The sequence below is a fragment of the Dactylosporangium sp. McL0621 genome, assembly GCF_049995355.1.
In the GTDB taxonomy this organism is placed as follows: domain Bacteria; phylum Actinomycetota; class Actinomycetes; order Mycobacteriales; family Micromonosporaceae; genus Dactylosporangium.
In genome coordinates this window covers 8,695,686-8,805,582 of the sequence record NZ_CP188259.1, presented here as the reverse complement: position 1 = coordinate 8,805,582, position 109,897 = coordinate 8,695,686, and the positions used below count along the sequence as shown (strand labels likewise).

General features: G+C 72.7%; 112 protein-coding genes and 4 pseudogenes (2 of these 116 only partly in view). 59 read left to right on the top strand and 57 right to left on the bottom strand.

Annotated features, from left to right (window positions below; translation table 11 throughout):
* A protein-coding gene (locus ACPPVO_RS41770) for a phosphotransferase family protein (RefSeq protein ID WP_426504112.1) crosses the window boundary here: on the top strand, positions 1-123 show its final stretch. It extends 783 nt beyond the left edge of the window; only the last 123 of its 906 coding nucleotides appear in the window; its start codon lies beyond the left edge, outside the window; the stop codon is at positions 121-123.
* A 52-nt stretch (positions 124-175) separates the two neighbouring features.
* On the opposite strand, the gene ACPPVO_RS41765 is transcribed toward ACPPVO_RS41770, so the two are convergent.
* Positions 176-1,540: a dihydrodipicolinate synthase family protein gene (locus ACPPVO_RS41765; protein WP_426504110.1), complete on the bottom strand. Its 1,365-nt coding sequence runs from the start codon at positions 1,538-1,540 to the stop codon at positions 176-178.
* On the opposite strand from ACPPVO_RS41765, the gene ACPPVO_RS41760 reads away from it, so the two are divergent.
* Positions 1,493-2,368, top strand: a complete 876-nt coding sequence (locus tag ACPPVO_RS41760; protein ID WP_426504109.1) for a LysR family transcriptional regulator — start codon at positions 1,493-1,495, stop codon at positions 2,366-2,368. The two genes, ACPPVO_RS41765 and ACPPVO_RS41760, sit on opposite strands and share 48 nt — an antisense overlap.
* Before the next feature lie 197 nt (positions 2,369-2,565).
* Here ACPPVO_RS41760 and ACPPVO_RS41755 read toward each other — a convergent pair whose 3' ends face one another.
* Both ACPPVO_RS41755 and ACPPVO_RS41750 read right to left on the bottom strand, forming a co-directional pair.
* Positions 2,566-2,973 (bottom strand): PLD nuclease N-terminal domain-containing protein, encoded by a 408-nt coding sequence (locus ACPPVO_RS41755; protein WP_426504108.1) that lies wholly within the window; start codon positions 2,971-2,973, stop codon positions 2,566-2,568.
* 125 nt (positions 2,974-3,098) lie between these two features.
* Positions 3,099-3,533 carry a hypothetical protein gene (locus ACPPVO_RS41750; protein WP_426504107.1) on the bottom strand — a complete coding sequence of 145 codons (435 nt, stop codon included), beginning with the start codon at positions 3,531-3,533 and terminating at the stop codon, positions 3,099-3,101.
* Positions 3,534-3,572: 39 nt separating this feature from the next.
* Here ACPPVO_RS41750 and ACPPVO_RS41745 point away from each other — a divergent pair, with 39 nt between their 5' ends.
* Positions 3,573-4,178 (top strand): MBL fold metallo-hydrolase, encoded by a 606-nt coding sequence (locus tag ACPPVO_RS41745; RefSeq protein ID WP_426504106.1) that lies wholly within the window; start codon positions 3,573-3,575, stop codon positions 4,176-4,178.
* A 432-nt stretch (positions 4,179-4,610) separates the two neighbouring features.
* Here the strand turns inward: ACPPVO_RS41745 and ACPPVO_RS41740 are convergent, their stop codons facing one another.
* From ACPPVO_RS41740 to ACPPVO_RS41730, 3 genes and pseudogenes are all read right to left on the bottom strand, one after another.
* Positions 4,611-5,393, bottom strand: a complete 783-nt coding sequence (locus tag ACPPVO_RS41740; RefSeq protein ID WP_426504105.1) for a dienelactone hydrolase family protein — start codon at positions 5,391-5,393, stop codon at positions 4,611-4,613.
* A gap of 340 nt (positions 5,394-5,733) precedes the next feature.
* Positions 5,734-6,142 (bottom strand): annotated as a pseudogene (locus ACPPVO_RS41735) (transposase); the annotation flags it as partial.
* Between the two features lie 102 nt (positions 6,143-6,244).
* Positions 6,245-6,685 (bottom strand): MarR family winged helix-turn-helix transcriptional regulator, encoded by a 441-nt coding sequence (locus tag ACPPVO_RS41730; protein ID WP_426504104.1) that lies wholly within the window; start codon positions 6,683-6,685, stop codon positions 6,245-6,247.
* Between the two features lie 25 nt (positions 6,686-6,710).
* Here ACPPVO_RS41730 and ACPPVO_RS41725 point away from each other — a divergent pair, with 25 nt between their 5' ends.
* A complete protein-coding gene (locus ACPPVO_RS41725) occupies positions 6,711-7,967 on the top strand; it encodes an FUSC family protein (RefSeq protein WP_426504103.1) in 1,257 nt (418 codons plus the stop codon).
* A 70-nt stretch (positions 7,968-8,037) separates the two neighbouring features.
* On the opposite strand, the gene ACPPVO_RS41720 is transcribed toward ACPPVO_RS41725, so the two are convergent.
* The 5 genes from ACPPVO_RS41720 to ACPPVO_RS41700 all read right to left on the bottom strand — a co-directional run bounded on the left by ACPPVO_RS41720 (position 8,038) and on the right by ACPPVO_RS41700 (position 12,666).
* A complete protein-coding gene (locus tag ACPPVO_RS41720) occupies positions 8,038-9,246 on the bottom strand; it encodes an RNA polymerase sigma factor (protein ID WP_426504102.1) in 1,209 nt (402 codons plus the stop codon).
* An 11-nt stretch (positions 9,247-9,257) separates the two neighbouring features.
* A complete protein-coding gene (locus ACPPVO_RS41715) occupies positions 9,258-9,593 on the bottom strand; it encodes a YciI family protein (RefSeq protein WP_426504101.1) in 336 nt (111 codons plus the stop codon).
* A gap of 68 nt (positions 9,594-9,661) precedes the next feature.
* Positions 9,662-10,948 (bottom strand): DUF2252 domain-containing protein, encoded by a 1,287-nt coding sequence (locus ACPPVO_RS41710; RefSeq protein ID WP_426504100.1) that lies wholly within the window; start codon positions 10,946-10,948, stop codon positions 9,662-9,664.
* A 30-nt stretch (positions 10,949-10,978) separates the two neighbouring features.
* On the bottom strand, positions 10,979-12,133 hold the full coding sequence (locus ACPPVO_RS41705; RefSeq protein ID WP_426504099.1) for a PLP-dependent aminotransferase family protein: 1,155 nt from the start codon (positions 12,131-12,133) through the stop codon (positions 10,979-10,981).
* Entirely contained in the window at positions 12,130-12,666 is a 537-nt protein-coding gene (locus tag ACPPVO_RS41700) for a TetR/AcrR family transcriptional regulator (protein ID WP_426504098.1), read from the bottom strand. Before ACPPVO_RS41700 ends, ACPPVO_RS41705 begins: the two co-directional genes overlap by 4 nt.
* 102 nt (positions 12,667-12,768) lie before the next feature.
* On the opposite strand from ACPPVO_RS41700, the gene ACPPVO_RS41695 reads away from it, so the two are divergent.
* Positions 12,769-13,626, top strand: a complete 858-nt coding sequence (locus ACPPVO_RS41695; protein WP_426504097.1) for an NAD(P)H-binding protein — start codon at positions 12,769-12,771, stop codon at positions 13,624-13,626.
* A 221-nt stretch (positions 13,627-13,847) separates the two neighbouring features.
* The gene (locus ACPPVO_RS41690) at positions 13,848-14,705 is read left to right on the top strand and encodes a hypothetical protein (RefSeq protein ID WP_426504096.1); all 858 of its coding nucleotides are present in this window, start codon (positions 13,848-13,850) and stop codon (positions 14,703-14,705) included.
* Between the two features lie 4 nt (positions 14,706-14,709).
* Here ACPPVO_RS41690 and ACPPVO_RS41685 read toward each other — a convergent pair whose 3' ends face one another.
* The gene (locus tag ACPPVO_RS41685) at positions 14,710-15,063 is read right to left on the bottom strand and encodes a nuclear transport factor 2 family protein (RefSeq protein ID WP_426504095.1); all 354 of its coding nucleotides are present in this window, start codon (positions 15,061-15,063) and stop codon (positions 14,710-14,712) included.
* Between the two features lie 28 nt (positions 15,064-15,091).
* Between ACPPVO_RS41685 and ACPPVO_RS41680 the strand changes: the two genes are divergently transcribed.
* The 4 genes from ACPPVO_RS41680 to soxR all read left to right on the top strand — a co-directional run bounded on the left by ACPPVO_RS41680 (position 15,092) and on the right by soxR (position 17,273).
* Positions 15,092-15,709 carry an L-threonylcarbamoyladenylate synthase gene (locus tag ACPPVO_RS41680; protein WP_426504094.1) on the top strand — a complete coding sequence of 206 codons (618 nt, stop codon included), beginning with the start codon at positions 15,092-15,094 and terminating at the stop codon, positions 15,707-15,709.
* Positions 15,710-15,906: 197 nt separating this feature from the next.
* Entirely contained in the window at positions 15,907-16,404 is a 498-nt protein-coding gene (locus tag ACPPVO_RS41675; RefSeq protein WP_426504093.1) for a hypothetical protein, read from the top strand.
* Positions 16,401-16,784, top strand: a complete 384-nt coding sequence (locus tag ACPPVO_RS41670) for a VOC family protein (protein WP_426504092.1) — start codon at positions 16,401-16,403, stop codon at positions 16,782-16,784. Before ACPPVO_RS41675 ends, ACPPVO_RS41670 begins: the two co-directional genes overlap by 4 nt.
* 33 nt (positions 16,785-16,817) lie before the next feature.
* Positions 16,818-17,273, top strand: a complete 456-nt coding sequence (gene soxR / locus ACPPVO_RS41665; protein WP_426504091.1) for a redox-sensitive transcriptional activator SoxR — start codon at positions 16,818-16,820, stop codon at positions 17,271-17,273.
* Here soxR and fdxA read toward each other — a convergent pair.
* The 4 genes from fdxA to ACPPVO_RS41645 all read right to left on the bottom strand — a co-directional run bounded on the left by fdxA (position 17,206) and on the right by ACPPVO_RS41645 (position 21,030).
* A complete protein-coding gene (fdxA, locus tag ACPPVO_RS41660) occupies positions 17,206-17,499 on the bottom strand; it encodes a ferredoxin (protein ID WP_426504090.1) in 294 nt (97 codons plus the stop codon). The two genes, soxR and fdxA, sit on opposite strands and share 68 nt — an antisense overlap.
* Before the next feature lie 60 nt (positions 17,500-17,559).
* Positions 17,560-18,408: an SDR family oxidoreductase gene (locus ACPPVO_RS41655; RefSeq protein ID WP_426504089.1), complete on the bottom strand. Its 849-nt coding sequence runs from the start codon at positions 18,406-18,408 to the stop codon at positions 17,560-17,562.
* Positions 18,409-19,158: 750 nt separating this feature from the next.
* Positions 19,159-20,196, bottom strand: a complete 1,038-nt coding sequence (locus tag ACPPVO_RS41650; RefSeq protein ID WP_426504088.1) for a hypothetical protein — start codon at positions 20,194-20,196, stop codon at positions 19,159-19,161.
* Between the two features lie 90 nt (positions 20,197-20,286).
* Positions 20,287-21,030, bottom strand: a complete 744-nt coding sequence (locus ACPPVO_RS41645) for a DUF72 domain-containing protein (protein WP_426504087.1) — start codon at positions 21,028-21,030, stop codon at positions 20,287-20,289.
* A gap of 193 nt (positions 21,031-21,223) precedes the next feature.
* On the opposite strand from ACPPVO_RS41645, the gene ACPPVO_RS41640 reads away from it, so the two are divergent.
* Positions 21,224-22,159 (top strand): cyclase family protein, encoded by a 936-nt coding sequence (locus ACPPVO_RS41640; protein WP_426504086.1) that lies wholly within the window; start codon positions 21,224-21,226, stop codon positions 22,157-22,159.
* A gap of 14 nt (positions 22,160-22,173) precedes the next feature.
* Here the strand turns inward: ACPPVO_RS41640 and ACPPVO_RS41635 are convergent, their stop codons facing one another.
* Positions 22,174-22,632 (bottom strand): MarR family winged helix-turn-helix transcriptional regulator, encoded by a 459-nt coding sequence (locus ACPPVO_RS41635; RefSeq protein WP_426504085.1) that lies wholly within the window; start codon positions 22,630-22,632, stop codon positions 22,174-22,176.
* Positions 22,633-22,695: 63 nt separating this feature from the next.
* Between ACPPVO_RS41635 and ACPPVO_RS41630 the strand changes: the two genes are divergently transcribed.
* From ACPPVO_RS41630 to ACPPVO_RS41590, 9 genes are all read left to right on the top strand, one after another.
* Positions 22,696-23,064: a VOC family protein gene (locus tag ACPPVO_RS41630; RefSeq protein WP_426504084.1), complete on the top strand. Its 369-nt coding sequence runs from the start codon at positions 22,696-22,698 to the stop codon at positions 23,062-23,064.
* Between the two features lie 72 nt (positions 23,065-23,136).
* Entirely contained in the window at positions 23,137-23,685 is a 549-nt protein-coding gene (locus tag ACPPVO_RS41625; protein ID WP_426504083.1) for a hypothetical protein, read from the top strand.
* A gap of 87 nt (positions 23,686-23,772) precedes the next feature.
* Positions 23,773-23,994 (top strand): hypothetical protein, encoded by a 222-nt coding sequence (locus ACPPVO_RS41620; RefSeq protein WP_426504082.1) that lies wholly within the window; start codon positions 23,773-23,775, stop codon positions 23,992-23,994.
* 216 nt (positions 23,995-24,210) lie between these two features.
* Positions 24,211-26,283, top strand: a complete 2,073-nt coding sequence (locus ACPPVO_RS41615; protein WP_426504081.1) for a cellulase family glycosylhydrolase — start codon at positions 24,211-24,213, stop codon at positions 26,281-26,283.
* Positions 26,284-26,291: 8 nt separating this feature from the next.
* The gene (locus tag ACPPVO_RS41610; protein WP_426504080.1) at positions 26,292-27,575 is read left to right on the top strand and encodes an ABC transporter substrate-binding protein; all 1,284 of its coding nucleotides are present in this window, start codon (positions 26,292-26,294) and stop codon (positions 27,573-27,575) included.
* Positions 27,572-28,432 carry a carbohydrate ABC transporter permease gene (locus ACPPVO_RS41605; RefSeq protein ID WP_426504079.1) on the top strand — a complete coding sequence of 287 codons (861 nt, stop codon included), beginning with the start codon at positions 27,572-27,574 and terminating at the stop codon, positions 28,430-28,432. Before ACPPVO_RS41610 ends, ACPPVO_RS41605 begins: the two co-directional genes overlap by 4 nt.
* Positions 28,429-29,238 (top strand): carbohydrate ABC transporter permease, encoded by an 810-nt coding sequence (locus ACPPVO_RS41600; RefSeq protein WP_426504078.1) that lies wholly within the window; start codon positions 28,429-28,431, stop codon positions 29,236-29,238. The genes ACPPVO_RS41605 and ACPPVO_RS41600 overlap by 4 nt, the downstream gene beginning before the upstream one ends.
* A 20-nt stretch (positions 29,239-29,258) precedes the next feature.
* Complete coding sequence (locus tag ACPPVO_RS41595; RefSeq protein WP_426504077.1) at positions 29,259-30,317, top strand: LacI family DNA-binding transcriptional regulator; 1,059 nt, start codon at positions 29,259-29,261, stop codon at positions 30,315-30,317.
* A gap of 79 nt (positions 30,318-30,396) precedes the next feature.
* On the top strand, positions 30,397-32,802 hold the full coding sequence (locus ACPPVO_RS41590; protein ID WP_426504075.1) for a glycoside hydrolase family 2 protein: 2,406 nt from the start codon (positions 30,397-30,399) through the stop codon (positions 32,800-32,802).
* A gap of 111 nt (positions 32,803-32,913) precedes the next feature.
* On the opposite strand, the gene ACPPVO_RS41585 is transcribed toward ACPPVO_RS41590, so the two are convergent.
* Entirely contained in the window at positions 32,914-33,936 is a 1,023-nt protein-coding gene (locus ACPPVO_RS41585; RefSeq protein WP_426504074.1) for a TMEM175 family protein, read from the bottom strand.
* A gap of 73 nt (positions 33,937-34,009) precedes the next feature.
* On the opposite strand from ACPPVO_RS41585, the gene ACPPVO_RS41580 reads away from it, so the two are divergent.
* Complete coding sequence (locus ACPPVO_RS41580; RefSeq protein ID WP_426504073.1) at positions 34,010-35,155, top strand: low temperature requirement protein A; 1,146 nt, start codon at positions 34,010-34,012, stop codon at positions 35,153-35,155.
* Positions 35,156-35,182: 27 nt separating this feature from the next.
* On the opposite strand, the gene ACPPVO_RS41575 is transcribed toward ACPPVO_RS41580, so the two are convergent.
* The 4 genes from ACPPVO_RS41575 to ACPPVO_RS41560 all read right to left on the bottom strand — a co-directional run bounded on the left by ACPPVO_RS41575 (position 35,183) and on the right by ACPPVO_RS41560 (position 37,771).
* A complete protein-coding gene (locus ACPPVO_RS41575) occupies positions 35,183-35,569 on the bottom strand; it encodes a hypothetical protein (RefSeq protein ID WP_426504072.1) in 387 nt (128 codons plus the stop codon).
* 111 nt (positions 35,570-35,680) lie between these two features.
* Complete coding sequence (locus tag ACPPVO_RS41570; protein WP_426504071.1) at positions 35,681-36,016, bottom strand: hypothetical protein; 336 nt, start codon at positions 36,014-36,016, stop codon at positions 35,681-35,683.
* A 395-nt stretch (positions 36,017-36,411) separates the two neighbouring features.
* Entirely contained in the window at positions 36,412-36,951 is a 540-nt protein-coding gene (locus ACPPVO_RS41565) for a phosphoribosyltransferase family protein (RefSeq protein ID WP_426504070.1), read from the bottom strand.
* Positions 36,944-37,771 (bottom strand): ATP-grasp domain-containing protein, encoded by an 828-nt coding sequence (locus tag ACPPVO_RS41560; protein WP_426504069.1) that lies wholly within the window; start codon positions 37,769-37,771, stop codon positions 36,944-36,946. Before ACPPVO_RS41560 ends, ACPPVO_RS41565 begins: the two co-directional genes overlap by 8 nt.
* 162 nt (positions 37,772-37,933) lie before the next feature.
* Here ACPPVO_RS41560 and ACPPVO_RS41555 point away from each other — a divergent pair.
* The 3 genes and pseudogenes from ACPPVO_RS41555 to ACPPVO_RS41545 form a co-directional block, all read left to right on the top strand.
* A pseudogene (locus ACPPVO_RS41555) lies at positions 37,934-38,794 on the top strand (VanW family protein); the annotation flags it as partial.
* A 302-nt stretch (positions 38,795-39,096) separates the two neighbouring features.
* Positions 39,097-39,339: pseudogene (locus ACPPVO_RS41550) on the top strand (VanW family protein); the annotation flags it as partial.
* A gap of 127 nt (positions 39,340-39,466) precedes the next feature.
* Positions 39,467-39,628, top strand: a complete 162-nt coding sequence (locus ACPPVO_RS41545) for a hypothetical protein (RefSeq protein ID WP_426514939.1) — start codon at positions 39,467-39,469, stop codon at positions 39,626-39,628.
* A gap of 58 nt (positions 39,629-39,686) precedes the next feature.
* Here the strand turns inward: ACPPVO_RS41545 and ACPPVO_RS41540 are convergent, their stop codons facing one another.
* Together ACPPVO_RS41540 and ACPPVO_RS41535 are read right to left on the bottom strand one after the other, a co-directional pair.
* Positions 39,687-39,926 (bottom strand): hypothetical protein, encoded by a 240-nt coding sequence (locus ACPPVO_RS41540; RefSeq protein WP_426504068.1) that lies wholly within the window; start codon positions 39,924-39,926, stop codon positions 39,687-39,689.
* Positions 39,927-40,149: 223 nt separating this feature from the next.
* Entirely contained in the window at positions 40,150-42,582 is a 2,433-nt protein-coding gene (locus tag ACPPVO_RS41535; RefSeq protein WP_426504067.1) for a GcvT family protein, read from the bottom strand.
* Between the two features lie 316 nt (positions 42,583-42,898).
* On the opposite strand from ACPPVO_RS41535, the gene ACPPVO_RS41530 reads away from it, so the two are divergent.
* Complete coding sequence (locus tag ACPPVO_RS41530) at positions 42,899-43,192, top strand: DUF4193 domain-containing protein (protein WP_360372717.1); 294 nt, start codon at positions 42,899-42,901, stop codon at positions 43,190-43,192.
* Between the two features lie 18 nt (positions 43,193-43,210).
* On the opposite strand, the gene ACPPVO_RS41525 is transcribed toward ACPPVO_RS41530, so the two are convergent.
* From ACPPVO_RS41525 to ACPPVO_RS41515, 3 genes are all read right to left on the bottom strand, one after another.
* Positions 43,211-44,119 (bottom strand): ribonuclease Z, encoded by a 909-nt coding sequence (locus ACPPVO_RS41525; RefSeq protein WP_426504066.1) that lies wholly within the window; start codon positions 44,117-44,119, stop codon positions 43,211-43,213.
* Entirely contained in the window at positions 44,106-44,891 is a 786-nt protein-coding gene (locus ACPPVO_RS41520; protein ID WP_426504065.1) for an aminoglycoside phosphotransferase family protein, read from the bottom strand. The genes ACPPVO_RS41525 and ACPPVO_RS41520 overlap by 14 nt, the downstream gene beginning before the upstream one ends.
* A gap of 185 nt (positions 44,892-45,076) precedes the next feature.
* Positions 45,077-45,553 (bottom strand): MarR family winged helix-turn-helix transcriptional regulator, encoded by a 477-nt coding sequence (locus tag ACPPVO_RS41515; RefSeq protein ID WP_426504064.1) that lies wholly within the window; start codon positions 45,551-45,553, stop codon positions 45,077-45,079.
* A 151-nt stretch (positions 45,554-45,704) separates the two neighbouring features.
* On the opposite strand from ACPPVO_RS41515, the gene ACPPVO_RS41510 reads away from it, so the two are divergent.
* Complete coding sequence (locus ACPPVO_RS41510) at positions 45,705-46,775, top strand: alkene reductase (protein ID WP_426504063.1); 1,071 nt, start codon at positions 45,705-45,707, stop codon at positions 46,773-46,775.
* A gap of 88 nt (positions 46,776-46,863) precedes the next feature.
* On the opposite strand, the gene ACPPVO_RS41505 is transcribed toward ACPPVO_RS41510, so the two are convergent.
* The 3 genes from ACPPVO_RS41505 to ACPPVO_RS41495 all read right to left on the bottom strand — a co-directional run bounded on the left by ACPPVO_RS41505 (position 46,864) and on the right by ACPPVO_RS41495 (position 49,060).
* A complete protein-coding gene (locus ACPPVO_RS41505; RefSeq protein WP_426504062.1) occupies positions 46,864-47,496 on the bottom strand; it encodes an HNH endonuclease family protein in 633 nt (210 codons plus the stop codon).
* 93 nt (positions 47,497-47,589) lie between these two features.
* Positions 47,590-48,816 (bottom strand): phosphoglycerate dehydrogenase, encoded by a 1,227-nt coding sequence (gene serA / locus ACPPVO_RS41500; RefSeq protein ID WP_426504061.1) that lies wholly within the window; start codon positions 48,814-48,816, stop codon positions 47,590-47,592.
* A gap of 19 nt (positions 48,817-48,835) precedes the next feature.
* On the bottom strand, positions 48,836-49,060 hold the full coding sequence (locus ACPPVO_RS41495; protein ID WP_426504060.1) for a hypothetical protein: 225 nt from the start codon (positions 49,058-49,060) through the stop codon (positions 48,836-48,838).
* Between the two features lie 23 nt (positions 49,061-49,083).
* Between ACPPVO_RS41495 and ACPPVO_RS41490 the strand changes: the two genes are divergently transcribed.
* The 4 genes from ACPPVO_RS41490 to ACPPVO_RS41475 all read left to right on the top strand — a co-directional run bounded on the left by ACPPVO_RS41490 (position 49,084) and on the right by ACPPVO_RS41475 (position 53,218).
* Positions 49,084-49,704: a hypothetical protein gene (locus tag ACPPVO_RS41490; protein ID WP_426514787.1), complete on the top strand. Its 621-nt coding sequence runs from the start codon at positions 49,084-49,086 to the stop codon at positions 49,702-49,704.
* A gap of 264 nt (positions 49,705-49,968) precedes the next feature.
* Positions 49,969-51,084, top strand: a complete 1,116-nt coding sequence (locus ACPPVO_RS41485; protein WP_426504059.1) for a hypothetical protein — start codon at positions 49,969-49,971, stop codon at positions 51,082-51,084.
* A 58-nt stretch (positions 51,085-51,142) separates the two neighbouring features.
* Positions 51,143-51,817, top strand: a complete 675-nt coding sequence (locus ACPPVO_RS41480; RefSeq protein WP_426504058.1) for a GNAT family N-acetyltransferase — start codon at positions 51,143-51,145, stop codon at positions 51,815-51,817.
* A 51-nt stretch (positions 51,818-51,868) separates the two neighbouring features.
* Positions 51,869-53,218 (top strand): EAL and HDOD domain-containing protein, encoded by a 1,350-nt coding sequence (locus ACPPVO_RS41475; protein ID WP_426504057.1) that lies wholly within the window; start codon positions 51,869-51,871, stop codon positions 53,216-53,218.
* Here ACPPVO_RS41475 and ACPPVO_RS41470 read toward each other — a convergent pair.
* Complete coding sequence (locus ACPPVO_RS41470) at positions 53,186-54,181, bottom strand: phosphatase PAP2 family protein (protein WP_426504056.1); 996 nt, start codon at positions 54,179-54,181, stop codon at positions 53,186-53,188. The two genes, ACPPVO_RS41475 and ACPPVO_RS41470, sit on opposite strands and share 33 nt — an antisense overlap.
* Positions 54,182-54,267: 86 nt before the next feature.
* Here ACPPVO_RS41470 and ACPPVO_RS41465 point away from each other — a divergent pair, with 86 nt between their 5' ends.
* Positions 54,268-55,527, top strand: coding sequence for an MFS transporter (locus ACPPVO_RS41465; RefSeq protein ID WP_426504055.1), 1,260 nt, complete (start codon positions 54,268-54,270; stop codon positions 55,525-55,527).
* On the opposite strand, the gene ACPPVO_RS41460 is transcribed toward ACPPVO_RS41465, so the two are convergent.
* Positions 55,419-56,294, bottom strand: a complete 876-nt coding sequence (locus ACPPVO_RS41460) for a virginiamycin B lyase family protein (protein WP_426504054.1) — start codon at positions 56,292-56,294, stop codon at positions 55,419-55,421. The genes ACPPVO_RS41465 and ACPPVO_RS41460 overlap by 109 nt on opposite strands.
* Before the next feature lie 47 nt (positions 56,295-56,341).
* On the opposite strand from ACPPVO_RS41460, the pseudogene ACPPVO_RS41455 reads away from it, so the two are divergent.
* Together ACPPVO_RS41455 and ACPPVO_RS41450 are read left to right on the top strand one after the other, a co-directional pair.
* Positions 56,342-57,496, top strand: a pseudogene (locus ACPPVO_RS41455) (ABC transporter substrate-binding protein).
* Positions 57,497-57,534: 38 nt separating this feature from the next.
* Positions 57,535-57,738, top strand: a complete 204-nt coding sequence (locus ACPPVO_RS41450; protein WP_426504053.1) for a hypothetical protein — start codon at positions 57,535-57,537, stop codon at positions 57,736-57,738.
* A 4-nt stretch (positions 57,739-57,742) separates the two neighbouring features.
* On the opposite strand, the gene ACPPVO_RS41445 is transcribed toward ACPPVO_RS41450, so the two are convergent.
* Complete coding sequence (locus tag ACPPVO_RS41445; protein WP_426504051.1) at positions 57,743-58,603, bottom strand: phosphotransferase; 861 nt, start codon at positions 58,601-58,603, stop codon at positions 57,743-57,745.
* Positions 58,600-59,178, bottom strand: coding sequence for a TetR/AcrR family transcriptional regulator (locus ACPPVO_RS41440; RefSeq protein WP_426504050.1), 579 nt, complete (start codon positions 59,176-59,178; stop codon positions 58,600-58,602). The genes ACPPVO_RS41445 and ACPPVO_RS41440 overlap by 4 nt, the downstream gene beginning before the upstream one ends.
* A 60-nt stretch (positions 59,179-59,238) precedes the next feature.
* On the opposite strand from ACPPVO_RS41440, the gene ACPPVO_RS41435 reads away from it, so the two are divergent.
* Positions 59,239-60,207, top strand: coding sequence for an NADP-dependent oxidoreductase (locus tag ACPPVO_RS41435; RefSeq protein ID WP_426504049.1), 969 nt, complete (start codon positions 59,239-59,241; stop codon positions 60,205-60,207).
* Positions 60,204-60,557: a DUF1304 domain-containing protein gene (locus tag ACPPVO_RS41430; RefSeq protein ID WP_360371876.1), complete on the top strand. Its 354-nt coding sequence runs from the start codon at positions 60,204-60,206 to the stop codon at positions 60,555-60,557. Before ACPPVO_RS41435 ends, ACPPVO_RS41430 begins: the two co-directional genes overlap by 4 nt.
* 232 nt (positions 60,558-60,789) lie before the next feature.
* Here ACPPVO_RS41430 and ACPPVO_RS41425 read toward each other — a convergent pair whose 3' ends face one another.
* Complete coding sequence (locus ACPPVO_RS41425) at positions 60,790-61,833, bottom strand: hypothetical protein (RefSeq protein WP_426504048.1); 1,044 nt, start codon at positions 61,831-61,833, stop codon at positions 60,790-60,792.
* A gap of 108 nt (positions 61,834-61,941) precedes the next feature.
* On the opposite strand from ACPPVO_RS41425, the gene ACPPVO_RS41420 reads away from it, so the two are divergent.
* The 4 genes from ACPPVO_RS41420 (at position 61,942) to ACPPVO_RS41405 (ending at position 66,832) form a co-directional block, all read left to right on the top strand.
* On the top strand, positions 61,942-64,698 hold the full coding sequence (locus ACPPVO_RS41420) for a cellulose binding domain-containing protein (protein ID WP_426504046.1): 2,757 nt from the start codon (positions 61,942-61,944) through the stop codon (positions 64,696-64,698).
* Between the two features lie 72 nt (positions 64,699-64,770).
* Positions 64,771-65,478 (top strand): peptidylprolyl isomerase, encoded by a 708-nt coding sequence (locus tag ACPPVO_RS41415; protein WP_426504045.1) that lies wholly within the window; start codon positions 64,771-64,773, stop codon positions 65,476-65,478.
* A 5-nt stretch (positions 65,479-65,483) separates the two neighbouring features.
* Positions 65,484-66,137: a tyrosine-protein phosphatase gene (locus ACPPVO_RS41410; protein WP_426504044.1), complete on the top strand. Its 654-nt coding sequence runs from the start codon at positions 65,484-65,486 to the stop codon at positions 66,135-66,137.
* On the top strand, positions 66,137-66,832 hold the full coding sequence (locus ACPPVO_RS41405) for an HAD family hydrolase (protein WP_426504043.1): 696 nt from the start codon (positions 66,137-66,139) through the stop codon (positions 66,830-66,832). The genes ACPPVO_RS41410 and ACPPVO_RS41405 overlap by 1 nt, the downstream gene beginning before the upstream one ends.
* On the opposite strand, the gene ACPPVO_RS41400 is transcribed toward ACPPVO_RS41405, so the two are convergent.
* Complete coding sequence (locus tag ACPPVO_RS41400; protein ID WP_426504042.1) at positions 66,809-67,699, bottom strand: GIY-YIG nuclease family protein; 891 nt, start codon at positions 67,697-67,699, stop codon at positions 66,809-66,811. The two genes, ACPPVO_RS41405 and ACPPVO_RS41400, sit on opposite strands and share 24 nt — an antisense overlap.
* 18 nt (positions 67,700-67,717) lie before the next feature.
* Between ACPPVO_RS41400 and ACPPVO_RS41395 the strand changes: the two genes are divergently transcribed.
* The 4 genes from ACPPVO_RS41395 (at position 67,718) to ACPPVO_RS41380 (ending at position 70,004) form a co-directional block, all read left to right on the top strand.
* Positions 67,718-68,287 (top strand): DUF402 domain-containing protein, encoded by a 570-nt coding sequence (locus ACPPVO_RS41395; RefSeq protein ID WP_426504041.1) that lies wholly within the window; start codon positions 67,718-67,720, stop codon positions 68,285-68,287.
* Between the two features lie 81 nt (positions 68,288-68,368).
* Positions 68,369-68,530 carry a hypothetical protein gene (locus ACPPVO_RS41390; RefSeq protein ID WP_360371897.1) on the top strand — a complete coding sequence of 54 codons (162 nt, stop codon included), beginning with the start codon at positions 68,369-68,371 and terminating at the stop codon, positions 68,528-68,530.
* Between the two features lie 517 nt (positions 68,531-69,047).
* Positions 69,048-69,173 carry a hypothetical protein gene (locus ACPPVO_RS41385; protein ID WP_426504040.1) on the top strand — a complete coding sequence of 42 codons (126 nt, stop codon included), beginning with the start codon at positions 69,048-69,050 and terminating at the stop codon, positions 69,171-69,173.
* Between the two features lie 108 nt (positions 69,174-69,281).
* Complete coding sequence (locus tag ACPPVO_RS41380; RefSeq protein ID WP_426504039.1) at positions 69,282-70,004, top strand: hypothetical protein; 723 nt, start codon at positions 69,282-69,284, stop codon at positions 70,002-70,004.
* Here the strand turns inward: ACPPVO_RS41380 and ACPPVO_RS41375 are convergent.
* Positions 70,001-70,297: a hypothetical protein gene (locus tag ACPPVO_RS41375; RefSeq protein ID WP_426504038.1), complete on the bottom strand. Its 297-nt coding sequence runs from the start codon at positions 70,295-70,297 to the stop codon at positions 70,001-70,003. The genes ACPPVO_RS41380 and ACPPVO_RS41375 overlap by 4 nt on opposite strands.
* 190 nt (positions 70,298-70,487) lie before the next feature.
* Positions 70,488-71,909 (bottom strand): WGR domain-containing protein, encoded by a 1,422-nt coding sequence (locus ACPPVO_RS41370; RefSeq protein ID WP_426504037.1) that lies wholly within the window; start codon positions 71,907-71,909, stop codon positions 70,488-70,490.
* Positions 71,910-72,081: 172 nt separating this feature from the next.
* Between ACPPVO_RS41370 and ACPPVO_RS41365 the strand changes: the two genes are divergently transcribed.
* Genes ACPPVO_RS41365 through ACPPVO_RS41355 form a run of 3 tightly spaced genes read left to right on the top strand, consistent with a single transcriptional unit; the run spans position 72,082 to position 75,655 of the window.
* Entirely contained in the window at positions 72,082-73,815 is a 1,734-nt protein-coding gene (locus tag ACPPVO_RS41365) for a GTP-binding protein (protein WP_426504036.1), read from the top strand.
* A 9-nt stretch (positions 73,816-73,824) separates the two neighbouring features.
* On the top strand, positions 73,825-74,742 hold the full coding sequence (locus ACPPVO_RS41360; RefSeq protein WP_426504035.1) for a DUF389 domain-containing protein: 918 nt from the start codon (positions 73,825-73,827) through the stop codon (positions 74,740-74,742).
* Positions 74,735-75,655 carry a small ribosomal subunit Rsm22 family protein gene (locus ACPPVO_RS41355; protein ID WP_426504034.1) on the top strand — a complete coding sequence of 307 codons (921 nt, stop codon included), beginning with the start codon at positions 74,735-74,737 and terminating at the stop codon, positions 75,653-75,655. Before ACPPVO_RS41360 ends, ACPPVO_RS41355 begins: the two co-directional genes overlap by 8 nt.
* A 161-nt stretch (positions 75,656-75,816) precedes the next feature.
* Here the strand turns inward: ACPPVO_RS41355 and ACPPVO_RS41350 are convergent, their stop codons facing one another.
* Positions 75,817-77,661, bottom strand: a complete 1,845-nt coding sequence (locus ACPPVO_RS41350; RefSeq protein WP_426504033.1) for a glycoside hydrolase family 9 protein — start codon at positions 77,659-77,661, stop codon at positions 75,817-75,819.
* A gap of 249 nt (positions 77,662-77,910) precedes the next feature.
* On the opposite strand from ACPPVO_RS41350, the gene ACPPVO_RS41345 reads away from it, so the two are divergent.
* From ACPPVO_RS41345 to ACPPVO_RS41335, 3 genes are read left to right on the top strand one after another with little or no spacing between them, the layout of a single operon-like run.
* A complete protein-coding gene (locus tag ACPPVO_RS41345) occupies positions 77,911-78,435 on the top strand; it encodes a PadR family transcriptional regulator (protein ID WP_426504031.1) in 525 nt (174 codons plus the stop codon).
* Positions 78,432-79,109, top strand: a complete 678-nt coding sequence (locus ACPPVO_RS41340; RefSeq protein ID WP_360371926.1) for an ABC transporter ATP-binding protein — start codon at positions 78,432-78,434, stop codon at positions 79,107-79,109. Before ACPPVO_RS41345 ends, ACPPVO_RS41340 begins: the two co-directional genes overlap by 4 nt.
* Positions 79,106-81,451 (top strand): FtsX-like permease family protein, encoded by a 2,346-nt coding sequence (locus ACPPVO_RS41335; RefSeq protein WP_426504030.1) that lies wholly within the window; start codon positions 79,106-79,108, stop codon positions 81,449-81,451. Before ACPPVO_RS41340 ends, ACPPVO_RS41335 begins: the two co-directional genes overlap by 4 nt.
* Here ACPPVO_RS41335 and ACPPVO_RS41330 read toward each other — a convergent pair.
* The 8 genes from ACPPVO_RS41330 to ACPPVO_RS41295 form a co-directional block, all read right to left on the bottom strand.
* Positions 81,420-81,995 carry an AAA family ATPase gene (locus ACPPVO_RS41330; RefSeq protein WP_426504029.1) on the bottom strand — a complete coding sequence of 192 codons (576 nt, stop codon included), beginning with the start codon at positions 81,993-81,995 and terminating at the stop codon, positions 81,420-81,422. The two genes, ACPPVO_RS41335 and ACPPVO_RS41330, sit on opposite strands and share 32 nt — an antisense overlap.
* A gap of 40 nt (positions 81,996-82,035) precedes the next feature.
* Positions 82,036-82,386, bottom strand: coding sequence for an MBL fold metallo-hydrolase (locus tag ACPPVO_RS41325; protein ID WP_426504027.1), 351 nt, complete (start codon positions 82,384-82,386; stop codon positions 82,036-82,038).
* A 93-nt stretch (positions 82,387-82,479) separates the two neighbouring features.
* The gene (locus tag ACPPVO_RS41320; protein ID WP_426504025.1) at positions 82,480-83,133 is read right to left on the bottom strand and encodes a LuxR C-terminal-related transcriptional regulator; all 654 of its coding nucleotides are present in this window, start codon (positions 83,131-83,133) and stop codon (positions 82,480-82,482) included.
* On the bottom strand, positions 83,121-84,350 hold the full coding sequence (locus ACPPVO_RS41315) for a sensor histidine kinase (protein ID WP_426504024.1): 1,230 nt from the start codon (positions 84,348-84,350) through the stop codon (positions 83,121-83,123). The genes ACPPVO_RS41320 and ACPPVO_RS41315 overlap by 13 nt, the downstream gene beginning before the upstream one ends.
* Positions 84,351-84,355: 5 nt before the next feature.
* Positions 84,356-86,782 (bottom strand): FtsX-like permease family protein, encoded by a 2,427-nt coding sequence (locus ACPPVO_RS41310; protein ID WP_426504022.1) that lies wholly within the window; start codon positions 86,780-86,782, stop codon positions 84,356-84,358.
* Positions 86,779-87,507 (bottom strand): ABC transporter ATP-binding protein, encoded by a 729-nt coding sequence (locus tag ACPPVO_RS41305; protein ID WP_360371949.1) that lies wholly within the window; start codon positions 87,505-87,507, stop codon positions 86,779-86,781. The genes ACPPVO_RS41310 and ACPPVO_RS41305 overlap by 4 nt, the downstream gene beginning before the upstream one ends.
* Positions 87,508-87,578: 71 nt before the next feature.
* Entirely contained in the window at positions 87,579-87,971 is a 393-nt protein-coding gene (locus ACPPVO_RS41300; RefSeq protein WP_426504021.1) for a nuclear transport factor 2 family protein, read from the bottom strand.
* 10 nt (positions 87,972-87,981) lie between these two features.
* The gene (locus ACPPVO_RS41295; RefSeq protein ID WP_426504020.1) at positions 87,982-88,341 is read right to left on the bottom strand and encodes a DoxX family protein; all 360 of its coding nucleotides are present in this window, start codon (positions 88,339-88,341) and stop codon (positions 87,982-87,984) included.
* A gap of 85 nt (positions 88,342-88,426) precedes the next feature.
* Between ACPPVO_RS41295 and sigJ the strand changes: the two genes are divergently transcribed.
* Positions 88,427-89,293: an RNA polymerase sigma factor SigJ gene (gene sigJ, locus ACPPVO_RS41290; RefSeq protein WP_426504019.1), complete on the top strand. Its 867-nt coding sequence runs from the start codon at positions 88,427-88,429 to the stop codon at positions 89,291-89,293.
* A gap of 37 nt (positions 89,294-89,330) precedes the next feature.
* Entirely contained in the window at positions 89,331-89,513 is a 183-nt protein-coding gene (locus tag ACPPVO_RS41285; protein WP_360371961.1) for a hypothetical protein, read from the top strand.
* On the opposite strand, the gene ACPPVO_RS41280 is transcribed toward ACPPVO_RS41285, so the two are convergent.
* Together ACPPVO_RS41280 and ACPPVO_RS41275 are read right to left on the bottom strand one after the other, a co-directional pair.
* The gene (locus ACPPVO_RS41280) at positions 89,488-90,672 is read right to left on the bottom strand and encodes an aromatic ring-hydroxylating oxygenase subunit alpha (protein ID WP_426504018.1); all 1,185 of its coding nucleotides are present in this window, start codon (positions 90,670-90,672) and stop codon (positions 89,488-89,490) included. The two genes, ACPPVO_RS41285 and ACPPVO_RS41280, sit on opposite strands and share 26 nt — an antisense overlap.
* Before the next feature lie 3 nt (positions 90,673-90,675).
* Positions 90,676-92,781, bottom strand: coding sequence for an MMPL family transporter (locus ACPPVO_RS41275; protein ID WP_426504017.1), 2,106 nt, complete (start codon positions 92,779-92,781; stop codon positions 90,676-90,678).
* Positions 92,782-92,874: 93 nt separating this feature from the next.
* Between ACPPVO_RS41275 and ACPPVO_RS41270 the strand changes: the two genes are divergently transcribed.
* Complete coding sequence (locus tag ACPPVO_RS41270) at positions 92,875-93,510, top strand: TetR/AcrR family transcriptional regulator (protein WP_426504016.1); 636 nt, start codon at positions 92,875-92,877, stop codon at positions 93,508-93,510.
* 7 nt (positions 93,511-93,517) lie between these two features.
* On the opposite strand, the gene ACPPVO_RS41265 is transcribed toward ACPPVO_RS41270, so the two are convergent.
* Positions 93,518-93,883, bottom strand: coding sequence for a DUF2203 domain-containing protein (locus ACPPVO_RS41265; RefSeq protein WP_426504015.1), 366 nt, complete (start codon positions 93,881-93,883; stop codon positions 93,518-93,520).
* Positions 93,884-93,989: 106 nt separating this feature from the next.
* Here ACPPVO_RS41265 and ACPPVO_RS41260 point away from each other — a divergent pair, with 106 nt between their 5' ends.
* The 3 genes from ACPPVO_RS41260 to ACPPVO_RS41250 all read left to right on the top strand — a co-directional run bounded on the left by ACPPVO_RS41260 (position 93,990) and on the right by ACPPVO_RS41250 (position 96,117).
* Positions 93,990-95,156 (top strand): tetratricopeptide repeat protein, encoded by a 1,167-nt coding sequence (locus tag ACPPVO_RS41260; protein ID WP_426504014.1) that lies wholly within the window; start codon positions 93,990-93,992, stop codon positions 95,154-95,156.
* Positions 95,157-95,405: 249 nt separating this feature from the next.
* Entirely contained in the window at positions 95,406-95,732 is a 327-nt protein-coding gene (locus ACPPVO_RS41255; RefSeq protein WP_426504013.1) for an STAS domain-containing protein, read from the top strand.
* Positions 95,725-96,117: an ATP-binding protein gene (locus ACPPVO_RS41250; protein ID WP_426504012.1), complete on the top strand. Its 393-nt coding sequence runs from the start codon at positions 95,725-95,727 to the stop codon at positions 96,115-96,117. Before ACPPVO_RS41255 ends, ACPPVO_RS41250 begins: the two co-directional genes overlap by 8 nt.
* Before the next feature lie 97 nt (positions 96,118-96,214).
* On the opposite strand, the gene ACPPVO_RS41245 is transcribed toward ACPPVO_RS41250, so the two are convergent.
* The 6 genes from ACPPVO_RS41245 to ACPPVO_RS41220 form a co-directional block, all read right to left on the bottom strand.
* Positions 96,215-98,089 (bottom strand): PP2C family protein-serine/threonine phosphatase, encoded by a 1,875-nt coding sequence (locus ACPPVO_RS41245; RefSeq protein ID WP_426504011.1) that lies wholly within the window; start codon positions 98,087-98,089, stop codon positions 96,215-96,217.
* 47 nt (positions 98,090-98,136) lie between these two features.
* Positions 98,137-99,417 carry an extracellular catalytic domain type 1 short-chain-length polyhydroxyalkanoate depolymerase gene (locus ACPPVO_RS41240; protein WP_426504010.1) on the bottom strand — a complete coding sequence of 427 codons (1,281 nt, stop codon included), beginning with the start codon at positions 99,415-99,417 and terminating at the stop codon, positions 98,137-98,139.
* 1 nt (position 99,418) lies between these two features.
* Positions 99,419-100,798 (bottom strand): endo-1,4-beta-xylanase, encoded by a 1,380-nt coding sequence (locus ACPPVO_RS41235; RefSeq protein WP_426504009.1) that lies wholly within the window; start codon positions 100,796-100,798, stop codon positions 99,419-99,421.
* A gap of 154 nt (positions 100,799-100,952) precedes the next feature.
* A complete protein-coding gene (locus ACPPVO_RS41230) occupies positions 100,953-101,804 on the bottom strand; it encodes a carbohydrate ABC transporter permease (RefSeq protein ID WP_360371997.1) in 852 nt (283 codons plus the stop codon).
* Positions 101,805-101,808: 4 nt separating this feature from the next.
* Positions 101,809-102,789, bottom strand: coding sequence for a carbohydrate ABC transporter permease (locus tag ACPPVO_RS41225; protein WP_426504008.1), 981 nt, complete (start codon positions 102,787-102,789; stop codon positions 101,809-101,811).
* 237 nt (positions 102,790-103,026) lie between these two features.
* Complete coding sequence (locus ACPPVO_RS41220) at positions 103,027-104,343, bottom strand: ABC transporter substrate-binding protein (RefSeq protein ID WP_426504007.1); 1,317 nt, start codon at positions 104,341-104,343, stop codon at positions 103,027-103,029.
* A gap of 153 nt (positions 104,344-104,496) precedes the next feature.
* Here ACPPVO_RS41220 and ACPPVO_RS41215 point away from each other — a divergent pair, with 153 nt between their 5' ends.
* From ACPPVO_RS41215 to ACPPVO_RS41205, 3 genes are all read left to right on the top strand, one after another.
* Positions 104,497-105,480 carry a LacI family DNA-binding transcriptional regulator gene (locus ACPPVO_RS41215; protein WP_360372003.1) on the top strand — a complete coding sequence of 328 codons (984 nt, stop codon included), beginning with the start codon at positions 104,497-104,499 and terminating at the stop codon, positions 105,478-105,480.
* Positions 105,481-105,482: 2 nt separating this feature from the next.
* A complete protein-coding gene (locus ACPPVO_RS41210; protein ID WP_426504006.1) occupies positions 105,483-107,780 on the top strand; it encodes a beta-glucosidase in 2,298 nt (765 codons plus the stop codon).
* 71 nt (positions 107,781-107,851) lie between these two features.
* Positions 107,852-108,703, top strand: coding sequence for a class II glutamine amidotransferase (locus tag ACPPVO_RS41205; RefSeq protein ID WP_426504005.1), 852 nt, complete (start codon positions 107,852-107,854; stop codon positions 108,701-108,703).
* Between the two features lie 10 nt (positions 108,704-108,713).
* On the opposite strand, the gene ACPPVO_RS41200 is transcribed toward ACPPVO_RS41205, so the two are convergent.
* Positions 108,714-109,688: a twin-arginine translocation signal domain-containing protein gene (locus tag ACPPVO_RS41200; RefSeq protein ID WP_426504004.1), complete on the bottom strand. Its 975-nt coding sequence runs from the start codon at positions 109,686-109,688 to the stop codon at positions 108,714-108,716.
* Positions 109,689-109,883: 195 nt separating this feature from the next.
* Between ACPPVO_RS41200 and ACPPVO_RS41195 the strand changes: the two genes are divergently transcribed.
* Positions 109,884-109,897: the start of a LacI family DNA-binding transcriptional regulator gene (locus ACPPVO_RS41195; RefSeq protein WP_426504003.1), read on the top strand. Its footprint extends 976 nt past the window's final position; the window shows 14 of its 990 coding nt (coding positions 1-14); its start codon is at positions 109,884-109,886; the stop codon falls past the right edge of the window.

The window sequence follows — 109,897 nt, the reverse complement described above, 5'->3', positions numbered from 1 at the left end:
GGCATGTTCGCCGACCGCGCCCGCCGCCCCGACCCGCCCGGCCTGCCCACGCTGCGCAAGTTCCAGCAGGACCAGGCCGACGTGCTGCTGCTGTGGCTGCGCGAACGGCTCGGGGCGGCCTAGCCGCCGCTGTTCGGGAGCGCGCCGCTCGGCTGTATTTCTTAGGCGGCTTTTCTTAGGCGGCCTCGACGCCGCGTAGCCGGCTCAGGGCCCGCTCCCGGGCTTCGGTCGTCGCCGGCAGCAGCGGGAGGCGTACCGCCGGCGTCGGGATGCGGCCCTGCGCGTGCAGCACGGCCTTCACCACCGCCGGATTGGGCTCCGCGAACAACGCCTCCGACAGTGCCGCGAGCCGCCCGCCCAGCGCCCGGGCCGCCACCACGTCCCCCTTACCCCAGGCATCGTAGAGGTCCACGAACCGCGCCGTAGCCACGTGCGCCGAAGCCAGGATGCCGCCCCGGCCCCCCAACGCCAGCAGCGGCGAGATCACCGCATCGTCCCCGCCGAGCACCGCGAAGCCCGCCGGCGCGGCGGCCAGCAGGGCCACGGTGGCGGGGGAGACCGCACCGTCGGACAGCTTCATACCGACCACGTTGGGAATCGCCGCCAGCTCCAGCAGGGCGGCTGTCGACAGAGCCTGACCGGTCCGGTACGGCACGTGATAGACCACGACGGGCCCCGCGGCCGCGGCGGCAACGGCCCGGAAATGCGCGACGACACCGTCCTCGCCGGGCCGCGTGAACGGCGGAACCACGACCATCGCCGCCGTACCCGCCGGCAGGCCCGCCACCTCCGCCACACAGCCCGCGGTCGAGCCGCCGCCGACGCCGACCAGCACGGGGGCGCCGGTCGCCGCACACACTTCGACGACGGTCGCCCGCTCCTGCGGCGAGAGCGTCGCGGGCTCACCAGTGGTTCCCAGCGCCACGAGGCCGGCAGCGCCGTCCGCGAGTACCGCATCCGCCAGCCCCCCCAACGCCTCCGCGTCGACGGCGCCGTCGGCCGCGAAGGGGGTCACCAGCGGTACAAAAATTCCCGACAGGTCCATGGCTCCAGCGTCGGCCGCGGAAAGCACAAGAACCAGTTCACGTTTCCGTCGGCGAGCGTAAGCTGAGCTGATGCTCGCCGTCCGGCCCTTCCGTGACTCGGCCCAGCACGGCACCGTCGCGGCCGCGCGCCGCTCCACGCCGTCGCCCTCGCTGCGGGCCCTGCACGGCACCGTCGCCGCCGCGCGCCCTGTCGCGCTACGGCCCCAGCGCGGCACCATCGCCGCCGCGCGCCCTTTCGCGCTGCGGCCCCAGCGCGGCACCATCGCCGCCGCGCGCTCTTTCACGCCGCGGGCCCAGCACGGCACCATCGCCGCCGCATGCTCTTGCACACCGTCGGCCTTGCTGTGGGCCCACCACGGCACCGTCGCCTCCGCGCATCCCTGCACGCCGTCGGCCTTGCCGCGGCCCCACCACCGCACCGTCGCCACGCCCCCGGAGGTGCGGTGATGCTCGACGTCCGCCGGCTGCGCCTCCTGCGTGACCTGGCCCAGCACGGCACCATCGCAGCGGTCGCCGCCGCGCACACGTACACACCCTCAGCCGTGTCCCAGCAGCTAGCGGCCCTGGAGCGGGAGGCCGGCGTGGCGCTGCTGGAGCGCACCGGCCGCCGAGTCGCGCTCACGTCGGCCGGCCGCACGCTGGTAGCGCACGCGGAGGAGGTCCTGGCGGCCCTGGAGCGAGCGACCGCCGCCCTGGCCGCCGGCCGCAACGGCCTGTCGGGCCCCCTGCGCATCGGCGCGTTCCCGACCGCAATGCGCACCCTGCTGCCGCCGGCCCTGGTAGCGCTCGGCGAGGCCCATCCGGCGCTGGAGCTCAGCGTGCAGGAGCTGGACCCGGCCGCGGTACCGCACCACCTCCGCGACGGCACCCTGGACGTGGCCCTGGTCCACGACTACGACCTGGTGCCGATCGAGCCCGACCCGGCGCTACGGACCCTGCCGCTGCTGGACGAGACGATCTTCGTAGCGGCCCGCGACGAGCGAACCCTGGCCGGCTGCCGCGACGAGCCGTGGATCCTCGCCAGTCGGGGCACCCTCTGCCACACGATGACCGTCCGGGCGTGCGAGGCGGCGGGCTTCACGCCGCGCGTACGCCACCACGCCGACGACTTCGTCACCGTCCTCACGTTCGTGGCCGCGGGCCAGGGCGTGGCGTTGGTGCCGGAGCTGGCGGCGACGGGCGTCCCGGCGGAGGTGGTCCTGACGCCCTTGAGTACCCGCCGCCGCACGCGTCTGGCCTTCCGCGCCGGCGCGGCCCGTCATCCGGCGGTAACCGCGTTCGCGACCGCTCTGGGAATCCGCACCGCAACGTCCGCCGGCTGATCCCGGGGACGGACCCACCGGCGCGAGCGGCTGACTCGGGACCAAGTTGACGCTGGGGCAAGGAATCTCGAAGGCGACGCGTCGGGCGATGTAGTCACACAGGTCCAACCGGGGTGGCCCGTTCCGTCTATCTCACCCTACACCATGCCACCTAACCGATCACGCCCGTCAATCCGCAGCGTAGTCGGCCGCTGACGTCAGTCGTTCTCCTTCGTCTCGCGCCGGCGCAGCTCCTCCTCGCGGCGGCGCAGGTCGGCCTCCCACTTGGAGAACATCTCCTCGTCCGCGCGGCGGTTCTTCGCCAGGTCACGCAGGAACGTGGGGTCGTCGTCCGGGGCCATCTGCCGCGCCCGCGGGCGGTCGTTCTCCGGGAAGCCGCTGCCCGGCCGCCACTGGGAGCCCGCGCCCGCGCGCGCCGCCGGCTGCGGGCGTCCCGCCACGAGCCAGGCGATCCAGCCCACCGGCGAGAACAGCAGGATGATGAACACCCAGGCGATCTTCGGCAGGTTGCGCACGAGGTACTCGTCCGTCGACAGGCAGTCGATCACCGCCCACACGAGCATGACGAGGTCGATCAGGAAGAGAAGTCCATAGAGGCGAACCACGCCGGACATCGTGCCGGACCGCGATCCCGCTGTCCGCCCCGTGACCGAATCGCAATGGTCCCGGGTCAGTCCAAAAGAACGAGGCGTCAGTCCAAAGAACGAGGCGTCAGTCCAAGAACGACGCGTCAGTCCAAAAGGACAACGCGGAAGTAGCCGAGGTCGAGCTCGCCCCCGCGGATGCGCGCCACGGCGGAAACCGGCAGCAGCAGGGCGTGGCGCGCCGTGTCCGCCGCGCGCTTCGGGCGTGACGACGGCGGCGGTACCGCGGCCCGCGCGGCGTGCCGTTCGAGGCGGCCCGGGCCCAGGCGGGCGCGCACGTCGGACCAGCGGGAGGCCGGGAAGCGCAGCGCCTCGTCGGCGAGGACGAGGTCGAACGGGATGCCGCGCTCGTCGCGCAGCGGGAACGCGACGAGCGTCCGGTCGCTCACGAGCTCGGCCAGGGCCAGCATGCGCAGCGCGTCGCGGCGGGTGGTGCGCAGGGTGGGCGGCGAGCCGGGGTTCAGCACCGCGGTGCGCAGGGGGCGGGCGGGGCGCAGCACCCGGTACGCGTACGACCCCACCTGCACATCGTCGCGCCTCGTCAGGCGAAGATGGGGACCATGGTGCGCATCGAACGGTTGGTCACGTCGGGCACGTTCTCGCTCGATGGTGAGACCTTTGACGTCGACAACAACGTCTGGATCGTCGGCGACGACGAGGAGGCGCTGGTCATCGACGCCGCGCACGACGCCGGGGCGATCGTCGACGCGCTCGGCGGTCGCCGCGCCGTCGCGATCGTGTGCACCCATGGTCATGACGACCACATCGATGCCGCGCCCGAGGTCGCGCTGCGCACCGGCGCGCCGATCCTGCTGCATCCGGACGATCTGCCCCTGTGGCACATGAAGCACCCCGCTCTCGAGCCGAACACGCACCTTACCGACGGCCAGCCGATCGTGGTGGCCGGAGCTTCGCTGACGGTACTGCACACGCCCGGTCACAGCCCCGGCGCCGTCTGCCTGCACCTGCCCGAGCAGGGCGTGCTCTTCTCCGGCGACACGCTGTTCGAGGGCGGCCCGGGCGCGACCGGCCGGTCGTTCTCCGACAAGCCGACGATCCTGCGTTCGATCACCGAGCGCCTGCTCACGCTGCCGCCGGAGACGGTCGTGCACACCGGTCACGGGCCCGACACCACCATCGGGGCGGAACGGGACAACGTGCACTAGGGTCCGTTTCACCCCCGTTACACATCAGCTTCACTTGACGGGTGACAATCGGCCGGATCTCTCCTGTTCTGCCGTCACAGTGCGCAACCGGCGTGCCGTCCTATCGCCGGGGAAGCGATCCTCGATGCCGGTGAAGACGCGCGTTCAGCGGCAGAGGAGTGCGTTGAGTGCGCAGCGCCGAGGCGCGATGACAATGACATGATGAGCTGTGAGAGCTACTCAATGTGATCCGGCGGAGCTGATTTGCCCAGAGTCGCGATCGACACCGACGCACGCGTGACTGCGGCAGATCAGTACGCAAGACGGATGGCTGGGCCGCCTTGAGCTCAGGCTCAATCCTCTTCTCGAGATTGTCGTGACAGGCGAATTTCACGAATGAGGTAAGAGGCCATTTCACCTTCCATCATCCGCGTGCCGACGACCGCTGCGCCGTCAGCCTTCCTCATGCGTTCCGGCAAGGAACGTGCGAGCAGCGTCGAACGAGCGCTCGTCGGCGGTCCGGTCGTAGGCGACACCGGGAACCGCGCCCGGCGCTGCGTGTTTGTGCGTGAAGCCGTGCATGGCCTGGCCGTAGATGTTGAGCTGCCAGTCAGCATCCGCGCGGCTCATCTCATCAGCGAACGCGACGACGTCGGCCATCGGGATGTGCGGGTCCGATGCGCCGTGGCAGACGAGTACCTTCGCCGTGACTGCGCCGGGCTCGGCGGGTTTGTTTGTCGTCAGGCTGCCGTGAATGCTCACGACGGCGCCGACGTCCGTGCCCGACCGGGCCAGCGCCAGGGCGGCCATGCCGCCGAAGCAGAAGCCGATGGCGGCCAGGTTCCCACTCACCTCAGGGCAGTCCGCGAGTGCTGTTAGCCCGGCCTGGCCTCGGCGGACCAGCAGGGCAGGGTTGTCGCGCAGGGCGGTGAGGCATGCCATGACTCGCGCGCGGTCGCCCGCGATGCCGTCGCCGTACATGTCGCAGGCGAGGACGGCATAGCCGAGTTCGGCGTAGCGGTGTGCTTGATCCCGTGCGTGTTGGTCGAGGCCGGCGCCACCGTGAATGAGCAGGACCCCGGGTTTCGGGCGCGGTTGCGCTTCGTTCCATACGAGAACGCCGGTCAATGAGGTATCGACGTCGCTGTAGGACACGGTACGGGTCGCGATCGTCGTGGGTGCGGCAGGCGGCTCGGAGGATTGTTCCGATGCGGGGAAAGAGCGTTCAACGTCCATGACGGGCGACGCTAACAGAAACGTCGAATGAACCGTACCCATTATACTACGATAAACAAAATTTGGGAAGTTCAATGGGGTTGCAGTTTCATCTCAACTTCGAGCCTTTGATGAAGGCTTTCATGCCGGTGACCGAGTCGGCTGCCGAATACTGATCCTTCCTGATGTCAGTTCGCGTCCAAACGCGGCGCGAAGGCACGCTCCTATGAGCGAGTCCCAGATCAGACTCGATACTCGAACTACGCATTCAATCGGCAGAAGCGGATGGCTGGGACAACCGGCGTCGTGGACGGCCGGCGTCACGGTCCGTGTCCGGCATGCTCAAGGCAGGTGTAACCCGTCAACTGGAGTCACCGTGTAACGGATCATGCGGAGTGCGACACCACTCGCTGATGGCGGTGATGGTCAGGACGGCTTCGAAGCGTGTGCCGAGACAGTCGTAGCGGGTGGCGACGCCGCGGTGGCGTTTGAGACGGTTGATGCCCGCACTCGACGGCGTGGCGCTATCGGTAGCGGATCGGGTCGAACGCGGACGGGCGTCCGCCGTTGGAGCCTTTGGTTTTGCGGTGGGCGTCCTGGTCGGCCTTGCTGGGGATGCACGCGGTGATACTGCGGGAGCGGAGATGCGCTCGGTTGGCTCGTGAGGTGTAGACCTTGTCGGCCAGGACCAGGTTCGGCCGGGTGCGTGGACGCCCGCCGCCGATGCGGGCGACGCGGATCTTGAGCAGGACCGGGGTGAACTGTGGGCTGAAGTTCTGCTTGGTCGCTGAACCATCTACCGGAGACCTCTTCAGTTATCGATCACCGCCACGCCGCGACCCCACGCGGCCCGGCCACTTCTGAAACACGCGCTAGTCGGCGAGCCGCTCCAGGATCGCGGCCGCGTACAGGAGGGCGTCGCGCTCGGCGGCGCTCAGCGTCGCCATGGCCGAGGCCAGCCACTCGTCGCGCGTGCGCATGTCCTCGCGCAGCGCGGCCCGCCCGGCGTCGGTGATCGAGAAGACCCGCTGCCGCTTGTCGGCGAGGTTCTGCAGCCGCTCGATGTGCCCGTCGGCCTCGAGCTCCGCGAGTACCCGCGTCACCGACTGCGGCTGCAGCCGGTCGGCCGCGGCCAGGGCGCCGGCGGTCATCGGGCCCTTGCGCGCCAGGTGCCCCAGCATGCTGATCTTCGTCAGGCTCAGCCCGTCGGCGGCCCGCTGCAGCTGCAGCCGGCGCGAGAGCCGCTGGGTCGCCCGCCGCACGGCGCGTGCGGTACTGAGATCGGGGTCCGGGTCGTTCATGGTTGCGCTCACGCTACCGTGCTGCGATATTCAGCAGGTGCGTAATATCCGGCAGGCCCTCGCCGGCTTCGCCCCCGTGCCGGCCACCGTCCTCACCCTCGTCGCGATCCACCAGAGCCTGGGCATCGTCGTGCTCGGCGCCGCCGTCGCCCTGATGGCGGGCCGATCCGCCCAGCCCCACAGTCCCTGGCGCCTTCTGCTGGTACCGGTGGGAGCCCTCGTCATCGCCACGTTCGCGGTCCTGTTCCACGCCGCCCACGCCTACGGCGACGCGTGCTTCGTCGTCACCGTGGCCGCCGCGACCGCCGCCCGCGCGTTCGGCCCGGCCGCCGGGCACCTCGGCCGCGCCCTGGTACTGCCGCTCATCGGCATGCTGATCGCCCCGGTGAACCCCGGCGGCCACCCGCTGCGCACGCTGGCGTGGGCCACGCTCGCGGTGTTCATCGCCGAGGCGTTCGTGCTGCTCGCCCGGCTTGCGTGGGGTACCGCCGCCGAAGCGGAACTGCCGAGCACGGCCGCCGCGCGGGTGCACGTCTGGCGGGGCGTGCAGTCCGCGCTCGCCCTGACGCTGGCGTTCACGATCGGCCAGGTCGTGTTCGGCGAGCACTGGCCGTGGACGGTGATCAGCGCGTACACCGTGGGTGCGGCCGCCCGTTCCCGCGGCGACGCCCTGCTCAAGGGCGTGCACCGCACCCTCGGCGCGCTCGGCGGCACGCTGGTCGCGACCGTCCTGGCCTTCGCCGTCGGCGGCCACAAGCCCGTCGCCGTCGCGTTGCTTCTGGTGGTACTCGCGGCAGGCTCGTACCTGCGCCAGTTCGGCTACGCCTGGTGGGCCGCGAGCGTGACGGCCGCCCTGGCGCTGCTCTACTCGCTGGTCGGCGTCGCCGGTACCGCCGCGCTGCCCCTGCTCGGCACCCGCCTGATCGCCGTCGTCGCCGGTGCGCTGTGCGCCGTCCTGCCCGCCGCGCTCGTGGCGCCCGTACGCACCGGCGCGGTGCTGCGCAAACGGACCGCGGAGTGCCTGCGCAGCATCAGCGAGGGCGAGTACGCGACCGCCCTGCGCCGGCTCGCCGCCCTGCGCGAGTCGGCGGCGCCGCTGCTGGCCGTCCGCCGCTTCCACGACCGCCGCGAACTGCGCTGGGTCGACGCACTGGGCGCCCTGGAGCCGGACCTGCGCACGCTCGCGGCGGACGAGGACCCGGCGGCCCTGAGCCGGGTACGCAAGGCCCTGGGCCCGGTAGCCGACGACCTCCGGGCCGCGGTGGCTGCGCATAAGTCGCCGGTCAGGGTATAAATCCGACATGTCGACCCGTGCGGCTGTGCGACCCGCGGCGCCCGGCGGCCTTTCGGCCCGGGCGCCCGGGTTACGCCTCGGCCTCCGCGCGCTCCAGCAAGGCGTCCCGCTCCGCGGGGCTGTGGGCGATCGCCGCCGCCTCGCGGAACAGGGCCGCCGCGCGGTCGTGGTCGCCCGCGCGGGAGCGCATGTCCGCCTCCGCCGCCACCGCGTGCGGGTAGCCGTCCAGGGCGCCGCCCGCCCGGGCCTCGGCCAGCAGGGTCAGGCCCGCCGCGGGGCCGTGGGCGAAGCCGTGCGCTACCGCGCGGTTGAGGGCGATCACCGCGGTCGGCTGCCCGGCCCACAGGCGGTCGTAGCAGCGGGCGATCTCGGGCCAGTCCGTCGGGCCGTCGGTGGCGTGGGCGGCGGCGATGCGGGCCTGCAGCGCGTACGGGCCGTCGCCCAGGCCGTCGAGCAGGGTGCGGGCCTCGGCGATCGCGTTGTGGTCCCACAGCGTGCGGTCCTGCTGGTCCAGGGTGAGCAGGCGGCCGTCGGGGGAGCGGCGGGCGGCCCGGCGGGAGTGCTGGAACAGGAACAGCGCGAGGAGGGCGGCGACCTCCGAGGACAGCTCCGGGGCCGGGTTCACCGCGGGCAGCAGCGTGCGCAGGAGCCGGGCCAGGCGGATCGCCTCGTCCGCGAAGGCGGGGGCGCCGTCGGGGTTGTAGCCGTTGGTGAACAGCACGTACAGCACGCCGAGGACGCCCGGGAGGCGTTCGGCCAGGGCGGGGCCGTGCGGCACGCGGTACGGGATGCCGGCCTGCGCGATCTTCGTCTTGGCGCGGGTCAGCCGGCGGGTCATGGTCGCCTCGGTGACGAGGAAGGCGCGGGCGATGTCCGCGGTCGGCACGCCGCAGATCGTGCGCAGGGTCAGGGCGACGCGGGCCTCCAGCGGCAGCGCCGGGTGGCAGCAGGTGAAGACGAGCCGGAGGCGGTCGTCGGGGAAGCCGTCCAGGGCCTCGGCGGTGTCGTTGCCCGACAGCACCGCCAGGTCCTGCAGCTTCGTGCGTTCGACGGCGGCGCGGCGCAGCACGTCGATGGCCCGGTTGCGGGCCGTGGTCATCAGCCAGGCGCCCGGGTTGTCGGGCACGCCCGACGACGGCCACCGCTGCAGCGCGGCGGCGAGCGCTTCCTGTGCGCAGTCCTCGGCCAAGTCCCAGTCTCCCGTCATGCGGATCAGCGCCCCGACGATGCGCGGGTACGCCTCGGCCGCCCCCGTTACGACGGCCGAGGCTGCATCCACGTAGGGGCGTGTCACTGCTCGAAATCGGCGAACGGGCGGATCTCGATGCGGCCGCCGCGGGCCATCGGGTGCGCGCGGGCCACCGCGATCGCCTCGTCGAGGTCGGCGCACTCCAGCAGGTCGAAGCCGAAGATGACCTCCTTCGTCTCCGTGAACGGGCCGTCGGTCACGAGCAGCTCCTTGTTGCGCACGCGGACCGTCGTCGCCGCCGTCGGCGGGGCCAGGACCGCGCCCTGCCGCCGCCGGCCGGCCTCGTCGTTCTCGCGGACCCACTCGTTGATGTCGGGCTCGGCCGAGGTGTCGGTGTCGGGCTCGGCGTCGCTGCAGACGAACATCATGTACTTCATCAGGGCCTTTTCCTCCAAATGACGATCGAGACACCCGAGTGACGAACGGGGACCCGCCGATCGGACAACTACTGGAGCGGAAATTTTCCGTTCCGGAACAGGTCCACGAAGATCTGGTGGTCGCGGCGCGCCACGTCGCCGTACTCGTGCGCGAACTCGACGAGCGCGGCCGTGAACCCGGCCTCGTCGCGGTCGACGGCGGCGACGATCGCGTCCTCGGTGGAGAAGTCGACGAGGTCGTGCGCGGACTCGTCGTCGGCGACCGAGTGCATGCGGGCGGTCGCGCGGCCCAGGTACGCGATGACGCTGCGCAGCTGGGCGAGCTCGTTGACGTCGCTCCAGTCGAGGTCGGTCGCGTAGGGCGACACCTCGGCGACCATCTGCCCGACGCCGCGCAGCACCGTGTGCCCGGCCCACGCGTCGGCATGCGCCTGCAGGGCCCGCTGCGACTCGCTGGTGCGGTGGCCCTGGTGGCGGAAGTACTCCCGCACCCGCGGGTCGGGGATGAAGCGCGACACGGCCGGCGTCTGGCCCTGCTTCATGTACAGGATCACGTCGTTCTCCAGCGCCTGCGTGTGCCCCTCCAGCAGCAGGTTGTAGCTGGGCAGGCCGGCCGAGCCGATGCCGACGCCCTTGCGCAGCACCACATCCTTGATGGTGTACTGCTCCGGCCGCGACGTGTCCCACGACGGCATCGTCGGCAGGTACTCGGCGAACGCGGCCAGCACCTCCTCGCGCAGCGCGTCCTCGACGGCATATACCCCGTCGGCCATCATGAAGCGCCGGTCGTAGTCCTCGACGACCGTCTGCGTGTCCAGCAGCGCCACGCGGGTACGCAGCCGGGCCCGCTGCAGGACGTCGTGGAGCACCCCGTCGGTCGTGTCGAGGGTCAGCGAGCCGATCGCGCCGCCGCCGGCGATCCCGCGCAGCTCCGTCACGTAGGCCGCCGCGTAGCCGGCCACGAGCTCGCCGATGACCGTGTCGGAGAGCGCCTTCTCGTACCCGATGAGCGCCACGCTCGCCGCGAAGCGCTTGAGGTCCCAGGTGAAGGGCCCCACGTACGCCTCGTCGAAGTCGTTGACGTTGAACACGAGCACGCCCGCGGCGTTCATGTACGTGCCGAAGTTCTCCGCGTGCAGGTCCCCGTGGATCCAGACCCGCGAGGTGCGCGCGTCGAGGAAGTCGTCGCGGATGCCGTGCACGTCGGCGTAGAACACGCACGCGCTGCCGCGGTAGAAGGCGAACGGCGAGGCGGCCATCTTGCGGAACTTGCGGCGGAAGGCGGCCGGGTCCAGGGACATGAGCTCCCCGAACTCGGCCACGAACACGTCGGTGAGGGCGTCGGCACGATCCATCGTCCGACGATATAGAGCCCGCGCACGGTCCTACACGCGGTTCAGCGCCGCGCCGAGCCTTCGGGCGGCCTCGGCCAGCTCCACGGGGGGCAGCATCGAGTACGACAGCCGGACGTGCCCGGCCCCGCCGGCGCCGTCGCAGTGGAACTGCGGGCCGGGCACGAACGAGACGCCGTGGCGCTCGGCCACCGGCAGCAGCGCGTCCGCGGTCAGCCCGGCCGGCAGCCCGGCCCACAGGAACCAGCCGCCGTGCGGGACGGCCACGTCGAGAGCGGGGGCCGCGGCCCGCAGCGCCCCGGCGAGGGCGTTGCGCTGGCGGCGGTACTCGCCGCGCAGGTGCCCGGTGTGCCGCGCGTACGCCCCGGAGCGCCCGAACGCGGCCATGGCCAGGGCGTTGGTGTGGTTCACGCCGCCGCCGCTGTTGACCCAGCCCCGCGCCGCGACCGCCGCCACCGTGGCGCGGTCGGCGGTGAGCCAGCCGAGGCGTACCCCGGGCGCGACCGTCTTGGCGAACGAGCCGAGCCGCACGACGCCCTCGCCGCCGCCGCGGCTCCACAGCGACGCGGGCGCGGCGCCGTCGTAGGCGAGCTCCCGGTAGGTGTCGTCCTCGATGACGGTGACGGCGGCGCGCCGGGCCGCGGCGAGCAGGTCGTCGCGGCGCCGGGCGGGCAGGCTGCGGCCGGTCGGGTTGCCGAAGGTCGGCACGAGGTACAGCGCGGACACCCGCCGCCCGGCGCGCCGCAGCCGCCCGGCCAGCGCCGCGGTCGCCTCCGGGTCGGGGCCCTCGGCGTCGGCGGGCACGCTCACCAGGGTCGCGCCGAGGTCGCGCAGGACGGCGAAGGCGAGGTGGTACGTGGGCGCGTCGACGAGCACGACGTCGCCCGGCCGGATCAGGACCGCACCGGCCAGCGCCAGGGCCTGGGACGCGCCGCCGGTGACGAAGAGCTCGTCCTCCCGGCACGGCCCGTCGACGGTGGTGAGGTGCCCGGCGAGCCACTCGAGCAGCGGCCCGGGGCCGGGGGAGGCGCCGTAGGTCAGCGCCTGCCAGCCGTGCTCGGCCAGAGCGGCGCGGGTCGCGTCCAGCCACGCCTCGACCGGGAGCAGGTCCGGGCGCGGGTGGCCCCAGCCGAGGTCGAGCACGCCCGGGCGGGGGACGTACTGGGTGACGGGGTACACCGGGCTCATGACCGGGCGCGGAGGCCGTCGACGAGCACCTGCAGGCCGCGGCCCTTGGACGCCTCCGGCAGGCGCTGCTCCATGACCACCGCGCCGGCGATGATCGCGTGCAGCTCGGCCGTGGTCACGTCCGCGCGCACGGCCCCGGACTCCTGGGCCCGGCGCAGCAGGACCGCGATCGCCGCCTCCAGGTCGCGGCCCGCGTCCATGATCACCTCGCCCGGGTCGGTCAGGGCGGCCGACAGGGCCAGGTTCTGCGCGGCCTCGGCAGCCAGGCGGCGGAAGAACCCGGCGAAGGCCAGGCCCGGGTCGGGCGCGCCGGCCAGGCCCGCGCCGACCTCGGCGAGCTCCGCGAGCCGGTCCGCGATCACCGCCGCGAACAGGGCGTCCTTCGTCGGGAAGTGGCGGTGCACGGTGCCCGCGCCGACCCCGGCGCGGCGGGCGACGTCGTCGAGGCTCACGCCCGGCCCCTCCTCGGCGAACGCGGCGCGCGCGGCGGACAGGACGCGCTGGCGGTTGCGTACGGCGTCGGCACGAGGCATCGCGGTACCACCCCTTGAAACGGGGCGATCGCCCCGCTATCGTTTCCGGCATAAGCGGGGCGGCTGCCCCGGTTCTCGTCTTCCCCTCCGGGAGGGAACCCCATGATTATCGTGACCGGCGCCAACGGGCCCTTCGGCCGCCTCGTCGCCGAGCGGCTGCTCGACCTCGTGCCGCCCGGCGAGGTCGCCGTGAGCGTGCGCGCGCCCGACGCGGCCGGCGCGCTGCGCGAGCGCGGGGTCGCGGTGCGCCACGGCGACTTCGGCCGGCCCGGGACCCTGCCCGGCGCCTTCCGGGACGCGGCCACCGTGCTCGTCAACGGCACCTACTACGGCGCCGCCCCCGAGGTGCGGGGCCCGCAGCTGCAGGGGGCGGTCGCGGCCGCCGTCGCCGCGGGGGCCCGGCGGGTCGTGGTCACCAGCTGGCCCGACATCGGGCGCAGCACCCTGGCCTCCACCGCCGACTTCGCCGGGACCGAGCGGGCGGTGCGCGCGCTGCCGGTCGCGTGGACCATCGTGCGGGCCGGCCACGGGCTGCCCGCCGCGCTGGCCCGCGACGTGCTCGCGGCCCGCCGCGACGGGGTGCTCACCGCGCCGGCCGGCCGGGCGCGCCTGGCCGTGGCCCGGACCGCCGACCTGGCCGAGGCGACCGCGCGCGTCCTGGCCGGCGGCGATGGGCACGACGGGCGCACGTACGAGCTGACCGGCCCCGACGCGATCGGCTGGGACGAGCTCGCCGAGCTGGCCGGGCCGGGGATCGCCTACCGGCCCGAGGCCGAGGACGAGTTCCGTGCGCGGTGGGTGGCCGCCGGATGGCCGCCGCCGGTCGCCGAGCAGCTGCTCGCCCTCTACGCCTGCATCCGCACCGGCTGGGCCGGCACGCCGACGCGCGACCTGGAGACGCTGCTGGGCCGCCGCCCGGCCGGGGCGCGGGCCGCCGTGGCCGAGGCCGCCGGAGGCTGAACGCGAGAAGGGCCCGGAGGCGGGCGCGGCGGGGTGAAGAGCGGCAGGTCGCGGGCGGGTGAGCGCTGGGTGAGCGCCGCGCTGCGGCGAGTGGATCCGGGGGTGAAATACGGAGGTCAGCGCGGTGAATCCGAGCCGAACAGCCGGGTGGTTCGGCCGATCCGGGGCACCCGCCCGGCGATCGCGGCGACTAGGCTGCGGAGCTTGTGCCGATGGTTTGCGTGACGTGTGGTGCCCCCGGGCACGACACCAACGGTCGATACCTCTGCATCCGGCACGGCGGCGTGCCGTCCGCGGAGTTCGTGGCCGCCCTCGTCGGCGAGGGCGACGGCGCCGCCCGCTGGCCCGACCGGCTGCCCGGGCGGGTCGAGCCCACGGCCCGGATCCCCGAGCAGTCGCGGGACGAGCCGGACCTCTCCGACCTTCCCGGCCTGCCCGACCCGTTCCCGCCCCTGGAACGCGAGGAGCGCGCCGGGCACGACGAACGCTACGACCGCGACGAGGACGACGACGAGGTCATCGACGACCACCCGCCGGTGGCCCTGCGGGCGTTCACCTGGATCTTCCTCACCGTCACCGCCGTGCACATCGTGCTGCTCGTCGTCGACGTGCTCGTCCTGCGCCGCGAGGACGCGGTCCTGCGGCTGTACGCCTTCGACGAGCACTCCCTGCGCGACCCCGGCGCCCAGGCCGTGTTCGCCCTCGTCGACCGGGTCGGCTCGGCGGTCGGCATCGCGCTGTGGGTGACGCTGCTGCTGTTCGCGGTGTGGTTCGGCGTCGTCGGGCGGGTCGCCGACCGGCTCGGGCGGGACCGGCGCAGCGTGCTGCGGCACTGGACGTACCTGGGCTGGCGCCTGGCCCTCATCCCGCTGGTCGTGTACCTCTTCGCCGAGGCCGCCCGCACCGAGGCGCGCCCGGCCGAGCGGCTCGCGTTCGTGGAGGACGCCCTGGCCGTCAACCACACCGCGATCATGTTCGTGTCGCTGCGCGTGGTGATGCTCGCGCTGCTGGCCGGGTTCGTGCTCGTGGTGTGGCGCCGGCTGAACCCGCCCGCCCGCGACGAGCTGCTGCCGTTCTGAGCGATTACGTCTGCTCCATCCACCACTCGGTGAACTCGCGGCACCGGCCCACGGTGTCCAGGCGGATGAGCCAGAGGTTGCTGTACGTCACCGTCGCGTACGCCGTCACGCCCTGCACGACGCTCAGGTCCGGCCCCACCGTCACCGGGAACCAGGTGAACGACCAGTCGCCGGGCGCGTCCTTGTGCGCCAGCCACTCGGCCACGATCGCGTCCCGGCCCCGCCACGGCTCGGCGAACGGCGCCGTGTAGTACGCCGCGTCCTCGGCGAAGAGCTCGCCGATCCCGGCCGGGTCGTTGCCGGTCCACGCCCGCACATAGCCCTCGACCCACCCGGTCACGGCCTCCAGATCCGTCATGCGCTATTCCTACACGTAGGCTGGAGCCGTGGCGAGGTACTTCGACGTGCACCCGGACAACCCGCAGCCGCGGCTGCTCCAGCAGATCGTGGCGCTGCTGCGCGACGACGGGCTGCTCGCCTACCCGACCGACTCCTGCTACGCGCTGGGCTGCCAGCTCGGCAGCCGCCCCGGCCTGACCCGCATCCGGGAGATCCGCCGGCTCGACGACCGGCACCACTTCACGCTCATGTGCCGCGACTTCGCCCAGCTGGGCCAGTTCGTGCAGATCCCCAACTCGGTGTTCCGGCTGGTCAAGGCGGCCACCCCGGGCAGCTACACGTTCATCCTACCGGCCAGCCCCGAGGTGCCCCGCCGGCTGCTGCACCCCAAGAAGCGCACCGTCGGCGTGCGCATCCCGCAGCACACGGTCACCCAGGCGCTGCTGGCCGAGCTCGGCGAGCCGCTGGTCTCCAGCACGCTGCTGCTGCCCGGCGAGACCGAGCCGATGACCCAGGGCTGGGAGATCAAGGAAGCCCTCGACCACCAGGTCGACGCGGTCGTCGACGGCGAGTGCGGCACCGAGCCGACCACGGTCGTGGACCTCTCCGAGGACGAGCCGGAGATCCTGCGCGTGGGCGCCGGCGACCCCGCCCGTTTCGAGTAACGAACCCGACGGCTGCAAAGCGCGGAAAACGCGGGCCCGGTTCCCGCGGCTGCGCGGGCCCGGCTCCGACGACATCTGCTACGCCACCACCAACCGGCAGGAGGCGGTGCCGGGCCTCGGCTGCCGCCATCACCACCGGCTCCGGGAGACGGTGCCCGGACGGCACCGGCGCGGGCGAAGTGCTCGCCGGCGGCGCCTTGACCGGGGCTTTCGCCGGCGGCCGGGCCGGTCTGGCCGGCGCCGGCGACCGCGGCGGGGCGACGGCCGCCGGCGTTGTCACCGGCGGTGCCGTCCGCGCCTGCACCTTCGCCGGCACCGGGCACGTCGCCGCGTCGGACGACGTCACCGGGCCGAGGTCGGCGAGCTGCTCGGCGTGGCCGCCGCTGATGCGGTACAGGCCGCCGGTCATGGGTTTTCGGCCGGTGCCCGGCCCGGCGCCCGGGCCCGACGCCCGATTGAACACGGCGGCGATCGAGCCGTCGGCGAGGACCGCGATCCCGCCGTACGCCGAGCTGCCCGGCAGCCCGGGCACCGGCTCGGTGCCGACCGCGGAGACACCGGTGGCCGCGTCCCAGCGCAGCCGCACGACCCGGGCCAAGCTGCAGGCCTGGCTCGCCGGCGTCCTGAACTGGCACCGCGGGACGAACCGGTACGACGTTGCCGACCCGGCGTCTTCCGGCATGCTGAGGGCATGACTGACGAACCGCCGGTGATCTCGGTGATGCTGATCGTCCCGGACGCGGACGGTGCGGTCTCCTGGTACAGGACCGCACTGGGCGCGACCGAGCTCTGGAACCGCGGCGGCGTCGCCGGCCTCGACATCGGCGGCGCCGCCTTCTTCCTCCACCAGGCCGATCCCGACAACCCGGCCGGCGTCTCGAGCACCCGGGTCGAGGTGTTCACCGACGATCCCGACCACTTCGTCGAGCGCGCCGTGGCCGCGGGCGCCGTCGCCGGACCGCCGATCGAGGACCGGCGCGTGCCCTGGGGGACCCACCGCCAGGGCGGCTTCACGGACCCGTACGGCCACAAATGGTCCGTGGGCGACCGCTCACCGCTGCGCCGGTGGTCTTGAGCTCAACCTAGGTTGAGGTTTTACGGTCCACGGGTGTCCCCGGAGCCGCAAGACCTGCTCACCGTCCGCGAGGTCACCGCCCGCACCGGCGTGGCCCCGTCCGCCCTGCGCTTCTACGAGGCGGAGGGGCTCATCACGGCCGAGCGCAACGGCGGCAACCAGCGGCTGTACCGGCGGCACATGCTGCGCCGCATCTCCCTCATCCTCGCGGCCCGGCGGCTCGGCATCCCCCTGGCCGGCGTGGCGGAGATCTTCACCACCCTGCCGGCCGACGAACCCCCGAGCCACCGCGACTGGGTGCGGGTGTCGAGAATCTGGAAGCAGGAACTGGAAAACCGGCGGCGGTACATCATGAACCTCGAACGCCAGCTCATCGCGTGCATCGGCTGCGGCTGCCTGTCGATGCGCCCCTGCGACCTGCTCAACCCCGACGATCGCCTTCGAACGCGGGGGCAGGGCCCGGTACGCCTGCAGGATTCGGCTCTTTGAAGAACGCGGCGTTGACGGCGGTGTATTCGCGGAACTCCGCGGGAAGGTCATCCTCGTAGAAGATGGCTTCGACGGGACAGACCTGTTCACAGGCGCCGCAGTCGATGCACTCGCCGGGGTGGATGTAGAGCATCCGGTCACCCTCGTGGATGCAGTCGATCGGGCACTCGTCGAGACAGGCCTTGTCCAACACGTCCACACAGGGCGCCGCGATCACAAAGGTCATGCCGCGGAGGCTAGGAGCTCAACCACACTTGAGCGCAAGCCCGCTCGTGCCGCCGGTTCGCTACACAGCGATCAGGGTCTCGGGTTCCATGTCGTAGGAGGCCTGGAGTTGCCTCGGGCGGGTACCCAGGCCGTCCGTGGTCTTCCGATCCCACGGCACCTGCTGCAGGCTCCTGGTCTCGTCGATCATCGACGCCGGCTCCAGGTTGCGGTAGGTGTCCACCTCGCCGGCCGCGACGGCGGTCATCGTGGCGTACACCGGCTCGGGGTCGAACTGTGCGCGGGGGAAGGCCAGTTTCGAGTAGTCGAAGAGCCGCTCGGAGGGGTCGTCCTCCCAACTCTGCCAGGTCTGGAACATCCGGTCGTTGAAGCCGGTCAGGAACGGTCCGGGGTTGACCGTGGCGACCTCGACGCCGAACTCCTGCAGCTCCATCGCCATGGTCTCGGCGATGGCCTCCACCGCGTGCTTGGACGCCGCATAGATGCCGGTGAAGGGATTGACGTTGAGCCCTTCCCGGGAGGAGACCCACACGATACGTCCCTTTCCGCGCTTGACCATCTGCTTGGCGATGCCCTGGGTCAGCAGCAGCGGCCCGGTGACGTTCACCTCGAACTCCCGGCGGATGTTCGCGGCCGGGATGTCGAGCGTCGAGCCGCCCTCACCGACGCCGGCGTTGTTGACCAGCACCTCGACGCCCCACGCCAAGGCCTTCCGGCGATCCGCGTCATCGGTGACGTCGAGCTTCTCCACCTGCAGGTTCACTCCGCGCTGCGCGGCCTGGCGCTTCAAGGTCTGCACCTGAGCCCAGATCTCCACGGAGGCGATGACGTCGAAGCCTTTCTCCGCCAGCCGCATCGCCACCTCATGGCCGAAACCGGTGCCGCATCCCGTGATCAGTACCTTTGTCACTTCAGTCCCCCAGTCTGCTGCTCAGCGCCGCTGCCATCACGCTCGACCGCCGCGTTACCCTGCCCCCGATCCCGTTATCCGGCCGGACCTCGAATCACCCCGGCGACCTCATTCGCACCGGTTCGCCCGGCGCTTCGCGGCGCACCGGTTCGCCCGGCGCTTCGCGGCGCACCGGTTCGCCCGGCGCTTCGCGGCGCACCGGTTCGCCCGGCGCTTCGCGGCGGGCCACCTCGCTGACGGCTTCCCGGGCCGCGAGGAGCGCGAACCGCCGGGCCCAGCCATCACCGCAGTTCGGCCGCGGTTACCGTCCGAACTCGTCGAAGTCGTGCCGGGCCATGGCGGTCACGGCGGCCTCCAGGGCCTCCCTGGTCACGCCCGGCACGACGACGACGGGAGGTGGCCCAGGCGCGCCGGTTCCTGGAGGCGGTCGGGCTGACACCGTATGCGCTGGCCCGCCGGGACCGGCCGGCGGCCTTCGTCGACGTGGTCCACGGCGGTGCGACGTTCACCGACCTGTTCACGCTGGTTCGCGACTGGATCGATGAGGAGCGCGAGCCGTGGCCGGTCATCCGGCGCAAGCTGCGCTTCGTCGGGGTCACGGCCCGGCGCAAGACCAGTCCGAACACCTACCGGTGGCAGCAGCACGCCGCGTGGACGCGGAGGCTGCCGGCCGAGGCGGTGGCCAACGTGTCCCTGGCGCCGCAGGTCTGGTCGTACTTCGGGGATCGCCAGGTGAAGCTGACCCGCTCGCTACGGCCGGACCGCTGGACGGCCGAGGCTCCAGGGCCCGATCGGGACGAGCAAACCCGGCACGCTCTCGCCGAGGCGGCGGCACTTGTCGCACACGGTCGCAGCCGGGCCGGCCGACATGCTGTCGCCCGAGCTGTCGGCCGCGCTCCCGCGCTCAGGCAGCCCTGGCTTCGGACCCTCGTCACCAGCCTCTCCAGGGAATGACCGACGAACTCTCAGCATGATGCTGCACATCGCCGTGAGCGCTGCTGCCCGCTCGGTCGGGTATCCCGTGCAGTCCGGCCGGAGACGTGGCCGCGCCGCCGTGCGCGGCAACTGTGCGTCGGACACGGTGACCGTGCCGTTGACGCGGTCCTGCACCACGACCGGCCAGATGCCGTCGATGGCGGCCGGTCCCGGCCGTGCGTCGGGCATCGGGCCGTTGCACGGCGTTGCACAGACATGCATGAAGAACGCGCGGTACCGGCCGTGCGGCGACAGGGACGGGGCCTGGGCCAGCGCGTGGGCCGTGCAGCCCGCTCCGCCGGCCTCCGGCAGGGCGTCCGCGAGCTGTATGGGGCCGCCGGGCAGCGCGATGCCGATATCGAGCGGATGTACCGCCGCACCGGTCAGTGTTCCCACGCCTGCGCAGCCCAGCGTGGTGTACCCGACAAAGGCGGAACCATCGGGCTCGGACCAGGTACCGCCACCGTAGTCCGACTGCAGCGGCAGGTTGACGTTCGACACCGCCGCGAGGGGCTGGGCCTGACCGGTGGCCGGGTCGAAGGACACGAATGCCAGGCGCGGGTCGTTCCCGCCGCAGGACACGGCGAGCCCAATCTTCGGCGCGGTCAACGTGAAGATGGACCTCACCGTCGCGCCGTAGCACACGCCGCTGAGCGACGCCCCGTGCAGACGGCCGCCGCGATGCCCGGTCCACAACACGGCCGGCTCGTCGTAGGCGTCGCGCACCAGCACCACATCGCCGTCCGACGTCCAACCCGCCGCCGTCACCGGGCCCTGGTCGCTGCCTCCGCACCCGGCGAGCAACGTCAGCATCGACCCGATGGCTACGGCCCGAGCGGCACCGCGCATCCCCATTGCCGGCACGCTACTCGACAGCTGCGAAGCCAACGTGGCAGCGCCGGGTCAACCGAGGTCGGCGTCGACCGGGCCCGCGTCCGGGGGCACCAGCCGGCTGAACCGCCAGGCGTCGTCGGCGCGGGGGAGGTTGTTGAACATCACGTACGCCGGGCCCGCGCCGACGGTGTCGGCCAGCCGGGTCAGTTCAGCATCCGTGTACACGTGCCGGGCGCCGGTGATGCCGTGCAGCCGGTAGTAGGCCAGCGGCGTCAAGCTGGGGCGCAGGAACGGGTCGGCGGCGTGGGTCAGGTCCAGCTCCTCGCACAGGCCCCGGACCAGCTCGTCCGGCCAGGGGCCGCGCGGCTCCCACAACAGCCGGACACCGGCCGGCCGGGGCGCCCTGGACAGGAACTCGCGCAACCGCGCAATGGCCGGCTCGGTCGGCCGGAAGCTCGCCGGGCACTGGAGCAGGATCGCCGTGGCTTCCAGGATCGCGGCGCAGCTGAGCGTGGTGTCCCAGGCCCTCGCGACGACGGGCGTCCACCGGAAACCGCCGACCTCGGTGCGTTCCTCGGCGCTCAGCGGTGTGCGCAGCCGCCGGTACGTCGAGCTTCTCGCCTCGTGGGTGATCAACTGCCACGCCTTGATGGTGAACTCGAACGCCGGTGGAACGCTGGCCCGCCATCGTCGCAGCGTGGCCTCGCGGGGCGGCTGATAGAACGTCTGTTGTACCTCCAGCACCCGGAAGCGTTGCGCGTAGGACGTCAGCGCCATGCCGGCTCCGCACAGGCCCACCTTCACCGACGTCATGCGCGGTGCATACCCGCGGAACCCGGGGGAATCACATCGGCGGCGGCGACCATGGACCCTTGACTCCTCATCGGCGCGAGCCCCGGATGAGGAGTCCGGCCGGGCCCCTCCTCGGGCGCGGCCGCGAGCATCGGTACGGTCGGGGCTTACCCGCGGTGCCTCGAACCGCGTGACCGGAGGAGTCGGTGCTGGGATGACACAGGACGACGTGCGCGGGTACTTCGACACGCTGTCGAACTGGGGCCGGTGGGGCGACGACGACGAGCGCGGGACGCTGAACCACATCACCGACGAGGTCCGGCTGGCGGCGGCGCGGGCCGTGCGCCACGGCCGGAGCGTGTCGTGCGCGTGGGAGGTCGCCGTACCGGACGAGCTGGAGCGGTCGACGACGACGTGCCCGTGCGCCGCCGACATGCCGGGGGCCGAGAACATGCCGGCGGCCGGGTTCCGCAACGATCGGAGCTGGGGCTTTTCGACGGAGCGGCTCGGCCTCACGTTCCACGGCAACACGATCACCCACGTCGACTCGCCGTGCCACATCTTCTGGAACGGCCTGATGTACAACGGGCGGTCACACTCGCTGGTCGACGCGGCGACGGGATCGGCGTGGGGGGCCGTCACGGCGGCCGCGAACGGAATCGTCACGCGCGGTGTCCTGCTCGACGTCGCGGGGGTCCGCGATGTGCCGTGGCTGGAGCCGGGTGAGGGTGTGTTTCCCGGCGATCTCGAGGCGGCCGAGCGTCGTCAGGGGGTCCGGGTGGGGCCCGGCGATGCGGTACTGCTGCGGACCGGCAACGGCCGCGCCCGGCACGAGTCCGGTCCGGCCGGCGGCTTCACCCAGGCCGGCTGGCACGCGTCCTGCCTGCCGTGGCTGCACGAGCGGCAGGTCGCGCTGATCGGCGCCGACACGCCCCAGGACGTGCAGCCGTCCGGGTACGAGGACGTGCTGATGCCGGTTCATGCCGTGGGCCTCGTCGCGATGGGCCTGTGGCTGCTCGACAACTGCGACCTGGAGGCGTGCGCGACGACGGCGGCCGAGCTCGGGCAATGGGACTTCCAGCTCGCGGTCGCCCCGGTTCGTTTCGCCGGTACCTCGGGCAGCCCGGTCAATCCGATCGCCACATTCTGACCGCGCCTCGCGGGCTATGCACCGCCGTCGCCGTCGCGCAGGGAATGGATCATGCTGCGCAGGATCCGGAACGCGTTCGACCGCTCGGTCTCGCTCAGCCCGGCCAGCATCCTGACCTCGACGGACCGGACCGCCACGGTCGCCTTGTCGAGGCTCCGCCGGCCGCGCGGGGTGAGCCGCGTGGGCAGCACCTTCCCGACGGGCGCCTCCGCCGGCCTGGTCACGTAGCCGTCTCGCTCCAGGGCCTGGAGCAGCACGTTCATCGACTGCCGGGTCACGAACGCGCCCCGCGCGAGCTCGGAGTTCGACAAGCCCGGCCGCTGGGCCAGCAGCTCGAGGCAGGCGTAGTGCGTCACGCTCATCCCGAGCGGCCGCAGCACCTCCTCCATGGCCGCGCGCAGGACGCTCGACGCCTCCTTCAGCAGGTAGCCCAGCGATTTCTCCAGGTCGACGCCAGCACCCTCTAGACTCATGTCAGCATTCTGACATACAGTGGTTCGTGTCAGGAAGCTGACACGAACCGAAGGAGCATCACCATGCCCGCCACCGGCCCCGACTTCATCTCGCTCCAGGCGCGCGACCTCGTCGCCTCGCAGGCGTTCTACGAGCGGTACCTCGGCCTCGTCCGCTCGCCGGCCGGACCTCCGCACGCCGTGGTCTTCGAGACGAAGCCGATCGCGTTCGCACTCCGCGACGTCGTTCCCGGCACCGATCTCGCATCCGTTGCCCAGCCCGGCATCGGCGCCGCGATCTGGCTCCACGCCACCGACGTCCAGGCCATCCACGACGCTCTCGCCGCCGACGGTCACACCATCGTCTCCGCACCGATCGACGGTCCCTTCGGCCGGACCTTCACCTTCGCCGACCCCGACGGCTACCAGATCACGCTCCACGACCGCGCCTGACCGGCCGACGCCATCGGACGACCGTCCGCATCGATGATCGCCGCGGTGGCGGGGCGCGCGTAGGTTGGTGGTGTGTCGCGACTCCTGCGGCAGGAGCAGGACGGGCAGGACCAGGCGATCGCCGAGCGCCGGATGAAGGCCGCCCACGCGGACCAGGCGATCGCCGAGCGCCGGATGGAGGCCGCCCACGCGGCGCCGGCCGGCCCGCGACCGGCGGACGTCACCGCCGAGGCGACGGCCTCGGACGGCGAGCGTCTCACCGGCGAATGGCTCGAGCAGCTCGCCCGCCTCAAGCTCGGCCACGCCGGCGGCACCGTCAGCGACAGCCACGACGCGGCCGGGCTGACCGCCGCCCGGGCCGGTCTGCGGGACGGTACCGCCGTGCTCGTCGGCAGTGACGCCGCCGCCTACGTGGCCGCCATCGCCGCGGCCATCATGGGCGACCCGATCCCCGGCGCCGCGGGGGAGGCCGCCGACGCCGGACGCGCCGCCCGGCTCCTCGAGGCGATCGTGCGCTTGAAACTCCGCCACGAGGCGGGGGAGCTCGACGACGATGAGCTGCGGGCCGCGCAGGCGGAGCTCGGGCGGGCCATCCAGGACGAGGCCGAACGCCTGGGCTGACCGAGGTCCGCCGCCGCGAGCGCGCAGGTCGGAGCGGCCGGTGACGGATGGGGTCGCCGGCCGGTCGGGGGCGACCAGGGGGCGGATGTGGTCGCCGGCTCGCCGAGCGGCCGGAACAGATCGGCCGGCTTCGCCGTTCTGGCCGGCCTGAACCTGCGCGGCGACCAGCTCACCGAGCTGCCGGCGTCGCTGCGCGACCTCACCGCCCTGACCTGGATCGATGTGTCGGGCAACCCGCCGGCCGGGCCCCGCCGGACTTTCCGAGGTGGACGCCGGCGGTGCGCTGAGCCCGCCGGGCCCGGCTACTGAAGCGGCTAACCACGGCATAGGTCTTCTTGACTGCCATCTGCTCTGATCGTATCGTCGGCTCTGGTTAACCGCTTAATCGCGCGGCCCCTCGTTGAAAGTTTCGGGGTGATCCCCCGGCTGAACAGCGGAGCGGTCGCGGGCTCGTTGACGCATGCACGGTGCTGACTACGTTGCACGGCGTGGGCGCCCGCCCTCCCACGGAAAGGTTGGCCACCGATGTACACCAGAGTGCTCGCGAGGGCCCTGACCGCGCTCACCGCGGTCGCGCTCGTCGCCGCCGCGGGAACCGCATCCGCGGCGGAGCAGGCCACGGGAACCGCATCCGCGGCGGAGCAGGCCACGGCAACCGCATCCGCCGCGGGGCAGGCCACGGGAACCGCACCCGCGGCTGAGCAGACGGACAAGAGCGGCAGCGGGTTCGTCACGCGGCAAGGGGACGACCTGCGGCTCGACGGCAAGACGTTCCGCTTCGCCGGGTCGAACAACTACTACCTGCACTACCAGTCGCGGACCATGACCGACGACGTGCTCGGCGACGCCGCCGGCGCCGGGTTCAACGTCCTGCGCACCTGGGGCTTCATGGAGTCGGGGCAGAACGGCGTGTCGTTCCTGTCCTTCGACGGCACCAAGCCGGTCGCCAACGACGGGCCCGACGGGCTCGGCCGGCTCGACTACGTGCTCCAGGCCGCCCACGACAAGGGCCTCCGCCTGGTCATCCCGCTCACGAACAACTGGAGCGACTTCGGCGGCATGGACCAGTACGTCAAATGGCACGGCGGGCAGTACCACGACGACTTCTACACCGACCCGGTGATCCGCGGCTGGTACGCCGACTGGGTCACGCACGTGCTCAACCGCACGAACGCGCTCACCGGCGTCAAGTACAAGGACGACCCCACCGTCATGGCGTGGGAGCTGGCCAACGAGCCCCGCTGCGGCGGCTCCGGGCAGCTGCCCCGCTCGGCGAACTGCACCGATCGGACGCTCGTGACCTGGGCCGACGAGATGACCCGGCTCATCCACGGCGTCGACCCGCACCACCTGGTCGGCGTCGGCGACGAGGGCTTCCTGTGCACCGACCGTACCAGCAGCGACTGGACCGTCAACTGCGCCGACGGCGTCGACTCGGCCGCGCTCGCCGCGCTGCCCGGCGTCGACCTGGCCTCCTTCCACCTGTACCCGGACGGCTGGGGCAAGGACGCCGCCTGGGGCACCCAGTGGATCCGCACCCACGTGCAGATCGCCCAGCGGGTGCACAAGCCGGTGATGCTCGGCGAGTTCGGCTTCAAGGACCGTCAGGCGACACAGGCCTCGTCGGGCGGGGCGCAGTCGGCCGGCGCCGGCATTGCCGCGCGCAACACCGTCTACAAGGCGTGGACCGACGAGGCCGTGCGCGACGGCATCGACGGGTTCCTCTACTGGATCCTTTCCGGCGTGCAGGACGACGGCACGAACTACCCCGATTACGACGGGTTCACGGTGTACTGCCCGAGCCCCGTCTGCACCACGATCGCCAACGCCGGCGACGAGCTGCGCCATGGCTACCGCTCCCGCCCGCCCGTCGCCGACGACGATGCCGTCCAGACGCTGCGGGACGAGCCGGTGACCCTGCAGCCGGCGGCGAACGACATCGCCTACCGCACGCGCGTCAAGCCGAGCACCATCCAGCTCGCGGCGAGCACCACCACCGGAGGAACCTTCAGCGTGAACGCCGGCGTGGTCACGTTCGTGCCCGCACCGGGGTTCCAGGGCAAGGCGTCGACCACGTACACGATCCGCGACGAGGCCGGCCGCACCTCCAACGCCGCCCGCATCGAGGTCACCGTCCGGCCCCGCCCGGGCGACCCGCTGCTCATTGCCGGCTTCGAGGACGGTACCGACGGCTTCGCGCCCGGCAGTTGGCAGACCAACGCGGGCACCGTCGCCCAGACCGGCGACTTCCACCCCCAGGGCGCGTCCGGACTGCGGGTGACCGCGGCCGACGGCGGCTGGTTCGGCATCGCCCCGCTGCCGGCGCCGCTCGACCTGTCCGGCAAGGCGGCGCTGAAGTACGACATCCGCACTTCGAGCGCCGGCACCTCGACCAGCATCGCGGTGCAGACCGGTGACGCGTGGACCTGGTGCCAGTCCAGCTTCGGCTGGGTGAACCCGGACATGACCACCACGGTCGCGATCGACCTCACGACCGCCATGTCGTGCGACGCGACGGCGCTGGCCGACGTGCGCGTGATCTACGTGTGGATCAGCGGCGGCGGGACCTACGACATCGACAATCTCCGCGCCGAATAGGAGTCGCGATGAACCGATCACTCACTGCATTCGTGGCGTTGGGTCTCGCGCTGGGCGGCCTCGTGGCCTGCGGCGACGACAAGGCCGCCGACTCGGGCAAGATCGCCGGCGAGATCACGGTGCTGACCCAGCGCACCGACATCGTCAACACGGTCTTCCAGGACTACAAGAAGAAGTTCGAGGCGAAGTACCCGGGCACGACCGTCAAGTTCGAGGCCATCACGGACTACGAGGGCGAAGTCCGGGTCCGGATGAACACCAAGAACTACGGCGACGTGCTGCTCATCCCCAACTCCGTCAACGCCGACCAGCTCAAGTCGTTCTTCGAGCCGCTCGGCACGGTCGACGAGCTGCAGAACAAGTACCGCTTCGTGCGTACCAAGAACAACTTCGACGGCAAGTCGTACGGGCTGGCGATCACCGGCAACGCCCAGGGATACGTGCTCAACAAGAAGATCTGGGCCCAGGCCGGCATCACCGAGCCGCCGAAGACGTCCGAGGAGTTCCTGGCCGCGCTCAAGGCCATCAAGGAGAAGACCCAGGCGATCCCGCTGTACACCAACTACAAGGACGGCTGGCCGCTCGGGCAGTGGGAGGGCGCACGCGGGGCCATCAGCGGCGACGCGGACGCCGCGACCAAGCTCGGCGACGACGACGCGCCGTGGGCCGCCGGCAAGGAGCACTACATCCTCGACTCGCTGCTCTACGACGCGGTCAAGGGCGGGTACACCGAGCCCGACCCGACCACCACGAACTGGGAGCAGTCCAAGGGCCTGCTCGGCACCGGCAAGATCGCCACGATGATGCTCGGCTCCTGGGCGATCGTGCAGATGCAGCAGGCCGCGACGAGCAAGGACGACATCGGGTACTGGCCGTTCCCGCACCAGGCGAACGGCAAGTTCTACTCGGTGATCGGCCCCGACTACATGAACGCCATCAACGTCAACTCGAAGAACAAGGCGACCGCGCGGGCGTGGGTCGACTGGTTCGCCGACGAGTCGAACTACGCCATCGACCAGGGCGGCGTCGCCCCGCTCAAGAGCGCGGCGATGCCCTCGACGCTGGCCGACCTGACCGCGGCCAAGACCGAGATGATCGAGCTCAACCCGGCGCCGGCGGGCAAGGAGGGCCTCGCCGACAAGATCGGCAACTCGGCCGAGGTCGCGCTGTACGACGGCAAGTATCGCCAGGTCATCGTCGACGCCGCCCGCGGGGCGAAGAACGAGTCCAAGGACCAGATCTTCGCCGACCTGAACAAGAAGTGGTCCCAGGCCCGGGCCAAGCTCAAATGAGACGTGCCACCCCGTACGCGTTCCTGGCGGTGCCGCTGCTCTTCCTGATCGTGTTCACCTACATCCCGGTGGTGAACATGTTCTGGTACAGCGTCACTGACTGGGACGGGCTCAGCCCCACGAAGGAGTTCGTGGGGCTGGGCAACTACGTCGAGATCTTCACCCGCCCGGAGCTGTTCGGCGTGTTGAAGGTGAGCCTGTACTACATCGGCGCGTCAGTGGTACAGATCGTGCTGGCGTTGTACTTCGCGGTCGTGCTCAGCTTCAGCACCCTGTTCCGCAACGTCTACAAGGGATTCATCTTCTTCCCGTATCTCATCAACGGCGTCGCCATCGGCATGATCTTCCTGTTCTTCTTCCAGCCGGGCGGCACGCTGGACTCGGCGCTGGGCTCGGTCGGCCTCGGCGATCTGCGCCAGCAGTGGCTGGGCGACCCCGACGTGGTGAACTACTCCCTCGCCGGCACGTCGGTCTGGCGGTACCTCGGGCTGAACTTCGTGCTGTTCCTGGGCGCCATCCAGTCGATACCGCCGCAGCTGTACGAGGCCGCGGAGCTCGACGGGGCCGGGCGGTGGGCGCAGTTCCGGTACATCATCCTGCCCGGCATCCGCCCCGTCGTCGGGCTGTCGTTCATCCTGGCGATCTCGGGCTCGCTGTCCGTCTTCGAGATTCCCTTCATCATGACCGGCGGCGCGAACGAGAGCGAGACGTTCGTCATCCAGACCGTCAACATGGCGTTCAAGTACTACAAGTTCGGGCTGGCCTCGGCGATGGCGGTCGTGCTGCTGGTCATCATTCTGCTCGTGACGTGGTTGCAGCGACGTGTCGCCCCGGAGGAGAAGGTCACGCTGTCATGAGGCTGCTCAAACACCTCTCGCTGGTGGGGGCCTCACTGGTGGTACTGCTGCCGCCTCTGGTGCTGGTGCTGGCCTCCCTGAAGACCCACCAGGAGTTCGCCACCACCGGCCCGTTCGACCCGCCGCACAACTGGTTCAACCTGCACAACTACGCGGTCGCGTTCAACGACGGCCACATGCTGCGCGGCTTCGTCAACACCTCGATCATCCTCCTGGTGTCGCTGGCCGGCACGGTGCTCATCGGGTCGATGGCCGCCTACGCCATCGACCGGTTCGAGTTCCGGCTGCGCCCGCTGGTCATCGCGCTGTTCCTGCTGGCGACCCTGGTGCCGGGCGTGACGACCCAGGTGGCGACGTTCAAGGTGGTCGACACCCTGCAGCTGTACGACACCCGCTGGTCGGCGATCGCGCTGTTCCTGGGCACCGACATCATCTCCATCTACATCTTCCAGCAGTTCCTGCGGGGCGTGCCGACCGAGCTGGACGAGGCCGCGGCGCTGGAGGGCGCGGGCCCGTTCACCATCTACCGGCGGATCATCCTGCCGCTGCTCAAGCCCGCGATCGCCACCGTGGTCATCATCAAGGGCATCGCCATCTACAACGAGTTCTACATCCCGTTCCTGTACATGCCCTCGCAGGACCTCGGCGTCATCTCCACGTCGCTGTTCCGCTTCAAGGGCCCGTTCGGCGCCCAGTGGGAGGTCATCTCGGCCGGTGTCATCCTCGTCATCATCCCCACGCTCGCCGTCTTCCTCGCGCTGCAGCGGTTCATCTACAACGGCTTCACCGCCGGAGCGACGAAGTGAACGTGTAGGGTGCCGAAACGATGACAGCATCCGGTGAGCAGCAGGGACGGGTCACGATCCGGCAGGTCGCGGTGCACGCCGGCGTGTCCGAGGCGGCCGTGTCCTACGCGCTCAACGGCCGCCCCGGGGTCTCCGAGCAGACCCGCGCCCGCGTGCTGGCCGCCGCCCGCGAGCTCGGCTGGGCGCCGAACATCGCGGCCCGCTCGCTGGGCACCGCCCGGGCCAACGCCGTCGGCATGGTGCTGGTCCGCCCGCCCCGGGTGATGGTGGTCGACTCGTTCTTCACCCAGATGCTCAGCGGCGTCGAGGCCGAGCTCAACCGCAACGACGTGGCGCTGGTACTGCACCTGGTCGACGACTTCGCCGAGACGATCGACGTGTACCGCCGCTGGTACGCCGGCCGCCACGTCGACGGCGTCATCATGACCGACCTGCGCCACGGCGACCCGCGCCCGGCCGCCCTGCGCGACATCGGGCTGCCGGCCGCGGTCATCGGCGGCGGCGACTCCGACCTCGACGGCTTCGACCTGGCCGGGCTGAGCTCCGTCGACGCCGACACCGCCGGCACCGCGCTGGGCATCGTCAACTACCTGCGGGCGCTGCGGCACCGCACGATCTTCCGCGTCGCCGGCCCCCGCGAGCTGCTGCACACCGTCCAGCGCGACGCCGCCTACTCGGCCGCCGCGGCGACGGCCGGCGACATCGAGTACCGGGCCGTGTACACCAACTACAGCGCCGCCGACGGCATGCGCGCGACCCGCGAGCTGCTGAGCCTCGCCGAGCCGCCGACCGCGCTGGTCTTCGACAACGACGTCATGGCCGCGGCCTCGCTGAAGGTCGCCCACGAGATGGGCCTGACCGTGCCCGGCGACTTCTCGGTCGTCGCCTGGGACGACTCCGACCTGTGCCAGATCACGGTGCCCGAGATCACCGCGGTGGTGCAGGTGCCCGCGCTGCAGGCCGAGCTGACCGCGCGCGCCCTGCTGACCGCGATCGGCGGCGGCGGCGAGACCCGGCTGACGTTACCCCCCGGCACGCTTACCGCCCGGCAGTCCACCCGGCCGCCCCGCGCACGCTAACCGCTTCAGTTGACACTGCTCAGAAGGCCCACTTAGGGTTCACAAACCAGAACTTATCCGGTTCAGTCGGGAGCCTGCCATGTCCGTCCTGCGTCCGCTGCACACCGGCTGGACGGTCCGCGCCGCCACCGAGGCGCCCGCCGGGGGCCCGTTCCCCGCGACGGTGCCCGGCTGCGTGCACACCGACCTGCTCGCGGCGGGCGCGATCCCCGACCCGTTCCTCGACGACAACGAGGAGCGGCTGCACTGGATCGGGCGTACCGCGTGGGAGTACTTCACCGTGTTCGCCGGCATCGCCGGCGAGCGGGTCGACCTGGTCGCCGAGGGGCTCGACACCGTCGCCACCGTGACCCTCAACGGGGTCGAGCTCGGGCGGACCGCGAACCAGCACCGGGGCTACCGCTTCGACGTCACCGGCGTGCTCCGGCCCGACGGCAACGAGCTCACCGTGCGGTTCGACTCCGCCTACGACTACGCCGAGCGCGTCCGCGACACGCTCGGGGCCCGGCCGAACGCCTACCCTGAACCGTTTCAGTACATCCGCAAGATGGCCTGCAACTTCGGCTGGGACTGGGGCCCGACCGTCGTCACCGCCGGCATCTGGCAGCCGATCGGCCTGCACGCCTGGTCCACCGCCCGCCTCGCTCGGGTCCGGCCCGTCGTCACCGTCGAGGGCACCACGGGCCGCGTCGAGGTCCTCGTCGACCTCGAGCGCACCGCCGACGCGCCCGTGCTGCTGCGGGCCGCGGTCGGCGGGGTCGAGGCGGCCGTCGAGGTGCCCGCGGGTGCGACCGAGGCCTCCGTCGTGCTCGAGGTGCCGGACGCCGAGCTGTGGTGGCCGCGCGGGTACGGCCCGGCCCGGCTGCACGACCTGCGCGTCGAGCTGGGCGACGAGGTCTGGTCCCGGCGGATCGGCTTCCGCACGGTCGAGCTCGACACCGCCGCCGACGCCGACGGCTCCCGGTTCGTGCTGCGCGTCAACGGCGAGCCGGTGTTCGTGCGCGGCGTCAACTGGATCCCCGACGACGCGTTCGTCACCCGGGTCGGCCGCGAGCGCTACGCCGAGCGCATCGACCAGGCCGTCGCCGCGGGCGTGAACTACCTGCGCGTGTGGGGCGGCGGGCGGTACGAGAGCGAGGACTTCTACGAGCTGGCCGACGAGCGCGGGCTGCTGGTCGGGCAGGACTTCCCGTTCGCGTGCTCCGCGTACCCGGAGGAGGAGCCGCTCGCGAGCGAGGTCGCGGCCGAGGCGCGCGAGCAGGTCGTCCGGCTCATGCCGCACCCGAGCCTGGTCATGTGGGTCGGCAACAACGAGAACATCTGGGGCTTCCACGACTGGGGCTGGCCGGCCGAGCTGGAGGGCCGCACCTGGGGCGAGGGCTACTACCTGCGCGTGCTGCCGGCCATCGTGCACGAGCTCGACCCGACCCGGCCGTACTGGCCCGGCAGCCCCTACTCCGGCGACGCCTCCATCCACCCGAACGACCCCGCGCACGGCACCATGCACATCTGGGACGTCTGGAACACGCACGACTACCGCCACTACGCCGACTACCGGCCGCGGTTCGTCGCCGAGTTCGGCTTCCAGGCCCCGCCCGCCTTCGCGACCCTGCGCCGCGCGGTCTCCGACGAGCCGCTCACCCCGCAGTCGCCCGGCGTCGCCCACCACCAGAAGGCGATCGGCGGCAACGAGAAGCTGGCCCGCGGCCTCGAAGGCCACTTCCCGGCGCCCGCGACGTTCGACGGCTGGCACTGGGCGACCCAGCTCAACCAGGCCCGCGCGATCGCGTTCGGCATCGAGCACTTCCGCTCGCTCAAGCCGCTGTGCACCGGCGCGATCGTGTGGCAGCTCAACGACAACTGGCCGGTCACGTCGTGGTCGGCGATCGACGGCGACGGCCGCCGCAAGCCGCTCTGGTTCGCCCTTCGGCGGGTGTACTCCGAGCGCCTGGTCACCATCCAGCCCCGCGACGGCGCTCCGGCGATCGTCGCCGTGAACGACACCCCGCACCCGTGGCGCACGACGGTGGAGGTGCGCCGGCTCGCCTTCGACGGGTCCCCGCGCGCGAAGCTCACGCTCGCCGTGGACGTGCCGGGCGGAGGCGCGGCGACGGTACCGCTGCCGCCGGAGCTCACCACGCCGGAGTCCCCGGCCGCGGAGCTGCTGGTGGCCGACGCCGACGGCGAGCGCGCCCTGTGGTTCTTCGCGGAGGACGTGGACCTGGCCTACCCGCGCGCGGCGCTGGACGTGCAGGTCACCGCTTCCCCGGACGGCGTCGACGTCCACGTGACGGCGCACGCGCTGGCCCGCGACGTGACCGTGTTCCCGGACCGCGTCGACCCGGCCGCCACGGTCGACCGGGCGCTGCTGACCCTGCTCCCGGGCGAGTCCGCGACCTTCCACGTGCGCGGCACCGCGGTCGCGGACCCCGCGGTGTGGTCGTCCGCGCCGGTCCTGCGCACCGCGAACGACCTCGTGGGGTAGCGCGCCGGCTCAGCGAACCGGCGGGAGCTCAGGCCCGGCCCCACGCCGACAGATCGGGGCGCCGCCCCGCGTATGCCGCCCGGCATACACCGCCCGGCCGGGCCGGCCACGTCAGTCCTCCGGCGCGGCCCGGCCCCGCGCCGGGCGCACGCGCCGCACCAGCCCGGCGATGCGCCCGAGGGCGGGCACGACGATCCAGCACACGTACGCGTAGTGGGTCACGAACGCGAGCGGAATCGACACCAGGAACCCGGCGGAGATCGACAGCCCGTTGAGGTACGCGTGCCCGAAGATCGACCGGGGCATGCCCGGCCGGTGCAGCCCGTGCCGCCGGACCTCGCGCACCATCACCGCGAACAGCACGCCGGTGAGCGCCTGCACCGAGGCGTAGAACACGAACCGCGTCTCGAACGCCCCCTCGCCGTTGAGGACCCGGGTCGCGTACGGCGTCACGACGAGCAGCAGCAGCCAGCGCAGCGTGAGCGAGACCAGCCGCCCGCCGAGCGTCTCGACCCAGCGGAACACCCGGTGGTGACCGCTCCAGTGCGCCCCGATGACGGCGAAACTGATGAGGAAGGCCACGTACTCGTCCCGGTGCTCGGCCGCGGCGTGCAGCAGCGCCCGGTTCGTGGTGCCCTCGGGCACCGGCAACTCGAGCGCGAGCAGCGTGATGGCGATCGCGATCACGGCATCGGCGAAGAACGTCAGCCGCTCCGCCGCGACCGCCCGCGCCACGACCCCGGCCGCCTCGCCGGCCACGACCCCGGCCGCCTCGCCGGCCACGACCCCGGCCGCCTCGCCGGCCACGACCCCGGCCGCCTCGCCGGCCACGACCCCGGCCGCCTCGCCGGCCACGACCCCGGCCGCCTCGCCGGCCACGACCCCGGCCGCCTCGCCGGCCACGACCCCGGCCGCCTCGCCGGCCACGACCCCGGCCGCCTCGCCGGCCACGACCCCGGCCGCCTCGCCGGCCACGACCCCGGCCGCCTCGCCGGCCACGACCCCGGCCGCCTCGCCGGCCACGACCCCGGCCGCCTCGCCGGCCACGACCCCGGCCGCCTCGCCGGCCACGACCCCGGCCGCCTCGCCGGCCACGTCCTCGCCGGCCGGCGCTGCGGCATCTGTTGACGTCATGCGCAGAGCGTCCCACACGATGATCGCGACCGCGCCGCGGCGGGCGCATCGATGATCGGGCACACTCGACCGCATGAGTGAGGCGGGGGCGCCCCAGGTCGACGACGAGAAGCGGGTCAGCTGGGCCGAGTTGTTCTTCGATCTCGTCTTCGTCGTGGCCGTGACGAAGGTGGCGGCACTTGTCGCGTCGGACCACGACTGGCCCGGGCTGCTGCGCGCGGCCGTGGCGTTCGTGCCGATCTACTGGACCTGGGTCGGTGCCGCCATCGTCACGAACCGCGACGACGTGTCGAGACCGGCGATGCGGCTGCGCGTCTTCGGCGTCGCGCTGGCCGGGATCTTCATGGCGCTCGCGCTGAACAGCGCGTACGGCGACCGCGGCCTGCTCTTCGCGGCGGCGTACTGGGCCGGGCGCATCGTGCTGGGCTGGCGAGGCCTGAGCCGCCTGCGCGACGGGGTGCCGCTCAACCCGTACACGGTGAGCATCTTCGCGACCGGTCCGCTGCTGGTGCTCGGGGCCCTGCTGCCGGGTGACTGGCGCACCCTCGTGTGGGCGGTCGCGGCGCTGCTCGACCTCGCGAGCCCCAGCCTGCTGCGCCGGCGGCTGCTGGGCCTGCACCTCGACGCGGGGCACCTCGCGGAGCGGTTCGGACTCTTCGTGCTGATCGCCCTGGGCGAGTCGGTCGTGGCGATCGTCGCGTCGGTGCCCGACGACGTCACCGTCCTCGACGGCGTGACGGTCGCCCTGGCGTTCGCGGTCTCGGCCGGACTGTGGTGGGTGTACTTCCACTTCGCCGCCGACGCCGTGCGGCACGCGCTCGCGACCGCCGCCGTACAGCTGGACATCGCCCGGATCGTGCTGTCCTACGGGCACCTGCTGTTCATCGGGGCCGTCATCACCGTCTCCGTGGGCCTGCACGAGGCGGTGGCCGACCCGCGCCACCACCTGTCCTGGCCCGCGACCGGCCTGCTGTACGGCGGCGCGGCGCTGTACCTGGCGACCTTCGGCCTGACGCGCTGGGCGATGTTCCGCCTAGTCTCGATCACGCGCCTGACCGCGGCCGCGGCGGTCCTCGCCGCGCTGCCGGTCGTGCCGCACCTGCCGTCGATCGCGTCGGTGGCGTTGCTGGCCCTGATCGTCGCGGCCCTGAACGCCGTCGAACTGTCGCGCAACGACCGCATCGGCTGGCGGACCCGGCTGGCCCACCGGGCGCAATGAGACCGGTCAGATGTCGCCCGCGCAGCTTCAGCCTTCGGTCTCCTCCTGGCCCAGCACGCCGTCGCGCAGGTACGCCGTCCAGTGGTGCGACTTGTCGAGCCAGGTCGGGTTCGCATGCTCGGCGCCGGCCAGCAATGCGCAGGCGCGGTGAAGGCCGCCGCCGGTCGTGAGCGCGGCCCGGGCCTCGGTGCGGACCTCGCTGGGAACGGCGTAGAGCGTCAGGACGCGGCGTGGACGGCTGGGTATTCCCCGGGGCAGGTGGTAGGTGCTGCCGAGTTCCGAGTATCTGGCGGCCCGCAGTAACACCGTGACGGCCTGGTCACCCTCGCCTCGGGAGAAGTCCAGCGCGAGGAGGAGCACACCGGCGGCCCGGAGCGACGCCTCGACGATCGACCGCCCGACCGGGTACGACAAGCCGCGCGGGAGCCGGTGGCGCCGGTAGCTCTGCCACGGTTCGTCGGACGTCTACGCGACTGTACGGGCGACGCCGGAGATCCCGTCGCGGCGGCCGCCGGCCGGTGCCGGTCACGTCGTCCCGGGATTCGCGGAGGGGACCGAGAACGAGAACGGCTCGCCGATCTTGACGAAGGTCCGCTCGCGCCAGTCGTAGTTGAACGAGCCCCACGTCGTCCTGACCAGTCCGGTGCCGCCCAACGCGCAGTCGGCGCCCAGCGGCTCGCTGGCGACCTTGACGCTCACGCTGTACTTACCGTCGCCAGGCCTGATGTCGCAGATCGCCTTCGCCGCACCGGTCTGCCGGAACACCTGGCCGAACGTGCCGATGCCACCGGCCGGGTCGCGTCGCAGCACCAGCACCTGCCCGGTGACCAACCGGGCCGTGCCGCAGGAGTACCTGGCCACGGCTTCCTGGCCGCCGTCCTGGTCGACATCGACGAACGTGACCTGCTCGAGCCGGACGGTCCTCGTGGCGAGATGTGAAGCCCTATCCGAGGCCGCAGCTCCGTGCGCGAGGTCCGACCGTGACCGTGCGGGCCGCGGCCCGCCGGCGGCCGGCCCGGACACGGAGCTCGCCGGCACCGTGGACCTGCGGTCCGCCGACGTGACCGGCGGGCTCCGCCTGGCCGGGCTCAGCGTCACCGATCCCGGGCCGGAGGGCGCGATCGACCTGTTCCGCGCCACGATCGGCGGCGGTGTCGACCTCGCCGGCGGCAGGCTGGCGGGCGACGTCCGCCTCAGGCATGCCCGCGGCACGGGCCGTCGACCTCGAGCGCTCCGCGCGACCGGATCGCCGGCGTTCAGTACAGCTCGTCGGCCGCCATCAGGGCGCGCGCGGCCAGGCGGGTGCGCGTCTCCGGGCGCTCCGCGAGGTCGTCGACCACGCACGCCAGGCCCAGCCACGTCGCGCCGATCTCGTGCACCATCTCCTGGATCGCCAGGGCCTGCGCGCCGCTCTCCACCCAGTCGTCCACGCACAGCACGCGGTCGGACGGGCGGACCAGGGCGCGCCGGAAGCTCAGCACCGCGCCGCCGCCGTGGTATGTGTCCGGCAGCCGCCGGTGGGTGTAGAACTCGGAGTGCAGGGCGACCCGGTCGTTCTTGCGTACCTCGACGAGCCCGACGCCCAGGGCCGCCGCGACGAGCGCGCCCAGCAGCGTGCCGCGCGACGCCGGGCCGAGGACCACGGTGGGGGAGCCGGGCACGAGGGCGGCCACGGCCGGTGGGAGGTCGCGCAGCACCACCGGGTCGCGCCACCACTCGGTGATGTCCGCGAACGCCACGTCGGGGCCGCCGCGCCAGTGGAAGCCGACGCGGAGGCGCTCGCGGAGCTCAGGCACCCAGGGCCGGGGCCGGCTGCCAGCGCCAGCGCGGGTCGCAGTCGGGGTCGTTCGCGGCCAGGACGGCGCGCAGGACGCCGTCGGGGTCGCAGCTGTACAGGCCGGAGCTCCACACGTTGTTGACCTCGAGCACCGCGAACTGGCCGGACTCGGTGCGGCCGACGTCGATGACCGCGGTCGGGGGCACGTTCTGGGCCGGCAGGTCGGCGAGCATGAGGGCGACGAACGCGGCCGCCTCGTCGTGCCACGACGCGCGGTGCATGCGCAGCGCCGGGCTCCACTCCTCGCCCTCGACCACGTACGGCGACCAGGCCACCGGCAGGCGTCCGATGGTGAAGACGCGGTACTCCGAGGCCAGGTCGAGCCAGTGGTCCATGATGATCAGCGTGCTGTCGGCCGGGAGGCGGGCCGTGCGCAGGCGGTTGCGCAGGTCGTCGGCGTTGCGGACCCAGGCCGCGGAGAACGCCGGGTGCTTCTCGTCGGCCAGCTTGGCCACGGCCGGGCGCGGGCCCACGAAGTCGGGGGCCTCGCCGACGCTGACCAGGCGGATGTCGCGGCCCGTGACGTCCTTGGGCAGCGCGGCGAACCAGGACGGGGACGCGCCGGAGAGGCACACGTCGGCGCCGCCGGCGATGAGGGTGGTCAGGTAGCCGCCCGCGGCCCGCCAGGCGACGCCGTCGGCGGAGTGCAGCCCGTCGACCTCGGCCGGGTCGCCCGGCAGCTGCGCCACCGGCAGCCCGATGCGCTCGGCGGCATGCGTCAGGGCCGCGCTCGCCTCGGGCGAGCGCACCCGCATTGCCAGGGTCCGGTACTGACGCACCCCCATATCCTGCCAGCGAGGCTCGTCAGTGTCGTTGCCGGATTCCACAGACGGCACAACCTCGGCCCGCGCGTGCTCACCCAGGGCATCCGATGTGACACTTTCGGGGACATCGAGGTCGACTTTTGGTAAAGAAACTGACAAATCGGGCACGGTAGTCATATGGCTACCGAGCTCCGGACGCGGCCCGTGGTACCGCCGCTGGTCCGTCGTCGCCGCGCCGTGCGGCGCCGGCGCCTGGTGATCGCCGTCACGCTCCTCGTCGTCGCGTCCGGTCTCACGGCGCTGCGCACCTACGCCCATGACGTCGACCGCGGGGTCCGCGTGCTCGGCATCGACCTCGGCGGCCGCTCCCGCGAGGACGCCCGCCGGGCCCTCGAGGCCGAGGTCGCGGCCCGCCTGCGCCGGCCGGTCGCGGTCAAGGTCGGCACCGAGCCCGCCGTCCTCGACCCGGCGGTCGTCGGCCTGACCCTGGACGTCGCGGCGACGGTCGACCGCGCGGCCGCCGCGACGACCGTGCCCTTCGGCGGCACCGACGTCGAGCCGGTCGTGCACGTCGACGCGGGCCGCCTCTTCGCCTCGCTGATGGACCACCTCGGCGCCCAGGGCGATGCGCCGGTCCTGCCCGCCGTGCGCTTCGACGGCCTGCGCCCGCTGCCGGTGTACCCCGAGCGGGGCCGCGGCCTCGACCGCCTCGGCGCGGCCCGGCTGGCCGAGGCCGGCTGGCTGCGCCGGGACGCGCTCGAGTTCCCGGTCGTGGACCTGGTGCCGCACGACACCCGCGCCGACGTGGACCGGCTCGTGCGCGACCTCGCCACCCCGGCCGTCGCCGCGCCGCTGGTGCTGGCCACGCCGCGCGGCGACGTGACGGTGCCGACGTCCGGCATCGCGGCCGCACTGCGCCTCGAGTCCGACCCGGACGGGCGGATCGTGCCCGCGCTCGACGCCGCCGCGCTGCGCAAGTCGGCCGCGGCCGGGTTCGCGCGCGTGGAGATCCCGGCGACCGACGCCCGCTTCGAGATCGCCGGCGGCCGGCCGGTCGTGCGCCCCGAGACCGACGGCAGCCAGGTCGACCTGGCCGCCCCGCGCCTGCTGGAGGCGCTGCGCTCGACGGCCACGCCGCGGCGGGTGGAGGTGTCGCTGGTGCCGGCTCGTGCGGGTACAACCGCGGCGTCCTTGGCCAAGCTGGGCGTCTCGGCGCCCGTCGGCACGTTCACCACGCACTTCGAGCCGGGCCAGCCGCGCGTGGTGAACATCCGCACCATGGTCGAGGCGCTGCGCGGCCTGCTCATCCGGCCGGGGGAGACTTCAGCCTCAACGAGCGCGTGGGGGAGCGCACGCAGGCCAAGGGCTACGTCCACGCGCCCGGCATCGAGAACGGCAAGATCAAGAACAGCTCGGGCGGCGGCGTGTCCCAGGTCGCCACGACCCTGTTCAACGCCGCGTACCTCGCGGGCCTGCAGGACGTCGAGCACCACCCGCACAGCTACTACTTCGACCGGTACCCGGCCGTGATCGAGGCGACGGTGGTCTACCCGTCGCTGGACCTGTGGCTGCGCAACGACGGCCCGAGCGGCATCCTGATCGACACCGCGACGGGCGACGACTCGGTGACCGTGACCCTGTACAGGCACCAAGCCCTACGACATCACCACCCTCTACGGCCCGCGCACGAAACCGGTCGAGCCGAAGACGGTGTACCTGCAGGAGTCCGACTGCAACCCGACCGCGGGCGCGCCCGGCTTCACGCAGGAGGCGTACCGGATCTTCAGCCGCGACGGCCGGGAGGTGCGCCGCGAGCGCTTCTCGTGGCGCTACGACCCCGAGCCCCACTTCATCTGCGGCGCAAAGCCATAATAACGCGATATGTACGATAAGTCCGGCGGAGGGGGTCGCCGGACTTATCGTGCGAAAGCTACCAGCCCGTGCCGATCTGCACCGGTTCCTGGCCGCTCACGCCGCGGCTCGACTCGCCCGGGAACACCCACAGGTCGTTGTTCGTCTTGCGGGCGATCAGGTCGGTGTGGCCGTCGTTGTCCCAGTCGGCCGCGCCCGCGAACGAGTACGTGCCCGACGCCGAGGCCGGCCCGCCGGTGCTCATCGCGACCGCCAGCCCCAGCGCGACCGCCGTCAGGCCGAGTCTCCTGATCCGCATGTCCGTCCAGCTCCCCCGTGTCGGCGCGGGCGGCATTGCCCGCGCGCGTACGGGCCACCCAGCGCGGCCCGTGGTGGGCGGCCGCCGCGCGCCCGCCACCACACAGCATGTGCGCAGTTGGCCACGCTGGGTAACATATTGCGCTCGACGTGCTACCAGCCGTTACCGATCTTCACCGGCGGGACGGTGCTGTACCCGCGCTGTCACGGTCCTGTCACCGGGCTCAAACCCGCACGCGCTCGCTCGCGGGGTCGTACAGGGGCCGCAGCGAGGCGCGGGCCGGGTACGTCGCGCCGGCGATCTCCACCGTCAGCGGGGCCGCGTCCAGCCAGGCCTGGTCGAGCGGCTCGGACCCGGCGTCGAGCATCGCCAGCCCGACCGCGCCGCCGAGCGTGTGCCCGTAGGAGGCCGCACGGACGTAGCCCACGTCGCGCCCGTCCCGCCGGACGACCTCCGCGTGGTGCAGCAGGGCCTTGGGGTCGGTGACGAGCACCTGCACGAGCCGGCGGGTCAGCGGGCCGCGGGCCTTGCGGGCCAGGACGGCGTCGCGGCCGATGAAGTGCTCCTTGTCCAGCGCCACGGCGAAGCCCAGCCCGGCCTCCAGCACGTCGTCGGTGTTGTCGATGTCGTGGCCGTAGTCGCGGTACCCCTTCTCCAGCCGCAGGCTCGCGAGCGCCTTGAGCCCGGCGTGGCGCAGCCCGTGCCCGGCCCCGGCGGCCACCAGGCGGTCGTGGACGTGCACCGCCTGCTCGGCGGGGACGTAGAGCTCGTAGCCCAGCTCCCCGACGTACGTGATACGCAGGCACAGCACCCGCGCGAAGCCGATCTCGAGCTCGGCCGCCCCGCGGAACGGCAGCGTGACGTCGGCCTCGGCGGCCGCGGCGAGGATCTCCCGGGAGCGGGGGCCCTGGACGTTGAGCTGTGCCCAGCCCGAGGTGACGTCGGCGGCGAAGGCCAGCCGGCCGTCGAGGTGGCGGCGCAGGCGGGCGAACGCGTGGCGGTGGGCGGTGTCGGAGGCGACGACCCAGAACCGGTCCTCGTCGAGCCGCGTGACGGTCAGGTCGGCCTCGATGGTGCCGCCCTCGTTGAGCCACTGGGTGTAGGTGACCCGGGCGCCCTGATCCGGATCGGCGACCCGGTTCGCCGAGAGCTCCTCCAGCGCGGCGGCGGCGTCGCGGCCTTCGACCAGGAACTTCGCCATGAACGACATGTCCATGAGGACCGCGTCCGCACGGGCGGCGCTGTGCTCGGCGGCCCACTGCGCGAACCAGTCCGGGCGCCCCCAGGACGGCGTGGGCTTGCCGTCGAAGCCGTACACGTCGGGCATCTCCCAGCCGGAGACGTCCCGGCGGTACGGCTGCAGCGGCTCGACGCGGTCGTGCAGCGGCGAGCGGCGGGCGTCGCGGCCCGAGGTGAGCGCCTTGTCCGGGTAGTGCGTCGCGTACACCTGCCCGAGCGCCTCGACGGTGCGGGCGGCCCGGTACTCCCGGTTGCGCTGGTAGGGCTGGAGCCGGTCGATGTGCATGCCGGTCACGTCGACGTCGGGGCGGCCCTCGGTGATCCAGGCCGCCATCGCCCGGCCGATGCCGCCGCCGGTGAGGATGCCGATCGAGTTGAGCCCGGCCGCGACGAAGTAGTTGCGCAGCTCCGGCGACTCCCCGAAGACGGGGGCGAGATCGGGGGTGAAGCTCTCCGGGCCGCAGAAGAAGGTCCGCACCCCGGCGGTCGCGGTCACCGGGATCCGGGCCATCGCCCGCTCCAGGTAGGGCGCCATCCGGTCCCAGTCGGGGGGCAGCGTGCCGAACGAGAACCCGTCGGGCACCCGGTCGACGCTCCACGGCGCGGCCGCGCCCTCGAACAGCCCGACCATCAGGCCGCCGGTCTCCTCCCGGAAGTACCCGAAGGAGCCGGGGTCCTCCAGCACCGGCAGGTCGGCGGTGACGCCGTCGATGGGCTCGGTGATGAGGTAGTAGTGCTCGGCCGCCTGCAGCGGCACGCTCACCCCGGCCTCCTCGCCGAGCTGGCGGGCCCACATGCCGGCGCAGTTCACCACGAACTCGGCCTCGACGTCGCCGAAGGGGGTGCGCACGCCCGTGACCGTGCCCCGGCGGCGCAGGGTGCCGGTGACCGGTACACCTTCCCGGATCGTCGCCCCGAGCAGGCGCGCGCCCTTGGCGAGCGACATCGTGACGTCGACCGGGTTGGCGCGGCCGTCGTCGGGGACGTAGAACCCGGCCAGGATGTCGTCGGTGCGCGCGAGCGGGAAGAGGCCGCGGACCTCGGCCGGGGAGATCTCGTGGACGTCCACGCCGAGGTGCCGGTTGAAGGCGGCGACGCGGCGGTACTCCTCGAGCCGCCCCGCGTCCGCGGCGACCTCGATGAACCCGCACTGCCGCAGGCCCGTCGACAGCCCGGTCTCGTCCTCGAGGTGCGCATAGAGGTCGCGGGTGTACTGTCGCATCCGGGTCGACGTCTCCGACAGCGACCCGAACGTAACGATGAGCCCGGCGGCGTGCCAGGTGGTCCCGGCGGTGAGGCGGTCGCGCTCGAGCAGCAGCACATCGCGGACGCCGGCCTTGGCCAGGTGATACGCCACGGATGTCCCGATGACACCACCGCCCACGACGACCACGTGGGCACGCTGCGGAAGGTTCATGCCGAAACTGTAGTGGGCCCCTCTGCCGCGTTCCTCCATACGGCCAGTCCGACGTCCCGACCTGCGGTTCTCTGGGCGGCGCGGCAAGATTCGCGCCGAGAATCCCAAAAGTCCCCGCACAGGCGACGCGGCGAGGTAGCCTCGTTGGCGCTGCCGCTGTTGATATGTCCACAGTGGACCAAATCGCGCCGGATCGGGGGTGAATCGGTGTGAGCCGGAACACTCCTGGATTCATTCATGTCGGTCGGGAACACATCCGAGGCCGGCGGCGTTCGTTACACAACCAAGTCACCAAGAGAGGGTGAACGCCATGGCCATCAGCACCGACTACGACGCGCCACGCAACCCGGTCGGAGCGGATCTCGCCGAGGACAGCCTCGAGGAGCTCACCGCGCGCCGGGCGAACGGCCAGTCGGCGTCCGTCGACGTGGACGAGAACGAGGCCGGGTTCGAGCTGCCCGGCGCCGAACTGACCGACGAGGAGCTCACGGTTCCGGTCGTACCCATGCGGGTCGACGAGTTCCGCTGCTCGAGCTGCTTCCTCGTGCACCACCGCAGCCAGCTGTCCCGCGAGAAGAACGGCGCGCCTATCTGCACCGAATGTGACTGATCTGCCCGGAACCGTCGCTCAGCCGCGGATCTTGACCCTGGTCAGGTCCTCGGCCACGACAACCTGGCCGTCGAACACCGATTGCGCCTCCCTCATATATCGGAGGCGCGACGGGTCGTCGTAGCGCTGCGAGAAGTGGGTGAGCACGAGCGTGCGCACCCCAGCATCCGTGGCCACCCGCGCCGCCTGGGCGGCGGTGAGGTGCCCGTGCGCGACGGCCAGTCCCTCGTCCTCGGCGAGGTACGTCGACTCGATCACGAGCACGTCGGCCCCCTCGGCCAGTGCCCGGGCGCCCACGCAGAGCCGCGTGTCCATGACGAACGCGAAGCGCTGCCCGCGCCGGGGCTCGCTCACGTCCTCCAGCCGTACGCCGCGCAGCTCACCCGCCCGCTGGAGCGCGCCGACGTCCGGCCCGGCGATGCCGTGCTCGCGCAGCCGCTCGGGGATCATCCGCCGCCCGTCGGCCTCGACCAGCCGGTAGCCGAAGGCCTCGATGCCGTGGTCGAGCCGGTGCGCCTGCAGGGTCCAGCGCTCCGTCTCGGCGACGGTCAGCAGCCCCTCGCCGGCGATCGGGCGCTTCGCGATCCGGGCGGTGTCGTGGAACGGGGTGGCGTGGCGGAGGCGGTCGAAGTACACCTCGCCGGAGCCCGGGAAATAGGCCTGCACGTCGTGGGGTGAGCCGTCCAGCGAGATGCGCTGGACGATCCCGGGCAGGCCGAGGCAGTGGTCGCCGTGCAGGTGCGTGAGGCAGATCCGGGTGATGTCGCTCGCGGCGACGCCGGCGTGGGTCATCTGCCGCTGGGTGCCTTCGCCGGGGTCGAAGAGGAACCCCTCGCCGTCCCAGCTCAGGAAGTATCCGTTGTGGTTGCGCAGGCGCGTCGGGACCTGGCTGGCCGTGCCGAGCACGACGAGTTCACGGGGCGACATCGCCGCGACTGTACCGCCGGCTCCACGCGATCCGCGCCTCGGTCTCGCCGATGACGCCCGAGGCCGCCCAGTCCGCCTGCGGCTGCAACCCCTGCGCGGCGAGCGCCCGGACCCGGGCGAGCACGACCTCCTGCGCCGCGACGACCTGCGCGACGAGCCCGTCGGCGGCGATCCCGTACGCCCGCGCGAACACCTCGATGCGCCGCCGCCGGTCGGGCGGCCCGGGGTGCGCGTAGCTGCGGACGGCCTCGTCGTCGGGCCGGAACGGGGCCACGTACTCCAGCGCGTAGGCGACGTCGTGCACCGGCGGCTGCGGCCAGGCGTAGTCCCAGTCGAGGATGCCGACGGGCCGGCCGTCGCGCCAGACGAGGTTCCAGGGCCCGAAGTCCCCGTGGCACAGGATCTCCCCGTCCCCGAACGCCCCGTCGTGCCCGGCCCAGGGCCCGGCCGGCCGGAATCCGGCCACGGCCTCGTGGTACTCCCGCAGCAGCCGCGCCATGGCCGCGAGCCCGTCCTCCCGCGCGGCGTGGCGCCACCCGGCCCCGCCGGACTCGCCCTCCAGGTAGGTGAGCACCTCGCGGCCCTGCTCGTCGATGCCCAGGAACCGCGGCGCCCAGGGGAGGCCGGCGCTCTCCAGGTGGGCCAGGAGCCCGTGGACGGAGGCGCTCCAGGGCTGCACCGGCCGGCGGACCGTGGCGCCGATGCGCACCACGGCCCGGTGCGGGTCGTTCTGCAGTACCGTGCCGGCTTCGACCGGTTCGCGGGGCGCCATCCCGGCGACGGTACCGTTCTCGAGCTTCTGCCGCCGCGGTGGTCACGCCTGTTCGCGGAGCCGACCGTTGGGCTGGCGGGTGCCGTGCGTTCCCGGGCGGGTGTCGAAGCTCATGGGGCGTCCCCTTGAATGCAGGTCAGGATGGTCCACGGTCGTGGTGCCGGGCGGATCGATGCGCCGGCGCGTCAGCAGGTGCCGTCCCGGTGCGTGGTCCGCGGGGTCGGCCGGCCGCTGTCGGCGCTGTCGTCGAGGAGGCGCTCGAGCAGCGGCGCGAGGCTCCTGCGTTCAGCGTCGGTCAGGCGTCGCAGAATCATGTTGCGCTCGGCCACCGCCTCGAAGATCTCGTTGCGCACCGCCATTCCGGCGTCGGTGAGCGCGAGCAGCTTGACGCGGCGGTCCTGACCCGGCACCCGGGTCAGCAGCCCGCGCTGCTCCAGCTGGTCGGCCAGATTCGTGACGTAGGAGCGGTCGCACGCGAGGTGCTCGGCCAGGTCCCGCATGGGTGCCGGCGTGGTGAGCAGCACGATCGCGCGCGCGAGCGACACGGGCAGGCCGAGTTCGGCCACCGTGTCGGCGAACTCGGCCTTCGCCTGCTCGGCGACCTCGACCAGCATCCCGGCCAGCCGGCCGGCCTCGGCGAGGCGGGCCTCCTGCGCTGTCATGTGCTCCACAATACTACACCGACTCAGTGGTTGACCTCGTCACGTATCGCGCTACAGTGACGTATGCGTGACCTGCTAAATGATTGACCGAGTCAACAATAGGACCGTGGAAGTCCGGCGCCGCGGGACTCGACTACAGGAGCGAACGATCATGACCACCGCTTTCGAACCGTTCCGCCTGGGCAGCGTGGAACTGGCCAACCGGATCGTCATGGCCCCGATGACCCGCGGCCGGGCTTACGGTCCCGGCGCAACGCCGACCGACCTGATGGCCGACTACTACGCCCAGCGCGCGAGCGCCGGCCTGATCGTCACCGAAGGCACCCAGCCCTCGATGGTCGGACAGGGCTACCCCGACACCCCCGGCCTGCACTCGGCCGGGCAGGTCGACGCCTGGCGGAAGGTCACCGACGCCGTGCACCGGGCCGGCGGCGTGATTTTCGCGCAGCTCATGCACACCGGCCGGATCGGGGACGCCGGTTTCCTGCCGGGCGACCTGGTCCCGGTCGGCCCGTCCGCGGTCGCCGCGCAGGGCCAGGTCTACACCCACGAGGGGCCCAAGCCGTTCCCGACGCCGCGGCCGCTGACGGAGGCGGACATCGCGCAGACCGTCGACGACTTCGCCCGGGCCGCCCGCAATGCCATCGCGGCCGGGTTCGACGGCGTCGAGCTGCACGGCGCCAACGGCTATCTGATCCACCAGTTCCTGTCGTCCAACGCCAACCGGCGCACCGACGGTTGGGGCGGCACCATCGAGGGCCGCGTCCGGTTCGCCACCGAGGTCACCACCGCCGTGACCGCCGCGATCGGCGGCGACAAGGTCGGGCTGCGCATCTCGCCCGGCAACCCGCTGCACGACATCGCCGAGGACGACCTGGAACAGGCCTACAAAACGCTCGTGGCCGGCATCGCCGGGCTGGGCCTCAGCTACCTGCACATCGTGGAGGCCCCTGGACAGCGCGCCCTCACCGCCGGCCTGCGCGCCCAATGGCCCGGCGCCCTGATCCTCAACCCGAACACCCACCCTGCCCCGACCGGCCCCGACGCCCTGGCCCTCATCGAGGACGGCACCGCCGACCTCATCTCCTTCGGCGCGCTGTTCCTGGCCAACCCGGACCTGCCCGCCCGGCTGGCCGGCGGGGGCCCGTTCAACACCCCGGACCGGACCGGGTTCTTCGGCGGCGACCACCGCGGCTACACCGACTACCCGCCACTGGCCTGACCGGAGCCGTGCCCCGTCGCCGCGGTGCTGCACGGCGGCGCACCCGTCGAAGCGGGGTGCGCCGCCTGCGCGCGCGGGCGGCTCGGCCTCAGCAGGCGTTGAGCATCGACTGCAGGGCCGTCTTCTCGGCCGACTGCAGCTTCAGGCCGTAGGTGTACTTCACGTTGATCCACATCCGCGCGTAGGTGCAGCGGTAGGAGGTCAGCGGCGGCTGCCAGGTCGACGGGTCCTGGTCGCCCTTGGACTGGTTGACGTTGTCGGTCACGGCGATGAGCTGCGGGTGCGTGAGGTCGTTGGCGAAGCTCTGGCGGCGGGCCGTGGTCCACGCGCTCGCGCCGGAGCGCCAGGCCTCGGCCAGCGGCACCACGTGGTCGATGTCGACGTCGCCGGACGCGGTCCAGGTCGCGCCGTCGTACGGGCTGTACCAGCGGCCCGACGTCGCCGCGCAGGTGCTGCTCGTGACCACCGACGTGCCGTCGCGCTTGAGCACGGTCTCGCGCGTGTCGCACGAGCCGCTGATGGTGATCCAGTGTGGGAACTGGTCCCGGCTGTACCCGCTCATCGACCCCTCGCTCGCCACGGTCAGCGCGTTGAGCTGCGTCTGCGCCGTGGCCTTGGACGGGATCCCGGGCGGGGTGGCCCGGGCCGGGCCGGCGAGCGCGGCGACTGTGCCGGCGCCGGCGAGGGCGACCACGGCGGCCGCACGGACAACCCTGAGCATGCGTGCTCCCTTCGGATGCGTTGGGAGCACGCTTTCGCCCGGTCGTGAACGAGACCAGTATCAGATGTGTCGTGTAATCGAAAGTTCTCGATATTAGGAGAGGACGCGCAGCTGGACCGTCGTGGCCATGTCGGTCAGCTGGGTCAGGATCTCCTGCGGGTACTGGGCCGCGACGTCGGTGAGCAGGTAGCCGTACTCGCCGCGGGTGGCCAGGATCTGCCCCTCCACGTTGACCTTGTGACCGGCGAAGATGCTGTTCACCTCGGCGAGGACGCCCGGAACGTTGTGGTGCAGCAGGGCGATGCGGTGCGTGTCCGGCAGCTGCTGCAGGTTGAGCGAGGGCAGGTTGACGCTCAGCGTGGTCGAGCCCTCGGCGACGTACTTGTGCAGCTTCTCGGCCACGAACGCGCCGATGTCGGACTGCGCCTCCTCGGTCGAGCCGCCGATGTGCGGCGTGAGGATCACGTTGGGCAGGCCGCGCAGGGCGGAGACGAACTCGTCGCCCTTGGCCTTGGGCTCCTGCGGGAACACGTCGACCGCGGCCCCGGCGAGGTGGCCGTTGTCGAGGTGCCGGCGCAGCGCGTCGTGGTCGATGACGAACCCGCGGCTGAGGTTCAGGAAGATGCTGCGGGGGCGCATCTTCGCGAACTGCCCCTCGCCGAAGAAGCCGCTGTTGCCCGGGCGGCCGTCGACGTGCAGGGTCACGATGTCGGCGACCTCGAGCAGCTCGTCGAGGGAGTTGCAGCGCACGGCGTTGCCGAGGGTGAGCCGCTCGGAGGTGTCGTAGAAGTACACCCGCAGCCCGAGATTCTCGGACAGGACCGACAGCTGCGTGCCGATGTTGCCGTAGCCGACGATGCCGATGGAGCGCCCGCGGACCTCGTGCGAGCCCGCGGCGTCCTTGTTCCACACGCCGTTGTGCATGTCGGCGTTCTTCTCGGTCAGCCGCCGGGTCAGCGCGATGATCTCGGCGATCGCCAGCTCCACCACGCTGCGGGTGTTGGAGAACGGCGCGTTGAAGACCGCGATGCCGGACTCGGCGGCGCAGCGCAGGTCGATCTGGTCGGTGCCGATGCAGAAGGCCCCGATGGCGCGCAGATGCGGGGCGGAGGCCAGGACGTTGGCGGTGACCTGGGTCTTCGATCGGATGCCGAGCAGGTGTACCCCGTCGAGCTTCGCGATCAGCTCCTCCTCGTCGAGCCCGCGCCCGACGGTCTCGACCTCGTAGCCCTCGGAGCGCATCCGCTCGACCGCGATCGGGTGGATGTTTTCGAGGAACAGGACCCGCACGGGGTCGGCCTGGGATGTCAGTGGCAGCACACTCCTACCCTAGGTGACCTCAGTTGCCACTGGTACGTGAGCCGCGACTCGTCCCGTCCTTTGCGGCTGGTCCGTGACGCTGGCCGCTCAGGTCTGCGACCGCGTGCCGTGTGCGCAGCTTGTCCCGGATCTCCTCCGGCGTGTACGCGCGCCGCTGACGCTCGGCCCGTGCCACCAGGACTCCCGTCGCCGCCACGCCGACGACACCGGCGAGGCCGGCCACCTTCCACCACTTGATGCGCATGAGGCCCTAGGGTAGTCCCGGTGATGGTCGATCTCGACGAGGCCGTGCGAATGACCCGCACGGGTGACCTCTGGGTGTTCCGTGGCCGTACGACCGCCGACCGCGCCATCCAGACGCTTACCAACAGCCCGGTCAACCACGTCGGCATGGCCGTCGTGCTCGACGACATGCCGCCGCTCATGTGGCACGCGGAGCTGGGCCGGTCTTTACCAGACCTGTGGACGGGCACCCGCCAGCGCGGGGTGCAGCTGCACGACCTGCGCGAAGCGGTGCTCGTCTGGGGCCGCCGCTACGGCCAGCGCGCCTGGCTGCGCCAGCTGTTCCCGGAGGTCGGCCCGGCCATGGAGGACGCCGTGCTGCGCACCGTCGCCCGCCTGGACGGCACCCCGTTCCCGTCGACGGCCCGGCTGGCCGGGCGCTGGTTCAAGGGCCGCCTGCCCCACCTGCGCGAGGCGACGAGCGGCAGCCTCGAGACCGCGTACTGCGCCGAGGTCGTCGCCGTGACCTACGAGGAGATGGGCCTGCTCGCGAAGGGGCGGCGCGCCAACTGGTACGACCCGGGCAAGTTCTGGAGCGGCGACGACCTCGAGCTGCAGCACGGGGCGGCGCTGGGCGAGGAGATCGCCGTCTCGCTGCCCGGGTGAACCCGCGGTAGCGCCGGGCGACCCCGCGGTCAGGCAAGAAATCCGACACATGGCGCCGCCGGTGGGGTGAAATCGACACGCTCGGTGTGGTCGCACCTATCGGACTTTTCGCCCGGCAGGCCATAAATGCTCATATGTTGCGGCGGGACGTGTCCGAAATATCGCCATCAATTGGGCGGCCATTGTCGGATGGCCAGAAGTCCATCAGGAGATCTGTACGTTCGGAGTGCTGAGTCCGCCAACGGGCCACGGTAGCGTTCTCGCGTGAAGGTGCAGCCCTTGCAGCCCCTCGACCACGCCGCCGCTACCCAGCCACTGCCGTCCCCGGCCGAGATCGAGGCCGCGCGGGCCGCCCAGCCGCTGCCGTCCACTGCCGAGATCGCCGCCGCCCTCCGAGCCACCGTGCCGAGAGCCCCGCAGGCCGTTGTCGTCCCGCTGGTCGTCGTCCCGCAGCAAGCCGTTGCCGCGCCGCGCGCCGGGGCCGTTTCCGCCGCGCCCGTGGAGATCGCCGCCGCGGTTGGCGGGGCCGTCGGGCCGGTCGCCGACGTCCCGGCCGCGGTGTCCATGGGCTTCGTCATGCGCCAGGTCACCGCGGCCGACCTGGGCGCGTCGCCGGTCAACCTGATCCTGGCCCGGCTCGACGCCGACGTCGAGGCCACCCAGCCGCTGCCGTCCCCGGCCGAGGTCACGGCCGCCGCCGCGGAACGCACCGCCGCCCGTGACGCCGCCCAGCTCGCCGACCGGGAGGCCGTTCCGGCCGTCGCCGCCCGGGACGCCGTCATCCAAGGTGAGACAGAGGCCGACGCCGGCCTCGTCGCGCGCCGGGCCATCGCGGCCCACTTCGGCGCACTGACCGACGAGGAGGTCCTCGCCGAGCTCGGGGCCGACGTCGACGACGCCACGCAGCCGTTGCCGCCGCCCCCGCCCAGGGAGCACCCGGTACACCGGCCGCCGACCGCGATGATCGCCACGCTCGCCGCCGGGGTGCTCGTCGTCGGGGCCGTGGCCGTCGTGCTCGTCGGGCGGATCGACCGGCCCCCGTCCGTCGCCGAGGACGTGGCGCCGCAGACGTTCTCATCGCCGCGGGCGCTCGTCGACTACCTCGACCGGCGCGGGCTGCCGTGCTCCGGGTACGAGGCCGTTGAGGCCCCCGCCGGGGTCGTCAAGGCCGGCGAGCGCGGGCGCTGCACGGCCGGCGGGCGCCAGGTCGGCGTCGGCGTGTACGCGGGGCACGCCGAAATCGAGGCCCAGTGGGCCGCCGAGGCCGGCCGCGGGCCCCTGTTCATGGCGCTCGGCGAGAACTGGACCGTCGACGGACCGGCCGACTGGACCAAGCGCGTGGCCGGGGTGATGGGCGTGCAGTACCGCGCGCAACCTTAGGGGCCTGAGCCCGCCACGGCCCGGCCATCCACTTCGCCACAGCCCCTAAGATGCTCATGTGCTCGATCCCTTCCTGCGCGCGTGGCTCGGAAGCTGGCCGTCCCCGGGGGGCCTCGTCGTCGTCGGTACCCCGCTACGGGAGAAGCCCCGCTGGGACGGGGGCGAGCAGCGGGCCCTCGGCGTGACCGACGGCGACGGCAACGGCGTACTCTCCGTGCCGCCCGGCGCCCGCGACGCCGTCGCCCGGCTCGTCGCCGCGACCCCGCCCGGCGCGCTCGACGCGGCCCTCGCCGAGCGGCTGCCGTCCCTGGTCGGCCGGCCCGAGCAGCGCTTCTTCACCGGCGTGTTCCGGTGGTCGGAGACGCCGGCGGCGATGGACAGCGCGGGGGAGTGGGAGCCCGCCGACACGCCCGGGATTCCCGACTGGCTGCGGCCCTTCCCCGGCGAGGTGCTCATCGCGCGGGAGCCGGGCACCGGGGCGTACCTGGCCGGGGTCGGGCTCAAGCCGCACGGGCCGTCCGGGGTCGAGATCTCGGTCGGCACGGACGAGCGGGCCCGCGGCCGGGGGCTGGCCCGCCGGCTCGTGTCCCGGGCCGCGCGCCGGATCGTCGCGGCCGGCGCGGTCGCGATCTACCTGCACGACCCCGAGAACACGGCCAGCGCCCACGTCGCCGACGCGTCCGGCTTCCCCGACGAGGGCTGGCGCATCCTCGCCCTGGCCGGCGCCGCGTAACGGCTGGACCGGAATCCGCAGATCCGCGCCGGGCGGGTCGATGAGTGCGGTGTGTTCCCCCGTCCCGGCGTGCACGTGGGCCGCCAGCCGATCTTCTCGCGGTCCGGCGACGTGCACGGGTACGAGCTGCTCTTCCGCGGCGACGCCGCCGCCGTCGACGCCGACGAGCGCGGCGCCTACGCCACGAGCCGGGTCCTGATCACCGCGTTCACCGGGATCGGCATCGAGCCGCTGTGCGGGCACGGGCTGTGCTTCGTGAACCTGACCCGGGAGTTCCTGGTCGGCGAGCTGCCCCTGCCGTTCGACGCCGAGCAGGTGGTCCTCGAGATCCTCGAGACCGTCGAGATCGACGACGCGGTCGTGGCCGCCGTCGAAAAGCTGGTGCGGCAGGGGTACCGCATCGCGCTCGACGACTACGTGTTCGGCCTCGGGCACGAGCCCCTGCTCGAGCTCGCCGCGTACGTGAAGATCGACATCCTCGAGACGCCGGGCGACGAGCTCGTCGCCACGGTCGAGCGCTGCCGCAAGGGCCACCGCCTCGCCGTCGACGGCTTCACCGGCGACCCGGCGACGGCGCGCCTGCTGCCGCACGTGCACTACGTGAAGGTCGACATGCTCGCCGGGGACCGCCACGCCATCGCCGCGATCGTCGACCAGTGCCGGCGCATCCCCCGCATCCGGCTCATCGCCCAGCGCATCCAGAACGAGGAGCTGCTGGAGCTGGCGATCCGGCACCGGTTCCAGCTGTACCAGGGCCACGCGCTGTCCCGCCCGCACCTGGTCACCACTCGGGCCCTGAACCCGACGCGGCTGGCCCGGGCGCGGCTGCTGACCGAGCTCGCCGCCGAGGACGTCGACCTCGACCGCGCCGTGGCCACGATCGAGCGGGACCCGGCCCTGGCCGTGCGCATCCTGCGCGGGGTCAACGCCGCCGCCAACGGCCTCAAGCGGCCGGTCTCGTCGATCTTCCAGGCGGTGGTACTGCTGGGCATCCCCCAGGTGCGGCAGTGGGCGACGCTCATGATGGTCGCCGACCTCGCCGACGGCGACGAGTCGGTCCTCACCGACGCCGTGGTCCGCGCCCGGATGTGCCAGACGGTGGCCGAGCACCGGGGCGCCGGCGCGGGCCCGACGGCCTTCACGGTCGGCCTGCTCTCGGCGATCGGCGACCTGCTCGGCGGCCCGGCCGGCGTCCTCACCGACCACCTGCCGCTGACCGCGGAGGTGGCCGAGGCGGTCGTGCACGGCCGCGGCGAGCTCGGCGAGGTGCTCCGCGACGTGCGCTCCTACCAGCGCGGCGAGCCCCGGCTGGAGGCCGACGGCGAGCTGCACGCGGAGCTGCTGGCCGCGCTCAGCTGGACGAACGCGTCACTGGCCGAGCCCGAGCCCGCCGCCTCGTAGCGGCACCGTCGTGTCGTCGGCGGACGCCGGCAGCCGCAGGGTCGTCTCGTCGGACGGGTCCGGCTCCGGCTCCTCGTCCGCATAGTCCGGCACCCAGAGCGGCACGACCCGGTGCGCGGTGGCCAGGACGGCCGAGACGACCAGGCCCGCGGTGCCGGCGATGCCGAGCGCCCCGCCCGCGTAGGCGACGAACAGCCGCCGGCGGCTCAGGTCGTCCACCGCCTGTTCGATCACCCCGTCGGTCAGCCGCAGCGCGGCCACCGCCCCGAGCAGCAGCCCGATCGAGACCAGGGCCAGGAAGACCGTCGTGTACGTGTTCGCCGCCCCGTACCGCACCCCGCCGTGGCGGCGCTGGGCGATCAGGATGAACAGGCTCGCCGCCGCGGCCCACGCGCCGACCACGAGCAGGGCGGCGACCGCGTCGCTGGGCCGGTGCCAGCCCGCCGAGAGCGTCGCCACGCCGACGAGGGCGGCGATCACCGCGCCGCCGAGCGCGACGAGCCCGCGCGTGCGGGGCGGCACGACGAGTACCAACGCCACCACCACCGACGCGGCGACCGTCGTGTGCCCGCTCGGCAGGCTGTTGCCGGCCGCGACCCGGTCCACGTCGACGCCGAGGTGCGGGCGGTAGATCAGCTCCTTGAAGTACTGCGTGGTGGCGTTCGACCCGGCGATGAGCAGCACCGCGCCGACGGCCAGGGCCACCCGCCGGCGGGCCACGGCGATGAAGCCGATCGCGATCGTGGCCCCGGCGACGGACACGACGGAGATGGTGCTGAGTGTGTCGTGCACCAGGCCGGCGACGCGGGCCTGGCCGATGCTGTTGCCCGTGAGCGCCACGAAGTCCAGCAGCTGGCCGTGTTCGCTGTGCACGAAGAACCGCCAGACCGCAACGAAACCGGCCGCCTGCGCGGCCGCCACGACCAGCAGCCACAAGGCGAGACCGAAAGGCCACCCACGCATGGCCAGCAAGATAACCCAATGGCGCCGATTGCGCCCATCGCGATATCCCTTGCCGCGGCCGTACCGCATGAGATCGGCTGGGCCGCATGCGCTCCAGTCCGTACCGGCCGGTCCTCACCCACCCCGTGCTGCGCCGTGTCCTGCCGGGCATCGCGATCTCCGCGCTCGGCGACGGCATGTCGCTGGTCGCCGTCAGCTGGCTGGCCCTGCAGCTCGCCCCGGCGGGCCAGCGCGGCCCCTGGGTGGCGGCCGCGGTCGCGGCGTACTCGCTGCCGAGCGCCCTCGGCGGCGCGGTGCTGGGGCGGTACCTGCGCCACCGCTCCGGCGCCCAGCTCGCGGGCTGGAACGCGATCCTGCGTGCGAGCGCCCTGGCCGCGATCGTGCTGCTGTTCGCGGCCGGCGCGCTGCCCCCGGCGCTGTACATCGGGCTGCTGGCGGTGTCGTCGCTGCTCGCGGCCTGGGGCTCGGCGGGGCGGTACACCCTGATCGCGGAGATTCTCCCGCCGGAGCACCATCTGGCCGCCAACGGCGCCCTGGGCACGCTCGCGGAGGCCGCCGCGATCGCCGGCCCGCCCCTGGCCGGGCTGCTCATCGGCTGGACCAACGCCGCCGTGGTCCTGGCGATCGACGCGGCGAGCTTCGCCGTGCTGGCCCTGACGTACCGGCTCGTGCCCACGACCCCGGCCGCCGCCCCGGCCGCGCGGACGCCGGTGCGCTTCGGCCGCGCCCAGCTCGCCCTGCTCGCGCTGTCGTTCGTGTTCTTCCTGCTCTTCGGCCCGTTCTACGTCGCGCTGCCGCTGCACATCGCCGACGACCTGCACGCGAGTGCGACCCTGCTCGGCCTGTACTACACCGTCTTCGGCATCGGCGCGGCCGCGGGCGGCCTGGCCACCGCGTACCTGCGCCGCCTGCCGGTCTGGCCCGTGGTCCTCGCGTTCGGCGTGGCGGTCCTCCCGCTCGGCCTGGGCGCCCCGCCGGCGCTGTCGCTGCCCGCGTTCGCGCTGGCCGGGCTGTGCTGGGCGCCGTACATGCCGATCGTGATGGCGGTCTTCCAGCGCACCACCCCGCCGGACCGGCTGTCGGCGGTGCTGGCCGCGTTCGGCTCGATCACCGTGATCGCGGTGCCGGTGGGCACCGCGGTCGGCGGACCCCTGGTCACGGCGGTCGGCCCCGAGCGGACGCTGCTGGTCAGCGCCGTGTCGCTGATCCTGCTCGGCGGCGTGGCGGCGCTCGCGGGTCAGGCGGCGAAGCGCGCGACCCGGCCGATCTCCAGCGCCACCCAGACGGCGCCGTCCGGCCCCACGGTGAGCCCGTGCGGCTCGGAGCCCGGCGTCAGCAGCGGGTAGGAGGTGACCCGGGCGCCGTCGGCGCTGATGTGGCCGAGACGGTTGCCGGCCCACTCGGTGTACCAGCAGCCGCCGGCCGGGTCGGCGACGATGGCATGCGGGCGGGCGGCGCGGTCCGGCAGCGGGTACTCGTCGATCCGGCCGTCCGGCGTGATCCGCCCGATCTGCCCGGCGCCGATCTCGGCGAACCAGGCGGCGCCGTCGGGCGTGGTGGTGATGCCGACCGGGGCCGCGCCCGCGGTCGGCAGCTCGTGGATCGCGCCGGTGTCGACCCGGGCGATCGCGTTGCCCTGGTTGAGCGTGCACCAGACGGCGCCACCGGGCCCGACGGCCAGCATGGACGGCATGGCGCCGGCGGTGGGCAGGTCGATCGGGGCCGTCGTGCCGTCGGGGTCGAGGCGCCAGACGCGGTCCGCGTTCAGCTCCGTGCTCCACAGCGTGCCGTCCGGCGCCGCCGCCAGGCCGAAGGGGGACGGCACCGGCCGGGAAGACAGCTCGCCGCCGGCCGTGATGCGCCCGATCGTGCCGTCCCGGAAGCAGGTGAACCACAGGGCGTCGTCCGCGCCGCGGACGATGATCGACGGGGCCGCCGCCGGGTTGGCCAGGGGGAACACGGTCGCCTCGCCGTCCGTGGCCAGCCGGGCGATCCCGCCCGCGTGGACCAGGGTGCACCAGAGGGCGCCGTCGGGGCCGGTCGTGATGCCGTAGGGGCCGCCGCCCGCCGCGCCGAGCTCGAACTCCCGCATGCCGCTTGCCGGTCGGTTCATGCGACAACTGTGCCACCACCGCGTCGCTCACGACTACTCTGGGTGAGATGATCCGTACGTTGCGTGTCGGTCTGGGTGTTCTCGTCCTGCTCCTCGGCGGGTGCGCGGAGAAGAACGACGACGCCGGGGAGCAGGCGCCGGCGTCCGGGTTCAACGCCGGGCTCACCGCCGTCGTCCACCCCTCGGAGGCGGCCGGCGGGACGCTGCACCTCGCCACCGCGAACGACGTCGACTCGTGGGACCCGACGCGCTCGTACATCAACGCCGTCTACAACCTCCAGCGCCTCTACGTCCGCACGCTGCTCACGCCCGCGGCCGCCCCCGGCACTACCGAGCTCGTGCCCGACCTCGCCGCGGGGCCGCCGGACGTCTCCGGCGACGGGCTCACGTACACGTTCCGCCTCCGCGACGGCAACGCCGACCAGCCGACGACCGGGTTCGTGCAGTACGCGGCGATGAGCACGAAGATGGCGCCGTTCGACAACGTGCACTGCCGGCGCGCGGTGCAGTACGCGGTGGACAAGAGTGCGGTGCAGACCGCGCGCGGCGCCGGGCAGATCGCCGGGGGCATGCTGCCGCCGGGCATCCCGGGCTACGACTAGGGGCTCGACCCGTACCGGACCAGGTCCGGTAGGCCGCAGGTCGACAAGGCCCGCGACGAGCTGCGCCGGTGCGGGAAGCCGGACGGGTTCGCCACGGTCATCGCCGGCACCGACACCCCGCGCTCGCTCAAGACCGCCGAGGCCGTGCAGGCCGCCCTGGCCCGGGCCGGGATCACCGCGCGGATCGAGCCGTCGGACCCGTCGCTCTACGCCCGCTCCACCATCGGCAGCCCCGCCAACGTGCACAGCAAGGGCTACGGGATCATCCTGTCGGCCTGGTCCGCCGACTTCCCGACCGGGTACGGCTTCTACCCGACGATCATCGACGGCCGGGAGATCCTGCCCAGCGGCAACAACAACTACGCCGAGCTCGACGACCCGCTGATCAACCAGCAGCTCGACAACGCGCGCACCACCGCCGACCCGGTCCGCGCGGCCGGGATCTGGCAGCAGGTCAACGCCGCGGTGATGGACAACGCGTCGATGCTGCCCCTGGTGTACGACGAGGTGCTCAACTACCGCAACCCGCGCCTCACGAACGTGTTCGTCAACCGGTACTACGGCACCTGGGACGCGACCGCCCCCGGCGTTTCGGGCTGACAGGTTTGGCCGCCGCGGGGCCGGGATATCGGGGTCGTATGTCTAGCACTGAGCGCCACGGAGTACCCCGGGTCGACGACGCCATCGACCTCGACACCATTCGCGACGAGGCCGAGGAGATCGCCGTGCCGGCGTTCGACTACATCGGCCAGCCCGTGGACGCGGTCGTCAGCGGCCTGACCGGCCACGCCCACGACCACGACGCCGACCGCGAGGACACGCAGGTCCCCGAGGAGGACTGACGGGTCACGGGCACGCCCACGGCTCGGCGGTCAGCAACTGCCGCAGGTGTACCGCGGGCCCGTCCGCGAAGCGCGTCGCGGGATCGGCCGCGATCGCGCGTTGCCACGTCAGCGCCCGGATCACGTTGCCGGCGATCCGGGCCCGCCGCAGGTCCTCGAGCAGCTCCGCGCGCGGGGCGAGGTCGGTGAAGGCCTCGAGGTAGGCGTCCCGCGCCCGGTCGTCGGGCACTTCTCGCAGGGCCACGAGCATGGACCCGAACGGGTGCCCGACCACGCTGTCGCCCCAGTCGTAGCAGCGCCCGCCGTCGGCGAACACGTTGCCGGGGTGCAGGTCGGCGTGGTCGATGCTCACCGGCACCCGGGACTCGCCCAGCGCCGCGGCGATGTCGGCGAACCAGGCCCGGCGGCTCCGGACCTCGGGCACGGTGCCGACGGCGTCGAGTATCTCGTCGAACCGCTCCGGCAGCCGCTCCGGGCGCATGTCCGTCATGCCGATGGCCAGCAGGTCGTCGACGGCGGGGGCCAGGGCGCGCTGCAGCTCGGCGTAGCGGGGCAGGGCGGCCGCGAACTCCGCCGGCCGGTCGCGCAGGGTCGGGCCGCCGTCGGGCAGCAGCAGCCGGCCGAGCGCCGGGTCGGCGGCGAGGGGCTCGAGGACGTGACCCGGGGCCAGCCGGTGCAGCAGCGGGGACAGGGCCACCTCGAACGCGGTGCCGGCGGCCGGGAGCTTGAGCCAGACCGCGCCGCCGTCGGTCTCCGCGCGCATGACTGTGCCCCAAGGCCGCACGCGGGGCACGGTGAGCGCGCCGGTGCGGCGCCGCCCCGCCTCGGCGAGCCGGTCGTCGAGCCATGCGGCCTCGTCGCTCACGCGGCCGGCAGCGGGTGGGCGCCCTCGGGACGCAGGCCGTCGAAGAGGATCGCCAGGTAACGCCGCCACAGGTCCGGCGGGGCGCCCGGCACCTGCTCGGCGACGTGGTTCGGCGCGCACATCAGCAGGAACACGTCGGTGCCGGTCACGTCGGCGCGGATCGCGCCGTGCCCGCGGGCCCGCCCGACGAGCGCGTCGACGGTCTCCACCAGGCGGCCGTGGACGCGGGCCACCTCGGCGTTGCCCGCGTTGGCCGCGTGCAGGAAGGTCAGGTCGCGCTGCTGGCGCTGCTCGGCCGCGACGGTCATGAACTCCAGCAGCGCCGCCCCCGGGTCCGGCGCGTCCGTAAGCCGCCGCCCGGCCGCGATGAGCCCCTCGACCCGGTCCAGCACGATCGCCGCGATCAGGTCCTCCTTGGTCGCGAAGTGCCGGAACACCGTGCCCTTGCCGATCCCGGCCCGCCGGGCGATGTCCGCGACCGAGGCGTCGAGCCCGCGCTCGGCGAACTCGTCTGCGGCCGCCGCGAGCAGCAGGCGGCGGTTGCGCGCGGCGTCGGCGCGCAGCGGTCGGGTCACCGCACCAAGTTAGCAAGCGGCGATGTTGACCGGGCGGTCCGTTTTCTCTAAGGTGACCGCATGGTCCGTTTGAGCATGCAAGCCGTCGTCGCCCGCCGGTACGGCCCGCCCGAGGAGCACGCGATCGAGGAGGTCCCGGCGCCGGAGCCCGGGCCCGGGCAGCTGCAGGTGCGCATCGCCGCCGTCTCCCTCAACCCCGCCGACGTGCGCCTGCCCGCCGGCGACTTCCGCGACGCCGTCGACCTGCCCTTCCCGCACATCCCCGGCAACGACTTCGCCGGCACCGTCACCGCGCTCGGCGCGGGCGTGACCCGGTTCGCGCCCGGCGACGAGATCTTCGGCTTCGCCACCCCGCGGGCCCTGCGGCACATGGGCAGCTCGTCGCTGAGCACGGGCGCCCTGGCCGAGTACGCGGTCTTCGAGGCCGACACCCCGTTCCTGGCGCACCGGCCGGACGCCGTGGGCATCGCGCAGGCGGCCGCCCTGCCCACCGTGGGGCTCACCGCCCGCGCGCTGCTGGCCACGGCCGGGATCGCCCCGGGCGAGCGGGTCCTCGTGGTGGGCGCCACCGGCGGCGTCGGCACCGCGGTGCTGCCCCTGCTGGCCGCGGCCGGCGCGCACGTGGTCGCCACCGCCCGGCCCGGGGAGGCGGACCTGGTGCGGTCCCTGGGCGCGGCCGGGACCGCGGGCTACGACGAGTACCCGTCCGGCGTCGACGCCGCCCTCAACCTGGTCCTGCCCGGCGACCGCCTCGGGCCCGTCGCCGCCGCGGTGCGGCCGGGCGGGCGCCTGCTGACCATCACGTTCCCGCCGCCGCCCGCGTTCGACGGCATCGACGTGCGGCTCGTGCTCGACATGGAGGGCCGGTACGGCGGGATGGCCGAGGTCGCGGCCGACGCGGCGGCGGGGCGGCTGCGGGCCCGGATCGACCGCGAGTACGCCTTCCCCGACGCCATAACGGCGCTCGCCGACTTCGCGCGGCGGCACAAGACCGGCAAGCTCGTGGTGCGGGTACGCTCGCGGGCGTGAAGATCGCCGCCGACGTCCTCGTCGCAGTCGTCGCCCTCCTGCACCTGTACTTCCTCGTGCTGGAGATGTTCCTGTGGACCGCACCGCGGACCCGGGCCGCGTTCGGCACGACCGAGGAGTTCGCGGTCGCGAGCAAGGCCCTGGCCGCGAACCAGGGCCTGTACAACGGCTTCCTCGTCGCCGGCCTCGCCTACGGGCTGATCGCGGACCGCCTCGCGTTCCAGGTCTTCTTCCTGATCTGCGTGATCGTCGCCGGCCTGTACGGCGCCGCGACCGCGAACCGCCGCATCCTGCTGGTCCAGGCGCTGCCCGGCGCCCTCGCCCTGGCCGCGGTACTCCTCGCCCGCTGATTCCCCTTGGCCGTCTTCGATATCCTCGGGTCATGACGCCGGAAGTCACCGCGGCCCGTCTCCGCCTCCGCCCCGGTCGCCGGGTCTGGGCCGGGCTGGCATCGGTGGCCGTGGTCGCCGGCGCGATCGCCTACCTGGCCCGGCACCAGCCGGCGACCGGGGCGAGAGCACTTGACGCGCACGACCGACGCGCTCGGCCGCTGACCGTCGCCGGGCCCGGCGCGCGGCCGGCCTACCGCAGGTCGACCGACCGCCAGGCGCCGCCCTCGCTCCACCAGACCACGCCCGCCTTCGCGGCCGACACGCCCGCGTCCGCGGCCAGGGTCAGCAGTGCCGAGGTCTGCAGGTCGTACGCCACCAGCGCGACCCGCCCGGTGCGGTACTCGGTGAAGAGCTCGTAGCGGCCCGCCACCGCCGTGTCGACGCTGATCGCGGTCAGGTTCCCCGGGATGCGACGGCGGTCGGTGCCGTCCGGGCGGCGGGCGTCGAACAGGTACCGGTCGCCGGCCGCCGTCACCATCGAGCGGCACCACGCCGGCGTGCACACGACCGACTCCGCGGCCGCCTTCGTCACCACCCGCCGCTCGCCCGTCAGCGGATCGGCGAGGGTCAGCGGGGCCTGGTCGTCGACGGAGAGCAGCCACGGCCACGCCGTGTGCCGGAACCGGCCCTCGAACGGCGTCGTGGTCACCGGGCCGCCGGTCACGGCCACGCTGCGCAGCTCGGTGCGGGCCGCGTCGCCGGGCGCGGCCGCCACCCAGTGCAGCCGGCCGTCGGCGACGACGAGGTCGTACTCCGAGTCGAAGAACACCACGGCCCCGGTGTCCGTGGTCAGCGACGCCGGGGCCGCGGAGCCGTCGAGCGGGGCACGCCACAGCCGGGTCTCGTAGTCGCCCTCGGGCCGGGCGGAGCTCTCGGCCCAGTACAGGTTGCCGCCGGCCGCGGTGAAGCCGAGGAACTGCGCGTACCGGGCCTTGTCGCGCCGGGCCAGCTCGAGGTCGCCGGACGGGGACCGCAGCAGCAGCCGGTCGGCGGTGCCGTCGGGCGCCGGGGCGGTACCGGCGGAGACCTCGGCCGTCGCGTAGAACAGCGGCGTGTAGTCCGCGCCGTCGGGGAGTTTCGCGGTGATCGACGCCGGCCGGCGCTCCATGGCCGGGGCGGCCGGCGCCGGAGCCGACACCGGCGGCGGCGTGGAAGACCGGTTGACCGTCGCCAGCAGCGCGCCGCCCGCCACCAGGGCCACGGCGAGCGCGATCAGGGGGCGGCGGCCGGTCACAAGAGCAACGTAGCAACCCCGTGAGAGTTTCATACTGTCGAAGCGCTTGACCTGCCCCCGACCAGGGGCGCGTTGACCCGGGAGTGTGGCGGCTCACACGATCCGCGCATGCGAAACAGATCGAAGAGGCTCGGCGCCGCGGCCGTGGCGGCCGTGGCGGTCGCGGCCATCGGCGTCGCCGTCCAGACCGCCGTGCGGCCCGCTGACGCCGCTGCCGCCGACCCGTACGCGTTCAAGAACGTGCAGATCGAGGGGGGTGGCTTCGTCCCGGGCATCATCTTCAACCAGTCCCAACAGGGGCTGGTCTATGCCCGCACCGACATCGGCGGGGCGTACCGCCTCGACACCGCCACGAACCGCTGGGTCCCGCTGCTCGACTGGGTGGGGCCGGACAACTGGGGCTACAACGGCGTCGCGAGCCTGGCCACCGACGCCGTCGACCCGAACAAGGTGTACGTGGCCGCCGGCATGTACACCAACTCGTGGGACCCCAACAACGGCGCGATCCTGCGCTCGTCGGACAAGGGCGCCACCTGGCAGACCACGCCCCTGCCGTTCAAGCTCGGCGGCAACATGCCCGGCCGCGGCATGGGTGAGCGCCTGGCCATCGACCCGAACAAGAACTCGGTCCTGTACTTCGGCGCGCCCAGCGGCAACGGCCTGTGGCGCAGCACCGACTCCGGTGTCACCTGGTCCAAGGTCACCGCGTTCCCGAACCCCGGCAACTACGCGCAGGACCCGTCCGACCCCAACGGGTACCTGACCGACAACCAGGGCGTCATCTGGGTGACGTTCGACAAGCGCACCGGCACCGCCGGCAACACCACGCAGACCATCTACGTCGGCGTGGCCGACAAGGACAACACGGTGTACCGCAGCACCGACGGCGGCGCCACGTGGTCCCGGATCGCCGGGCAGCCGACCGGGTACATCGCCCACAAGGGCGTGCTCGACACGTCCGGCGGCTTCCTGTACCTGGCCACCAGCGACACCGGCGGCCCGTACGACGGCGGCAAGGGCGACGTGTGGAAGTACAACACCGCCACCGGCGCCTGGACGCAGATCAGCCCCATCCCGTCCAGCAGCTCCGACGACTACTTCGGCTACAGCGGCCTGACCATCGACCGCCAGCACCCGAACACGCTCATGGTCGCCACCCAGGTGTCGTGGTGGCCGGACGCCATCTTCTTCCGCAGCACCGACGGCGGCGCGACCTGGACCCGCATCTGGGACTTCACGAGCTACCCGAACCGCAGCTTCCGGTACAAGATGGACATCTCCCGGTCGCCCTGGCTCGACTTCGGCACCAACCCGCAGCCGCCCGAGGTCACGCCGAAGCTCGGCTGGATGAACGAGGCCGTCGAGATCGACCCGTTCAACTCCAGCCGCTTCATGTACGGCACCGGCGCCACGATCTACGGCAGCACCGACCTGAACCTGTGGGACTCCGGCGGCCAGATCACCATCAAGCCCATGGCCCCGGGCCTGGAGGAGACCGCCGTCCTCGACCTGATCAGCCCGCCGACCGGCGCCCCGCTGATCTCCGCGCTCGGCGACATCGGCGGCTTCCGCCACACCAGCCTCGACGCGGTGCCGGCGGCGATGTTCAAGCAGCCGACGTTCACCTCGACGACCAGCCTCGACTACGCCGAGCTCAACCCGAGCGTCATGGTGCGCGCGGGCAACTTCACCGACTCGGACCGGCCCGGCGACAGCCACGCGGCGTTCTCCACCGACGGCGGCGCGAACTGGTTCCAGGGCAGCGAGCCGGGCGGCATCAACGAGGGCGGCACCATCGCGGCCAGCGCCGACGGCTCCCGGTTCCTGTGGGCGCCGAAGAACAGTGCCGTGGTGTACTCCGTCGGCTACGGCAACACCTGGACGCAGTCCACCGGCATCCCGCAGAACGCGATAGTCGAGTCCGACCGGGTCGACCCGAACACGTTCTACGGCTACTCCGGCGGCTCGTTCTACGTCAGCCACAACGGCGGCGCCAGCTTCACGGCCGCCGCGACCGGCCTGCCCACGACCGCCAAGTTCAAGGCCGTGGCCGGCGCGACCGGCGAGGTCTGGCTGGCCGGGGACACCGGCCTGTACCGCTCGACCAACGGCGGCACCTCGTTCACGAAGCTCACCACGGCGACGGCCGCCGTGAACGTCGGCTTCGGCAAGGCCGCGCCCGGGCGCACCAACCCGGCGGTGTTCATCGTCGGCACGGTCGACGGCAAGAAGGGCGTGTTCCGCTCCGACGACGCCGGCGCCAGCTGGCTGCGGGTGAACGACGACCAGCACCAGTACGGCAACATCGGCGAGGCGATCACCGGTGACCCGCGGATCTTCGGCCGCGTCTACATCGGCACCAACGGCCGCGGTATCATCTACGGCGACCGCACCGGCCCGCAGCCGTCGTACTCGGTCTCGCCCTCGGCGTCCGGATCGCGCTCGGCGTCCCCGTCGGTGTCGGCCTCCGCGTCGCGCTCCACCTCCCCGTCGGCGTCCGCCTCGCCGTCGCGCTCCGCCTCGTCCAGCGTCCCGGCCGGGGCGTGCAACGTCGCGTACAGCGTGACGGGCCAGTGGGGCGGCGGCTTCCAGGCCGCGGTGAAGATCACCAACAACAGCTCGGCCGCCGTCAACGGCTGGACGCTGAAGTGGACCTTCGCCAACGGCCAGACGATCACCCAGATCTGGGGCGGCGTGAACGCCCAGTCCGGGGCGAACGTGACAATCACCAACGCCGACTACACGAAGACCATCGCCGCGAGCGGCGGATCGGTGGACTTCGGGTTCCTCGGCAGCTGGAACAACTCCACGAACGCCAAGCCCGCGGCGTTCACGCTCAACGGCACCGGCTGCTCGGTGAGCTAGCCCGGTCGACTCGCCGGTCCCCGCGACGCCAGCCGCGGGGACCGGCGCTGCCGTTTCGCATAAGGTGCTCACGTGACCGTGCGCCGCCGTGCCGTGACCGTCCTGACCGCCGCCGCCCTCCTGCTCGCCGGGTGCTCCGCGAAGACCATCACCTTCACCCGGGGCGCGGGGCGCCCGCTGTCCGGCTCGTCGCAGGCCGCGACCGGCGCCGGGGGCGCGGCCAGGTGCACGTACACGCCGGACGCGACCGGCAGCACGACGGAGGTCGGCACCCCGCCGGCGAGCCCGAAGGCCGCGCCGGCCACCATGCACATCACCACAAACCTCGGGCCGATCGAGATCTTCCTCGACGGGCTGAAGGCGCCGTGCGCGACGGGCAGCTTCGCGTACCTGGCCGGCAAGCACTTCTTCGACAACACCAAGTGCCACCGCCTCACCGTCGAGGGCATCTGGGTGCTGCAGTGCGGCGACCCGTCCGGCACCGGCAGCGGCGGCCCCGCCTACCGCTACGAGAACGAGAACACCGGCGCGCCGTACGCCCGCGGGACCGTGGCCGTGGCCAACGCCGGGCCGGCCACGAACGGCAGCCAGTTCTTCTTCGACTACAAGGACAACCCGACCATCCAGCCGGACTACACGATGCTGGGCCGGGTCACGAAGGGCATGGACATCGTCGACCGCGTGGCGGCGGGCGGCCTGGCCGCGGAGGACCCCACGGGCACCGGCGGCTTCCCGAAGCTCGAGATCGTCCTGCAGACGGTGACCGTCACCTACCCTTAGCGGCTATGCGCCTGCACTGGCCCGACTGCCGCAACGTCCGCGACCTCGGCGGCCTGCCCGCGGCCGGGGGCCGCACCGTGCGGGACCGGGCGCTCGTGCGCGCCGACTCGCTGAACCGGCTCACCGCCGACGGGGTCGCGGCGCTGCACGCGCACGGCGTGGTCCGCGTCGTCGACCTGCGCGGCGTGGACGAGGCCGAGCGCTGGCCCAGCGCCCTCGCCGGGCACGCGATGGTCCACTCGCTGCCCCTGATCGACCCCGCCGACGACCCCGCCCGGGACCTGCCCGACCTGGCGCCGATGGGCGACGTGTACCGCGCGAGCATCATCGGCAACGGCCCGCGCGTCGCCGCCGTGGTCGCCGCCGTCGCCGCCGCGCCGCCCGGGGCCGTGCTCGTGCACTGCGCCGCCGGGCAGGACCGCACCGGCATCGTCGTCGCGGTGCTGCTGCGCGTGGCGGGCGTGCCCGACGACGAGATCGCCGCCGACTACGCGTTCTCGGCCGTCTGCCGCGAGCGCCCCGGCGAGGCCGAACCGGAGGCGATCCTGGCCGCCCTCGCGCGCGTCGACGAGCTGTTCGGCGACGTCGAGGCGTACCTGCGCGCCAACGGCATCGCCGAGGACCGGTTCGCGGCCGTCCGCGCCCGGCTGGCCGGCTGATGCGCGCGGTCGTCCTCGACTTCTTCGGCACGCTCACCGACCCGGGCGTCGAGGCCGGCCGGCGCGACGCGGCCGCCGTCACCGCCGCCGCGCTCGGGGTGCCGGCCGAGGCGTTCTGGACCGCGATGGGGACCTCGTTCACCGAGCGCATCACCGGGCGCCTCGGCGGCACCCGGGCCGTCCTGGCCGAGATGGCCCGTCGCTGCGGGGCGGAGCCGGGCCCGGCGAGCCTCGACGCGGCCGTCGCGGCCCATCACACGGGTGCGGTACCGCTGTGGCGCCCCCGCCCCACGGCGCTGGACGTGCTCAAGACCCTGCGCGGGCGGGGCCTGCGCCTCGCCGTGCTCAGCGACTGCGGGGCCGAGCTGTGCCAGGGGTGGGCCGGGACCGCGTACGCGCCGCTCGTCGACGCCACCGTGTTCTCGTGGGAGGAGGGCGCGCGCAAGCCCGATCCGCGGCTGTACGCCACCGCCGCGCGCCGGCTCGGGGTGGCGCCCGGCGAGTGCTGGTACGTCGGCGACGGCGGCAGCCGCGAGCACCAGGGCGCGCGGGCGGCCGGGATGCGCCCGGTCCTGGTGACCAACGCGGGCTACCCGGGGGCGGGCGCGCACCGCGACGACCCCGACTCCTACGTGCCCGCGGACACCGTCGACGACCTGGCCGACCTGCCCCTACTGCTGGAGGCTCACGGCTAGCTCGGCGGCCCGGTCCGCGAAGTCGCGCCACGCGTCCGGGGTCTCGGCCAGGTACCGCTTCGCCCGCTCCGGCGTCGACGGGCGCTGGGTCCACTCGTCGAGGCGCCCCGCCCGCACCCGGAACAGCACCAGCAGCCCGCCGGCCCAGCCGGCCGCGCGCAGCTCCTGCGGCTCCAGCGTGGCGATGCGCTGCGGGCTGACGATCCAGTCGAGCGCGGCCAGCTCCTCGTGGATCTCGGCGGCCAGCTCGAACGAGAGGTTCGCCGACGCCTTCTCCCGCAGCGCGACCAGGTCGGTGCGGGCCCGGTCCAGCTCGGCCGGCTCGCGGCGCAGGATCGCCCGGATCGAGGCGGCCAGCGCGTCACGGTCGCCGGGCGTCACGCCGCGGGCCGTGGCCATGTCGCGCTCGGCGCCGGTCAGCCGCGCCCCGGTGTAGGCCAGCGGCCGGATGCGGTGCAGCCCGGAGACGGCGTTGCGGCCCCGCGCGCCGCCCAGGTACGGGCCGAAGCAGCCGGGCTTCGGGACGTACAATATCCGGAGGCCGGGCGTGTGCGGACCGTCGTCGAGTCCGATATGGACGGTGGACTCCTGCCCGTCGCGGGCCCGGTTCCAGCGCGGTTTGCGCCGGCGCAGCAGGTTGCGCTCCAGCCACGCCGCCTCGTGCACGGAGTCGCAGACCACCGCCTCGACGGCCGCGACGAGCGGGACCATCCGGCGCAGGCGGGGCCGGTCGCGCAGGTCCGACCAGTAGGACGCCACCCGCGCCCGCAGCTGCGACGCCCGGCCGATGTAGAGCACCTTGCCGGCGGCGTCGCGGAACCGGTACACGCCGGGCGCGTACGGCAGCCTTCGAACCCCGTCGAGCATCTCGGTAGTATGGGCGAGATGCTGCTGCGCCGATACTTCCGGGGCCCGTACGTGAGCTGGGCCCAGGCGGTACACCCGGTCTCCGACGACGAGCGCGGCCTGCTGGTCTGGCTCCCGGCCGGCGCCGGCTTCGCGTACCGCCTCTACCCCGGGGGCGCGCCGGCCATCGAGGAGTACGCCGCCGCCCCCTTGCAGCGCCGCACCTGGACCGACCGCGACGTGCTGATCCTGCACCCGCCGGGCGCGGCCCACTCGGTGTGGTGGTTCTTCCGCGAAGGCGCGTTCCTGGGTTGGTACGTCAACCTGGAGGCCGTCCTCGCCCGGCATCCCGGCGGCATCGACGTCGTCGACCACCACCTCGACATCGTGGTCGACCCGGACCGAACCTGGCGCTGGAAGGACGAGGCGGACTTCGAGGCGTGCATCGACCGCCCCGGCTTCTGGACCACGGCCGAGGCGGCCCAGATCCGCGCGGAGGGTTCGCGGGTCGCGGCCCGCGCCGAGGCGGGCGTCTTCCCGTTCGACGGCACCTGGCGCGACTTCCGCCCCGACCCGGCCTGGCCCCTGCCACAGTTGCCGCCCTTGTAAATGCCGTTTCGACCATCTTCGAGCCATGTTCAGGTTAGTTTGGTGGTCTCTGCACCATTGGTATGGCACGGGGCAAGGTCAATGACGCTCAAAAAGACGCTGCAGTACGCCGTAGTCATCTTCCTCATCTGGTTCGTGGCGTTCCGCCCGGACGCGGCCGCGAAGGTGGCGCGCGGCATTGGCGCGCTGATCGCCCAGCTGGGCACCGGCTTCGGCGACTTCTTCACGCGCGTGATCAGTTAACGTCCGTCAAGCCCTCCCGATTTGTACGAGAAGCTCCGCCCACATAAAGCCCAGCGCGGCGCCCGGCCCCAGATCCCGGCCGGACGCCGCGCCACGGCGACGTTGAGCTCGCTTATGTCGTCTCGCTGCCAATCGGCGTAGACGTCACAGTGATCTCGCCGATTCGCCTTCTGCGCAACAATTCTACGGTCTCCGTCACTGCAAGCCTCGGATGCGCGTTCGTACGGACCGCCCCGCCGGGCACCTCCGGCAGTCTCATGATCTTGTTCGATGTCTCCGACGAGACCGTCGGTGATGCAAGCCTTGACCCCGAAGGCCAGACCATCACCGCCCTCGATATCGCCGATCCTGCGATACTCGGCTTCCAGTCGACCTAGCTCGAACAGGGCTGCCCGTCTCTCACCCCAGACGAGCGGTGTTATAGCAGAGCAAATTTCGCGACCCGACTGTCAACGGAGGGACGGGCCCGGGGCGTATGACAAGAGAATGCCGACGCGACGGTCGGGACCAGGTCACAGTGCGGGATACCGACGACTTCACCCAGTTCGTCCACCGCTGCGCCTACCGGCTGAAGAAGATCGCCTTCCTGCTCACGGGCAGCGAGCACGACGCGGAAGATCTGCTGCAGACGAGCGCAGCGTAGCCGAGATTCTCGGCTGCTCAATCGGAACAGTGAAGACCCTGAACTCGCGGGCCTTGGGACGGCCCAGGAAGCACATGCAACCGGACGCAGAAGGGGTGCACGACGACCATGAACGATCTCGATGAACCCTTGCGGGAATTGGCGGACACCTGCCCCCCGCCTCGCGATCCGGTGGTGGCCGCGATCCGCGAAGCCCGCGCGCGGCAACGGCGGCGCGTCTTCCTCGTGGCGGCGGCCACCGCTGCGCTCGCCATTGGCGGTGGAGCGACGATGCTGGGCGTCCGGCCTTTCGCGCCGAAGCCGGCGATTGACAGCCCAGTGGCCGCACCGCCAGCAGCTTGGCCGCCGCGCGGCGACCTGGCCGCGGACACGAACGTGCTGCCAGCGGTAATCCGGACGTGGAACGTCGGCTATCAGTCAATCCGTGTCCTGTACGCCGGCCGAAACTTCGCCGGAAAGGGCCCTGAACCGGTCGTCGTGGTCGCCGCCGCCCAGGATTCGCACGGCCAGAAGCGAATCGGCTGGTTCACCGCGTCCGGCACTGCATTTAACACCACGACGCCGCTAATCCGGCGGGCAGAGACGGCTGAGCCGGAGGAGACTGGCGTCTACGACCTCGGCGTGGTTGTCAACCTGTCCGACGCTTGGGTGGCCTTCGACCTGGCGGCGCCCGGTTGCACCGTCTTGGTCCCGTCGGTTCCCGGCCCCGATCTCCCCTACGGCGTCAACGATCCCGTGGGCGAATTCGTCCAGCGGTTCATCAGCGGGCCCCAAACCTGGGTGACGATCATGCGTGACGAGCGGATAGTCGCCCAGCACGACCTGGGTTAACGGGGGCGGGATGCCGGTGGCCGGCCAGTCCCATGATCACCAACGCGGTTCGTGCCGGCATCACGGCGCGTGCTTTGCCACGAGTACTCTCCATTGCTGTAGTGAATGCCTTCGAATCCGCAGCCCGGGTCAATGCCGTTGGTCAAATTCCACGCCGGCGCAATCCAGTTGCCGTTGACCTCGGCGTTGCCGTTCCAGCGGAGCACGTAGATGAACTGCGACCAGGCGTGGTACCAGTGGACCTCACCGGCTCCAGCCCCGTTGATGTTGCCGGCACCAGCGAAGTCGGGCACCCCGATGGGCGCGCCGGGCGGATTCCTCCAACGCCAGCAGGTCCGCCAAAGTCGGCGGGGCCTGCTGGGTCGGGACTAACCAGAGCGGACCTGCTTGGCGTGCCCTTGCGGTCAGGGTTCAAGTAGAACCGCTTTGGTGGGCGATACCGGGATCGAACCAGTGACCTCTTCGGTGTGAACGAAGAGAGCGTCAGACCAGTTTGCGGATGTCGCCCAGGGCGCGGTAGAAGCCGCCGCGGGCGGATTCGCGGACCGAGGACACCACGTAGCGGGCGCCCGGCTCGCGGATGCCCTTCGGGAACTGGACCTGCCAGTCGCGGTGGTAGCCCTCGCTCACGACGCGGATTCGCAGGCGCGCGCCCTCCTGGACGCACTCGACCACGATGCCGTCGGCCGGGTCGTGGGCGATCTCGACCGTCGTCGACGGGGCGACGCTCGTCATGGCCGACGGGGCCTTCACGTCGACGAAGTCGGGCACGACGCCCTGCTCGGCCGCGCGCACCGCCGACTCGCTCGCGTCGATGCAGGCCAGGGAGCCGTCCGTGGTGACGATGTAGAGCTTCTCGTCGTGGTACTGCATCGAGTATGCGCTGCCGCAGCCCGTGCCCAGCTTCCACAGGCGCGTGCCGTCGGCGGCGAAGCAGTACACCGAGGAGCGGTAGTCGCCGGCGAAGACGTAGCGGCCGTCGGGCGCGGTGGCGTTGGAGAAGATCGTGTCGTCGCAGCGGTAGGTGACGCCGGCGCGGCCGTTCTTGTGGAACTGCAGGACCGAGTTGGAGGACATGCCGGCGTAGACGGAGTCCTGCTCCTGCCAGCCGAAGAGCACGGCGCCCTTCGTCTCCTGGTGCCACAGCTCGTCGCCGGTGCGCCAGTCGTAGCTCGTCACGCCGCGGCTGTGGCCGTGGTGCACGGCGGTCGCGTCACAGCGGACCATCCAGCCGGCCGCGCCCCGGCCCTGGCGGCGCCACAGGAACTCGTCCTCGTGGTCGATGCTGCACACGCCGCCCTTGGCGTCGGAGACGCCGAGGATGCCGTCGTGGATGTCGAGCCAGTAGATGTCGATGTCGGGGGCGATCGCGTAGGCCAGCCGCGGCACCTTCCCCGACAGGTCGTAGACGTTGCCGTCGTCGCACCCGGCGTAGATCCAGGCGTCGTCGGCGACGATGCACTTCACGCCGTCGGGCAGCTGGAACTGCCGCTCGACCGTGGCGTCGTGGCGCAGCACGGTGATCGCGCCGCGCTCGTTGCCGACCATGCACACGTCGTCGTCGATGAAGATGCCGAAGGCGGGGGCGCCCGAGCGGTACTTCCACAGCACCGGCGCCGTCTTCGCGGTCGAACGCTGCGACACGATCTGGCGCCGGGTCACCGACCGCGCCGCGCGCTGGCCCTGGACCGCCGGCGCGTAGCCCTTGCGCACCTTCTCGCCGATCTTCTTCGTGGCGTCGGCCTGGGCCTTGGCCGCGTCGGCGTAGGTGGTGGTCTTGGACTGCCCGGCGTCGCCGATGCGCCCGTAGCGGACCGTCATCTGGTTGTCGTCCAGCGTGACCTCGTAGAACTTGTGCGCGCTCCCGGTGTCCTCGGACAGCTCCAGATACGTCGTCTGCGCCATCGACCCGAACCTCTCTCACGGCCAGTAGTTGGCGACAAAATACCAAGGGGGTACGACAAAAAATTGGTACAGTCCGCGGCGACAGGTCATCGACGGAGTGAGGAGCCAGGCATGCGCGCACGTGTCACGTCCCGGCCGCAGCCCACCTCGCCCGTGAAGGACCTGACACGTCTTGAGCATCCTCAACCTCGGCATCGTCGCGCACGTCGACGCCGGTAAGACCAGCCTCACCGAGCGCCTCCTGTTCGACGCCGGCGTGATCGACCGCCTCGGCCGTGTCGACGCCGGCAGCACCCAGACCGACTCGCTCGAGCAGGAGCGCCGCCGCGGCATCACCATCAAGTCCGCCGTCGCCACGTTCGGCATCGGCGCGCTCACCGTGAACCTCATCGACACGCCCGGCCACCCCGACTTCATCGCCGAGGTGGAGCGGGCCCTGCGCGTGCTCGACGGCGCCGTGCTCGTCGTCTCGGCGGTCGAGGGGGTGCAGGCCCAGACCCGGGTGCTGCTGCGCACCCTGCGCCGCCTGCGCGTGCCGACGCTCGTCTTCGTCAACAAGACCGACCGCACCGGCGCCGACCCCGACCGCGTGATCGGGCAGATCGCCGGCGCGATCCCCATGTGGCGCGACTGCGCGGAGGCCCTCGCCGAACACGACGAGGAAGCCCTGACGGCCTACGTAACAGGCCAGCAGATACCGCCGAAGTTGATCGGAAGGTTGACCGCCGACGCAACGATCCTCCCGGCGTACAAGGGCTCCGCGATCACCGGCGAGGGCATTCACGAGCTCACGCGAGCGATCGAGCAGCAGCTACCGACGGCGGGGAACAGACAGACCGCGCCGCTCAGGGCCACCGTGTTCAAGATCGACCGGGAAAGGGTGGCCTACGTCCGGGTGTTCGAGGGCGTGCTGCGAACCCGCGACCGGATCGGCGAGGAGAAGGTCACCGCCATCAACGACGGCCGCCGCGAGCACCTCGGCCCCGGCGGGATCGGCCGGGTCCAGGGACTCCGCCACATCAGGCTCGGCGACACCATCGGAACCGGCGAGGCGACCCCGGAAGCCGTCTTCGCCCCGCCGACCCTCGAGGCCACGATCGAGCCGGACGACCCCGCCCGCCGCCGCGACCTGCACCGCGCCCTGCAACGCCTGGCCGAGCAGGACCCGCTCATCGACCTGGGCCTCGACGAGGAGACCGGCGAGCTGCGCATCAAGTTGTACGGCGAGATCCAGCGCGAGGTCATCCGCGACACGCTCGCCGAGGAGTACGGCCTCGCGGTCACCTTCGGCGAGACCGTCACCCTGCACCGGGAGCGCCCCGCCGGCCGGGCCCGCGCCGGAGCGGTCCGCGGCCGCGACGGCAACCCGCACCAGGCGACCCTCGAGCTGCTGGTGGAGCCGGGGGAGGGCATCCAGGTCGAGCTGGCCGTACCGGTCGAGCACGTGCCCATGTACGTGTACAAGACCCTCGCGCATTTCCGGGAGGCGATCGAGCGCTACGTCCGCGACGCGTTCGCCCGCGGCGGCTTGCACGGCTGGGACGTCGGGGACGCCCGGGTGACGGTCACGCAGTGCGGGTACCAGTCCCCGATCTCCACCGCCGCCGACTTCCGCCGGCTCGTCCCCGAGCTGCTCGCCCGCGCCCTGGCCGAGGCCGGGACGGTGGTGTGCGAGCCGGTGCACCGCTTCGCGATCGAGGGGCCCGCGGACGCGCTCACGGCCACCCTCGGCGCCCTGCCGCGGTTCGGGGCGGTGCCGGACGCGCCCGGGGCCGGCCCGGGGCGGTTCACGGTCGGCGGCACGATCGCGGCGGCGCGGCTCGCGGACCTGGAGCGGGCGCTGCCCGGCCTGACGCACGGGGAGGGGACGGTGGAGTCGCGCTTCGCCGGGTACCGTCCCGTGTAGCGTGGCGCCGTGCTGCACCTGCGAGTGATCAGTCCGCCCGGCGACACCGAGCGGGTCGTCGAGCTGCTCACGGCCGAGGCCGGGGCCACCAACGTGGTCGTGCTCCCCGGGGCCGCCCGCGAGCCGGCCGGCGACCTCGTGCTCGCCGACGTGGTGCGCGAGGCCGCCAGCCCGGTCCTCGCCGCGCTGCGCAAGCTCGGCATCGACGAGCACGGGTCGATCGCGGTCGAGACCGTCGACGTCGCCCTGTCCCGCAACGCGCGGCGGGCCGCCGACGCCGCCCCCGGCCTGTCCGGTGACGCCGTGGTGTGGGACGAGATCGAGCAGAAGACCGGCGAGGAGACCGAGCTGTCGGGCACGTTCCTGGCGATGCTCGCGATCGCGACCATCATCGCCGGCATCGGGGTGCTGCTCGACCAGCCGATCCTCATCGTCGGGGCGATGGTCGTCGGGCCCGAGTTCGGCCCGCTGGCCTCGCTGTGCGTGGGGATCGTGCGCCGCCGTGGCCGCTCGGTGCGCCGGGCCCTGCTCGCGCTCGCGGTCGGCTTCCCGGTGGGCATCCTGGTGACGGTCCTGACCACGTGGGGCCTCGACGCGCTGGGCCTGGTCGACAAGGGGATGCTGCTGCGGGAACGGCCGCTGACCGACTTCATCTGGCGGCCCGACGCGCTGTCGTGGGTGGTCGGGTTCTTCGCCGGGATCGCCGGGATGCTGTCGCTGACCTCGGCGAAGGCCGGGCCGATGATCGGGGTGCTCATCTCGGTCACGACGGTGCCCGCGGCGGCGAACATCGCGGTGGCGCTGGCCTACGGGGTGCCGCACGAGGCCGGCGGCTCCGCCCTGCAGCTGCTGATCAACCTGGCCGCGATCGTCGCCGCCGGGGTGGCGACGCTGCTGGTCCTGCGGCTGCTGTGGCGCCGTGCCTGAGCTCCGCGACGCGCTCGACGCGCTCCTGCAGGAGGTCCCGCCGGCCCGGCTGACCGAGTCGGTACGGCGGCTCATCGAGGACTACCGCAGCGGCCGGCCCGCCGACGAGCCCCTGATCCGCAACATGGTCGACGCGACCGCGTACGCCGCCTACCGCATGCCGGCCACGCACGCCGCGGTGAGCGCCGCGCTGGCCCAGCTGCCGCCGATCGCGCCGCGCAGCCACGTGGACCTCGGCGGCGGTACCGGCGCGGCCGCCTGGGCGGTCCGGGGCGCCTACGGCCCCGTCCCGGCGACGGTGCTGGACCAGGTGCCGGAGACGCTCAAGCTCGGCGCCCGCATCGCGAAGGACCTGGACTTCACGTGGCAGGAGTGGCGGCTGGGCGATCCGGTGCCCGGCGCCGACCTGGTCACCGCCTCCTACGTGCTCACCGAGCTGGACGAGGAGGCCCAGCGCGCGCTCGTGGCGCAGGCCGCCGCGGCGGCGACGACGGCCGTGGTGCTGATCGAGCCGGGGACGCCGCCGGGGTACCGCCGGATGCTCGCCGCCCGCGACCAGCTGATCGGGGCCGGCTGGCACGTCGCCGCCCCGTGCCCGCACCAGCTGGCGTGCGGGATGCGGGGCGGCGACTGGTGCCACTTCGCGGCGAGGGTCAACCGCTCGGCGCTGCACCGGCGGCTCAAGGACGCCAGCCTCGGGTACGAGGACGAGAAGTACAGCTTCGTGGCGGCGCTCAAGGCCCCTGCGCCGTCACCCGGCCGGATCGTCCGGCACCCGGTGTTCCGCAAGGGCCTCGTCACGCTCCAGGTGTGCCGGCCCGACACGAGTGTCGGGCCGGTCCTGGTGTCGAAGCGGGAGGGTCCGCGCTACAAGGCGGCCCGCGACGCCGAGTGGGGCGACGCCTGGATCTAGGGGCTGTATCGAAGTGGATGGCCGGGCTGCGGCGGACTCAGACGCCGTCTGGAACCACCCCGGTCACACCCCGATACAACCCCGGTATCGGGGCGCGCCCGGCGCGGCCCCAGCCGACGCCTGAGCCTCGCCTCGCTCCGACCCCCACTTCGATACAGCCCCTAGGCCTGGTCGGCCACGAACGTCGAGACCCAGGCCAGCGACGCGTTCCAGTTGATGGTCAGCTCGTTGGTCGACCACGACTTGATGTCGTCCATGTAGCACAGCTGCGGCTTACAGCCGCGCAGCGCGGCGCCCGCGACCTCGTCCTGCAGCTGCGAGTTCGGGCCGCCGGCGAGGGTGCCGCGCGGCGGGTTCGGCAGCTTCGGGTCGAGCTGGTGGGCGTACCAGCGGCTGTGCTGGTTCTTCGACGCCTTCTCGCCGTAGCCGGTGACGTAGGACTGGTTGAGCGCGTTGCGGCCCAGGATGTAGTCCATGCCGGAGAGCACGCCGGTGCGGTACTTCGCCTCGCCGGTCAGGTCGAACGCGGTGGCGACGACGGTGAGGTTGTTGAGGATCTGGCTGTTCGAGCCCCAGTCGTAGCCGCCGTTGGGCGCGTACGGCTGGCCGTAGGCCTGCCCGTCCATGGTCTTGAGGAACCGGTCGGCCCCGTCGACCACGCTCTGGCGCACCCGCGCGCGGTCGGCGAGCTTGTTGTCGACGGTGGCGAGGTCGAGCCGGCCCAGGGCGGCGGTCGCGCGCCAGTCGAACGGCGCGGCGAACACGTCGGACTTGTGCAGCGGCGAGGACGTCACCGCGGAGCTGTACTGCTTGTCGCCGGTGCTGATGTACAGCTCGGCCGCGGCCCAGTAGAACTCGTCGCTGACGTCGGAGTCGCCGTAGGCGCCGCCGCCGGTCGAGTCGGAGTCCGGGGCGAACATCTTCGGGTGCTCAAGCGCCGCGGCGTACGCGGTCTTCGCCACCTTCAGCAGCTTCTCGGCGTAGGCCCGGTCGTAGGGCTCGAAGACCCGGGCGCCCTGCGCGGCCGCGGCGGCGAGGTTCAGGGTCGCGGCGGTCGACGGGGCGTGCAGCTGCCGCTGCTGGGTGTCGGCGGCCGGGTCGGTCGGCAGCCCCGTCCAGCCGGCGTCGGTCACCTTGTGGTGGGCCATGCCCGCCAGGGGGTCCCCGGCCGGCACCTGCATCTTGGTGAGGAAGTCGAGCTCCCAGCGGGCCTCGTCGAGCACGTCCGGCGTCTTGCCGCCGTGCTCGGGCAGGCGCAGGGAGCGGGCCTCGGCGGCCTTCGGGGAGCGCTCGTAGGAGCTCATGAGCTGGGCGACCGAGATGCCGCCGTTGACGACGTACTTGCCCTGGTCGCCGGCGTCGTACCAGCCGCCGGTGACGTCGAGGGTGTCGGTGCAGGCGCCCGGCTGGCACGGGACCTTGGTGTCGCCGCCGCCCGGGGTGTCCGCGGTGTGCCCGGCCTTGCGGCCGTAGCCCGGCGCGATGGCGTCGTCGATGGCGATGCCGCTGCGCTGCGGATAGTAGAACGACAGCGCGTCGATGCCGAGCTGGCGGTACGCCTTCGGGTCCAGGTCGAACGGGAGGCTGGCCTTGCCGTCGACCTCGAGCGTGTACGTGTGGCCGGAGCCGCGGTACGAGCTGAAGTCCACGACGTGCGTCTGCTGCCCGGAGCTGGCGTCCATACCGCGGGGCTCCGACTCGCCGGAGGCGACGACCTTGCCGGCGTTGTCCTTGAGCTGCCAGGCCAGCGGCTTGGCGGACTCGGAGATGACGGTGGCCCGCTTCGGGCCGTCGGGCAGGTACCCGACCTGGTTCACGCGGACCGGCGTGTCCGGGATGTGGTCCGGGGTGGCCGGGAACGCGTAGGCGCTGTCGGCGCTGGTTCCGGGCAGGCCGCCGTCGCGGCTCGAGAAGACGATGGGCAGCGCGACGGCGGGGACGGCGACGATCGCGGCCACGGCGGCCAGGCGGGCACGGCGGGACTGCAAAAGGGCGGGCAGGCGCACGGGACTCCTTCCGGTCTTGGGCAAAGGGGTGCATTACCGGGTGATTACGGCGTTGCCAGCGAACCTAGCCACCGGAAAGCCGCGCGAATCGGACAAAGCCGTCCCGGTGTGACCCCGGCCACAGCCGGACCCCTCCGTTGGCACAAACGCTCGTCCCGTTGTGTCGTACGTTTGCGCGTCGTGCCTGCTCAGAACGCTCTACGCGCCAGGTATACATGGCATGTATACATGTCGTGTAGAGTCCCGGGCATGTCCATCGGTCAAGCGTTTCTGGGGCTCCTCGAGGCCCGGCCCCGCCACGGCTACGACCTCAAGCGGGCCTACGACGAGCGCTTCGGCGCCGACCGCCCCCTCGCCTACGGGCAGGTCTACGCGACCCTGTCCCGCCTCCTCAAGCACGGCCTCGTCAGCGTCGACAGCGTTGAGTCGGGCGAGGGCCCCGACCGCAAGCGCTACGCGATCACCGAAGCCGGGGTCGCCGACGTCGAGCACTGGCTCGCCCACCCCGAGAAGCCCGAGCCCTACCTGCAGAGCACCCTGTACATGAAGGTCGTGCTCGCCCTGTTCACCGGCCGCCCGGCCGCGGAGGTGCTCGACACGCAGCGCGCCGAGCACCTGCGGCTGATGCGCGAGCTGACCCGCCGCAAGGCCGCCGGCGACCTGTCCGACCAGCTGATCTGCGACCACGCGCTGTTCCACCTCGAGGCCGACCTGCGCTGGCTGGAGCTGACCACCGCGCGCCTCGACGAGCTTGCGAAGGATGTACGGCGATGACCGCACTGCTTTCGGCCGAGGACCTGCACCGGTCGTTCGGGTCCACCGCGGCCCTGGACGGGGCGTCGATGTCGGTCGCGGCCGGTGAGATCGTCGCCGTGATGGGGCCCTCGGGCTCGGGCAAGTCCACGCTGCTGCACTGCCTCGCCGGGATCATCCGGCCCGACTCGGGGCGCGTGATGTACCGCGACCAGGAGCTCTCCGCCCTGTCCGACACGCGCCGCAGCGCCCTGCGCCGGGGCGAGTTCGGGTTCGTGTTCCAGTTCGGCCAGTTGGTGCCGGAGCTGACCTGCGTGGAGAACGTCGCCCTGCCGCTGCGCCTCGACGGGGTACGCCGCCGCGCCGCCGAGCAGCGCGCCCGCGAATGGCTCGACCGCCTGGAGATCGGCGACGTGGCCAAGAAGCGCCCCGGCGAGGTCTCCGGCGGCGAGGGCCAGCGGGTCGCGGTCGCCCGCGCGCTGGTCACCGGCGCCCGCGTGGTCTTCGCCGACGAGCCGACCGGTGCCCTGGACTCCCTCAACGGCGAGCGGGTCATGCGCCTGTTCACCGCGGCCGCCCGCGACAGCGGCGCCGCCGTCGTGCTCGTCACGCACGAGCCGCGGGTCGCGGCCTACTCCGACCGCGAGATCGTCGTCCGCGACGGCCGCGCCCTGGACCTGGAGCGGGCTCGATGAGCTCACCGCGGCGCTGGGGCTCCGAGGTGGGGCTCGGGGCCCGGCTCGCGCTCAGCGGCGGCCGCGAGGGCCTGGTCCGCACCGTGCTCACCGCCCTCGGGGTCGGGCTCGGCGTGGCGGTACTGCTGCTGTCCGTCTCGATCCCCGGCATCCTCGACGGCCGCCACCACCGCATCGACGGCCGCGACGACATGCACTACAGCGAGGAGGCGCCGGCCCGCAGCGACACGTCGGTGCTCATGCTGCCGGTCGACAACGCCTACCACGACCGCTCGGTCACCGGCCGGTTCCTCAAGCCCGAGGGCGCGCACCCGATCGTCCCGCCGGGCGTGACCGCGCTGCCGCCCGACGGCTCGATCGTCGTCTCCCCGGCGCTGCGCGACCTGTTCGAGACGCCCGAGGGCGCCCTGCTGCGCCAGCGTTTCCCGCAGCCGGTGGCCGGCGTGATCGCCAAGCAAGGACTTTCAGGCCCGAACGAGTTGTACTTCTACGGCACCCGCGGCAGCCTGAGCGAGGACGATCCCGACGTCCGCCGGCTCACGCACTACGGCTCGCCGAGCGCCCCCGGCGACCCGCTCTCGCCCATCCTGCTGCTGCTCGTCGTGGTCATCTTCGTCGTCCTGCTCATGCCCGTGGCGATGTTCGTCGCCGCGGCGACCCGCTTCGGCGGCGAGCAGCGCGACCGGCGGCTGGCCGCGGTCCGGCTCGTCGGCGCCGACACGTGGATGACGCGCCGGATCGCCGCCGGCGAGGCGGTGGTCAGCGCCGCGCTCGGGGTCGTTCTCGGCGCCGGGTTCTTCTCCGCCGGGCGGCAGTTCGCCGAGCGCTTCGAGCTCGGGTCGATCAGCGTGTACGCCTCCGACATACAGCCGTCGCCGCTGCTGTTCCTGGCGATCGTGGTCGCGGTACCGCTGGCGGCTCTGCTCATGACGCTGCTCGCCCTGCGCCGGGTCGTCGTCGAGCCGCTCGGCGTGGTCCGCCGGGCGACCGCGCGCGCCCGGCGGCGGATCTGGTGGCGCCTGCTGCCGTGGGCCGGCGGCCTCGCGCTCGTGCTGCCGCTCATCGGCGCGAAGGCGCACCGCTTCAACGTCTGGCAGGCCGCCATCGGCATCATCCTGCTGCTGCTCGGCGTGGCCACGATGCTGCCCTGGATCTTCGACCGGCTCGTCGCCCGGCTCGGCTCCGGCGGCCCGGTCTCCTGGCAGATCGCCATACGCCGGCTGCAGCTGTCGCACGACAGCGCGCTGCGGGCCGTCAACGCCGTCGCGGTCGCCGCGGCCGGCACGATCGCGCTGCAGATGCTCTTCTCGGCCGCGCAGGCCGAGAACACCCGGGACAGCGCCCAGAACGTCGCCGCGGCCCAGGCCGTCACGATGGTCAAGCCGAGCGTGTCGGTGCCCGTGCACGACGCGGCGCAGGCCGAGGCCGAGCTGCGTAAGAGCCCCGGGGTGACGAGCCTGCACACGTACCGCCAAATGGTCGTCTCGATGCCCGGCGACCCGAAGGTCTTCGAGGTCGCGGTGGCCGACTGCGACACCCTGCGCATCCTCGCCGACCTGCCGGGCTGCGCGGACGGCGACGTGTTCGTCGTCGACCCGGCGTCGTTCTCCCAGCCGGGCATGAGCGACGACGCCACCGCGGCCAAGGGCCGGGACGTGCTCGTCGGGGGCCGCGAGGACGACACGGCCAAGCCGACCTGGCACGTGCCGGCGCAGCTCAAGACGGCCAAGGAGCGGCGCGACCCGTACGCCTCCTACCACGACGGCCTGCTCGTGACCACGGGCGCGGCCCCGGCGGCGCTGACCGAGACCCTTGACGCGCGGTACTACACCTTCATCGGCCTCGACTTCGCCACCCCGGACGCGGTCGAGCACCTGCGCAACGCGGCGATGCGCATCGGCCCGACGGCGGACGTCACGATCCTGTCGCCCCGGGACGTCGACACGACGTTCGCGAGCATCCGCCGCGGCCTGTTCGCGGGCGCGACAGTGGTGCTGGTCCTGGTCGGTCTGAGCCTGCTCGTCGGTACCGTGGAGCAGCTGCGCGAGCGCCGGCGAACCCTCGCCGCCCTGGTCGCCTTCGGCACCCGCCGCGGCACCATGGCGTGGTCGATCCTGTGGCAGACCGCGGTGCCGGTCGCGCTCGGCCTGGTCGTCGCGTCCGTGCTCGGCCTGGGGCTGGGCGCCGTGCTGCTGCGCATCGTCGCGGTCAAGGTACGCCTCGACTGGCCGGACGTGGGCGCGGTGAGCGGCATCGCGGCCGCCGTGGTACTGCTGGTGACCCTGGCCAGCCTGCCCCCGCTGTTCCGGCTCATGCGGCCGGAGGGCCTGCGCTTCGAGTGATGCCCCGGACCCAGGCGACGAGACGACGGGCCGACTCCTCGGGCGGCCCGTCGTCGGTCCGCACCGCGGTCTCCACGGTGGCGCGCAGATGGGCGGCGAAGGCGACGTGCCGCTCGACCGCCCGCTCGCGCCAGCGCGGCCGCGCCTCGAGCCGGGCCCGGCGCACGTCGTCGGCGCAGTCGAGCACCGCGAAGTGGACCTCGGCGACCCACCGCCGGCCGGCGAGCTCGTCGAGCTGCTCACGCGTGAAGGGCGCCAGCAGTACCGTGTGCCGCCCGCTCTGCGCCGCCCCGTGCGCGACACTGAGCCACGCGTCGCGCAGCGCGGGCCAGTCGACCTCGCCGAACTCGCAGGCCCGCTCGAACGGCCCGATGAGCCAGTCGCCGTCGAACACCAGGCACTCGGGCAACCCCTGCACCAGATGCGGCAGCACCGTGGTCTTGCCCGACCCGGACGCCCCGGTGACGACGAACAGGGGCAGGCGCCGCGCGGGCTCACTGTGCCCGCAGTCGGGACAGACCGCGAGCTCCCCGCGGGGCACCATGACGATGGGCTCCTCACACCGCTGGCAGTAGTGCACGGGTTCAGCCTTCCGCCCTCTGCCGCAGATACGCCGCGGCCAGCTCGCGAAGGCGGGCCCGGTCGAAGCTGGGCCCGTGGCCGGGGTGGACGACGGACACGTCGAGGCCGGCGAGGAGCTCCATGCTGCGCCGGTAGGCGGCTACGTCGGAGTTCGGCAGGTCGTCGATCAGGCCACCGTCGTAGACGACGTCGCCGGAGTACAGGGTCCCGGTCCGCTCCTCCAGCAGGGCGATGCTGCCCGGCGTGTGGCCGGGAAGGTGCAGCACCGTCAGTACCCGCCCACCCAGGTCGATACGGTCACCGTCGCCGAGCGTGCGGTGCAGGGTCTCGGCCTGCGTGTACCAGTCGACCATGCGAGCAAGTCTGCCAGCGGCGATGCCGTTCCGGCCTTTACGCCCTACCGGCCCGGTCTCCCATCGGTCCTGTGCACCTTCACGTGATCCGGGCTAGGAGACCTCCGCGCCCAGGTAGGCCAGGACGGCCCGCACGCGGCGGTGGGCGTCGTCCGCCGGCGGCAGGGACAGCTTCGCGAAGATGTTCGTGATGTGCTTCTCCACCGACACCGGGGCCAGGACCAGGGCGGCGCAGATCGCCGAGTTCGACAGGCCCTGCGCCATCAGGGCCAGCACCTCCCGCTCCCGCGGGGTCAGTGCGCCCACGCCCGCGTTGCGGTCGTTGCGCGCGAACAGCTGCCGTACGACCTCCGGGTCCATCGCGGTGCCGCCCGACGCCACGCGTTCGATCGCGTCGAGGAAGTCGTCCAGGGCGGTGACGCGGTCCTTCAGCAGGTAGCCGACGCCGCCGCGGCCGTCGGCGAGCAGGTCGGCGGCGTAGGCGCGCTCGACGTACTGCGACAGGATCAGCACCCGGGCTTGCGGGTCGGCGGCGCGGATCTCCAGCGCGGCGCGCAGGCCCTCGTCGCGGAAGCCCGGCGGCAGGCGTACGTCCACGATGGACAGGTCCGGGGCGTGCCCGGCCACGGCGGCGAGCAGCGAGGGGGCGTCAGCGACGGCGGCCAGCACCTCGTGGCCGGTGTCGGTGAGCAGGCGCACGAGGCCGTCGCGCAGGAGGAGCAGGTCCTCGGCGATCACGATGCGCATGGCAGCTCCGCTCGCAGCAGGGTCGGACCGCCCGGCGGGCTGTCCACGGTGAGGGTGCCGTCCAGCGCCTCGACCCGCCGCCGCAGGCCGTCCAGGCCCGCGCCGGCCGGGTCGGCGCCCCCGCGGCCGTCGTCCTCGACGACGATGCGGACCCCGGCGGCGGTACGGCGGAGCTCGAGCACGCATGCCCCCGCGCCCGAGTGCTTGGCCGCGTTGGCGAGGCCCTCGGCGGCGACGAAGTACGCCGCCGACTCGACCGCGGCCGGGAACCGCAGCGCCGGGTCGCCGCGCACGACGACCGGCAGGGGGCTGTCCCCGGCCAGCGCGGCCAGGGCGGCGTGCAGGCCGCGGTCGGTGAGGATCGGCGGGTGGATGCCGCGCACGAGGCGGCGCAGTTCGGCGAGGGCCTCGTCGAGCTGCCGGCGCGCGGTGTCGACGTCGCTCAGGACCACCGACGACGAGTCCACGCCGCGCAGCTTGCGCGCGGCCAGCGCCAGCGTCATCCCCGCCGCCACGATCCGGGCCTGCGCGCCGTCGTGCAGGTCGCGCTCGATGCGCCGCAGCTCGGCCGCCTGCGCGTCCACCACCCGGGCGCGGGTGCGGGCCAGCCGCTCGGTCTCCTCGACCAGGCGGCGGTGCTCGCCGGGGGCCAGCAGCGCCCGGGCGACCGAGACCTCCAGCCGGGCCAGCCGGCGCACGAGCCAGGCGGCCAGCGGCAGTAGGGCCAGTCCCAGCGGTACCAGCAGCAGCCGCCCGCCGCCCGTGGTCATCAGCGGCTTCACCGGGAAGGGCGCGCGGGGGTTCGGTACCGCCCACGCCCACGCCGGCGCGGTGGCCATCCCCACGGTGACCGCGGTGACGACGATCCCGGCCACCCCCAGGCCGATGCCGAGCGGGAAGAGCAGCACCAGCCAGGCCAGGTCGCGCCAGGTGGCCGGCTGGGCCCCGACCGCGGCGACCCGGCGGCGGAGCGTGCCGGCGGGGGCGGGCACGTACGGCGGGTCGATCGGCCGGCCCAGCACCCACGCCGCCCGGTGCCGCTCGGCCCAGGCCAGCCGCCGGGTGACCCAGGCCGCGCCGAGGAACGCGGGGCCGCCGAGCTGGGTGACGCCGAGCACCGCCACGGCGGCGACGGCGGCGATGCTCCACAGCAGCCCGGCCGGGCCGGCGGCGACCCCGGCGGCCAGGTACCCCAGCGCCGCCCCCGTCCGTCTCACGACGATCAGCGTACGCATCGGATGGCGGCCGCCGCGCCCGCCAGCAGGCCGAGCCCTGCGGTGCCGCCCAGCAGGGCCGCGTAGGTGGCCGGGTCGACGAGGACCCGGAGGGTACCGTCCTGGGCCAGGCTGAACGCGCCGACGACCACCGCCGTCACCGCCGCGCCGAGCAGCGCCCCGACCGTCACCGCGATCGCCGCCTCGCCGGTCACCAGCCGCCGCACCTGGGCGACGGTGGCGCCGGCCAGGCGCAGGCTCGCGTACTCCGGCCGCCGCCCGGCGGTGGCGATCGCGAACGTGTTGACGACGGCGATCGCGGTGAAGCCCAGCGACACGGCGACCATCAGCTCCCAGGCGCCCTGCTGCTCGGGCGCGTCCGGGGCCGCGGGCGGCAGCGCCGAGCCGGCGAACCGGCCGGGGGCGCTCGTGCGCAGCGCCAGCGTGGCGACGAGGCCCCGCGGGTCGTGCGCGCCGACCAGGACGGCCGGGAGCACCAGGTCGCCGAAGCCGTGGGAGCGGTCGTAGGTCGCGGTCAGCGGCAGCTCGGTGCGGAAGCCGTCGGCCAGCCACACCGGCACCCGGTCGCCGACGCGCAGGCCCTCCTGCCGGGCCAGGAACGTGCTCACGGCCAGGCCGTCGGCGGTGAGCGCGCCCGAGCGGACGCCGAGGTCCAGGGCGGGCGCCCCGGTGGCCAGCAGGCCCTGCGCCGCGTAGTCCTCGGGCTTGCCGGCGCGCACGAGCACGGCCCGCGTGGGGATGGTCGCGGCCGCACCGGAGACGTCCGCGGCGGTGGCGAGCTTTGCGGCGGTACCGAGGGGAAGCCCCGCCCCCACGTCGAGCCGGACGTCGGCCGGGGCCGTGCGGGCCGCCTGCTCCGCCGCCGCCAGGTCGCCGAGCAGGGCGCTGTTGAGCAGCATCGTGGCGTTGACGGCGAACATCAGCACGAGGGGCACGGCGACGGCGGCGATCCGGCGGTGCTCGGCCCGGGCGATCAGCCCGGCCAGCCGGCCCATGGCCCCGGGCGCCAGCCGGCCGACGACGGCGGTCAGGCCGCGCACCAGCGGCGGCCCGCTCGCGGCCACCGCGCACAGCAGCAGCGCGCAGGACACGAAGCTCATGCCCATGCCGAGGGGCCCGTCCAGGGGCACGACCGCGAGCACGGTGACGGCCCCGGCCGCGGTGAGCACGGACAGCGCCACCCGCAGCGCGCCGGCGCCGCGGGGCGCCACCGCCGTCTCCGCGAGGGCCTGCGTCGGGGCGATCCGCACGGCGCGGCGGGCGGCGATGCGCGCGGCCAGCACGGTGAGCAGGACCCCGGCGGCCGCCGCGGCCAGCGCCACGCCCACGTTGGCGCGGACCTCGAACTGCGCGGGCACCACCCGCAGGTCCCGGAAGCGGCGGGCGATGAGGCCCGCGACGGCGACCCCGAGCGGCACCCCCGGCACCGCCGCCAGCGCGGCCAGGGCGGCCGCCTCGGCGCCGAGCAGCCGGCGCAGCGCGCGCGGGGTGGCCCCGATCGTGCGCAGCAGCGCGAGCTCGCGCAGCCGCTGCCGCACGCCGAGCGCGACGGTGCCGACGAGCACGAACACGGCGGCGAAGCCGGTGATGCCGATGACGAAGCCGAAGATCGAGATCGGCGCGACGTAGTCGGGCAGCGCGCCGGGCAGGTCGGCGCGGACCCGGTCGGCGCCGGTGCGCACGGCGGCGCCGGTGAGCGGGGCGGCCGCGCGGGCGAAGGCGGCCGGGTCGGCGGTGTGCACCGCGATCGCCGTCGGGCCCGCCAGGCCGGAGAGGGCGGCCACGTCGGCGTCGGCGACGAAGAGGGCGCCCTGGGCCGGCAGCGCCTCCCGGGTGACGCCGGAGATGTGCAGGGTCCGGGTGCCGGTGCGGGTGGTGACCTCGACGGCGCCGCCGGGGGCGAGGTGGACCCGCTCGGCGAGGTCGGCGTCGACGACGGCCAGCCCGGGGCCGGGCGGCGAACCGGACCGCAGCGTGAACGGCGTCAGCGCGGCCGAGCCCCAGCCGTGCCCGACGACTGGCGCGTGGTCCGCCCCGCGGACCGACCGGCCGCCGGCGGTGAGCTCCACCGCGAACGCGTAGTCGGCGACCGCCCCGTCCACGCCCGGCAGCGCGGCCAGCCGCGCGGTCAGCTCGGGCGGCAGCGTGCCGGCCCCGGTGAGCCGCTCGCTCTTCGTCTTCGTCTTGGTCTTGCCCTGCTTCTTGTCGGTCACGGTGGTCGCGGTGACCTCCCGCGCCCCGGCGACGACCGCGTCGGCCGCGGCGAAGCGGTCGGCCGGCGGCCGCGCGGTCAGCACCGAGAACAGCAGCAGCCCGCCGGCGGCGAGGAGCGCGACCGCGAGCACCGCGGCCAGGAACGTGCCGGCGTAGGCGCCGCGGTGGCGGCGCAGGCCGGCGAGGGCCAGGCGCATCATCGGGCGCTCACCGCCGTCATGCGGCTCGCGACGGCCTCGGCGGTCGGCGCGGTGAGCTCGTCGACGACGCGCCCGTCGGCCAGGAAGACGACCCGGTCGGCCCACGCGGCCGCGGCCGGGTCGTGGGTGACCATGACGACGGCCGTACCGGTGCGGTCGACCGCCTCGCGCAGCAGCCCGAGCACCTCGCGGCCGGTGGCGATGTCCAGGGCCCCGGTCGGCTCGTCGGCGAAGATCACCTCGGGCCGTCCGGCGAGCGCCCGCGCCAGCGCGACCCGCTGCCGCTGCCCGCCGGACAGCTGGGCGGGCCGGTCGTGCTCCCGCCCGCCCAGGCCGACCCGCCGGATCACCTCGCGGGCCCGGTCCCGGTCGGGGCGGACCTTGGCGAGCCGCTGCGGCAGCAGCACGTTGTGCCACACCGAGAGCGAGTCGATGAGGTTGTACGTCTGGAAGACGAACCCGACCCGCCGGCGCCGCGCCTCCGTCAGCCGCGGCTCCCGCAGCCGCGCGATGTCGTCCCCGGCGAGGCGGACCCGCCCCGAGTCGGCCCGGTCGAGCCCGGCCGCGCAGTGCAGCAGCGTGGTCTTGCCCGACCCGGACGGGCCCATCACGGCGCAGAAGCCGCCCCGGGCGAAGCTGACGGAAACGTCGTCCAGCGCCCGCACCCCAGCGCCCGGATAGGTCTTGACGAGGTTGTGCACCTCGACGACCGGTGTGTTCTCCATGCGGTACAGCCTCGGAAAATCCGGCGCCCGGCAACACATGGCGCCCCTGGATCTTCGGGGTAGGGCCAGCCCTACTCCGGCGTGTAGAGCAGCTCGTAGGTGCGCTCGGCGAAGCACCAGCCTTCCCCGGTGCGCTCGTAGCGGTCGTGGAACACGCCGTAGTTGATGTGCAGCGTGCCGTCGCGGAAGCGGCCGATCTCGTGGACGTACGCCCGGCCCGTGGCCCGGTCCCCGTCCAGCGCGATGGTGCCGGGGTGGGTGGTCTGGATCAGGAAGTCCCACGCGGTGCGCAGGCGCTGCAGGCCCTCCACGATCTCGGTGCGGCTGGTGAACTCGATGTTGGCGGCCGGGATGCGCCAGGCGGCGTCCGCGGTGAACAGCGCGGCCACGCGGTCGTACTCGCCCTGCATGGCGGCGTCGGCGAACTCGCCGCGCAGGGACTCGATCTCGAAGCGGTCGGTCACGGCGATCTCCTCAGAAACGGGCCACGGCGACGAACGCCGCCACGGCGAGGTACACGACGGTGGCCGCCACGGCGCGGGACTCGCCGCGGCGCTGGTGCACGACGGCGGCGCCGGCCATGAGCAGGGCCAGGCCGGTCGCGGCGAGCGGGGTCAGGACCTCGGCGACGTGCAGCAGCCGGGGCAGGATCAGCCCGGCGGCGGCGAGGACCTCGGCGACGCCGATGGCCTTCACCGCGGCCGGGGAGAACGACTCGGCCCAGGCGTTGCCCTTGGCCACGAGTTTCGACTTGGGCCACGCGAGCTTGACCAGGCCGCTGGCCAGGAAGGCGGCGGCGAGCAGGGAAGCGACGATCCACAGCGCTACGTTCATGCCGCGTCCGACGATGCAGGGGACGGAAATGTCAGGCTGACATTCCGGGGCCGTGTTTCGTCGAATGCGGTGGAGGTGGGTTGGGATGCAGGAACGGCGGCAGCTGTTGAACATCGCGTACCGGCTCCTCGGGTCGCTGGCCGACGCCGAGGACGTGGTGCAGGAGGCGTACGCGCGCTGGTACGCGCTCCCGCCGGGGCAGCGCGACGAGGTTGCGGCCCCCGCGGCCTGGCTCACGACGGTCACCAGCCGGATCTGCCTCGACCTGCTCGGGTCGGCCCGGGTGCGGCGGGAGCGCTACGTGGGGGAGTGGATCCCCGAGCCGCTGCCGCAGGCGGCCGGCGGGAGCGGCAGCGTCGCCGATCCCGCGGACCGCGTCACCCTCGACGAGTCGGTCGGCATGGCGTTCCTCGTGGTGCTGGAGAACATGACGCCGGCCGAGCGGGTCGCGTTCGTGCTGCACGACGTCTTCCGCTACTCCTTCGCCGAGGTCGGCGAGATCGTCGGGCGCTCGCCCGGCGCCTGCCGGCAGCTGGCCTCCTCGGCCCGCAAGCGCATCCGGAAGGCGCGGGTCGAGCGTGGCGCGGCGCGGCGGCAGGCCGAGGTGGTGCGGGCGTTCGCGCGGGCCTGGGCGGCCAAGGACATCGAGGCGCTGATCGGCGTGCTCGACCCGGACGCCACCGCGGTCTCCGACGGCGGCGGCCTCGTCCCGGCCACGCTCGAGCCGATCGCCGGCGCGGAGCAGATCGCGCAGGGGCTCGTGCGCATCATGGCCCTGGCGCCGGACGGCATGGTGGTGCTGGAGCGGATGGTCAACGGGCAGCCGGGCGTCGTCACCGAGGTCGACGGGGTCACGTCCACGGTCATGGCGTTCGAGGTCACCGGGGACCGGATCACCCGGATGTGGGCGGTGCGCAACCCCGAGAAGCTGCGGACCTGGACGAACGGCTGATCCGGGCCGGTTGCGCCGGGATGTTGTACTGGGCGCCATGACGTGGGCCCGGCCGACCGGCATCGGCTTCCTGGCGGTGGCGGCGCTGTTCGGCATCGGCGTGCGGGTCGAGATCGGCCACGAGCCGACCAGCTGGCTGCTGGTGACCGTCTACGCGGTGCTCGGCGCCGTCGCGGCCCTCGCCGGCGCCGGGCTCATGGTGCTGGGGAACCGGCGCTGACGAACGGGGACCCGGACGCGGCCGTGCGCCGCAGCGCGCCCGCCGGGTCGAGGTAGGCGGCGGCGACGAGGGCGATCCACTGGTACACGGCGTCCTCGTTGTCGGCGAGGGGCCCGGGCACGTAGTGCGGCGAGGACAGCCCGCGCTGCACCGACTCGCAGGCGGCCCAGTCCTGCCGGTTGGTGAGGTCCCAGAAGTCGACCGCGTACGCCGGGTCGTCGATGCCGTCCGGGAAGTACCAGCTGCACTCGATCTCGGTGTGCCCGGGCGCGAGCGGCGTGAGCCGGTGCGTCATCACGTAGTCGGGGTGCGCGGAGATCAGCAGGTTGGGGAAGAGCGCGACGTACAGGATGGTCCGCCGGGGCGCGCCGTCGATCCACACGCCGGCACCGCGGCCGTCGAAGGACATGGTCTCGGCGTGCTCGCGCAGGTCCATGCTGCCGCCGACCCACGCGCCCGGGAGCGTCCAGTTGTCGCCCGACGTGGGCGGGGAGACGCGGCACAGCTCCGGGTGGATGAGCGGGCAGTGGTAGCACTCCTGGTAGTTCTCGACGATCGCCTTCCAGTTCGCGGCGACCGGGTAGATGTGCCGGGCGCCCAGCCGCAGCGTCTCCATCCGGTACGGCGCGAGCAGCCCGTCCAGCGCGCCGGTGTACTCGGCCACCGGCGGCGCCGGGGTGCCCGCGTTCACCAGCAGCCAGCCGTGCCAGACGGCGAGGGGCAGCTCGAGCAGGCCCAGCGCGGCCGCGTCGAAGGACGCGACGCTGGCCATGTGCGGGGCGGTGGCGAGCGAGCCGTCGAGGCGGTACGCCCAGCCGTGGTACGGGCACACCGCCGACGCCCGGTCGGCCGTCTCGCCGTCGCCGAGCAGCTCGTGGCCGCGGTGCCGGCACACGTTCGCGAACGCCCGCGGTTGCGGGCCGAACGTCAGCAGCACCCCCACGTCGCCCGCGGTCACGGCGCGCTGGTTGCAGCCCTCGGACAGCTCGTCGAGGCGGCCCAGGCACGTCCACGCGCCGGCGAACAGGTGCCGGCGCTCCCATGCGAGCACGGCCGGGTCGGTGTACGCGGCGGCCGGCAGGGTCCGGGAGGATCCGAACGGGCGCAGCGCCGGCTCGATCCCGGCCGGGTCGAGCGGCGCCGCGGGCAGTTCCGTCATACGCTAAGCCTCGCTCAGCGCCACCCTCGTGTAAATGCGGCGGAGGGGGCCGGGGGAGTACCAGTTGAGCCGCCCGAGCGCCCGCAGGATCGCCGGGACCAGGATGCCGCGGATCAGCGTCGCGTCCACGATGATCGCCAGGCCGCAGCCGATGCCGAACATCTGCAGGAAGCTCACGGTGCTGGTGCCGAAGGCGAAGAAGCTGACCGCCAGCAGCGCGGCCGCGGCCGACACGATCCGCCCGGTGCGCGCCAGCCCCGCGCGCACCGCGTCCGGCGTCGACCGGCCGCGCGCGTGCAGCTCGGCGATGCGGCCGATGAGGAACACCTCGTAGTCCATCGACAGGCCGAAGACGATGCAGAACATGAGCACCGTCATCGCGGTGTCCATGGGCCGGGGCGTGAAGTCCAGCCACGACGCCAGGTGCCCGTCCTGGAAGATCCAGGTGAGCACGCCCATCGTCGCCGACAGGCCGAGGACGTTGAGCACGAGCGCGCGCAGCGGCTGCACGACGCTGCCGGTGAACAGGAACAGCAGCGCGAACGTGGCCAGCACGACGACCGCGATGCCCAGCGGCAGCCGGGAGCCGATCGCGTGCGTGGTGTCGACGAGCCGGGCGTCGGTGCCGCCGACGTACGCGGTGACCGGCGCGGGTGTGTCCCGTACCGCGCGCACGAGGGCCCCGGCGTCGCCGGACTTGGCGGCCAGCCTGGTGTCGAGCACCAGCCGCTCCCCGTCGCCCCGGCTCAGCGCCGGGTTGCCGTCGCCGACCCGGGCCCCGCCCGCAAAAGTGCCCGCGCCGCTCGTCACCCGCCCGGCGTGCGCCAGCGCGGACAGCCGGGCCGCGTAGCCGGCCACCGCGTCGCGCGCGACGGCCCCGTCGAGCACCACGTCGACGCTCGCCTGCTGGTTGCTGGCGAACCCGGTGGCGAGCCGGTCGGCGACCAGCCGCCCGTCGCTGCCGGGGCGCAGCACGCCCTCGTCGGGGGTGCCGAAGGAGACGTGCAGCAGCGGGCTCGCGGCGACGAGCAGGCCCAGGACGACCGGGAGGGCGGCGAGGGCGGGGCGGCGCATCACCGCATCGGCGAGCCGGCCCCAGAACCGGGAGTCGGCGGTACCCGTACCGCGCCGCCGCCTCTTCAGCCGGGGCCCGAGCACGGCCAGGAGCGCGGGCAGGACCACGAGGGCGCCGACGGCGGCGATGGCGACGACGCCGATCCCCGCGTAGGCGAAGGAGCGCAGGAAGTACAACGGAAACACCAGCAGCGCGGTGAGGGCGGTGGCGACGGTGGCCGCGGCGAAGAGGATGGTCCGTCCGGCCGTCGCGACCGTCCTCGCCAGCGCCTCCGCGACGGGGGTGTCGCCGTCCAGCTGTTCGCGGAAGCGGCTCACCATGAGCAGGGCGTAGTCGATGCCGAGCCCGAGCCCGAGCGCGGTGGTGAGGTTGACGGCGAAGACCGACACGTCGGTGACGGCGGACAGGGCGGACAGCTCGGCGAAGGTGCCGACGATGGCGACGCCGCCCACGGCCAGGGGCAGCAGGGCGGAGACCACGGAGCCGAAGACGAGGATGAGCAGCAAGAGCGTCAGCGGTACCGCGATCGCCTCGGCGATCGCCAGGCTGCGCGCGACCTGGGCGTTGACGTCCACGTTTACCGCGGCCTCTCCGCCGGCCCGCACCGGGCCGCCGGCCGCGTACCGGTCGATGAGCGCCCGGGTCCGCTCGCGCCGCTCGTTCTCGTCGCCGTCGACGTGCGCGAGGACCATCGCGTCGGCGCCGTCGGCGGAGCGCAGCTCGGGGACGCCGGTCGTCCAGTAGGAGACCACGTCGCGCACGCCCGGCTCGCGGCTCAGGCTGTCGGTGAGCTCCCGGCCGGTCCGCTCGTCGGCGGTGGGCACGAGCAGCACGAGGTTGGGCCGCCCGCCGAACTTGTCGTCGATGATCCGCTGTGCCTTCGACGAGTCCGAGGCCGGGTCGTCGAAGCCGCCGCCCTGCAGCCGCCCGAACGCGCCGGCCCCGGCCACCCCGGCGGCGACCAGCAGCAACAGCGAGACGACGAGGACGATCCGCGCGCGGCGATGGATGAAAGTGGCGTACCGGTGCAACATCTGCTCTCCCCCAAGGGATGTTGACGGCGTAAACTTAACGGTGTCAACATTGCACATGGTGTTAACGGTGTCAACATCCGGCAGGATGAAGGGGTGCCCACCAGCAGAGTCAGTCGCCACTCGTACCACCACGGCGACCTCGCGAACGCGCTGACCGGCGCGGCGCTGGAGCTCGCCCGCACGGGCGGCCCGGAGGCCGTGGTGCTGCGCGAGGCGGCCCGCCAGATCGGCGTGTCCGCCACCGCCGCCTACCGGCACTTCAGCTCGCGCGAGGCCCTGATGCACGCGGTGAAGGACTGCGCGCTGGGCGAGATGGTCGAGCGGATGCAGCAGGAACTGGAGCGCGTGCCGGCCGGCGGCGACCCGGCGACGCGCCTGCGGGCCCGGCTGCGCGCGCTCGGGGCGGGCTACATCGGCTTCGCGCTGGAGAAACCCGGGCTGTTCCGCACCGCGTTCCAGCGCAACACCCCGATCACCGGCCAGCACGGCGCCGACCCGATGGAGACGGCGCCGTTCAAGATGGTGATCGCGATCCTCGACGACCTGGTCGAGCTGGGCCTGATCGAGCCCGACAAGCGGCCGTTCCTGGGGATGGCCGCGTGGGCGACCGTGCACGGGATGGCGGACCTGATCCTCGACGGCCCGATGCGGCACATGACGCCGGAGATCCAGCAGGCCGCGGTCGACCGCGCGCTGGACATGGTGGTGGACGGCATCACCGTGCGGTGAAGGCGTCCTAGTCGCTCAGCGGGCGGCGGCCGGCGAAGCCGAGGTCGACGCGGTGGTACCACGTCAGGTCCGGGTCCCCTTCCAGCCAGCACAGCAGCACGTCGGCGCCGTCGAGCTCGGCCGGGAAGTCCAGCAGCAGCGGGGCCAGGCCCTTCAGGTGCGCCCCGGTCTCCTGCACGGCCGTGATCAGCTCGTCGAGCAGCGCCTCGGCCGCCTTGAGCTCCGCCATGCCGCCCAGCGGCGTCGGCGAGCCGCCCGGGGCGAGGGCCGCGGCGAGCTCGGCGGCGTCGGCCCGGACGGCGACAAGCTGGTCGAGCGCCGGGCGGATCCGCGCCAGCTCCGCGCGGGCCTCCGCGACGGTGAACAGCACCATGGCGCACACCCTCCCACCACGGTCGCGCGGAGCCGCCACCGGGGCGGTCGGGTGCAGCGCGGTCGGCGGCCGGACGGGGCCCCCGCGCCCGGAGTAACCTCCGATCGTGGAGCTGATCGCGGCCTGGGAGGCGGGCACCGGCGCGGAACGCGAGCGCCTCGCCCCAGCCCTGGAGGCCGCGCTCGAAACCGCCGATCCGGCCGGCCGGTATGCGCTGGCCGAGCGGCTCGCCGAGCTCGACGACCACCGCCACGCGGCCGCCACCCACCTCGCGGCCGTCCTCGCCGCGCAGCGGCGCGCCCTGCCCGCCGAGCACCCCGACGTGCTCGAGACCCGCGCCGCCCTCGCCCACGCCGAGCGCGACCCGGCCGCGGCGGAGGCGGTGGCGACCGACGCCCTGCGCGCGGCCGGGCCCCGGCACGCCGCGACCGCCCACGCCCGGCTGCGCCTCGCCCAGGCGCACGAGCGGCGCGGGGACTTCGCGGCCGCCCGGCACCTGCTGCGCCGCGCGATCCCCGACGCGGTACGCGGGATCGGCCCCGACCACCGGCGCACCGCCGGGCTGCGGCTGACCCTGGCCGAGGTCTACGAGCGGGACACCATCCGGTACGCGAGCCTGCACCGCGGCGCGCTGCGGGCGTACCGGAGCCTGCTGGGGGCGCAGCGGCAGTACCACCGCACGATCGAGAGCCTCGAGCGCGTCCACGGGCCGGGCGCGCCGATCGTGCTGGCCACGCTCGAGCGGCTGGCCGACCTCTACGAGCGCACCGGCACGCTCGGGGTGGCGACCGCGCAGTACGAGGCCGCGCTGCAGTGGCACGAGATGCGGCACGGGCCGGACGCGCCGGAGACGCGCGCGGCGCGGGACACGCTCGCCCGGGTGTACCTGCGGGGGCGGCACCCCGAGCGCGCGGTGCCGCTGTACGAGCCGGTCCACCACGAGCACGAGCCGACCGAGAGTGAGCCCGACGAGGCCCTGGACGACCTCGCCGAGGCGCATCTGGCGGCCGGGGACGAGGCGGCGGCGCAGGAGGTGTACGAGCGGCTGTTCCTCCTCCTCGCCGAGCGCGACGGCCCCGACGCGCCCGAGACCGTGCGCTACCTGGCCGAGGTCGCGGAGGCCTTCGACGAGGCGGGCGCGCGGGCGGTCGCGGTCGGCTGGCACGAGCGGGTGGTCGCGGCCCTGACCCGCGCCGAGCCGCGCGACGAGGCCGCCCTGAGCCTGGCCCGCGGGCACCTCGCGGCGGCCCGGGACGGGGCGGGGCGGGCCTGACCGTCACCCGTTCGGGCGTCCCGGGTGCGACACGCCGACCGGCGGGCATCGTGCGGTACCGCAAGGTGGCCCGGCGGCGGCGGGCCTGAACCGCGGGGCTCGGCCCGGGGCCTGCCGGCGGCGGGCGCGATCCTTCCGGGCGAACGCGTCCGGGGCACACTTGTGGCATCCGCGGCGGTCGACGGCCGCCGCGGATGCCATGATGTCTGTCGACACTCGGAAACCGGGCGAGGAGGGGGCCGCGATCGGATGGCGCGGTTCGAGGCGGTGACATCGGTCGAAGGCCCGAGGGCGGCGGTGGCGCTGTCGGGCGAATGCGACCTGTCGGCCCGCGAGGAGTGCACGACGGCCCTCATGACCGCGGTGGACGCGGCGCCGACGGTCGTGGTGGACCTCGGCGGGGTGACGTTCCTGGACTCCAGCGGCGTGCACGCGCTGGTGACCGCGTACCGGGCGGCGCAGGACCGCGGCGGCCGGCTCAGCGTGGTCGGCGCCGGCGGGATGGTCGCCCACGTGCTGGAGATCACCGGCGTCGGCGGTCTGCTCAGCCCGCAGGACGGGGGCCGTGATGGTTGAGCACCCGGCCGTCCCGGGCTCGTGGATCGGTTACCGCCTGGTCTCCGACCTGGCCGCGGTCCGCGCCTTCGTGACCGCCCGCGCGGTCGCGCTCGGCCTGTCCCGCGACCGGGCCGATCTGCTGACGCTGGCCGTGAACGAGCTGGCCACGAACACGCTGCAGTACACCGAGCAGGGCGGCGAGGTCCAGTTGTGGACCGAGTCCGGGCAGGTCATCTGCGACGTGCTCGATCAGGGCCCGGTGCTGCACTTCGGCGCGGCCATGCCCCCGGCCGACGCGGTCCGCGGCCGCGGCCTGGCCATCGTGGAGCTCGTGTGCGACCAGGTCGCCGCCTTCGCCGGTGCCCGCGGCTCGATCGTGCGTCTGCAGCTGGTCCTGGCCTGACCCGCGGCCCCCATACCGAGCACGACGGCGTCCTCTCCCCGGCGGGCCGCCGGGGAGATTCCGCATGGCGGTCGTTCGTCGTCCTGAGCGTGTCCGGTCAGAGCACCTGCACGGCCAGGGTGCACGTGTCGTCGTCCGGGGAAGGGCGGCGCAGCAGCTTGCGCAGGCCCGGCAGCGGGTCGGTGATGTCCGGCCCGGTCGCCGCCGACAGGGCCGCCTTCACCCAGTCCAGCTGTGTGCCGACGTCCATCGCGCGCCGCTCCACGAGCCCGTCGGTGTAGAGCAGGACCACGTCGCCGGGGCTCAGCGCGGTCGTCTCGGCCGGGTACGCCGCGTCCGCCACCGCCCCGAGCAGCAGGCCCGGCGGCAGCGGCAGCTCGTCCGCGGCCCCGGCCCGGGCCAGCAGCGGCGGCAGGTGCCCGGCCCGGGCCCAGGTGAGGCGGCGCGCCGTGGGGTCGAAGGTCCCGATGACCGCGGTGCCGGTGAGGCCGAGCTGCACGCACAGCCGGTTCATGTGGCCGAGCAGCGTTCCCGGGTCGTGAATGCCGATGGACAGCCACGCGACAAGCGCGAAACGCAGGTGGGCCATGCCGTTGGCGGCCTCGAGGCCGTGGCCGGCGACGTCGCCGACGGCGAGCACGACCGGGCCGTCGGGAAGGGTCTGCGCGTGGTACCAGTCCCCGCCGACCCGCAGCGCGCTCTCGGCCGGCAGGTAGCCGACGGTCGCCCGCAGGCCGCTGAGCGGGAACGGCTCGCGCGGCACCGGCTGGATGAGGTGCTGCAGCTGGGCGGCGAGGCGGTGCTCGGCGATGGCCGTCAGCTCGCGGGTGTGCAGCTGGTCGCTGAGCCGCTCGATGGCGCTGCGGGACAACTCCCGCGCCGTCACGTCCTGCACGACGGCGTAGACCTTCAGCGGCGCCCCGGCGGCGTCGCGGGCCAGGTCGGACAGGACGCGCAGGTGCTTGGTCCCCTCGCCGACCCGGAAGCGGAGCGTCACGTCGGAGGTGGCGCCACCGCCCGAGCGCATGCGGGTATCACTGTCCGAGCGCATGCGGGTATCACTGTCCGAGCGCATGCGGGTATCACTGTCCGAGCGCATGCGGGTATCACTGTCCGAGCGCATGCGGGTATCACTGTCCGAGCGCATGCGGGTATCACTGTCCGAGCGCATGCGGGTATCACTGTCCGAGCGCATGCGGGTATCACTGTCCGAGCGCATGCGGGTATCACTGTCCGAGCGTATGCGGGTATCACTGTCCGAGCGCATGCGGGTATCACCGTCCGAGCGCATGCGGGTATCACTGTCCGAGCGTATGCGGGTATCACTGTCCGAGCGCATGCGGGTATCACTGTCCGAGCGCATGCGGGTATCACTGTCCAAGGTTTGCCAGGACAGCTCGGCGATCGGCGTGTCCTCCGGCACGACCGCCGCGGACTGCTCGGCGCGCGGCATCGGGCCCAGCGCCGGGTCGCGCTCGAAGATGCGGTACATCCCCGGCGACCAGTCGGAGCGGCCGGTGAGCAGGTCGTACTCCGCCCAGCCGAGGCTGCCCAGCGACTCCGTGCGGTCGAGGCGGCGGCGGGCCTCGTCGACCCGCTCCCACCACACGAGCAGGCCGTCCAGCACGCGGTGCACGTTGACGCCGAAGCTCGAGTCGGCGGCGAAGCCCGCCGCGTCCTGCAAGTAGTGGTAGTCGTCCAGGCCGGCCGGGGCGCCGGTGCGCAGGACCTGCTGGTAGAGCGCCCACAGGGGGCCGCCGGCGACCGTGGGGTACAGCTCGGTGAGCCGCCGGCCGACGCGCGACGGGCCGAGGCCGTAGAGGTCGGCCCCCTCGCCGCTGGTGGCCGCGACGATGAAGTCGGAGACCTCGCCCGTGGCCGTGCGGACCGGGCGCAACCATGTGCACCCGGCCGGCACGACGGCCAGGATCTCCCGCACGACCGCCGCGATCGCCTCGGCGTCGTCTGCCATGCCCCGAGCCTATCGGCACCGGGCGATCGCGGCGGCCCTGCGGTGGGTCAGGCGGCCGAGCAGGTGGGGGTCAGGGTGCCGGCGGTACCGGTGCCCTGAATCCCGAACTCGGTGAACTGGCCCGCGTTCACGTGCCCGTTGTAGGACACGTTGCTCCAGTTGTTACCGGACCTCGTGACGTTCCACGAGCTGGTGGCGGTCGCGCCGGACGGCAGCGTGAGGCCTACCGTCCAGCTGTTGATGGCGGCCGATCCGGCGGTGACGCGGACGGTGACGACGAACCCGCCCTGCCACTGGTTCACCGACACGGTCGCGGTGCAGGCGCTGGTGCCGCCGCCCGGGCCGGACGGCGAGGGGGACGAGCTCGACGGCCGCGGCGACGCCGAGGACGACGACGGGCGCGGCGTCGGGCCCTGGGTGTTGAGGCCCATGAACTCGATCGCCATCGCGGCCTGGCCGGCCAGCGGCAGGGAGTGCCCGACGCCGCTGATGCTGATGCCCTCGACCGGCGGCGCGACGTTCGCGCTGCCGTAGCGGGTGCGGGTCCAGCCCGAGCGCGGGGTGTCCGTCAGCGCCGGCGTCTGGCTGACGCCGAGCACGTTCGTCCACTGCTTGATCTCCTCGCCGAAGTTCGGGTAGGAGAGGGTCGTGTCGGTCGTGCCGTGCCACAACTGCATCCGCGGCCGCGGCCCGCTGTAGCCCGGGTAGGCGTTGCGGACCATGTCGCCCCACTGCTGCGGCGTGTAGATGCGCTGGCCGCTGGAGCACTGGCTGTTCCACGACGAGCCGTCGGTGGTGGCGAAGCAGCCGAACGGCACGCCCATGAACGCGGCGCCGGCCTTGAACACGTCCGGGTAGTCGCCGAGCAGGACGTTTGTCATCATCGCGCCCGACGAGGCGCCGGTGACGTACACCCGGCCCGGGTCGCCGTTGTAGTGCTGCTCGGTGTAGGTGACCATCGACATGATGCCGACCGGGTCACTGCCGCCGTTGTGGGTCAGCGCCTGCGGCGACGAGACGTCGAAGCACTGGCCGCTGCGGGTGGCCGAGGGGTAGACGACGATGAAGCCGTACTGCGCGGCCAGGGACGCGAACTCGGTGCCGGAGTAGAACGCCGGGCCCGAGCCGGTGCAGTAGTGCACGGCGACCAGGATCGGCGGCTTGGCCTGCACGTTGTCGGGCACGAAGATGTGCATCCGCAGCCCGGACGGGTTGTTGCCGAAGTTCGTCACCTCGGCCAGCGAGGCGGCCTGCGCGGGCTGGGCGACCACGAAGATCCCGGCCAGGGCGAGGGCGATGCCGGCGGCGACGGCGAGCAGACGGCGCATGTCAGCTCCCCGCGCAGGTCGGCGCGAGGGTGCCCGCGGTACCGGTGCCCTGGAAGCCGAACTCCGTGTACTGCCCGGCGTTCACGTGCCCGTTGTAGGACACGTTGCTCCAGTTGTTGCCCGAGCGCGTGACGTTCCACGAGTTGGTGACCGCCGCGCCGGAGGGCAGCGCGAGCCCGACCGTCCAGCCGTTGATGGCCGCCGAGCCGGCCGTGACGCGCACGGTCACGACGAAGCCGCCCTGCCACTGGTTGACCGAGGTGGTCGCCGTGCAGCCGTTGCCGGTGCCGCCGCCGGGGTTGGAGGGCGACGTGGACGGCGACGGCGACGTGCTGACCGACGGCGAGGTGGAGACCGGCGGGGGCGAGGTCGTCCCGCCGTCGCCGTTCAGGGCCGTCAGCGTGGAGTTGTACGCGGCCTTCTTGTTGCCGTTGTTGTCGAACAGCAGCGGGTTGTCGCTGGCGCGCCACGAGTCGCTGTCCCGGATGCCCCACACCGTGATGCCGGTGCAGCGCGACACGGCCAGGCAGGCCTTCACCACGGAGGCGTAGGCGTTGGCCTGGGCGGTGCCGGAGTAGGCGATGTCCAGCTCGGTGATCTGCACGTCGACGCCGAGATCGGCGAAGCGCTGCAGGTTGGCCTGGTAGTCCGCGGTCAGCGGCGAGCCGGAGTTGATGTGCGACTGGAAGCCGACGCAGTCGATCGGCACGCCGCGGGCCTTGAAGTCCTTCACCATGTTGTAGACGCCGGTGCTCTTGGCGTTGACGCCGTCGGTGTTGTAGTCGTTGTAGCAGAGCTTCGCGCCCGGGTCGGCGGCCCGGGCGGTGCGGAAGGCGACCTCGATCCAGTCGTTGCCGGTCCGCTGCAGGTTCGAGTCCCGGCGCCCGCCGCCCCCGCCGTCGGCGAAGGCCTCGTTCACCACGTCCCAGGCGTAGATCTTGCCCTTGTAGTGTCCGGCGACGTTGGTGATGTGGTTGACCATCGCGTTGCGCAGCGCCGTGCCCTCCATGCCCTGCGCCCAGCTCGGCTGCTGCGAGTACCAGGCCAGGGCGTGGCCGCGCATCCGCTGCCCGTGCGCGTTCGCGTGGGCGACGATCTGGTCGGCGTTGCCGTAGCTGAACTGGCCCTGGGTGGGCTCGGTCGCGTCCCACTTCATTTCGTTCTCGGGCGTGATCATGTTGAACTCGCGGTCGAGAATGCCGCTGTAGGTGGCGTCGCTGAGTTTGTAGGCGGCGACGGCGGTACCGAAGTACCGGCCCTTGTCCGCGGCCGAAGCGCCCAGGGTCGAGGCGGCTTCGGCGCTACTCGCGAGGCCCACGACGACGGCGATCGCGGCCGCACCGGCCACAGCGATCGCGCCCCGTGTCCTTGCTTTCCTCATGGCGGGAGACCTCCGAAATATTTCGACATCCGCTGATTCGCGGACCTCTTCCAGCATTCCTAGAAAATGGCTGGAAAGAAATGTTTCGGAGGCCTCCACCAGGTCGAAGGCGTTATCGATAATGCAATTTCTGAAACTTACAAACGCCTATGTTTCAGCCTTTTACTGAACCCGTTAAGCCGCCCACGATTCGCCGCTCGGCGAAGACGAAGAAGCCGATCGCGGGGATCATCGAGGCCGCCGTGTAGGCCAGGATGCGCGCCGTGTCCTGGGAGTACTGCGTCTGGAACGCCGCGACGCCCAGCGGCAGGGTGAAGTCCGTCGGGTCCGACAGCACGAGCAGCGGCAGCAGGTACCCGTTCCAGCTCGTCACGAACGCGAGGATCGCGACGGTGGTCAGCGCCGGGCGGCTCAGCGGCAGCAGGATCCGCCAGAAGAACCCGAGCCGGCCGGCCCCGTCCATGGCCGCCGCGTCCTCGAGCTCGCCCGGGATCGCGTGCATGAACGGGCGCAGGATCACGATGGTGATCGGCAGCGAGAACGCCGCCTCCGGCAGGGCCACGCCGAGCGCGTGCTCGAGCAGGCCGAGCTGGCGCAGCAGCAGGTACAGCGGCAGGGCCGCGGCCGTCACCGGGAACAGCAGGCCGATGGTGAACAGCGTGTACAGGCCCTCGCGGCCCTTGAACTGGTACCGCGAAAGGGCGAAGGCCGCCATCGCCCCCGTGGCGACGGCGAGGCCCGTGGCGACCACGGCGATGAACGCGCTGTTGGCCATCGCCCGCCAGAACACCGAGGAGGACAGGACCTCGGTGAAGTTGGACATCACCCAGGGGTGCGGCCAGCCGGCGGGGGAGGTGTTGATCTGTGCGTTGGTGCGGAAGCCGCCCAGGATCGTGAAGAGCAGCGGGACGATGGTGATCCCGACGACGAGCACGGCCGCCAGATATCTGAACGGCGTGCCCAGGGTCATGGCCTTCGGTGAGTTCACGGCGTTCGGCGAGGCCATGGCGTCACTCCACGATCCGGGTCAGGGCGCCCTGGGTGTCACGGCGCAAGGCGAAGCGCTGGTAGATCAGCGCGAAGATGAAGCAGACGACGAACAGCACGATGGAGACCGCGCTGCCGTAGCCGAACTCGTAGCGGCTGAAGCCGCGGTCGAGCAGGTAGGTGGCCATGGTGCTGGAGGCGTTCGCGGGACCGCCCAGCGTCATGATCCAGACCAGGTCGAACAGCTGCAGCGAGCCGATGATGGACAGGAAGATCCAGATCCGGATCGTCGGGCCGAGCAGCGGCAGCACGATGCTGCGGGTCGTCTGCCACGGGGTGGCGCCGTCGGTGGCGGCCGCCTCGCGCAGCTCCGGCGGGATGCTCTGCAGCCCGGCCAGCAGCAGGATGATGCCGAAGCCCAGGTACTTCCACGTGATCACGATGAACAGCGTGTAGAGCACCAGGTTGCCGTCGGCGAGCCAGTCCTGGATCAGGCCGCCGAGCCCGACGGCCCGGAACATCTGGTCGACGAACCCGTCCGGCTGGAGCATGAGCAGCCAGACCACGGCGGTGATGGCCTCGGAGAGCACGTACGGCGCGAAGACGATGAGCCGCAGCGCGGCCCGGCCCCTGATGCGGCCGTTGAGCAGCAGCGCGATGCCGACGGACAGCGGGAGCTGGATGAGCACCGACAGCACCGCGATGATGATGTTGTGCAGCAGGGAGTGCAGGAAGACCTCGTCCTGCAGCACCCGGGAGTAGTTGCCCAGCCCGAACCAGGTGCGAGGGCTGAAGCCGGTCCACTTGTAGAAGCTGTAGTAGACGGCCGCCGCGATGGGCAGCAGCACGAATCCGATGAACAGCACCAGCGCCGGGGTCAGCAGCAGCGTGAGCTCGAGCCGCTTGGCCCGGCGCCCGCCCGGCCGTCGGGCCGGTCGCGACGCCGCGCGACCGGCCCGGGCCGATGGTGCCGCCGCCACGGCGATACCACCCGATTGCGTCATGCCTGACTCTCGTTTCATTGGGTGCGGCCCGGGGTGCGACCGCGACCAGAGTGTTTCAGTAGGTGCGGTCCCTGGGACCGGAACCGAGGTTGCGGAGTTTCAGTGGTGCGGCCGGTGGAGGCCGGGACCATCGAGGCCCCGGCCCCTTTCCGCCCACCGCGACCCGAGTGTGTCAGGGGCCGCGGGTGGGCGGAGCCCCCCGATGGGGAGCGACCGGAGGGAGCGCGAAACACAGTCCTACTTGTTGGCGACGGCCTTCGTGAACGCGTCCACGATGCCCTGCGGCGAGCCCTTGCCGGCGAAGAAGTCCGCGACCGCGTCGTTCAACGCCTGACCCACGCTCGTCGGCAGCGCCTGGTCGAAGTACACCTGGATGTAGGGCGCCCCGTTGAGGTACTCCTGGACCGTCTTGAGCGACTGGTCCTGGATCGCCGAGATCGCCTTCGGGTTCGACGGCAGCGTCGCGGTGTTGGTCGACACCAGCTTGGTCTGCACGTCGGTGCTGGCGATGTACTTCAGGAAGTCCGCGCACGCCGGCCCGGCCTTGACCGCGCAGGAGAACCCGTCGCCGCCGCCGAGCGCCGTGCCCGGCGTGCCCTTCCCGCCGTCGATGCTCGGGAACGGGAACCAGCTGAGCTTCGAGGCGAACTGCTTGTCCTCGGTCAGCGGGATCATCGTCGGCAGTTCCCAGTCGCCCTGCAGCTCCATCGCGGCCTTGCCGTTGGCGACGAGACCGGCCGAGCTGCCCGCGCCCTGCTGGGCCGGGGTGCCCAGGAACGCGTTCTGGAACGGGTTGGTGGCCAGGAACGCCTTGAGGTCCTCGCCCGCCTTGACCCAGCACGGGTCGTCCATCTTGAGGTTCTTCACCGTGTTCTTGACGGTGTCGGTGGAGCACTCCCGGATGGCGAAGTACGACCACCAGAACGCGTCCGGCCACTTGTCCTTGCTGCCGATCGAGATCGGCGTGATGTTCTTGGCCTTGAGCTTGGCGACCGCGTCGTTGAGCTCGGTCATGGTCTTCGGAGCCGCGGCGATGCCGGCCTGCTCGAAGAGGTCCTTGCGGTACCAGAAGCCGACCACGTGCAGGTCGTAGGGGATGCCGTACTGCTTGCCCTCGACCTGCCAGCCGGTCGCGGCCTGTCCGAGGTCACCGATCCACGGCTTCACCTGGTCGGTCATGTCCATGATCTTGCCGGACTGGACCTGCGTGGCCAGGGCGCCGCCGCCCCACTGCTGGAAGATGCTGGGCGGGTTCGGTGACTGCAGCGCCACCGAGATCTTGGTCTTCAGCGCCTCGTTCTGCGCCGGTTCGACCTTGAAGTTCACATTCGGGTGGTCCTTGTGGTACTGGTCAGCGATCGACTGCCAGACACCCAGAGCGGGGTCCTGGTTGCCGTTGTGCCACCAGGTAAGGGTGACCGGTGCGTTCGCATCGGCCGGTGTGTCACTGCTGTCGTCTCCGCAAGCGGTCAGGGAGGGGATCACCATCGACATCGCGATGGCGATCGTGGCCAGCCTCCGTGGGGTGCTCAGGTGGACGTTCAAATTGATCATCTCCTGACGGGGGCGTGGGCGAGCCTCAAGGCTCGGCCCTCGATGACCGCAGAGTCTGCGCCTTTGTTACGAGCGTTGTCAATCGTTGTCGATAACGTTATCGGACGTTATTGTGCCCTCGTGAAACCCAGTTCCCGAGTCACGATCCGAGACGTGGCGGCCACCGCCGGCGTCTCGGTCGCGACGGTGTCCAAGGTCCTCAACGCCCGTTACGGCGTGTCCGCGGCGACCAGCGCGCACGTGCAGGCGGTGATCCGCGAGCTGGGCTACGAGGCGAGCCTGGTGGCGCAGAGTCTGCGCAACCACAAGACCAACGTGATCGGCATCCTGGTGGCCGACCTCGAGCCGTTCTCGACGGAGCTGCTCAAGGGCGCCGCCAAGGCGATCAAGGGCACCGGGTACGAGCTGGTCGTCTACTCCGCCGGCGGCCGCACCGGCGACCAGGCCGGCTGGGAGCAGCGCTACCTGTCCCGCCTCTCCGGCACCCTCGTCGACGGCGCCATCCTCGTCACCCCGACCGTCGTCGAGGTGGAGTTCGGGCAGGCCGTGGTCGCGGTCGACCCGCACGCCGGCCCGACCGGGCTGCCGACCGTGGACTCCGACAACCTCGCCGGGGCCCGCCTGGCCGTACGTCACCTGCTCGATCTGGGCCACCGGCGCATCGCGCTCATCGGCGGCCGCGGGGACCTCGAGTCGGCGAAGCTGCGCGAGCAGGGCTACCGCGAGGAACTGGCCGGCGCCGGCATCGAGCCCGACCCCGCGCTCATCCAGCCCGGCAACTACGACGCCGACGACTCCACGGCCGCGGCCCGGCGGCTGCTGGAGCGGGCCGACCGGCCGACCGCGCTGTTCGCCGCGAACGACACCTCGGCCATCGCGGCCATCGAGGTCGCCCTCGCGATGGGCCTGCGCGTGCCCGGGGACCTCTCCGTTGTCGGCTTCGACAACGTGCCCGAGGCCGCCCTGGCCAACCCTTCCCTGACCACCGTGGAACAGCCCATCAACGAGATGGGCCACCGTGCGATCGACCTGCTCATTCAGCTGATGAACGGCGAGCCGGTCGACAACACCCACGTTCGGCTGGCCACGCGACTCGTGGTGCGCCAGTCGACCGCTGCCTTGGAGACGGACCTTTGAGCGTGACAGAAGCGTGGCGGGACGCCACACAGCCCGCCGCAGAGCGCGTCGCCGACCTCATGGCGAGGATGTCGCTGCGCGAGAAGGTGGCCCAGATGTACGGGGCCTGGCTCAACGTCGGCGACACCGCCGGTGAGGTCGCCCCGCACCAGAACGACCAGGCCCCCGACCCGATCGACTGGCCCGAGCTGGTCCGGCACGGGCTGGGCCAGGTGACCCGCGTCTACGGCTCCGCCCCGGTCGAGCCCGAGGCCGGCGCGCGCCGCGTGGCCGACCTGCAGCGCCAGATCATCGGGGCCGGCCGGTTCGGGATCCCCGCCATCGTGCACGAGGAGTGCCTGACCGGCCTCGCGGCCTGGCGGGCGCCGATCTTCCCGACGCCGCTGGCCTGGGGCGCGAGCTTCGACCCGCGGCTCGTCGAGGCGATGGGCGCCCACATCGGGGCCACCATGAGCCGGCTCGGCATCCACCAGGGCCTCGCGCCCGTGCTCGACGTGACCCGCGACCTGCGCTGGGGCCGCACCGAGGAGACCATCGGCGAGGACCCGCACCTGGTCGGCACGATCGGCTCGGCCTACGTGCGGGGCCTGCAGTCGGCCGGGATCGTCGCCACCCTCAAGCACTTCGTCGGCTACTCGGCCTCCCGCGCCGGGCGCAACCTCGCGCCGGTGTCGATCGGTCCCCGCGAGGTCGCCGACGTGCTGCTGCCCCCGTTCGAGATGGCGCTGCGGGCCGGGGCCCGCTCGGTGATGAACAATTACACCGACATCGACGGCGTGCCGGTGGCCGCCGACGCGACGCTGCTCACGGGGCTGCTCCGGGAGCGTCTGGGCTTCGACGGTACCGTCGTGTCGGACTACTTCGCGATCGCGTTCCTCGAGTCGCTGCACGGCGTCGCGGCCGACCGGGCCGAGGCCGCCGCGATTGCGCTGCGGGCCGGCATCGACGTCGAGCTGCCCGGCGTGAACTGCTACGGCGGCCCGCTGCTCAAGGCCCTGGAGGCCGGCGACGTCGACGAGGGCCTCATCGACCGCGCGGTCGAGCGGATCCTGCGGCAGAAGTGCGAGCTCGGCCTGCTCGACGCCGGCTTCGCGGCCGAGCCGGCGTACCTCGCCGCGCCGTCCCCGCTGGACGACGCCGAGGCCCGCGACATCGCCCGGCGCCTCGCCGAGCGCTCGATCGTGCTGCTGCGCAACTCCTCGGCGCTGCCGCTGCGGCCCGGCGCGCGCCTGGCCGTCGTCGGCCCCGGCGCGCACCGCCCGGACGCTCTCTTCGGCTGCTACAGCTTCCCGCGCCACGTCGGGATCCACCACGAGGGCCTGGAGCTCGGCGTCGAGACACCGTCCATCGTGGACGCCCTCGGGTCCGACTTCCCGGTGTCGTACGCCCTGGGCTGCCCCGTCCTCGGCGGTACCGACGAGGACATCGCGGCCGCCGTCGCCGTCGCCGCCGAGGCCGACGTGTGCGTGGCCGTGCTCGGCGACCTCGCCGGCCTGTTCGGCACCGGCACCTCGGGCGAGGGCTGCGACGCCGTCGACCTGCGGTTGCCCGGCCGCCAGGAGGAGCTGCTGGAGGCGCTGCTGGCCACCGGTACCCCGGTCGTGCTGGTCGTGCTGGCCGGGCGCCCGTACGAGCTGTCCCGCCAGGTCGAGCGGCTCGCCGCCGCGGTGTGCACGTTCTTCCCGGGCGAGGAGGGCGCCGGTGCGCTCGCCGGGATCCTCAGCGGACGCGTGAACCCGTCGGGCCGGCTGCCGGTCGGCTTCCCGGGCCCCGGCGCGTCGCAGCCGAGCACCTACCTCGCCGCCCCGCTCGGGCAGCGCAGCGAGGTGTCCACGGTGGACCCCAGCCAGCTCTTCCCGTTCGGCCACGGCCTGTCCTACGCCGACGCGGAGTGGGGCGCGGTGTCGCTGCACTCGCCGGACGGGTGGGCCACCGACGGGGAGATCGAGCTGACGGTACCGCTGCACAACTCCTCGGACCGCGAGGTCAGCACCGTCGTGCAGATCTACCTCCACGACCCGGTGGCGCAGGTCGCCCGGCCGGTGCGCCAGCTGCTCGCGGCCCCGCGCGTGGACCTCGAGCCGGGCGCCTCGCGCACCCTGGTCGTGACCCTGCACGCGGACCTGCTGTCCTACACCGGCCGCGACGGCCGGCGGATCGTCGAGCCCGGCGACATCGAGCTGCTCGTGGCCCGCTCCAGCGCCGACGTGCACACCTGCGTGCGCGTCCCCGTGGTCGGCGCGGCCCGCGAGGTGGGCGCGTCCCGGCGCCTGCACCCGGAGTCCACGCTCCTGCCGTAGCCGCCCGCTCACTCGCGCCGGGTGAGTGGAGGGCGGGCCGCGGGGCCGACCATCGGGTGAGGAGGTGCGTGATGTGCCGGTGGCTGGCGTACTCGGGCTCGCCCATCCTGCTGGAGGAGTTGCTGTACAAACCGGAGCACTCGCTGATCGACCAGAGCATGCACGCGCGGCTCGGCGTCGGCACGACCAACGGTGACGGGTTCGGCGTGGGCTGGTACACACCGGACGGGCCGGACGAGCCGACGCTGTTCCGCGGTACCGGACCGGCCTGGGGCGACGAGAACCTGCGCGAGCTGGCCCACTCGGTGCGCTCCGGGCTGTTCCTGGCCCACATCCGGGCCAGCACGGGCACGCCGGTGCAGCAGACCAACTGCCACCCGTTCCGCTACGGGCGGTGGCTGTGGCTGCACAACGGGCGGATCCGCGGCTACCCCGAGCTCAAGCGCGCGCTCATGCTCGCCGTCGACCCGATGCTGTTTCCCCGCATCGGCGGCTCCACCGACTCCGAGCTGATGTTCTACCTGGCGCTCACGTTCGGCCTCGAGCGTGACCCGGTCGGGGCCGTCGAGCGCATGGTCGGCTGGGTCGAGCAGACGGGGCAGCGCTTCGGCATCGACCACCCGGTGCAGATGACGATCGCGACCTGCGACGGCGACCGGCTCTGGGCGTTCCGGTACTCCAGCGAGCACAACAGCCGCTCGCTGTACTGCAGCACGGCCGTCGACACGCTGCGCACCATGTACCCGGACAACCCGGTGCTGCAGCGGGTGTCCGACGACACCCGGATCGTGGTCTCGGAGCCGCTCGGCGGCCTGGTCGGGGCCTGGCAGCCGGTCGCGGAGTCCAGCTACGAGCTCGTGACGCCGGGCCTGGACGTGGTCGGGCCGTTCGAGCCCGACCACGCCCAGCCCTGCGACGTGTAGACCGCCGCGTTCAGATCGCCCGGGCGACCGCGATCGTCGCCTGCAGCCGCGGGCCGGCCTCGTAGAACATGTACTCGACGCCGCCGTCGGTGCCGAAGGACGGTGCGGCGCTGCGGCCGTTGTCCGGGGCGCCGGTCAGGGCGTGGTGGAACGCGCCCAGGTGCACCTCGCGGTCGAAGGCGTTGCCGACCTCGGTGAGGTACATGTCGCCGCCGTTGCCGTGGTACACGACGTAGGCCGTCCCGTTGCGCTTGAGCAGGTGCGCGCCCGAGATGTCGGTCTGGCCGTCGGGGGTGGGGTACACCAGCGGCGTCGGGTCGAACTGCCAGCTCTTGGCGTCGGACGACCAGCCCCAGAAAATCTTGCGGGTACCGCTCGTGACGCCCATGAACAGCATGACGTACTTGTTGCCCAGGCCCGTGACCGTGTGCTCGAAGACGCGGGCGTAGGAGGTCTCGGTCGTGCCGGGCACCATCGACGTGCTCAGCACCACGCCGAAGTAGGTGTAGTTGATGCCGTCGGTCGACCAGGCCATCCGGGTCGTGTTGTTCTCGCCGTGGAAGTAGCAGTAGAACTTCTTGTTCGACGCGCTCCACAGCACGTACGGCGACGACACGTGGCTCACCGAGTAGTACGGCGACCAGGTGTTGCTGATGATCGGGTTGGCCGCGTACTCGGTGAACGGGCCGCCGAGCGAGTTGCCGTAGGCCAGGCAGATGCCGCCCGGCTTCTCGTGCGGGGCGTAGTACAGGTAGTAGCGGCCGAGGCCGCCGCTGATCTTGTCGTACACCCCCCGGATGCACGGGAAGATGAGCTCGTTCGTGGGGTTGTAGCGCAGTGCCGCCTTGTCGAACGGCACGCCGATGTACTGGTAGCTCGGGAATCCGGCCGGCGCGGCGGACGCCGGCGAGGGGAGCGGCAGGGCGCCGATGGCGGCGGCGCCCGTACCCAGAGCCGCTCCCTTGAGCAGTTGGCGGCGATTCATGGATGGGAGTGTGTGGCGCGTGCGGGGCGCCGGTCAAGGTGCTAATACGAATTATCAGCCGAGACCGGGGACTTGACGAATCGGCGCCGATGGGTTCAGGATGGCTGCCCAGCGAGTGATAATGCGCATTAGCACGGAACGGACGGCCACGTGACCGGAACTCCCAGGCGCCTGACCCAGCGGGACATCGCCCGCATGACCGGCGTCAG

Excerpts from the sequence above, each read along its gene's own strand:
- ACPPVO_RS41760 (WP_426504109.1), top strand. The coding sequence starts at position 1,493 with ATGCTCGACGTCCGCCGGCTGCGCCTCCTGCGTGACCTGGCCCAGCAC.
- ACPPVO_RS41745 (WP_426504106.1), top strand. The coding sequence starts at position 3,573 with ATGGTGCGCATCGAACGGTTGGTCACGTCGGGCACGTTCTCGCTCGAT.
- ACPPVO_RS41740 (WP_426504105.1), bottom strand. The coding sequence starts at position 5,393 with ATGGACGTTGAACGCTCTTTCCCCGCATCGGAACAATCCTCCGAGCCG.
- ACPPVO_RS41715 (WP_426504101.1), bottom strand. The coding sequence starts at position 9,593 with ATGAAGTACATGATGTTCGTCTGCAGCGACGCCGAGCCCGACACCGAC.
- ACPPVO_RS41710 (WP_426504100.1), bottom strand. The coding sequence starts at position 10,948 with ATGGATCGTGCCGACGCCCTCACCGACGTGTTCGTGGCCGAGTTCGGG.
- ACPPVO_RS41705 (WP_426504099.1), bottom strand. The coding sequence starts at position 12,133 with ATGAGCCCGGTGTACCCCGTCACCCAGTACGTCCCCCGCCCGGGCGTG.
- ACPPVO_RS41700 (WP_426504098.1), bottom strand. The coding sequence starts at position 12,666 with ATGCCTCGTGCCGACGCCGTACGCAACCGCCAGCGCGTCCTGTCCGCC.
- ACPPVO_RS41695 (WP_426504097.1), top strand. The coding sequence starts at position 12,769 with ATGATTATCGTGACCGGCGCCAACGGGCCCTTCGGCCGCCTCGTCGCC.
- ACPPVO_RS41685 (WP_426504095.1), bottom strand. The coding sequence starts at position 15,063 with ATGACGGATCTGGAGGCCGTGACCGGGTGGGTCGAGGGCTATGTGCGG.
- ACPPVO_RS41670 (WP_426504092.1), top strand. The coding sequence starts at position 16,401 with ATGACTGACGAACCGCCGGTGATCTCGGTGATGCTGATCGTCCCGGAC.
- fdxA (WP_426504090.1), bottom strand. The coding sequence starts at position 17,499 with ATGACCTTTGTGATCGCGGCGCCCTGTGTGGACGTGTTGGACAAGGCC.
- ACPPVO_RS41650 (WP_426504088.1), bottom strand. The coding sequence starts at position 20,196 with ATGCTGACGTTGCTCGCCGGGTGCGGAGGCAGCGACCAGGGCCCGGTG.
- ACPPVO_RS41645 (WP_426504087.1), bottom strand. The coding sequence starts at position 21,030 with ATGACGTCGGTGAAGGTGGGCCTGTGCGGAGCCGGCATGGCGCTGACG.
- ACPPVO_RS41640 (WP_426504086.1), top strand. The coding sequence starts at position 21,224 with ATGACACAGGACGACGTGCGCGGGTACTTCGACACGCTGTCGAACTGG.
- ACPPVO_RS41635 (WP_426504085.1), bottom strand. The coding sequence starts at position 22,632 with ATGAGTCTAGAGGGTGCTGGCGTCGACCTGGAGAAATCGCTGGGCTAC.
- ACPPVO_RS41630 (WP_426504084.1), top strand. The coding sequence starts at position 22,696 with ATGCCCGCCACCGGCCCCGACTTCATCTCGCTCCAGGCGCGCGACCTC.
- ACPPVO_RS41615 (WP_426504081.1), top strand. The coding sequence starts at position 24,211 with ATGTACACCAGAGTGCTCGCGAGGGCCCTGACCGCGCTCACCGCGGTC.
- ACPPVO_RS41610 (WP_426504080.1), top strand. The coding sequence starts at position 26,292 with ATGAACCGATCACTCACTGCATTCGTGGCGTTGGGTCTCGCGCTGGGC.
- ACPPVO_RS41605 (WP_426504079.1), top strand. The coding sequence starts at position 27,572 with ATGAGACGTGCCACCCCGTACGCGTTCCTGGCGGTGCCGCTGCTCTTC.
- ACPPVO_RS41600 (WP_426504078.1), top strand. The coding sequence starts at position 28,429 with ATGAGGCTGCTCAAACACCTCTCGCTGGTGGGGGCCTCACTGGTGGTA.
- ACPPVO_RS41595 (WP_426504077.1), top strand. The coding sequence starts at position 29,259 with ATGACAGCATCCGGTGAGCAGCAGGGACGGGTCACGATCCGGCAGGTC.
- ACPPVO_RS41590 (WP_426504075.1), top strand. The coding sequence starts at position 30,397 with ATGTCCGTCCTGCGTCCGCTGCACACCGGCTGGACGGTCCGCGCCGCC.
- ACPPVO_RS41585 (WP_426504074.1), bottom strand. The coding sequence starts at position 33,936 with ATGACGTCAACAGATGCCGCAGCGCCGGCCGGCGAGGACGTGGCCGGC.
- ACPPVO_RS41580 (WP_426504073.1), top strand. The coding sequence starts at position 34,010 with ATGAGTGAGGCGGGGGCGCCCCAGGTCGACGACGAGAAGCGGGTCAGC.
- ACPPVO_RS41540 (WP_426504068.1), bottom strand. The coding sequence starts at position 39,926 with ATGCGGATCAGGAGACTCGGCCTGACGGCGGTCGCGCTGGGGCTGGCG.
- ACPPVO_RS41535 (WP_426504067.1), bottom strand. The coding sequence starts at position 42,582 with ATGAACCTTCCGCAGCGTGCCCACGTGGTCGTCGTGGGCGGTGGTGTC.
- ACPPVO_RS41525 (WP_426504066.1), bottom strand. The coding sequence starts at position 44,119 with ATGTCGCCCCGTGAACTCGTCGTGCTCGGCACGGCCAGCCAGGTCCCG.
- ACPPVO_RS41520 (WP_426504065.1), bottom strand. The coding sequence starts at position 44,891 with ATGGCGCCCCGCGAACCGGTCGAAGCCGGCACGGTACTGCAGAACGAC.
- ACPPVO_RS41515 (WP_426504064.1), bottom strand. The coding sequence starts at position 45,553 with ATGACAGCGCAGGAGGCCCGCCTCGCCGAGGCCGGCCGGCTGGCCGGG.
- ACPPVO_RS41510 (WP_426504063.1), top strand. The coding sequence starts at position 45,705 with ATGACCACCGCTTTCGAACCGTTCCGCCTGGGCAGCGTGGAACTGGCC.
- ACPPVO_RS41505 (WP_426504062.1), bottom strand. The coding sequence starts at position 47,496 with ATGCTCAGGGTTGTCCGTGCGGCCGCCGTGGTCGCCCTCGCCGGCGCC.
- ACPPVO_RS41495 (WP_426504060.1), bottom strand. The coding sequence starts at position 49,060 with ATGCGCATCAAGTGGTGGAAGGTGGCCGGCCTCGCCGGTGTCGTCGGC.
- ACPPVO_RS41490 (WP_426514787.1), top strand. The coding sequence starts at position 49,084 with ATGGTCGATCTCGACGAGGCCGTGCGAATGACCCGCACGGGTGACCTC.
- ACPPVO_RS41470 (WP_426504056.1), bottom strand. The coding sequence starts at position 54,181 with ATGCGTGGGTGGCCTTTCGGTCTCGCCTTGTGGCTGCTGGTCGTGGCG.
- ACPPVO_RS41465 (WP_426504055.1), top strand. The coding sequence starts at position 54,268 with ATGCGCTCCAGTCCGTACCGGCCGGTCCTCACCCACCCCGTGCTGCGC.
- ACPPVO_RS41460 (WP_426504054.1), bottom strand. The coding sequence starts at position 56,294 with ATGAACCGACCGGCAAGCGGCATGCGGGAGTTCGAGCTCGGCGCGGCG.
- ACPPVO_RS41450 (WP_426504053.1), top strand. The coding sequence starts at position 57,535 with ATGTCTAGCACTGAGCGCCACGGAGTACCCCGGGTCGACGACGCCATC.
- ACPPVO_RS41435 (WP_426504049.1), top strand. The coding sequence starts at position 59,239 with ATGGTCCGTTTGAGCATGCAAGCCGTCGTCGCCCGCCGGTACGGCCCG.
- ACPPVO_RS41420 (WP_426504046.1), top strand. The coding sequence starts at position 61,942 with ATGCGAAACAGATCGAAGAGGCTCGGCGCCGCGGCCGTGGCGGCCGTG.
- ACPPVO_RS41410 (WP_426504044.1), top strand. The coding sequence starts at position 65,484 with ATGCGCCTGCACTGGCCCGACTGCCGCAACGTCCGCGACCTCGGCGGC.
- ACPPVO_RS41405 (WP_426504043.1), top strand. The coding sequence starts at position 66,137 with ATGCGCGCGGTCGTCCTCGACTTCTTCGGCACGCTCACCGACCCGGGC.
- ACPPVO_RS41400 (WP_426504042.1), bottom strand. The coding sequence starts at position 67,699 with ATGCTCGACGGGGTTCGAAGGCTGCCGTACGCGCCCGGCGTGTACCGG.
- ACPPVO_RS41395 (WP_426504041.1), top strand. The coding sequence starts at position 67,718 with ATGCTGCTGCGCCGATACTTCCGGGGCCCGTACGTGAGCTGGGCCCAG.
- ACPPVO_RS41390 (WP_360371897.1), top strand. The coding sequence starts at position 68,369 with ATGACGCTCAAAAAGACGCTGCAGTACGCCGTAGTCATCTTCCTCATC.
- ACPPVO_RS41380 (WP_426504039.1), top strand. The coding sequence starts at position 69,282 with ATGAACGATCTCGATGAACCCTTGCGGGAATTGGCGGACACCTGCCCC.
- ACPPVO_RS41370 (WP_426504037.1), bottom strand. The coding sequence starts at position 71,909 with ATGGCGCAGACGACGTATCTGGAGCTGTCCGAGGACACCGGGAGCGCG.
- ACPPVO_RS41345 (WP_426504031.1), top strand. The coding sequence starts at position 77,911 with ATGTCCATCGGTCAAGCGTTTCTGGGGCTCCTCGAGGCCCGGCCCCGC.
- ACPPVO_RS41340 (WP_360371926.1), top strand. The coding sequence starts at position 78,432 with ATGACCGCACTGCTTTCGGCCGAGGACCTGCACCGGTCGTTCGGGTCC.
- ACPPVO_RS41335 (WP_426504030.1), top strand. The coding sequence starts at position 79,106 with ATGAGCTCACCGCGGCGCTGGGGCTCCGAGGTGGGGCTCGGGGCCCGG.
- ACPPVO_RS41330 (WP_426504029.1), bottom strand. The coding sequence starts at position 81,995 with ATGGTGCCCCGCGGGGAGCTCGCGGTCTGTCCCGACTGCGGGCACAGT.
- ACPPVO_RS41325 (WP_426504027.1), bottom strand. The coding sequence starts at position 82,386 with ATGGTCGACTGGTACACGCAGGCCGAGACCCTGCACCGCACGCTCGGC.
- ACPPVO_RS41320 (WP_426504025.1), bottom strand. The coding sequence starts at position 83,133 with ATGCGCATCGTGATCGCCGAGGACCTGCTCCTCCTGCGCGACGGCCTC.
- ACPPVO_RS41310 (WP_426504022.1), bottom strand. The coding sequence starts at position 86,782 with ATGATGCGCCTGGCCCTCGCCGGCCTGCGCCGCCACCGCGGCGCCTAC.
- ACPPVO_RS41305 (WP_360371949.1), bottom strand. The coding sequence starts at position 87,507 with ATGGAGAACACACCGGTCGTCGAGGTGCACAACCTCGTCAAGACCTAT.
- ACPPVO_RS41295 (WP_426504020.1), bottom strand. The coding sequence starts at position 88,341 with ATGAACGTAGCGCTGTGGATCGTCGCTTCCCTGCTCGCCGCCGCCTTC.
- sigJ (WP_426504019.1), top strand. The coding sequence starts at position 88,427 with ATGCAGGAACGGCGGCAGCTGTTGAACATCGCGTACCGGCTCCTCGGG.
- ACPPVO_RS41285 (WP_360371961.1), top strand. The coding sequence starts at position 89,331 with ATGACGTGGGCCCGGCCGACCGGCATCGGCTTCCTGGCGGTGGCGGCG.
- ACPPVO_RS41280 (WP_426504018.1), bottom strand. The coding sequence starts at position 90,672 with ATGACGGAACTGCCCGCGGCGCCGCTCGACCCGGCCGGGATCGAGCCG.
- ACPPVO_RS41275 (WP_426504017.1), bottom strand. The coding sequence starts at position 92,781 with ATGTTGCACCGGTACGCCACTTTCATCCATCGCCGCGCGCGGATCGTC.
- ACPPVO_RS41265 (WP_426504015.1), bottom strand. The coding sequence starts at position 93,883 with ATGGTGCTGTTCACCGTCGCGGAGGCCCGCGCGGAGCTGGCGCGGATC.
- ACPPVO_RS41255 (WP_426504013.1), top strand. The coding sequence starts at position 95,406 with ATGGCGCGGTTCGAGGCGGTGACATCGGTCGAAGGCCCGAGGGCGGCG.
- ACPPVO_RS41250 (WP_426504012.1), top strand. The coding sequence starts at position 95,725 with ATGGTTGAGCACCCGGCCGTCCCGGGCTCGTGGATCGGTTACCGCCTG.
- ACPPVO_RS41245 (WP_426504011.1), bottom strand. The coding sequence starts at position 98,089 with ATGGCAGACGACGCCGAGGCGATCGCGGCGGTCGTGCGGGAGATCCTG.
- ACPPVO_RS41240 (WP_426504010.1), bottom strand. The coding sequence starts at position 99,417 with ATGCGCCGTCTGCTCGCCGTCGCCGCCGGCATCGCCCTCGCCCTGGCC.
- ACPPVO_RS41235 (WP_426504009.1), bottom strand. The coding sequence starts at position 100,798 with ATGAGGAAAGCAAGGACACGGGGCGCGATCGCTGTGGCCGGTGCGGCC.
- ACPPVO_RS41230 (WP_360371997.1), bottom strand. The coding sequence starts at position 101,804 with ATGGCCTCGCCGAACGCCGTGAACTCACCGAAGGCCATGACCCTGGGC.
- ACPPVO_RS41225 (WP_426504008.1), bottom strand. The coding sequence starts at position 102,789 with ATGACGCAATCGGGTGGTATCGCCGTGGCGGCGGCACCATCGGCCCGG.
- ACPPVO_RS41220 (WP_426504007.1), bottom strand. The coding sequence starts at position 104,343 with ATGATCAATTTGAACGTCCACCTGAGCACCCCACGGAGGCTGGCCACG.
- ACPPVO_RS41205 (WP_426504005.1), top strand. The coding sequence starts at position 107,852 with ATGTGCCGGTGGCTGGCGTACTCGGGCTCGCCCATCCTGCTGGAGGAG.
- ACPPVO_RS41200 (WP_426504004.1), bottom strand. The coding sequence starts at position 109,688 with ATGAATCGCCGCCAACTGCTCAAGGGAGCGGCTCTGGGTACGGGCGCC.